Consider the following 115,343-nt stretch of genomic DNA (forward strand, 5'->3'; position numbering starts at 1 on the left):
TAGGGTACAAAAAAAGCCATGCATTGTCTGCATGGCTTTTTACATCGTACTAATAGCTTTCAACTATGAGTGATAGCTCACTTAGTCTTTTTTATCGTTGTACCAAATGCCTTCTTCAAGCTGAGATTTCAGCTCTGGGAAATCATTCGCATCAAATGTTGGCACTTTGCCTTCACCAAGCTGGCGGTTGTAATCTTTGGCCAGTTTAATCACGATGCCAGATAGCAAGATGATCGCCACCAAGTTGACTATCGCCATCAGACCCATAGAGACATCAGCAAGCGACCATACGACTGGTAACGAAGCTAGTGCACCAAACATCACCATACCAAGAACAATAACGCGGAAAATGCTTAAGCCCGCTTTATGATTGTGCTCTAGGAAGATTAAGTTCGTTTCAGCATACGAGTAGTTTGCAATGATTGAAGTAAACGCAAAGAAGAAGATTGCCACAGCAACAAAGATGCCGCCCCAATCGCCAACTTGTGAGCTCAATGCACGCTGAGTTAGCTCGATACCCGTCACTTCTGTTGCTTGACCGACATACTCACCAGACATCAGGATGATAGCCACTGTTGCAGAACAGATAACGATCGTATCCATGAACACGCCTAGCATCTGTACGTAACCTTGAGACGCTGGGTGTGGTGGGTAAGGTGTTGCTGAAGCTGCCGCGTTAGGTGCAGAACCCATACCTGCTTCATTCGAGAATAGACCGCGCTTGATACCGTTAATCATTGCCTGTGCAATTGCGTAGCCAAGACCACCTGCTGCTGCTTCTTGCAGACCAAATGCACTCTTAAAGATAAGCATCAATACATCAGGTAATTTCTCTAGGTTAGAGAACATGATGAACAGCGCTAGGGCTAGATAAAGTAGTGCCATGATCGGAACGATCATCTCAGCAACTCTTGCGATACGCTTGATGCCACCGAAAATAACAATTGCAGACAGTAAAACAACGGCAATACCGACATACAGGTTATTCCAACCAAATGCGTTGCTCATTGCATTGGCAATTGAGTTAGCTTGTACGGCGTTGAATACCAAACCAAAAGCGATGATTAGGAAAACTGAGAACAACACGCCCATCCAACGCATGCCCAGGCCTTTTTCCATGTAGTAGGCAGGGCCACCACGGTAGTTGCCATCATCATCTTTGGTTTTGTATAACTGCGCCAGTGTGCTCTCAGCAAACGATGTTGCCATACCAAGCATTGCAATCAGCCACATCCAGAAGATCGCACCAGGACCACCCGCAGTCAATGCAACTGCAACGCCCGCCATGTTACCTGTACCAACACGTGCAGCAAGACTAGTACAAAGCGCTTGGAAAGAGGAAATACCAGCTTTGTCTGCTTTACGGCTGTTCTTAAGAACAGAGAACATGTGGCCGAAATGGCGGAACTGAATGAACCCTAATCGAACGGTGAAGTAAATACCAACACCAACAAGAAGATAAACCAGAATCGAGCCCCAGAGGAGATCGTTCATCAAATTGATTAAGTCTGTCATGTGTACCTCAAAGTGAGTTGCGCCAGTCTATGCGTCCTAGCCATCCACCAAATTGCCTGCTAAGTGTCAAAGTGTGCTTAGCTTTTTAAGTAATGTTTATGGGCAATCTAGAATCGTAAACGTCGCTTCATGCATCCATTTTACGTACCAGCGTATTTTTTGACGGGCGGATAATGCAACCTAGGAGCGCAAAAATCAATATGCAACAACAAGAATAACATTGTTATTTTTCACTATAAAGTCACCAAAAAATAACATAAATAGAAGACTTAACACTCAAACTGCGCAACATTTCAATTACCAAACACCAACATAAATAATTATTCTTCATTAAATGGAATGGTAAACCGTATAAACAAGAACAAGCTAGTATTCACAAGGTGTTACATAAATTTACGCTAGTGACTTACCATCTAATTGAACACTATTTCATCAAACTGATTTTATGCAACTTTAACCTTTGCGCAGTGCACCCATTCATCAAATCGAATTAACATAGAAAATCTCTCTATTTAATCGTTTTCTTGAGATCGTTTGTGCATTTTTTATCCACATCGTTGCAATAAAAAGTGTGATTTTGAGAATATTTTTGCACGAAAATGTCATGCTACCGACACAAATGCGAAATATATCATGGTTATTCTCACGGCTATTGTGGTACTAAAAAAAACTCCACAAGGACTGGTTACAACAGTTTAGCTTAAGAAAGGTAAAGGTGGCTTATGGAAGGCTTTCAACTAGATGACATTTTTAATCTGGATACTACCTCAACAACCAAATCTCGTGCCAAACCAGTAAAGCGAAAGTGGCGTGAAATAGAAGAGATGAACGACAGACGCAATTTGCTTAAAGAGCTGCGCGAACTTGATGTCTGTACCGATTATAACTTGGAAGACATTAAACTCTAATTCAAACAAAAGGCACCTTACAGGTGCCTTTTGTTTTTTGTTTACAGTGACCGTAAACACCGTGAGTTTATGTACCAAGGTTTAAGTATGAATACCATTATTACTCAATGAGAATCTTCCGTACTTTTTGCCGAGAAATATGTACACTAAATTTTCGGTTGATTCCCAATAAATAAGAAATGTATCTCACAAACCCGAGAGACGGCTTTCGCTCGCTCAGGTTTCATCATTCAGTCTTAAACATATTCAGTATCACTTTGACGAACACGTTCGGCCAACTGCTTATAACGATCAGCAATCGTGTCACCAAACACAGGATCATCCTCACTGACGCTCCATAAGCTCTCGACATGCTGCCAATCTTCTGTGGTAAATAACTCTTCAATGAGAGGCAAAATTTTTCGCTCTTCTAGCTCCAAGTGGTGCCTTTGCGATTCTATGAAATCTTCTAGGTGAGCGACAAACATGTCTTGTGGCACAACAGCATCCTGAAGGATCATCTCTATCACGGATGAAAACTCTCTGGTTTTACTCGCTAACTCTAGATGTTCTTTCTCTAAATTTTCCATGGTTTGTTGCTTACCATAGTGTTCAAGAAAGTGGTGATAGAGGATATCTTCTTTCGGGTGGTGTACTTTCTCCGAATGATTAGAGAGGTAATCAACAATCTCGCTTACTAACGCATAGTTGATTACACGTTCTTTTTTTATCTCATTAAGCTTATGGCGCAGTATCGCCAACAGACGAACCATATAACCATGTTCGCGTCGAATTCTTTCGATCATCATAGCGTCTCTCCTTAACACCTACTTTTAGTAAGTGTACATGAGAAATTTACTATCAGCCTCGAGCGTGCTCAAAAAAACAGCGATCATACCATCCATGATCGCTGTCTCTTCATTTATACCGTTAATGGCAAATGCCAGTTAATTGGTGCTTTTTCTTGTGATGTAAGCAACTGGTTTGCTTGAGAGAAATGCTTACAACCGAAAAAGCCTCGATGTGCAGAAAGTGGCGATGGGTGTGGGGCAGCTAACACATGGTGCTTATTGCGATCGATAAAACGACCTTTCTTCTGCGCGTGTGACCCCCACAGCAAGAACACTACACCTTCTTGATGCTGATTAATGGCTTCAATCACTCGATCAGTAAACGTTTCCCAACCTGTCTTTGAATGTGAATGCGCTTTACCTTGCTCCACCGTTAATACCGTATTGAGTAACAATACGCCTTGTTCAGCCCAGCTTTGCAAAAAACCATGCTGAGGGATTTGGAAACCTTCAATATCTTGCGCCAGCTCTTTATACATATTAACCAGTGACGGTGGCGTTTTAATGCCAGGAAATACAGAGAAACACAGGCCATGCGCCTGATTTGGGCCGTGGTATGGGTCTTGTCCTAGAATCACGACCTTAACGTCTTTGAACTCGGTAAAACGAAACGCGTTAAAGACATCTTTTGCGGGAGGAAAAATAGCTTTGCCTGCGGCGCGTTCGGCTTCAACAAAATTCAAGGTGTCTACAAAGTAGCTCTGCTTTTTCTCTTCGCCGATCACATCGTGCCAAGTGGGTGACTGATTCATGGAAAGTTCCTGTCCTAAATTTTGCTTCTATTCTAACGAGCGAAACTCAAACAAACAAAAACTTACCACGAACTTGAGACAAGTAATAAAAGACTAATGCTTCTGTGGCGTTCGAAAATGCCCCTGTCCGGTAATGTGACGATTAGGCATCGGTAAGCGAAGCACGCGACGAGTGAAAGCATAAGGAGTAAAAGAGAGTGGTCGAGACATGTTGGCATCCTTCTTTGCTAATTCAGAGATTGATGTTCAATGACTAAGAAAGAAAGGTGCCAACTTTGTGGTTACGCCATTAACTGGCAATGGCCGCTAAATGGAATTGACGCAACGTGTTGATCTCTTGCTGCCAAATATCTGGATCAATTGTTTCCAAAATCAGAGGGATACCATCAAAACGAGGGTCTTTCGCGATGTACTCAAAGCAATCCCACCCGATCTCTCCTTTACCTAGCGAATGGTGGCGATCTACTTTGCTGGCAAACTCTACTTTTGAATCATTTAGATGCATTGCTCTTAAATAGTGCATACCTACGATACGGTCGAACTCTGCAAAGGTGCGCTCGCAATCTTCTTTTGTACGTAAGTCATAACCAGCCGTAAAGGTATGGCAGGTATCAATACAAACGCCGACACGATCTTTATCTTCCACTTGCTCGATGATTTCAGCAAGGTGCTCAAACTTCCAGCCTAAGTTAGTGCCTTGACCTGCCGTATTCTCGATAACAGCGATCACATTCGGCACCGCTTTATGCGCAAGATTGATCGACTCGGCGATCGTCGCGAGGCACTCCTGTTCAGAGACTTTCTTTAGGTGACTACCCGGATGGAAGTTAAGCAAAGTCAGCCCCAACTGATTACAACGCTCCATTTCATCAATAAATGCCGCGCGGGATTTATTCAGCTTTTCTTCTTCCGGCGCACCCAAGTTAATCAGATAAGAATCATGGGGAAGAATATGTTCTGCTCCGAAACCCAGCATTTTACAGTTCGCTTTAAACGCACTGATGGTTTTTGCTTCTAAAGGCTTCGCCACCCACTGGCGTTGGTTTTTTGTAAATAGTGCGAATGCATTCGCGCCAATTTCACGAGCTCTCAACGGAGCTTGATCGACCCCACCAGCAGCAGAGACATGTGCACCAATGAGTTTATTCCCAAGCTTGTTTTTCATGTTTGTCATTTAATCACTTTAGACTTTCAGTATTGCTACCTAAATACAGATAGTTGCGTTAACCAGTTTAAATTTTAATCTCAATTTGGAGTAAATTTACAACAAAACAAGTTATTAAATATTTTTTATATTATCAAATAAATTGTAATTAGTTTGTTTTCAAAGGTTTTATTGATTTAACTCAATAAAATCACCTTAATAAAAATAATGTTTTTGGTTGTTTCTTGACTTAAATCAATATTAAAATAGTGGATATTAGCTATATAATACTCAGCTCAACGAAAATTCGAAAATTAACACCAATAATCACCACGTAAGTGGTCTAGGAGATAGTGATGATCCAAGGTATCCAAATTACAAAAGCGGCAAACGACGACCTACTAAACTCTATCTGGCTATTAGATAGCGAAAAAAATGAAGCTCGTTGTGTTGCTGCAACTGCTGGCTACGAAGCAGACCAAGTTATCGCAATCAGCGACCTAGGTGAATACGAAAGCCGTGAAGTTGCAATCGAAACTGCTCCTCGTATCGAAGGCGGCCAACACCTAAACGTGAACGTGCTTAAACGCGAAACACTAGAAGATGCAGTTGCACACCCAGAGAAATACCCACAACTAACTATTCGTGTTTCTGGTTACGCAGTACGTTTTAACTCGCTAACTCCAGAGCAACAACGTGATGTAATCGCTCGTACTTTTACTGAGACTCTATAATCTCTCAGTAAACTAGCTCGCTAGAATTTAAAAAGCTTGGTCAGCAATGACCAAGCTTTTTTGTTTCAGAATCCTTCTAACCCCTTTCTATAATGGAAAGCAACTCGCCTCTAAGGTGCATTTCTTTGCGAAGGATCTTTCTGAAACGCTTGCGCTACAGAGGTTGGATCAAGCCTATCTCTTTGCAGTGACGCCCCTTCTGCCCACCAAATCAATTGATGCATAGTGCGATTCATATAGTTGTCCCACTGCGTCTGCTCCGACTCATCCGCAGCAACGCCCTGTTCATCAAAGACTTCTTGCGCTTTCGGAATGTGGATCATCGCAGAGACAGGTAGACATCCAAGTTCAGATAAGAAGGTACGCATCGACACTGCAGCACGAGCGCCACCCCATTGCCCTGCAGAGTAGGTCACGATAGCACTCGGCTTGTAAGAAAACAGCGAACTGCCGAAATGGTTAAGCATGTTCGCCAAGGCAGGACTCATCGAATGGTTATATTCCGGGCTAACCATCACATACCCATCCGCATGTTTGATTTTGTCTGCTAGCTCACTTAGGTGCTGCGGAACTTTAGAGCGGTGATAAGCAAACTCGGGCTTAAACACATCACCAAAGTCGTAATTCAAAGGGTCGATGATTTCGACCGTATGTTGCGAATGTTGACTCGCGATGAGTTTTTCACACGCTTTACTGACTCGCATTCCTAAACGGGCTGGTCGTGGTGGCGTGCTGTCTCTCACTGAGCCAAGAAAAATCAAAAAATGCATGCTTCTCTTTCCATCTCATTTAGTTAAGTTCGTTTCTCAATCATAAAGAGAGTCAAAACTTACCAACAATAAAAAAGGTGAATGATTACTCATTCACCTCTCGTTATTTCTGTTTTTGATACTTACTATACTTTGAAGCTTACTGCACGCGGCGCAGTACTTGTTTCAATGCGTCAAAGTCTGCGTCGAGCTCTTCCGATAGCAGCTCCATCGCAGCGTGCTTCGCTAGTGGCGCAGGAAGCTCGATATCGGATTCTAGAATATCATCCACGACTTCTTTGAACTTCGCAGGGTGAGCAGTACATAGGAACAGACCGGTTTCACCGTCTTGCAATTGTTCTTCAAGCACTCGGTAAGCAATCGCACCATGCGGTTCGCATAGGTAGCCTAGAGCATGTAAATCTTTCACTGACTGTGCGCTTTGCTCATCAGATACTGCGCCTTTACCTAACGTCTCCAAGCCCCACTCTTTCACGCGGCACAGCTCTTCAATACGAGGCCAGTTGTTTGGTTGGCTCACGTCCATCGCGTTCGATGTTGTTGCGACTGTTGGTTTTGGCTCCCACTTACCTGTTTCTAGGTAGCGAGGAACAGTGTCATTGGCATTAGTTGCCGCGATAAAGCGTTTGATAGGCAAGCCCAGCGCTTTTGCCAGTAGACCAGCAGTTAGGTTACCAAAGTTACCACTTGGTACTGATACCACTAGGTTTTCACGCTCTTGCTTGCTCATTTGCGCAGCTGCTTCAAAGTAGTAACAGATTTGCGCCATCAAACGGCTGATGTTGATTGAGTTTGCAGAGTTCAGACCGATCTCTTCACGCAGTGCAGAATCATCAAAAGCTTGCTTAACCAGTGCCTGACACGCATCGAAGTCTCCATCGATCGCGACAGTATGGATGTTCTTACCAAGCGTACAGAATAGCTTCTCTTGCAGTGGGCTGATCTTACCTTTCGGGTAAAGAATCACAACGTTGATGTCTTCCATACCGTAGAAAGCATGCGCAACGGCTGCGCCAGTATCGCCGGAAGTTGCAGTCAGAATAGTGATCTTGCCGCCGTCCGAAACCGCAGCAAGAGATTGCGCCATAAAGCGACCACCAAAGTCTTTAAATGCAAGCGTTGGACCATGGAACAGTTCCAGAGCGTAAACACCGTCTTTGACCTGATTAATTGGCGCAGGGAATTGGAATGCAGCATCAACAAGAGCATTCACTTGCTCCTCTGTAAGTTCATCTCCAATTAACGCCGATAGAATCTTAGTGCTACGAGAGACAAAGTCTTCTGCAAGCAGCGCATCGATATCTTCAAATTTTGGTAATTCCGATGGGAAAAATAGGCCTTGATTGCGACCTAACCCTTGGCGAACGGCTTGGCCAAAGGAAACTTGTTCATCATTTTCTTTTATATTGTAAAGCTTCATAGCTCACTTCCTGTTACTTTCGAACCCTGCTTATCTAGACGACAAACGTGGACGAATCCTTCTTCGTTTTGTACGTAGTTTTGTTCTAACCAGCGAGCAACTCGCTCAGCGACATCTTTCTCTTTGCAAATACTGAACAGTGTCGGACCACTGCCAGAAATACCGGTTGCCAATGCACCCGCAGACGCTGCGTATTGACGTGCATTCGCAAAACCTGGAAGCAGTTTCTCACGATACGGTTCTGCGATCACGTCTTTGATCATTTTTGCAGCAAGTTCTGGCTGACCAGAATGACACGCATGAATAAAGCCCGCAAGGTGGCGACCATGAGCGATGATATCTTGTCGGCGGTATTGAGATGGTAGGATCTCACGCGCTTCCGCCGTTGATACCTTGATACCCGGATACGCCATCACCCAGTACCAATCATCAAAGCAAGGCACTTCTTGACTGATGATACCCAACTCTTCAAGCATCAGTTGCACACCACCAAGGTAACATGGCGCAACGTTGTCGTAGTGAATACCACCAGAGATCTTGCCTTCCATCTCTCCCATCAGCGCTAGTAATTCTGTCTCGTTAAGTGGCTGTCCATGGAATCGGTTCAATGCATCTAATGCAGCAACGATAGAACATGCACTTGAGCCTAAACCAGAGCCAATTGGCATGTTCTTTTCTAGCGTCATCTCAAGTGGTTTTAGCTCAACGCCTTTTTTGTCTAACTCACGAGCAAACACAAGCCAACAGTCGTAAACGATGTTCTCTTTTGGTTCAGTTGGCAATTTCTCAACAAAATCACCCGCCGTTTTAAGGCTGAACGGATCAGCCCCAGATTTCACCAATACACGGTCACCCAATAGTGTACCATCCACTGGAGACACGGCAGCCCCCAGCACATCAAAGCCAACGCTTACATTACCAATTGATGCTGGGGCATAAACCACTACATCCATATCACTTGAACTCATTATTGTTATACCCCTAGTTTCCAACCTAAAGTACGCATCACGTCAGAAAATACACCCGCAGCCGTTACTTCGGTGCCTGCACCATAGCCACGTAACACTAGTGGGATTGGCTGATAGTAACGGCTGTAAAATGCCAGTGCGTTTTCACCGTCCTTGATTTTATACATTGGATCGTTTTCATCCACCGCTGCGATGCTTACTGTGCACTTGCCCTCATTAATCTCACCAACGTAGCGCAGTACTTTGCCTTCTTCTGCTGCCTTTGCAGATAATTCTTTAAAGTAAGCGTCTGCTTCAGGTAAACGCGCCATAAATTCATCAACGCTACCAGAATCATCAAAACCTGGTGGCAGTGCTTGATCAACCACAACGTCTTCTAGTTCTAGAGACATGCCTGCTTCACGAGCCAGGATCAGAAGCTTACGCGCAACATCCATACCAGAAAGGTCATCACGAGGATCCGGTTCAGTAAAACCATTTTCTTTTGCGATATTAGTTGCTTCACTTAGGCTCATACCTTCATCTAACTTACCGAAGATGTATGACAGAGAGCCAGAAAGAATACCGCTGAAGCGCTCTAGCTCATCACCCGCTGAGATTAGGTTTTGCAGGTTTTCGATTACCGGTAGACCCGCCCCCACAGTTGTTTCGTACATCAGCTTGCGACGAGAGCTGCGCGCAACATCGCGAAGCTGATGGTAGTAAGCCATGCTTGCTGTATTTGCTTTTTTATTTGGTGTAACGACATGGAAACCAGCAGCTAGGAAATCAGCGTATTGATTCGCAATATCTTCACTTGATGTACAGTCAACCAATACTGGGTTGATGATGTGGTTACGTTGAACCAAAGAAATCAAACGCGCTAGGCTGAACTCTTCTGTCGCTGCCGACATACGATCACGCCAATGATCGAGTGGCAGACCTTCACTATCAAGCAGAAGACCTTTGCTGTTTGCCAAGCCACACACGCGAATAACGATGCCTTTTTCCGCAAGCTTCGCCTGTTGACGCTCGATCTGATCCACCAGCTCACCACCAACGCCACCAATACCAACCACGAATACGTCTAAGAAGTGCTTAGAGTTGAATAGGTTTTCGTGACACGCTTTGATCGCTTCAGAGATTTTATCTTCAGGAATCACGGCTGAGATAGCACGCTCAGATGAGCCCTGTGCGATGGCTACAATGTTTACGTTCACTTCAGCAAGAGATGAGAAGAAGCGAGATGCAACACCGCGCGATGTACGCATGCCGTCACCAACCAACGTTATGATTGAAACATTATCAATAAACTCGACCGGCTCTAATAAGCTATCTTTCAGTTCCAACTCAAACGCATCGGCCAGTACTTGTTGCGCTTTTGCTTTATCTTCTGCCTCAATACAGAAGCTAATGCTGTACTCAGAAGAAGACTGAGTAATAAGAACAATAGACACACCAGCGGAAGACATTGCGCCAAATACGCGGCTTGCCATGCCAACCATACCCTTCATACCTGGGCCGGAGACGTTAACCATAGTTAGGTCGTTTAGCGTCGTGATACCTTTGATCGCCAGATTGTCTTCACCAGTGTCTTGCCCAATCAAAGTTCCTGCACCTTGTGGGTTAAAGCTGTTTTTGATCAGACATGGGATGTGGAACTGTGCGATTGGGGCGATGGTTTTCGGGTGCAGAACGGAAGCACCGAAGTAAGAAAGCTCCATCGCTTCTTGATAGCTAAGAGATTTAAGTAGGCGAGCATCTTCGACTAAGCGAGGGTCACAGTTGTACACACCATCTACGTCTGTCCAGATCTCACAGCAATCTGCGCGCAGACACGCCGCAAGAACCGCCGCCGAATAATCAGAGCCATTGCGACCAAGTGTTACCAATTCACCTTTCTCGTTACCTGCGGTAAAGCCAGGCATGATATTCACATGGCCCAGAGGAAGAGGGTTTTGGCGGAAGTTTTGCGTTGAAACATCTACATCGACCATGGCTTCAAGGTGATCACCTTTTGCGTATAGGTATTCAACTGGGTCGATAAGATGTGCAGGCTGGCCTTTGGCTTCTAACACCGCTTTCATCAATTGAATCGAAACGCGTTCGCCTTTGCTAATAATACGTGCATTAACATTGTTTGGGCACATGCCAAGAAGATTGATGCCATGAACGAATTGGCGTAATTGAGAGAGAGAAGTTTTCACTTGGTTATCGAAAGCTGAACCATCGATATTGGGTAGTACTGCTTGGACTTGAGTGAAGAGCGTTTTAAACGACTCCTCCAACTCTTTGATTTGTAGTTCTGCTTCACCATTGCGCAATGCGCCTTCAATGACCGCAACCAATTTGTTTGTTGTTTTACCAGGAGCGGAAAGAACAACCGCCACTTCTTCTTGTTGAGCGTTATTGGCAATAATGTCTGCCGCTCTCAAAAAGCGATCTGCATCAGCTAGTGATGATCCGCCAAACTTCAATACTCGCATCCCTTCCTCCGGTATATCTTCTTAAATTTGTCTAAATTCTGGATAAAAAAGCATAAAAAAAGGCCTGTATCTTGTTGGATACAGGCCTTTTTTGTGAATTTCTTTCGCTCAGCAGCCTGCCCCAACATGTGTCGTGTCGGTAATAATAATGGTCGTGGTCATTACTACTAGGCTGTTAGATGGCATAAATAAATATTCAACGTTAATTGTGTTTGCTTAACTCTACGTTTACCGAGTTTCTGATACATAGTCAACAAAAAATTGTTTGTTTTTCCATCTTTCAGAGAATTCTGCTAAGCAATGTCATTGATATTTATAGTTAATTACACATTATTGATCATTTAAAAATCTACAGTTAGTTTTTGTAAAGGACTTAACCATCATCACCAGTTCGGTTTTTTATCTAATAACTAGTCTGATCTTTGCCATAAAACGTACGATCAAATAATTCGAGAGGGTTGTGACACATAACAACAACTTAACTGTGACTTATGTTCATAGGATCGAATTATTTAGAAAATAGGTGAGCTAGCTTTCATATTCTATGCTTTAATAGTGAGAAGCTTTGGGCGCATACTAATAAAAAAGTTGACACAAGGAGTGGTGAACATGAAAAGAGGGCTTTTTCTGTTGCTGTTTTTTGTGCCTGGTGTTTGTCTAGCAAACGAGCTTCCGCCGCTTCCAGGTAAAACATCCCCTTCTCCTCATAAACTATTCATTTCCAGCGACAGTTATCAGTCTGACAGTTTTGATGTTTGGAATATCGATACGGGTTACGCTTACGAACTTTTTGATTCGGTAGACGTTTATGTCGGTGCGCGAGTCAATAACTCTCCTACCAAAAATCAAAGTGGTTTTTTGAGTGGGATCAGCTATCACTTTAATGATCGTGTCACGCTGAAAAGTACAGTTCGCTCTTACAAGAACGAAACAGCGGAAGGTATTCGCCAAGACGACAGTAGCCTCGCGGCTGAAGTATCAAGTCGCGTAAAAATTACCGATAAACTGGATCTTCACGCGACTCTTGATTACCAAGATTGGCAACAAGGCTTTGAGGTTGGTTTAGGCTTTCGTTTTTAGAAGTCCAGCTTTTGCTTAGAAATCAACACACCGTTCCAGTCCGCGTAAACGTAGTGCTTAGGTTGAACGATTTGGTTTTGCATCGTTAAGGTTACGTTTACCTCTCCTATCCCGCGTTTCTCTGTTTTAAACGGGTTAGTTCCAAGAGCTTGAACGCCAATGTCCATTTGAGATATTTGTGCTACGTCGCGTATTGCACCATAGACAATGATACCTTCCCACCCATTTTCTATTCCGAGTATCGCTAATTGATCGCCGAGTAATGCTCTCTGACACGATCCATGTCCGTCAACAATCAATACTTTACCCGTTCCATCTTCGCCCAGTACTTCACGCACTTTCGAGTTATCGTGATAGCAGCGCACCGTAACGATTTCACCGTAAAAAGCGCTACGTTGACCAAAGTTCTGCAATGGTAAAGTAAGCAAGCTCACTTGGTCTTCAAATTGGTCACAAATATCGGGTGTAATGTCTCTCATATTTCCTCCGTGAATTTTCTCACCCAAGCGGTGCTTCAGTGAGCAGTATCCTTTTCTATACCTTCTATACGAGCCGAGGTTTAATGGAGCCTAACGTATGAAAAACTTTCGGCTGCGAGCACGCAATAAGATAAAGTTGGTCATTAATGACGTAATAAATCGCGTTTTGTTGAAAGTCACTCGCCAATTCAACGGCTACCTCTGGCGACAACTCGACGGCAAAGCTTTCCTCATACCATGTAAAAGCGCTATCACCTACCGTGACAGGCGCGTAATTAACGTGCTGTAGCTGTTTTTCTAACGCGTGATTGTTTATGCTGTTCTCTTCTTTGGACCTCAAGTTACTGTATGGGTTCCAAGCGGTTATCACAGCATAGTTTGAAACACGCCACTCGGCTTCGAATCTGAAAAAAGATTCTGAATAAGCATTCCATAACGATGCGTCTATGTTCTTATTACTTTTTTCTATCATAAGTCTTAAACGATTAATAACAGTTACATTTCATCAATTGATATAAATCAACAAACTGAATGGAATTAACATTTGAGCATTGTTAGCATGCTGTTAACAATATAAAATCCGCTCAATATCTTAGGGTGTTTACGTTTCAGGCCCCACTGAAAGCAGGAAATGAAAGGTAAACAAGCCCTTTAGAATAAACGTCGCCATTGGATACTGGTGAGTTGGCAAAATTCCATGGAGGGCGGATAACTGAAAGAAGTGTTTTTTTGATCAACTTGATTTATTATCAAAATCACATTACCTGTATGTTATATTTTTGCCTAGAATTTATTCTATTAGCACAATTTTGTCACAAATTTAGGTACCGCCAATGCAAACCCCGCAGATTCTTATCGTTGAAGATGAGCAAGTAACTCGTAACACTCTTAAGAGTATTTTTGAAGCAGAGGGATACGCTGTTTTTGAAGCCAGTGACGGTGAAGAGATGCACCAAGTGTTGTCTGATAACTCAGTCAACTTGGTTATTATGGACATTAATCTTCCAGGCAAGAATGGCCTTCTACTAGCGCGTGAATTACGCGAGCAAGCGAACATTGCTTTAATGTTCCTGACAGGCCGTGACAATGAAGTAGACAAGATCCTAGGTCTTGAGATTGGTGCAGATGACTACATCACTAAACCATTCAACCCACGTGAACTAACTATTCGTGCACGTAACCTACTTAGTCGCTCAATGAGCTCTAACGCGGTGCAAGAAGAGAAGCGCTCGGTAGAAAAGTATGAATTCAACGGTTGGGTACTAGACATCAACAGCCGCTCTCTAGTAAGCCCTGCTGGTGATAGCTACAAGCTACCTCGCTCTGAGTTCCGCGCATTACTGCACTTCTGTGAGAACCCGGGTAAGATTCAAACTCGTGCAGATCTTCTTAAGAAGATGACTGGTCGTGAACTTAAGCCACACGACCGTACTGTAGACGTAACGATTCGTCGTATCCGTAAGCACTTTGAGTCTGTTTCAGGTACGCCAGAAATCATCGCCACTATCCACGGCGAAGGTTACCGCTTCTGTGGCGATCTAGAAGACTAGATTTAACCGCTAATATGCAAAGGGCTTGCTCATTGAGCAAGCCCTTTTTGTTTTAGGTCTAACGACTAATGCAACATCATTGCGGTTAATAAACCTTGTTAATCTTCACGTACTTTTCGACTAACCAACGCTGTTTACCCGCATCGTCTAGAAGCACTGCGATATCAACCGATTTTTCTGTGTTCACATCAATGTGAGACGAGAACGCCACCTCCCATCGGCTTTCACTGTGCGTTCGAGTATCTAAAGACGCACTGTCCACCAACCACTCTTTTTGCCCCTGTTTAATAATAAGAGCTTCTGCCGTTAGATTTGCAGGAAGTAACTGATCTCCTTCGAGGTAAAGTGCACCTTGAATACTTTGCTCTTCCACGTCCCCAATATTCGGCATGAGGTTCACCCATAAATTACTTTTGAGCTCAACATTAACCTCATTAATCGTAATCTGACTGTTTTGTTGCCAATTCACATTTGGAACGGAACTACAGCCTGCCATCAATGCCATGGCTAATGCCAATGGTGCGATTCTTTTCATGTTATTTCCTTTGTTCCAACCAACTTTTGAGGACTTGAATATCGTTTTGGTATTCATTTTTGATCTCTTCAACCCAGTCTGAAATGTTTTCCCACCATGCTGGCATATCGGGCGATTGCGCTTTTTGCGCCACACTTTGGATACGTTTCAGGCCAATTGAACCTGCAGCACCTTTGATTTTATGCGCTTCAGAAACAATCCCATCTTGATCTTTCGCTGTCATGTTCGAATCTAAGACATCGATATAGTCTGGCATCATATCTTCAAACATTTTTATGCTGTCGTAGACAGGTTTTGCACCAACAATGTCGACGTAAGACTCTAACATATCCATATCGAGCAAATGTGTCTCAATCACAGGAGAAGGCACTGGCTCTTCCACTGTTTCGGGACCGCTCACCACTTCCTTAGGTTGTTCTAACTGGTGAGCGAAGAATTTATCAATCACTGACTGAATAGCATTCACTGCCAGCGGCTTACTGATCGCATCATCCATGCCGTTATCTAAGTATTCACGACGATCTTTCATTACATTAGCAGTTAAGGCGACCAATGGAGGAAGATTGTTATAATGCTTGCGGTAATAATTGGCGACATCAAAGCCCGTCATATCAGGCAGTTGGATATCCAACAACGCTAAGTCGTATTTTTCTGGCACAAAGTTCACTAACGCTTCTTGGCCCGTCATTGCCACGGTGACAGAGTGCCCTAGGCTCTCTAGTAACGATTTAGCCACAGTTACGTTAAGCTCGATGTCTTCGACCATAAATATGTTGAGGCGCACATTGTCGCGTTTCGCATCAATGACTGGCTCAGCTAGTTCAACAATCGGAACGTGGATCGATACAGTAAAAGTGCTACCAAAGCCTTCCTCACTGGTAACCGTAATGTCACCATCCATCATATTGATCAGTTGCTTAGATACCGCCAAACCAATACCTGTACCGACCGCATGCAGGTTGTCCTTGCCTGATTTCACTTGGTAGTACATCGCAAAGATCTTATCTAGCTCTTCGTCTGGAATACCAATACCTGTGTCTTCCACTTCCATAATAATGGTCGCAAAATCGTCTTCGACATCCGCGCTCACTGTCATCACAACGCCACCTTCTTTGGTGAACTTCATTGCGTTGCTGACCAAGTTCCAAATCACCTGACGTAGACGGGTTGCATCCACTTCAATTGCTTTTGGCAAGTCGCTTAAACGTTCTAAGTCAAAGCGTAACCCTTTTTGTTCCGCCATCAGAGCAGAGATACTCTCAATCTCTGCGACGAAGTCTTCGAAGTTAAGTGGCGCAGGTAATAGTTCTAACTTACGGCGATCAAATTTATCCATATCGATAATATCGTTGAAGATGTTACCTAGCGTAATCGCACTCACATTGATGGTCTGCATGTGTTTACGCTGCTCTTCTGTCAACGGACTATCTAGAAGCATACGACTTAAGCCTACAATGCCATTCAGCGGCGTTCGCAGCTCATGACTGATGGTTGAGATAAAGGTAGTTTTGTCGCGGCTTGCTTTCTCTAACGACTCTTCATGGCGCTTACGTTCAGTGATATCACGACCGAACCCAACGAGACCAAGGTGGCGGCCATCTTTGCTGTAAAATGGCACTTTACGAAGCTCAAAGTAATGCTTGCGACCATCTGGGTATTCGAGCCATTGCTCGTAAGTAATCGCTTGATTATCGGCAAAAACCTTTTGGTCAGTATCAACGATATGCTCGGCGATTTCTTTGCTATACACATCCCAAGGGCTTAATCCGACTAACTGGTGCTCTTTCTTGCCCGTTAGCTCTTCCATCGCGCGGTTACAGCCAGAGAAAACACCATCCGCATTGCGGTAGTAAATTAAGTCTGGTGAGGCATCAATAAATGAACGCAGTAATGCGGTACGTTCTGCCAACTCTAATTGAGTACGTTCGCGTTGGAACACCTCATTTTCGAGGTCTTGCATCGCCTCTTCACGTGCTTCTTCCGCTTTAATACGCTCTTCAATTTCTTGGTTAAGCTTTTCAATGTTTTGTTGAAGTTGGTAATTCAGCTCTTGATCTCGCGAACGCATGTCCTTCAGTTTGGACACCAGCTTAGTTAAACGCTGGCGAGACTCTTCTAGTTGATCGACAACCACAGAGAGGAAGTAAACCGCCCAAGGGGTGATCAATAGACCAAAAAACACCGAACGGACAATGTCGATATCATCTACTCGCCCTTTAAGAGCTAAAGTAATCCCTACCTGCACCACAACAGCTAATGCCACCAGCGCAAGGGCTAGCAAAATAGAGAAGCGAACAATCCCCAGTTTGACTAGCAAGTCGACATAATACTGGGCGAGATTTTTCATGGGTTTCATTAACTACTCCATGGTGGTGGCTAGATAGCGCCATTCGATGATGAAAAACAGGTAAATGCACTCGACCTAACGCAATTTAGGTCTGTTTGATTAGTGAAAAACACACGGTGCGATCTGCGCTTGTGACACGAGATAGAAAGATAAACCAACGAGCACACAGGCTTCTGTAATTTTAACGTGTTTAATACGGTGATTTAAACAATCAGCTATCAACTTAGAGCAAGCGGTCACAAAGCGTTAGCAAGAACTGGGGTGAATACAGGTGCGATTACGTCCATCAGCTTTAGCTTGATATAACGCACTGTCAGCCATAGCGATGCCCATTTCGGGTTCATCACCATGCTGAGGAATGTAAGAGACCAGACCGATACTGACGGTAAGGCGTTCAGATGCTTCTGAACTGTCGTGTTCCATATCAAGCTGTAGAATTTTCTCATGAATACGCTGTGCTACGTTGCGCGCACCTTCCGTGGTGGTATTCGGCAAGATAAAACCAAACTCCTCGCCACCATAACGCGCAACACAATCCGAAGAACGATTGATGACTTGTGTAAACACGGTAGCAACACTGACTAACGCTTCATCACCTTGTTGGTGACCGTAACAGTCGTTGTAATCTTTGAAAAAGTCGATGTCACATAACATGATGGTGAGCGGCAGCTTTTCTCTAGCATGGTGGTACCACAATACCTGCAGTTGTTCATCGAAACGGCGTCGGTTCGATACTTGAGTTAAGCTATCCATAAAGCTCAATTTTTCTAACTCTAGGTTGGCTTTTTCCAACTTTTGTTCTGCAAGATAACGCTCAGAAATATCACGCGCCATGATCAGCACACCATTCGTTCCTGATGCTTTATCTTTAAAAGGCGATTTCACCACATCAAACCACGTACTTTTACCATCACTACTCACGACTTTATCTATGTATCGAACTGGCTCTAACTGGCGTAATGCTTCTAAGTCACTGTCTGCTAAGCGCGCGTACATCTCTTTAGGAATCACGTCTTGGAGGCGCTTACCTATCAAATCAGAAATTTTTGAAATTCCTAACGCCTTAACAAAAGGCTGATTACACGCTTGATAGACCATGTTCTCATTGAAAATACCAATAGAGTCCGGACTGGCATCCAGAATCGTTTGTAAGATAGTATCTCTTTGCGCTAGCGCCACCTCTGTATCTTTGCGACGCTCCATTTCATCTCGCAGATTCTGTTGCATCTTGTGCCATTCAGTCACGTCATGACTAATAGACAGCGTACCGATAAGCTCACCACTCGGCGAAACAAGAGAGTTTTGATTGACTTCCAGTAAGCAACTTCGACCTTGTGGATCCGTTGTCCATTTACGTTCGCTTTTTCTGGTCATCTCACCCAAGGTCTTGGATGCGCAAGCTTCTTCCCTTCGCCCTTGCCAGAATTGATCAAATGCTCGATTGGTCGTTAACAGATTGCCTTGGCGGTCTTGGGTACAAATCAGCTCTGAAAGTGAGTCTAATGCCGAACGTGCGATGATTAATTGTGCAAGTTCTTGTTGCTGCTCTTGGTGAGTGGCTTGATATGGCTGAGCATAAAGAATCCAAACTCGATGATTGCGCAATAAACTCTTTCTGCCTGACAGCTCCACTTTAATAGATTCACTATCAGATAGTCGCCAGTCAAAAGCCTGCTGACGAAAATGACGACTAGAGAAGCGATCGAGAAACTGCTCAAGCTCATGAATATCGAATAAAGCAGGATACAAATACCCCGTTCCCAAAGAGCGAATGCCTAATAACTGCATCGCAGCCTGGTTAGATAGCAAGAGCTGAGCATGGCTAGTGTCCACCACTATGACTGGATAGGGAGAATCCGTTACTAGTTGCTTAAGTGACGTCTGAAAGTGCAAATAGATCAGTGCTAACGCGCACACGCCTGCGATTAACAACAAGACGACATAGCCATAACCGCCTTGACCACCCCAAAGCCAATTGAGTAACTGATCCATCGTTTAAACCTTCAAAGAACACTGGTTAAAATATATCAGTTATTTATTGAGCGATCTGCTATTAATTCCGGTTTAGTATAGATAAAGGTATTCCCCGTAAGACTCCCTTGAGCACCATGAGCACTGAGATCTCGACCAATTTCCGTCATCGCTAGCCAACGGTTTTCACACCACAGAGGCGATAATAACGTGGGCCTCCTGGCTGCTGATGAAACGCGATGATAAATCACATCTGGTGGTGTCATACGAATCATTTCACTGGCGATCGCAACATATTCTTCTAATTCAGGGGCTTCTAGCTTTCCAGCACGCCAAGCTTTCGCCATGGTGCTACCTTCGACAATATGCAAGCCATGTAACTTGATGCCATCCGTTCCCACGGCCAACACTTTTTGCAGCGTTTCAATATTTTCGGCGCGGGTTTCTTTGGGTAAACCCACAATTAAGTGAGTACAAACCTTGATTCCGAGTGTTCGAGCACGCTTAGTGATTTCGGCATAACACTCAAAGTCATGACCACGATTGATACGTTTGAGGGTGTCGTTGTTGGCGGTTTGAAGACCTAGTTCTAGCCAAATTTCATAACCTTGCTGTACATAGCCCGACAGTAAATCCAATACCGCATCAGGGACGCAATCAGGACGCGTCCCCACACAAAGACCAACCATGTCTGCAGCCTTTAGTGCTTCCTCATACATGTTTTTGAGAACTTGTACTTCTGCATAGGTACTGGTGTAGGCCTGAAAATAAGCGAGATACTTCTTCGCTCTGTGAATTTCACCTGCGCGATCTTTTAACTGTTCGTGAATGCTTTTTATCTGGACTTCTTCATCTGCAAACGAAGCCACATTGCAAAATGTACATCCTCCCCGCCCAATCGTGCCATCGCGGTTAGGGCAACTAAATCCACCGTGCAATGTTAACTTATGAACCTTTTCACCGTATCGACGCTGAAGATCTTGGCCGATTGTATTGACCAACTCATGTAACTGCATAAATTCTCACCAACAATAAATCGTAATCAATCTCACTACGATCTGTGTAAATAAATTACATCCCTGCAAGAAAAAACACACAATATTAATCAATTCAAACACCCATCATGCAGGTCAAAATCAATAAACTTGCATAATTAAAGACAAAAATCGTTCATGTTGCGTAAATGTTAAACTAAAAATGCATAATTAAACGAAAAAATTGGGTCACAACGCCGACTTTTTCATTGCATTCTGAAGTGACAAAATTGTAGGATACTTACACAACCCCGTTATTTTTGTGACTTTTATTACAAAGCACACTGCGGGATTTGTCGGTGTTATCCCACTCCTACCTATATAAATCACTAGATAGTGATAATAAATAAAGGGATACCACCAAGGATTGTTTTTCTCGCAAAACTTTTCCTGCGAGATACGGAAAGGAATCAAGACCGGTCAACCTAGATCGGTGGCGATAATAAATATAAAGGACAAGACGTATTCAATAGTCTAGGTAGTATTTGCTGCCCGGTACTTTTGCGTCGACATTGAACTGGAAGGATGTATCTATGGTAGATAGAGAGCAAAATCCACAGGGTCTGTACACTCCGGAACTGGAGCATGACGCTTGTGGTATCGGTTTTGTTGCTCACCTTAAAAACCGTAAATCTCATGAAGTAGTGACTCAAGCATTGGATATGCTGGCTCGCATGGAACACCGTGGTGGTCAAGGTTGTGACCCATGCAGCGGTGACGGTGCGGGTATCTTGTTACAAAAACCTCATGAATTCCTATTAGAAGAAGCCGTTAAGCTAGGCATTAAACTGCCTTCGTTTGAAAAGTATGGTGTTGGTGTCGTTCTTTTCCCGAAAGACGAATACAAACGCGAACAATGCCGTGACATTCTAGAACGCAACGCACAGCGTCTAGACCTTGAAGTTATCGGCTACCGCGTATTACCAACCGACAACTCCATGATTGGTGCCGACCCTCTAAGCACAGAGCCTCAATTTGAGCATGTGTTTATCTCCGGCGGCCCTGGCATCACGCCTGAAGAGCTAGAACGCAAACTGTACGTACTTCGTAATTACACCGTACGCGTTTGCCTAGAAAGCGTTTCGAACATTGGTGACGACTTCTACATTAACTCCATGTCTTACAAGACATTAGTGTACAAAGGTCAGTTAACGACTGAGCAAGTACCTCAGTACTTCCTCGATCTGCAAAACCCGACCATGGTGACTGCACTGGCACTGGTACACTCTCGTTTCTCTACCAACACCTTCCCGAAATGGCGTCTTGCACAGCCTTTCCGTTACATTGCCCACAACGGCGAAATCAATACAGTTCGCGGTAACTTGAACTGGATGAAAGCCCGTGAAGCAATCCTAGAATCAGACCTGTTCACTCAGGCTGAAATCGACATGCTTCTTCCAATCTGTCAGGAAGGCAGCTCGGATTCATCTAACTTCGATATGGCACTTGAGCTCCTAGTTCTTTCTGGTCGCAGCCTGCCACACGCATTGATGATGATGATCCCGGAAGCATGGCAAGAAAACAAAAACATGGATCCTAAACGTCGCGCGTTCTATCAGTACCACGCGAACATCATGGAACCATGGGATGGTCCTGCTTCAGTATGTTTTACTGATGGTGTTCAAGTTGGTGCGACACTAGACCGTAACGGTTTGCGCCCTTCTCGCTACACAGTGACCAAAGATAACTTCCTAGTGATGGCATCTGAATCTGGTGTTGTGGATATTGAACCAGAGAACGTAGAGTTCCGTGGTCGTCTACAACCGGGTCGTATCTTCGTTGCAGACCTAGAGCAAGGTCGCATCATCTCCGATGAAGAAGTGAAAGACACCATCGCAACGGCACAGCCTTACGAGAAATGGGTAGAAGAAAACCTACTGAGCTTGAAGAAGCTGCCAGATGCGAGCAACCAGTTCAGCCAACCTAAGCCAGAACACCTTCTACACCGCCAACAAGCGTTTGGCGTAAGCACTGAAGAAGTGAACGAAATCATCGTTCCAATGGCGAATGACGCGAAAGAGCCATTATCAGCAATGGGTGCCGACTGGCCTCTTGCGGTTCTATCTCATCAGTCTCAACATCTTTCTAACTACTTCAAGCAGCTGTTCGCACAGGTAACCAACCCACCGATCGACCCGATCCGTGAGCGTATGGTTATGTCGCTGAACACTTACTTGGGTAAAGACCAAAACCTTCTGACTGAAACACCACTTCACTGTCAGAAAGTCGAATTAGAATCGCCGGTTCTGGCGAACTCAGAGCTTGAAAAACTGCGTGCGATCGATAACGAGCACCTACAAGCGAAAACGTTGGATATCGTATTCCAAGCTAGTGAAGATCAAGGCAAACTTGAGCGTGCATTAAAACGTATCTGCCAATACGCAGAAGACGCGGTTATCGATGGTTACTCAATCATCCTACTCACTGACCGCGCAGTGAATTCAAACCACGCGGCGATCCCAGCAATGCTGGCAGTTGGCGCAGTGCACCACCACTTGATCCGTAAAGGTCTACGTGCGAAGTGTGACATCGTGGTTGAAACTGGTGACGCGCGTGAAACGCACCACTTTGCAACGCTACTTGGTTACGGTGCGAATGCGGTTAACCCTTACCTAGTGATTGAAACCATCATTGAACTTCAACGTACGAAGAAGTTGGATCCAGAAGCGAACCCTCGTGATCTGTTCAACAACTACCGTAAAGCGATCAATGGCGGTCTTCTGAAGATCTTCTCGAAGATGGGTATCTCAACGCTACAGTCGTACCATGGTGCGCAAATCTTCGAAGCCTTGGGCATCCATAAATCCGTGGTAGACAAATACTTCACAGGTACAGTTTCTCGTATCCAAGGTCTAACCCTTGATGATATCGCCAAAGAAGTGCTGATCCGTCACCGCATCGGTTACCCACAACGCGAAATCCCAATTCAAATGCTGGATGTTGGTGGTGTTTACCAATGGAAACAGCGTGGTGAGAAGCACCTATTCAACCCAGAAACCATTTCTCTACTGCAAGAGTCTACGCGCAACAAGAACTACGATCAGTTCAAGCAGTACGCGACAGCCGTAGATAAACAAGGTGACAACGCAGTAACTCTGCGTAGCCAGCTAGAATTCATTAAGAACCCAGCAGGTTCTATCTCTATCGACGAAGTCGAACCAATTGAAAGCATCGTGAAACGCTTCGCGACGGGCGCTATGTCATTCGGTTCTATTTCTTACGAAGCACACTCCACACTGGCAGTTGCGATGAACCGTCTTGGCGCGAAATCGAACTCTGGTGAAGGTGGTGAAGACCCAATGCGTTTCGAGCGCAAAGAGAACGGCGATTGGGAACGCTCTGCAATCAAGCAGGTGGCTTCAGGTCGTTTCGGCGTAACCTCTTACTACCTAACTAACGCTGAAGAGCTGCAAATCAAAATGGCTCAAGGTGCGAAGCCAGGTGAAGGTGGTCAGCTACCAGGCGATAAAGTAGATGACTGGATCGGTGCAACGCGTCACTCGACTCCGGGCGTTGGCCTTATCTCTCCACCACCACACCACGATATCTACTCAATCGAAGATTTGGCTCAGCTTATCTACGACTTGAAGAACGCGAACCGCGCAGGCCGTGTAAACGTGAAGCTGGTATCAGAAGCAGGCGTAGGTACGATCGCTTCTGGTGTAGCGAAAGCGAAAGCGGACGTTGTACTAATAGCAGGTTTCGACGGTGGCACTGGTGCATCCCCAATGTCTTCAATCCGTCATACCGGTCTTCCTTGGGAACTTGGTTTGGCAGAAACGCACCAAACGCTACTGAAGAACGGTCTACGTAACCGTATCGTGGTTCAAGCGGATGGTCAGATGAAGACACCTCGCGACCTAGCAGTGGCAACACTACTTGGTGCAGAAGAATGGGGCGTGGCAACCGCAGCCTTGGTGGTTGAAGGTTGTATCATGATGCGTAAGTGTCATAAGAACACCTGTCCTGTTGGTATCGCGACTCAAAACAAGACGCTTCGTGAGCGCTTTGATGGTCGCGTAGAAGACGTCGTAACCTTCTTCCAATACATGGCACAAGGTCTGCGTGAAATCATGGCCGAACTTGGCTTCCGCACTATCGATGAGATGGTCGGTCAAGGTCAGAAACTGAAGATTCGCCAAGACGTTTCTCACTGGAAATACAAGAACCTAGATCTGTCTCCTGTTCTCCACGTTGAGCAACCACGTGAAGCTGATGGTGTATTCAACCAAGCTCAGCAGAACCACAACCTAGAAGAAGTGCTAGACCGTAAGCTGATTCAAGCAGCGATTCCTGCACTCGAGAAAGGCGAAGCGGTGAATGCCGAGTTCCCTATCGTCAACACGGACCGCTCTGCAGGTACCATGTTGTCGAACGAAATCTCGAAAGTGTACAAAGATGCCGGTCTACCTCAGCCAATGAACGTGAAGTTCAAAGGCTCTGCGGGTCAGTCATTCGGTGCATTCCTAGCTAAGGGCGTGAAGTTCGAAGTGGAAGGTGATGCGAACGACTACTGGGGTAAAGGCTTATCTGGCGGTACGTTAGTACTTTACCCAGATGCGAAATCAAGCATTGTCGCGGAAGACAACATCGTGGTGGGTAACGTATGTTTCTACGGTGCAACTTCGGGTGAGTCTTTCATTCGCGGTATGGCTGGTGAACGTTTCTGTGTTCGTAACTCAGGCGCGAAAGTAGTAGTAGAAGGCGTCGGTGACCACGGTTGTGAATACATGACTGGCGGTGCAGCAATTATCCTTGGTTCAACAGGTCGTAACTTTGCCGCAGGTATGAGTGGCGGCGTGGCATACGTATGGGATAAATCAGGTGACTTTGAGTCGAAACTGAACCCAGAGCTAGTAGACCTAGATCCAATCGAGCAAGAAGACAGAGATCTATTACTCGACATGCTAACTAAGCATGTTCAATTCACAGGAAGTGAAGTCGCTCAGTCTTTCCTAAACAATTTTGAAGCTAGCCTAGCCTCTATGGCTAAGGTAATGCCGCGTGACTACAAAGCAGTTCTTCAAAAACGCAAAGCTGAAGCACTGTCTCAAGGAAACGAAACTCAAGTGGAGGCCGTATAATGGGTAAGCCTACTGGATTTTTAGAGCATGGTCGCGAACTACCACAGAAGATTGACCCAGCTGAACGCATCAAGAACAACAAAGAGTTCGTTCTGAACGAGGAGTTTGGTGACAAGATCAATACTCAAGCTTCTCGTTGTATGGATTGTGGCGTGCCGTTTTGTCATAACGGCTGCCCTATCGGTAACATCATCCCAGAATTTAACGATGCGGTTTATCGTGATAGCTGGGAAGAAGCTTGGAACATCCTAAGCTCGACGAACAACTTCCCAGAGTTTACTGGTCGTGTTTGCCCTGCTCCATGTGAAAGTGCTTGTGTTCTTGGTATCAACCAAGACCCAATCACTATCTGTAATATCGAAAAAACTATCGTAGAAACGGCGTATCGTGAAGGGTACGCCAAACCAAAAACGCCACGTTCTCGCACTGGTAAAACGGTGGCGATCATTGGCTCTGGACCTGCTGGTCTTGCGGCTGCTGAGCAGCTAAACAGCGCAGGCCATACCGTGACAGTATTCGAGCGAGACGAGAAAGTGGGCGGTCTGCTACGTTTTGGTATCCCAGACTTTAAACTGAGCATGGAAGTCATTGATCGCAAGATCAATCTAATGGCAGAAGCTGGCATTGAGTTTAAAGTAAACCAACACGTCGGTGTTGATGTAAATGCTCAACAATTGCGTCAAGAGTTCGATGTGGTTCTACTAACCGGTGGCTCAACGGTTCCACGTGATTTGCCCGTTCCGGGTCGTGAACTAAAAGGCGTTCACTTCGCGATGGAATTCCTAGGTCAAAACAACCGTCGCGCCAATAACATGGACCTGAAAACGGAAGAAATTCACGCTGCGGGTAAACATGTTGTGGTTATCGGTGGTGGTGATACGGGTTCAGACTGTGTGGGAACATCAAACCGTCACGGCGCAGCAAGTGTAACTCAAGTGGAAATCATGCCGATTCCACCAGAAAAGCGTCCTGCCAATATGCCTTGGCCTCAATATCCAATGATCCTACGTACTTCGACATCTCATGAAGAAGGCGTTGATCGCCACTGGAACATCCTAACTAAAGAGTTCATCGGTAACGACAAAGGTGAAGTTACCGGTCTTCGTTTGGCTGATATCGTTTGGGAAGAGGCGAAACCTGGCGAGCGTCCAGGCTTTAAAGAAGTTGAAGGCAGCGAGCGAGTGATTCCGTGTGATATGGCATTTCTAGCGATGGGCTTCCTACACCCAGAACCAACAGGTGTACTTGCTCAACTGGATATCGCGCTAGATGATCGCGGTAACGTAGCAACTCAAGATTTTGCTACTAACCAAGAAGGCGTATTTGCTGCTGGTGATATGCGAACAGGCCAATCTCTGGTTGTTCGTTGTATCAACGAAGGCCGTGAATGTGCCCGTGCTATCGATGATTACCTAATGGGTGGAACAAACCTAGAAGCAAAAGCAGATTCACTGATGCTTTCTGCTTAACGAAGCAGTCATGCTTCGCTCTTTCAATTGCCTAATAGCCATCAGCAATATCGATGGCTATCGGTGAAGAAAGAAAACAATTCCTTCCAATCTTTCTATTTTGACCAGCATTTTATGCTGGTCTTTTTTATCTCCCACAGAATCAAATGTTACTTTTTTGTAACAATCAATTTTCTATCTATTTGAAATTATTAAACTATTTTAGCTTATTAAATGGTAAATCGTATATTCACGTGATGATCCACTAATAACTTGACCTTTTTTACAATAAGCTATAGCTTGTGAAGTTGATGAAAATAAAACACTCAAAAAATGTTAAATATTTCACAACTTTTACTGAATAATTATACATAAAGCTATAAAGATGACGCATAGTTAGTCATCGATATCAACGTAAGCAGTGTTGATATATCTGTCGGGATGACGGATAAGCAAAGGGAGAATTGCAATGGCTCTTTATGATCCAAGTCTTGAGAAAGACAACTGTGGATTTGGCTTGATCGCGCATATGGAAGGCGAACAAAGCCACAAGCTGGTACGTACAGCAATTTCTGCACTTGACCGCATGACTCACCGTGGTGGTATCGCCGCCGATGGTAAAACTGGTGATGGTTGTGGTCTTCTATTACAAAAGCCCGATTCCTATTTACGTCTTATTGCCGAAGAAAATGGTTTCAACCTTGGCAAGCAATACGCCGTAGGGATGATTTTCTTCAACCAAGATCCAGTCAAAGCTCAACTCGCTAAAGACATCGTCAACAAAGAACTGGCGCAAGAGACGCTAACTGTGGCTGGTTGGCGTGAAGTACCAACTAATTCAGAAGTACTCGGTCCAATTGCGGCCAACTCGCTTCCAAATATTCAGCAAGTCTTTATCTCTGCACCGGCAGGTTGGCGCGAGCGTGACATTGAACGTCGTCTCTACATCGCACGCCGTCGCATCGAGAAACAAATCACCGAAGATCCGGATTTCTACATCTGTAGCTTGTCGACTCAAGTTTTGGTGTACAAAGGCCTATGCATGCCTGCGGACTTACCGCGCTTTTATCTTGATCTTGCCGATCTACGTATGGAATCTGCTATCTGTCTGTTCCACCAGCGTTTTTCTACCAACACTCAACCGCGTTGGCCATTAGCTCAACCGTTCCGCTACCTTGCTCATAATGGTGAGATCAATACCATTGAAGGTAACCGACAATGGGCACGCGCTCGTGCTTATAAGTTCTCGTCACCACTGCTGCCTGACCTACAAACTGCAGCACCGTTTGTGAACGAGACAGGCTCAGACTCGTCTAGCTTAGATAATATGCTAGATCTCTTCTTAGCTGGCGGCATGGATATCTTCCGTGCCATGCGTATGCTCGTACCGCCAGCATGGCAAAACCACCCGGATATGGATCCGGATTTGCGTGCGTTTTACGATTTCAACTCCAAACACATGGAACCATGGGATGGCCCAGCAGGTATCGTACTGTCCGATGGTCGTTATGCTGCTTGTAACCTAGACCGAAACGGTCTACGTCCTGCGCGTTATGTAATTACCAAAGACAAGCTGATCACTCTGGCATCTGAGGTAGGGATTTGGAATTACGCCCCAGATGAAGTTGCCAAAAAAGGTCGTGTAGGTCCGGGGGAATTGCTCGTCATCGACACTCGTAAAGGTAAGCTTTGGCAATCTAGCGAGATCGATAATGATCTGAAATCTCGTCACCCTTATCGCGAATGGATGGAGAACAACGTTCGCAAACTAACGCCGTTCTCTCAGCTGCCTGAAGATCAAGTAGGTGAGCGTAGCTTTGATGAAGACTTGCTTAAGACTTATCAAAAGCAGTTTGCCATGAGCAATGAAGAAGTCGATCAAGTATTGCGTGTCCTAGGTGATATGGGGCAAGAAGCCGTCGGTTCGATGGGTGATGACACCCCGATGGCGGTTCTTTCTTCGAAAGAGCGCTTGGTGACTGATTACTTCCGTCAGAAGTTCGCGCAGGTCACCAACCCACCAATCGATCCACTGCGTGAGAAACACGTCATGTCGCTGGCGACCAGCATCGGTCAGGAAATGAATGTCTTCTGTGAAACCGATGGCCACGCGCATCGTGTAACCTTTGATTCTCCAGTACTGCTCTATTCAGACATGCAGCAACTACTAGAGCTGAGTGACGATCACTACCGTAATACCATTCTCGATATCAATTACGACCCACAACAAAAAGATCTTAAACAAGCCATTAATGATCTGTGTGAGCAAGCAGAGCAAGTCGTTCGTGAAGGCACGGTTTTAGTGGTGCTTTCGGACAGAGCCTTGGTCAAAGGTAAGTTGCCAATTCCGGCAGCAATGGCAGTCGGCGCCGTTCAAACTCGTCTGATTGACGCGAACTTGCGTTGCGATGCCAACATTGTTGTCGAAACCGCAACAGCCCGTGATCCACACCAATTTGCCGTCTTGCTTGGTTTTGGTGCCACTGCGGTTTACCCATACCTTGCTTATGAAGCGTTAGGTAAACTGATTGATGATAAAGCGCTAGAGAAAGACTACCGCGATGTGATGCAAAACTACCAATACGGCATCAACAAAGGCCTGTACAAGATCATGTCGAAAATGGGGATCTCAACCATCGCCTCTTACCGCTGCTCACAACTATTTGAAGCAGTTGGCTTGAGCCAAGATGTGGTCGATCTGTGTTTTAAAGGCGTCACAACTCGAATTGAAGGCGCGAATTTTGACGACTTCCAGCAAGATCTTACAAACTTATCTCGTAAAGCATGGGCGAAACGCAAATCGATTGATCATGGCGGCTTGTTAAAGTACGTCCATGGAGGTGAGTATCATGCTTACAACCCGGATGTTGTCGGCACGCTGCAACAGGCCGTTAAATCTGGCGAAAGTAACGACTATCAGAGCTTTGCTAAGCAGGTAAACCAACGCCCTGTTGCCATGCTGCGTGACTTAATGTCGCTGAAAAAATCAGACTCACCGCTGCCACTTGAGCAAATAGAACCACGCACTGAACTGTTCAAACGCTTTGACTCAGCGGCAATGTCCATTGGCGCACTTAGCCCAGAAGCGCATGAAGCACTTGCAACGGCGATGAACCGTCTTGGTGGTTACTCTAACTCGGGTGAAGGCGGTGAAGATCCTCGCCGTTTCGGTACTGAGCGTAACTCACGTATCAAACAGATTGCTTCTGGCCGATTTGGTGTAACGCCGCATTACCTGACTAATGCGGATGTACTGCAAATCAAGGTGGCACAAGGTGCGAAACCGGGTGAAGGTGGACAGCTACCAGGACACAAAGTCACCGCAGAAATCGCAAAACTGCGTTATTCGGTACAAGGCGTGACTCTGATCTCCCCTCCTCCGCATCACGATATCTATTCGATTGAAGATTTGGCCCAGCTGATCTTCGACCTTAAACAAGTCAACCCGAATGCGCTGGTTTCGGTAAAACTCGTCTCCGAGCCAGGTGTCGGCACCATCGCAACGGGTGTAGCCAAGGCTTACGCTGATCTTATTACCATTTCGGGTTACGACGGTGGTACCGCAGCAAGCCCATTAACTTCGGTAAAATACGCTGGTAGCCCTTGGGAGTTGGGGTTGGCAGAGACACAACAAGCTCTGGTTGCTAATGGTCTGCGTCATAAGATCCGCCTACAGGTAGACGGTGGTCTAAAGACTGGTTTAGACGTAGTTAAAGCCGCAATTTTAGGTGCAGAAAGCTTCGGTTTTGGTACTGCGCCAATGGTCGCTATGGGTTGTAAGTTCCTACGAATTTGTCACCTCAACAACTGTGCAACTGGGGTTGCGACTCAAGACGAGACACTGCGTAAAGAATACTTCAAAGGTCTACCAGAAATGGTGATGAATTACTTCATCGGCCTGGCAGACGAAGTGCGCGGATTACTCGCCGAACTTGGCGTTGAAAAGCTGACGGACTTGATTGGTCGTACCGATTTACTTGAGGCAGTAGAGGGATTTACAGCGAAACAGACCAAGCTGGATCTATCCAATATTCTAGAAGCTCCAGTATCACCTGAGGGCCATCCGCTATTTTGGACAGAGCCAAACAAACCGTTTGATAAAGCTGAGCTCAACCAAAAGATCGTTGATGATGCCATGCATGCGGTCGAAAACAGTCAATCGGCAAGTTTCTTCTACAATGTCATCAACACTGATCGTTCTGTTGGTGCACGCTTATCTGGCGAAATAGCAAAACGCTATGGCAACCAAGGGTTGGCGGCTTCCCCTATCAAAATCTATCTTGACGGCACCGCAGGCCAGTCCTTTGGTGTTTGGAACGCAGGTGGTGTAGAGCTTTACCTCACGGGCGATGCGAACGACTACGTGGGCAAAGGCATGGCGGGTGGTAAAGTGGTTATCAAACCTCACCTTGGCACTGCATTTAAGTGTAATGAAGCAACCATCATTGGTAACACCTGTCTGTACGGCGCGACCGGCGGTAAACTATTTGCAGCCGGTAAAGCAGGTGAGCGTTTCGGCGTACGAAACTCAGGTACGATAGCCGTCATTGAAGGTGCTGGCGATAACGCTTGTGAGTACATGACTGGCGGTATTGTTGCCATTCTTGGTGCGACAGGTGTGAACTTTGGCGCGGGTATGACTGGAGGCTTTGCCTATGTTCTGGATGAGAACCAAAGCTTTGAAGGTCGAGTTAATACTGAGTCTGTCGAAGCCATCTCATTGTCCGATCTTTACATCCACCAAGAACATTTGCGTGGCCTAATTGCGGAACACCTTGAAGAAACAGGGTCGAGTCATGCTGAAAATATTTTGGCGAACTTTGATGAATGGATTCCAAAGTTCTATTTGGTGAAACCACAAGCGGCAGATCTTCGCACGCTACTTGGTCACCAGAGCCGCAGTGCCGCAGAGCTGCGTGTTCAAGCACAGTAATCATGGAGGATGTTTGAATCATGAGCCAGAACGTTTATCAATTTATCGATGTGCAGCGTGTAGATCCTGCGAAAAAGCCTATCAAAGTTCGTAAGATCGAGTTCGTTGAAATCTATGAACCGTTCACTAAACAACAGGCGACTGCACAAGCGGATCGCTGCTTAGATTGTGGCAACCCATATTGTGAATGGAAATGCCCAGTCCACAACTACATCCCTCAATGGTTAAAACTTGCCAATGAAGGTCGTATTCTTGAAGCGGTTGAACTATCGCATCAAACCAACAGCCTACCGGAAGTATGTGGGCGCGTTTGTCCTCAAGACCGCCTATGTGAAGGTTCATGCACGCTTAATGATGACTTTGGTGCCGTCACCATCGGTAACATAGAAAAGTACATTACCGACAAAGCGTTTGAAATGGGCTGGAAGCCAGATATGTCCAATGTGGAGTGGACCGATAAAAAGGTCGCAATCATTGGAGCAGGCCCAGCTGGCTTGGCTGCCGCGGATATCCTAGTGCGCAATGGCGTTAAGCCAGTCGTGTTTGACCGCTACCCTGAAATTGGAGGCCTTCTGACCTTCGGTATTCCTTCCTTCAAGCTTGAAAAAGGCGTGATGGAAAACCGCCGCCGTGTGTTCACTGAAATGGGCGTCGAGTTCCGCATGAACATGGAAGTAGGCAAAGATGTCCAAATGCAAGAGCTACTTGATGAATACGATGCTGTTTTCTTGGGCGTTGGCACCTATAAATACATGCGTGCAGGTCTAGATAATGAAGATGCGCCGGGTGTGTATGACGCGCTGCCATTTTTAGTTTCGAACACCTACAAAGTCATGGGTCTTGAGAGTAACCAACCCTTTATCGATATGGCAGGAAAGAAAGTCGTCGTACTGGGTGGTGGTGATACCGCAATGGACTGCGTTCGTACCTCAATTCGCCAAGGTGCCTCCAACGTAGTTTGTGCTTATCGTCGTGATGAGGCCAACATGCCAGGCTCTCGTCGCGAGGTAAAAAACGCAAAGGAAGAAGGCGTGAAGTTCATGTTCAACCTTCAGCCTTTGGGAGTTGAAGTGGATGCGTCAGGCAAAGTCTCGGGGGTCAAAGTGGTGAAAACCGCACTTGGTGAACCTGATGAAGCGGGTCGCCGACGTCCAGAGCCCGTTGAAGGCAGCGAGCACGTTCTACCAGCAGACGTTGTTATCATGGCGTTTGGTTTCCAGCCGCACAAAATGGACTGGTTAGCACCGTTTGATGTCGATTTGGATCAATGGGGTCGTATCAAAGCCCCAGCGAAGCAAGAGTTCCAGTTCCAGACCAGCAACGAAAAGATCTTCGCGGGTGGCGATGCGGTACGAGGTTCTGATCTTGTCGTAACCGCAATTGATGAAGGACGAAAAGCGGCAGAAGGCATTCTCGATTACCTCGAAGTTTAATCACTGTTAACGTCTCAAAAAGGATCCTACTATTGGATCCTTTTTTCTTTTATTACATATAATTAAATTCCTATGATAAGGGATAAAACCAATGAAAAAAGCCGCTCTCCTTTCCATTACTTTGCTCGGCTTAACCGCTTGTAGCCAAGGAGTCAAAACCATGACGGATCGTTCTCAATCACCTTGTGGTGACAAACCAAACTGCGTCTCCACCCAAGACACGCGAGAAAAATACAACCTAACGCCATTCATCTTAGTGGATTCAGCGAACATCGACGCTATTGAGCAAGTTGCGCTTGAACTGCCAGGCGCGAAAACCGCGGTGAAAGAAAGCAACTACCTTCGTATCGAGTGCACATCTAAAATCATGCGCTTCGTGGATGACCTCGAACTAAAAATAGCAGGAGACCAACTGATTGTGCGCTCGGAATCTCGTGTGGGCTACTCTGACTTTGGCGTAAACAGAAAGCGCGCCGATCAATTACGACAAAAGCTCACTCAAGCTAAGCTCATCAAATAGAAAACTGCCAACGGGGAGTGCTATACTCTCGGCCAACTAAAATATTTACCTAAAGAGAGTGTTATGAAAGTTGGTATCATCGGTGCGATGGAACAAGAAGTGACCATCCTGAAGCAAGCAATTACAAACTGCAAAACTGTAAATAAAGCAGGTTGTACGTTTTTCTCTGGTCAAATTAACGATGTCGAAGTCGTCGTACTACAATCGGGCATCGGTAAAGTTGCAGCGGCAGTGGGCACGACAATCCTTCTTGATGAATACCAACCAGACGTTGTGATTAACACAGGCTCTGCTGGCGGTTTCGATTCAAGCTTAAACCTTGGCGATGTAGTTATCTCTACAGAAGTTCGTCATCACGATGCAGACGTAACCGCTTTTGGTTATGAAATTGGCCAAATGGCCGGTCAACCAGCTGCATTCAAAGCGGATGACAAGCTAATGGACTTAGCCGAAAAAGCCCTAGCACAAATGGAAAACACTCATGCGGTTCGCGGCCTAATTTGTACTGGCGATGCGTTTGTTTGTACTGCTGAGCGTCAAGAGTTTATTCGTAAACACTTCCCGTCAGTTATCGCTGTAGAAATGGAAGCATCTGCTATCGCTCAAACTTGTCATCAATTCAACACTCCGTTTGTTGTTGTGCGTGCAATCTCTGATGTCGCTGATAAAGAATCACCAATGAGCTTTGATGAGTTCCTACCTCTAGCAGCAAAAAGCTCTTCCGAAATGGTATTCAAAATGCTGGAACTCATTAAGTAAACGACTCATTCATGGAAGAAGTTTTTCAGTCATTTTATGCCAACGGTGCGCTCCTTATAATGTGGGGCGCACTGATCTTGCACCTTCTAGTGCCAATCCCCCATTCAGCGCACCCCATCACTTTATGGCGAAAGCTAGCAGAACAGCTAGCCAACAAAGTGAACAATAATCACAATTACTCACAGAGTGTAATCTCAGGCAGTCTTGCATTAGGCTTGATGCTGTTTCCTTGCTTGATATTACTGATTGCAGTAAAGCCATTTGTTTGGCAAATCCCTTTATATGAACTGGTTCTATTGATCATTGCGCTAGACTGGCGCAACAGCGAAACGTTAACGAAACAGCTCGTCACAAGTATCTCTTCGGAAGACAAAGCCCAATGTCGAGCATTACTGCAACCATATCTTAATCGCGACACTGGTAGCCTCTCGATCGTTGGCATAGGTAAAGCTGGCTCAGAAACCCTGATTATGGGATACAGCCGCAACGTGATCGGCGTGCTATTTTGGTACGCACTAACAGGTGGTATTGGTGCGTTAATGTATCGACTCACAACAGAATTAGCGCGAGTGTGGTCCCCTAGCCGACGCCAATATTTGCCCTTTGGTAAACCTGTGATTCAACTGGTTGCTACTCTGGATATTATTCCACTTCGTCTCTTTGCCATACTTTTAGCTGCCGGAAAGAATACAAGTAATGTGCTCTCTGGAATACAACAGCAAGCGAAGTCTTGGCCCTTACCAGGACCTAGCTGGGTGTTATGTACTATCGGACACAAACTACAACTGTCTTTATGCGGCCCTGCTATCTATCAAGGTGTGCGTGCAGAGCGCGCAAAAATCGGTGGGCGCATTGCGCCATCGGCTATTCACCTTTCACAAATACATACGCTGCTCGTTTGGCGCGTCCTGGCTTGGATCGCAATCCAAAGTTTGCTTTTAGGAATAATTTATCAAGGATTATGATGAATAAATTATGCTTCGCATTAACGCTGTTTGTTTCGACAGCGACCTTCGCTCAACCCGCTCAACGCATTATAAGTTTAGCTCCACATGCCACCGAAATTGCCTTTGCAGCAGGGCTAGGAGAGCAGCTTGTTGCTGTCAGCGAAATGAGCGATTATCCAGAACAGGCAAAGCAGCTAGAAAGAGTCTCAAATTATCAAGGAATTAAATTAGAGCGCATTATTGCTCTTCAGCCGGACTTAGTGATTGCTTGGCCAGCCGGAAACCCCGCTAAAGAGTTGGAGAAAATTAAACAGTTCGGTATTCCTATCTATTACTCCACTACAGGTTCATTAGAAGATATCGCCAATAATATTGAGCAACTCAGCCAATACAGCGAAACTCCACAAGTAGGAAAAAAGGCCGCTGAAGATTTTAGAACGCAGCTGAGTACACTAAAAGAACAGTACAACACGAACGAGAAAGTTAGTTACTTTTATCAGTTGAGTGAAAAGCCTATCATCACTGTCGCTGGAAAGAACTGGCCAAGTGAAGTCTTTACTTTTTGCGGTGGTGAGAACATTTTCGCCGCATCCAGCGCGCCTTATCCTCAAGTTAGCATCGAGCAAGTCATTACTCGCCAGCCAGAGGTTATTTTTACTTCTCGTCACGCAATGAGTAACGATGGTATGTGGGCTGAGTGGAGTAATGAGCTTCTTGCTCTTAAAAACAAACACATCTGGTCCCTAAACTCTGATTGGATTAACCGTCCGACACCACGCACATTGAACGCGATCAAGGAAGTGTGTGAGCACTTTAAAAGCGTTCGTCAAAAACGCTAACGATTTCGTGGCAAATACCGTACAATTTCCGCCCATTTTTTCTCACACTATTTAAAGGTACTAAGTAACATGGACTCCATGCTGCTTTATATGATCGATTTGTTCGGTACCGCTGTTTTCGCTATCTCTGGCGTATTACTGGCGGGCCGTTTAAAAATGGATCCATTCGGCGTTATCGTGCTCGGCAGTGTGACTGCTATAGGTGGCGGAACAATCCGAGACATGGCGCTTGGTGCCACTCCCGTATTTTGGATAACAGATACGACTTACTTATGGGTGATATTTGTTACGTGTCTACTAACCATGCTTGTTATTCGAAGACCCAAGCGACTCTCATGGTGGGTATTACCCGTTTGTGATGCCATCGGTCTCGCTGTATTTGTGGGAATAGGAGTAGAAAAGGCACTCGCCTACAATGCATCTGGGATGGTCGCGGTGATAATGGGGGTTATTACTGGCTGTGGCGGTGGCATTATACGAGACGTGCTGGCTCGCGAAGTTCCTATGGTATTAAGAAGTGAAGTCTATGCTACGGCATGTATTATTGGCGGCATCTTCCATACGATGGCGGTAAACATGGGTTATGACCACTCAACGGCTTTACTCGCTGGTGTAATCTCAACGCTCATTATACGTCTCGGTGCGATTCGTTGGCATCTATCCCTGCCAACTTTCGCCATTAACCGTTAAACACCAACAACATCACTCATTATGGAGTCGACCAAGTGTCGGCTCCTCTCATTTATGCTCATTTGATTCGCCAATTCTTGGGCAATTCGCTAAATTATCTCAACCATTCCTAACTTTCATTAATCATTATGTTGCTTGAAGGTATTGAAACGTTACTTGTCCTCAGTAAAGAAAAAACCATGAGCCGCACAGGCAGTCAACTCTATATTAGTCAATCTGCCGTGAGTAAACGTATTTCAAATCTAGAGAAGAAGTTAGGAAAAAAATTGATAGAGCCAAATGGTCGGCACATAAAGCTGACCTCCGATGGCCTTGCCCTCATAAACACAATAGAACCCACGTTCAATGAGTTAAGAGGAAAAATCCACGATCAACAACAAATAGAAGATACTTCTTTAATCAAAATGGACTGCTCTGAAACCTTAGTGGCGGGATACCTCAGCATGATCATGGCAGAACACTTTGCCCATGATCAGTACATACGAATATCGACCAATCATACGCCACGCATTATTGAGAATGTGAAATCAGGCAAAGCAACATTGGGATTTTGCGCTGGCTATCTACCACCTCATCATGGATTAATGAGCCTTCACCTCGCCGACGAACCTTTCTCAATTGTCAGTCGACATTCACTTTCACAACTACCTAAAGCTATTTTGACCAATGACCTAACTAACCCTGCCAACACATATCAACAAGCTATTTTATCCAAACACGGAATCGAACCTTTGATGGAAATGGATTCGTATACTGCGGCAGCACAACTGGCTTTGGGAGGTATGGCTCCCGCTTTAATCCCTAAATCTATCCTAACGACACTTAATATCACATCTAAGTTCTGCTATGACTTTGAAGAGCTAGATCAGTTAGTTCGACCAATACATATCTGCTTACGTCACAGCACATATCGTAGCGAACGAGTTAAAGCACTGACAGAATCCATTGCTGATGTTGTTGCCAAAGAAGTTTCGTTGCCATAAGCATCGACATCACTATAACTAGAGGACGAATCCATTTTTGTCCTTTACTTACCACGACCTTCGCTCCTAACTGAGCACCAAGAAAACCGCCAACAGCCATGGTTAAGCCAAGCTTCCACACGGGCAACCCAGCGAAGATAAAAAAGAGTAGTGCCGCAATGTTTGACGTGAAATTGAGAATTTTGGTTCTAGCAGTGGCTTCGACCAAAGAAAAGTGACCTAGTGCAACAAAACAAACAGTAAAAATAGATCCAGTCCCAGGGCCAAAAAAGCCATCATAGAAACCGATCCCGCCACCAATGCATAGCGCAAACATCGCTTCAGATAACTTTGGTTCTCCATCGATTTTTCGCGTACTTGGCGCGAGTAAAAAATAGAGGGAAATGGCTATCAAAAGAACAGGGATCAAACTGGTGAGTATGCTAGCATCAATAAACTGAACAGCCTCGGCACCGATCGCTGCACCAATAAAAGTACAGAGTATCGCGAAACGCATTTCCTTTAGGCTGACAATACCGTTACGCACGAAATACCAGCTAGCAGAGAAACTGCCAAACGAACTTTGTAACTTATTGGTTGCTAGAGCTTGAGTCGGACTTAACCCCGCAGCCAAAAGCGCAGGGAGTGTAATGAGCCCTCCCCCACCAGCCATCGCATCAATAAAGCCTGCGGCAGTCGCAACCAAAAATAAGGCCAACAAAATCTCAACCGTGATTTCCACTACACTTCCTTTTTGAAGAGGTATCAAAGAGGAAGAAACGGTAGCACTTATTCACAAAACTACCAATGGAAAGTCAAGACACCAATCTATTCCTAATTTTCATCAGTTAATAAATCTAGAGAATGATACATTAAAAATATCAATTACATCCAAATATAGAGCCTCACCTCAAGAGCCTCTTAATATTTTGATAGAAAAAGAAAATGCTGTCTTAATAGGAAATATTTAATCTGATAAAAAACGAAAATAATGGAAGCCTTACTGACTCGGCCATCAATAAAAGAACAGCAATTACGCTTAAAAATCGAACAGATAGTGAATATTAATCAGCTATTCAGCGTTATTGACGCTAAACCAGAGACTAGCGGTGCGGGTGTAATTTATATTGATAACAAATTCACCGTTGTACGCTTAAGAGACTTTAAATCCACATGCCATATCAATCCTACCTTTATCATTCTACGAGAACCGATAAAATTACAATCATCTCAAGAATTTGCAAAAAAAATAAAACAGGAAGAGTCAAAATCAAGATTCAATCAAGAGCTTCTATCAGCGAGCATTAGCTGTATTGGTGCAGCGATTGGCTGGATTGGGGTAGTTGGTTCGGGGCTAACAATACCAGTAAGTGGTCCTGTGGGCGTAACTATGTCCTATATCTCACACGCCGCTACTGTTGCTGCCACAGCTCAATGTGCTATTGGAGTAGCAAGAACCCGTATGGTATCTAAATCACCAGACAAATTATCGGATATAGACAGTAATGAGTGGTATCAAAATACAACTAAAGCTTTAGATTACATCTCCTTAGCTGGAGCGGGCGCTAGTGGATATCAAACGATAAAAATGGTTCAATCTCTTAAGCAAACCACTAAGAAAGGCGTTCCCGAGATTCTAAAAGGCTTAAACAGACAAGAAAGAACAAGATTAACTAAAGAAATCATCCGTAAAAACCTTCCGAGCATTTCGAATAAAGCTCGTAAACAGCTAATGTTGTCAGGAGAAATTCCTAAGAGGTATTCACAAGCAACAATATCCGCATCCATTTCTCATCAGCTTCTAGATGCAATTGGAGGCTCAATTAGCATAGTAGGAAGCGGTTATTCGGGAGAGTTAAGAAATCTTGCTATTGGAATCTATGAGGAATTGAAAGTTGAATACTAAATCAATTAGCATAGCAAACATCTCACTAAGTATATGTTTATACTTGGCATTGACTATTGGTCTGGCTATTAGCTTAAGCATTTGGAATGACTGGTTTTCTTTCACTCAACACATTGCTCTAGATACTTACCTCCTTACATTGGGAGCTATTACGGTTGTTGTTGTATGCATTCCAAACATTCTGACAATAAGCAAAGGATTAAGTGTTGCTGCAAAAATAAACTTACTTACTATCTCTTTTATCATTCTCACTTGCAGCATTAATTTTGTTGTAGCAAATGGTAGTACTATTTCTTCATCTTTGGGTACATTGCTTGCCATCATTAGCTTAATGATCTTCAAAAGCGAAGCATACCAATCGTTCCTAGCACACTTTAATGCTCTTCATTTTAGAAAAACCTCGATATAAAAAAGCCCGCTCAAATGAGCGGGCAATGAGGTTGTCATGTAAGCCCTGATTAATGAGCTTACTGATTTTTATCTGTTACGCGTCTAGACTCGCTTTCACTTTAGCGTGTAACTCTTGAACCGAAGTTACTGACGCTTTTGCGTCTGCAGTATGAGACATACATGTAGCGAACGCTGCATTCAGTGTCGTTGTGTAGTTCACTTTTTCTGCCAGTGCACCACGGCGTAGAACTTTCGAATCTTCAATCGCTTGACGACCAGCAGCCGTGTTTACGATGTAGGTGTATTCGTTGTTCTTGATGCGGTCAAGAATGTGTGGACGACCTTCGTGTACTTTGTTTACCAAACGTGGGTTAATACCCGCTTCGCCCAGAATTACAGCTGTACCGTGTGTCGCATCCAACTGGTAACCCAGTTTCACTAACTTAGAAGCTAGGTCAACAACACGCTCTTTATCACCTTCACGTACAGACAGTAGCGCACGACCACCTTCAGGATAAACCGCACCACAACCTAGCTCTGCTTTCGCGTAAGCTTCTGCGAACGTTGCACCCACACCCATTACTTCACCTGTTGAGCGCATTTCAGGGCCCAATAGAGGGTCAACACCAGGGAATTTGTTGAACGGCAGAACCACTTCTTTCACTGAGTAGTAAGGAGGGATAATCTCTTTAGTAAAGCCTTGTGACTCTAGAGATTGACCCGCCATTACACGTGCAGCGATTTTCGCTAGAGGAGCGCCTGTCGCTTTCGATACGAATGGTACCGTACGAGCAGCACGAGGGTTCACTTCAATTAGATAAACGTCGTTATCTTTCACAGCAAACTGCGTGTTCATCAAACCGCGCACACCGAGTTCGAATGCTAACTTCTCAACTTGCTCACGCATCTTGTCTTGAATTTCCTGACTTAGCGTGTATGCAGGCAGTGAACATGCAGAGTCACCAGAGTGAACACCCGCTTGTTCGATGTGCTCCATGATACCGCCGATAACGACGCGTTCACCGTCACAGATAGCATCAATATCAACTTCGGTTGCATCATCCAAGAAACGGTCTAGCAGAACTGGAGACTCGTTCGATACGCTTACTGCTTCGTTGAAGTAGCGACGCAGGTCTTGCTCGTCGTACACGATTTCCATCGCACGACCACCGAGTACATAAGATGGACGAACAACTAATGGGAAGCCAATTTCTTTCGATTTCTCAACCGCTTGCTCCATCGTTGTTACTGTCGCGTTTTCTGGCTGAAGTAGACCTAAACGGTCAACAGCGGCTTGGAAGCGTTCACGGTCTTCCGCACGGTCGATAGCATCTGGGCTAGTACCAATGATTGGCACACCAGCCGCTTCTAGAGCACGAGCCAGTTTAAGTGGCGTTTGACCACCGTACTGAACAATCACACCTTTTGGTTTTTCAACGCGAGCGATAGACAGTACATCTTCCAGAGTTACTGGCTCGAAGTACAGACGATCAGACGTATCGTAGTCAGTAGATACCGTTTCTGGGTTACAGTTAACCATAATGGTTTCGTAACCGTCTTCACGCAGCGCAAGTGATGCATGAACACAACAGTAATCGAATTCGATACCTTGGCCGATACGGTTTGGACCGCCACCAAGAACCATGATCTTATCTTTGTCTGTTGGGTTTGCTTCACATTCTTCATCGTAAGATGAGTACATGTAAGCCGTGTCAGAAGAAAACTCTGCTGCACATGTATCCACACGTTTGTAAACCGGATGAATATCAAACTGCTCACGAGCACGGCGAATTTCACTTTCAGCGACACCAAGCAATTTAGACAAGCGCGCATCAGAGAAGCCTTTGCGTTTCATCTTACGAAGCACTTCTTTGGTCAAACCTGCGTAGCCGCCAGCCTTGACTTGCTCTTCGAGTTTTACAATTTCTTCGATTTGAACCAGAAACCAGCGGTCGATTTGAGTCAAGTTGAACACACCGTCGACTGACATACCCGCTCGGAATGCATCGGCGATGTACCAGATACGCTCTGCACCTGCTTCTTTAAGTTCGTGACGAATCTTAGTCAGTGCATCTGGTGCTTCAAGATCGACCATCTCATCAAAACCAGTTGCGCCAACTTCTAGGCCACGCAGTGCTTTGTGAAGAGATTCTTGTTGGTTACGACCAATCGCCATTACCTCACCAACCGATTTCATCTGAGTTGTCAGACGGTCGTTTGCACCAGCAAATTTCTCGAAGTTAAAGCGAGGAATTTTAGTTACGACGTAGTCGATAGTTGGTTCGAATGATGCTGGTGTTGCACCACCTGTGATGTCGTTTTGTAGTTCGTCTAGCGTAAAGCCAACAGCCAGTTTCGCGGCAATTTTCGCGATTGGGAAGCCTGTTGCTTTTGATGCTAGCGCAGAAGAGCGAGATACACGCGGGTTCATCTCGATGATGACCATACGACCATCTTTCGGGTTGATACCAAACTGTACGTTTGAACCACCTGTTTCAACACCAATCTCACGTAGAACGGCTAGCGATGCATTACGCATAAGCTGGTATTCTTTGTCAGTCAGTGTTTGTGCTGGAGCCACCGTGATTGAGTCACCCGTATGGATGCCCATTGGGTCAAAGTTCTCGATTGAACATACGATGATACAGTTGTCCGCTTTGTCACGAACGACTTCCATTTCGTACTCTTTCCAACCGATTAGTGACTCATCGATAAGAAGTTCGTTGGTCGGAGATAAGTCCAGACCGCGACGACAGATTTCTTCAAACTCTTCTTTGTTGTACGCGATACCACCACCAGTGCCACCCATGGTGAACGATGGACGAATGATACAAGGGAAGCCAACCATATCTAAAACTTTGTAAGCTTCTTCCATGCTCTTCGCTGTATCTGCGCGAGGACACTCAAGGCCGATAGACTTCATCGCTTTATCAAAACGAGAACGGTCTTCCGCTTTGTCGATTGCATCAGCCGTTGCACCAATCATCTCTACGCCAAACTCTGCGAGAACGCCGTGCTTCTCTAAATCTAACGCACAGTTAAGTGCTGTCTGACCACCCATAGTTGGCAGAACTGCATCAGGACGTTCTTTCTCGATGATCTTGCGTACAACTTCCCACTGAATCGGCTCGATGTAAGTCGCATCTGCCATCTCTGGGTCAGTCATAATCGTTGCTGGATTAGAGTTAACTAGGATAACTCGGTAGCCTTCTTCGCGAAGAGCTTTACACGCTTGTGCGCCAGAGTAGTCAAACTCACATGCCTGACCGATAACAATCGGACCAGCACCAAGAATTAGAATACTTTGAATGTCAGTACGTTTTGGCATTATCTACTACTCCGAATTAAGCGCTGTGTTTTTTGATTAGTTCGATAAAGTGGTCAAATAGCGGTGCCGCGTCATGTGGACCAGGGCTCGCTTCTGGGTGACCTTGGAAGCTAAATGCTGGCTTGTCTGTGCGGTGGATACCTTGCAAAGAGCCATCAAATAGCGATACGTGAGTAGCACGTAAGTTTTCCGGTAATGTTGCTTCATCTGCCGCAAAGCCGTGGTTTTGCGAGGTAATCATCACAACGTTACGCTCTAAATCTTTTACTGGGTGGTTTGCACCGTGGTGACCAAACTTCATTTTCACCGTTTGCGCACCTGATGCTAGCGCCAGAATTTGGTGACCTAGACAAATACCAAAAATTGGTAGGCCTTTTTCTAGGAACACTTTGGTTGCTTCAATCGCGTAAGTACATGGTTCTGGGTCACCAGGGCCGTTCGATAAGAATACGCCATCTGGATTTAGTGCCAGAACTTCTTCCGCTGACGTTTCTGCAGGTACAACCGTTAAGCGGCAGCCGCGGTCAACCAACATTCGTAAGATGTTGCGTTTTGCGCCGAAGTCGTAAGCGACAACGTGGTATGGCAGCTCGCTGTCATCTTTCGCCTCTGGAAGTCCACCTTCAAGCGTCCACGAACCTTGCTTCCATTGATACGCTTCTTTTGTTGTAACTTCTTTCGCAAGGTCCATTCCTTTTAAGCCTGGGAATTCTTTTGCTTTCGCTAGTGCCAAAGCTTCGTCTAGGTTGTTGCCCGCAACAATACAGCCGTTTTGAGCACCTTTTTCACGCAGGATACGAGTGAGCTTACGAGTATCGATATCAGCGATGCCAACGATATTTTGAGACTTAAGATAATCAGAGAGGGATTGTTCGTTACGGAAGTTAGAAGCGATTAGAGGAAGATCGCGAATCACAAGGCCTTGTGCATGAATGGAAGAGGATTCTTCATCTTCGGAAGTGGTTCCGGTATTGCCAATATGAGGATAAGTGAGAGTGACGATTTGCTGAGAATAGGAAGGATCAGTGAGGATTTCTTGATACCCCGTCATCGAGGTATTAAAAACGACTTCACCAACGGAAAGACCATCTGCCCCTATGGACACTCCGCGGAACACTGTCCCATCTTCTAGGACCAACAGTGCTAATTTACCCAAGACAACCTCCAGAATAAAAATGCAAAAAAAATAAATCAAACTGCAAACATGCCTTCCTTTACCTATAAAATCTACATAAATAGGTATTTCAGACAAATTGGCGGTATTCTAAAGTTGGACTCGAAACCTGTCAACCTACAATCAAAAATAAATGATTAATTTCTAGCGAGTAAGGTCATTTTGAATCAGTAAGGCCCAAAAAGATAACTTTTACATGCTATTACATAGAGAGGCATAGAGGTTTAATGAATTTTACAAATTTAAACTTTTTAGAGATCACAAAAAAGTATGAGTTTTTCACGCAAACGTTCACCCAACAAAAAAGACATTAGTTTTTAGACATCAAAACCCAAAACACCCACAAAACAACCAAAACAACAACAAAAGTAAGCGCCAAAATACTTTCTGTTAGAATCATTTCATTTACAACTAATTCTATAGATATAAAAAAGCCGGCTACCGCCGGCGAATAATTATGTATTTAGAGTTCATTCAATCCCAAAACATCTGTCATGGTATAAAAGCCCGCTGGTTTGGCACTCAACCAAACAGCGGCCTTGACGGCGCCATTAGCAAACGTCATACGATCGGTCGCTTTGTGCGTTATCTCCACTCGTTCCCCGATATCAGCAAACATGGCTGTGTGCTCACCGACAATATCGCCAGCGCGAATTGTAGCAAAGCCGATCTCATCTTTAGTACGTTCACCTGTGATACCTTCTCGCGCATAGACAGCTACATCATTCAGCTTGTTGCCCATCGCACCAGCAATGGCTTCGCCCATCCCGATAGCGGTACCAGAAGGAGCATCAACTTTATGACGATGATGTGCTTCGACAATCTCAACATCACAGTAGTCGCCCATCACTTTGGCTGCTTTCTCAAGAAGCTTAAATACTAGGTTCACACCAACAGAGTAGTTAGGAGCCATGACAACAGGCACTTGCTTAGCGGCTTCGTCAATCAGTTCACGCTCTGCATCACTGAAACCAGTCGTCCCAATCACAATACTCTTTCCATGCTTCTTACACAGTTCAAGATTCGCCAACGTACTTACTGGGGCAGTAAAATCGATGATTACATCAAAATTATCGACGTCTTTAGCAAGATCATCCGTTAAGAACACATCGAATTTGCCTTCACCACAAAGTTCACCGATATCGACACCGACAAGTGAGGACTCAGGTCGTTCTGATCCCGCGCTCACTGTCGCCTCTGGGTTAAGGTGTGAAGCTTTAACCAAATTACGGCCCATTCGGCCTGCTGCTCCTGCGATTGCAATACGAACCATTGCGCTTTCTCTCCTTCTCTGGATAACGAGGTTTGCTCTCGTTCTCTCGTTTCGCTTAATCTGTTTAAACTAACAACATACCGTGGTTACCACAAGCAAGTTCATCAGGCTTAAGCGAACTCTTTTACGACACGCTCCAAGATAGGCACGTTCGCTTCAGGAAAGGCATAGTTACCCAATTCTCTTATCTCAACCCAGCGACCTTCTTGACCTTCTCGGCCGTAAGGCTCATTACTGAACTTAGATACCGTAATAAAATCAAACTTAAGTGATTTGTCTGGATAGTCATATTCCAAATGCTCGAAAAGGGCTTGCTCAGTAACTTCAATTCCTACCTCTTCTTCAAGTTCTCTTGCTAGAGCATGTTCAATACTTTCTCCTGACTCGACTTTCCCGCCGGGAAACTCCCAAAACCCGCCTTTATGCTTGTCGTCTGGACGCTTTGTAATAAAAATTTTTGATTTGTCTTGGTTAAAAATAATAGCCGCGACTATGTGAATTCTTTTCATAGGGGTTCCTAACTCTCAAGCCGTTACACTTCAACGGTCTTTGCATCTCTAAAACTATCCGATGCTATCAAAACTTATGAAATTCGACAGCCACAGAATTTGCTTAAAAAAAGAGCCGCCTAGGCGACTCTTTAAAAAATTATCTGACTAATACGTTAGTCGATTTTGCCGTGGCACTGTTTATACTTCTTACCACTACCACAAGGGCAAGGCTCATTGCGACCTACTTTACGTTCATCACGTACCATTGGCTGACTTGAACCTTCTTCAGATTCTTCACCTTCAGAAAGAGGGTTTTGTGCTGCTGCGTGTTGCGCTTGAGCACGACGAGCGGCCTCTTCAGCTTGCGCACGACGTTGCTCTTCCATACGTTCAACTTCTTCTTGTTGCTGAACTCGAACGCGAGATAGAACAGTAATCACATCAGTTTTCAGCGCTTCTAGTAGACCTTCAAACAGTTCAAACGATTCACGCTTGTATTCCTGTTTCGGGTTCTTCTGCGCATAGCCGCGTAAGTGAATACCCTGACGCAAGTGATCCATTGCTGCCAAGTGCTCTTTCCAAAGCGTATCCAGAGTTTGAAGCATAACCGATTTCTCGAAGTTACGAAGCACTTGCGCACCCACCACTTCCTCTTTCTCTTTGTACACTTCAACGGCTAGATTGATGATCTTCTCGCGTAGCGCCTCTTCGTAAAGCTTATCGTCTTCTTCAAGCCATTGCTTCACTGGCGCATCAAGATCGAAGTCTGCTTTCAAGCGCTCTTGCAGACCTTCAACGTCCCACATATCTTCTAGTGATTGTGGTGGGATGTACTCATCAATAACCGCCGTTAGCACATCTTCACGGTTTTGCTCGATCATACCGCTGATGTCTTCAACGTTCATCAATTCGTCGCGCAGCTCGTAGACAACCTTACGCTGATCGTTCGCCACATCATCGTATTCTAGTAGCTGCTTACGGATATCAAAGTTACGACCTTCCACTTTGCGCTGTGCTTTTTCAATTGAGCGAGAAAGCATTTTCGATTCAATTGCTTCACCTTCTTCCATACCACTTTGGATAAGGCTCGCCATACGATCAGAAGTGAAAATACGTAACAAAGAGTCTTCCATAGATAGGTAGAAGCGAGATGAACCTGCATCTCCTTGACGACCAGAACGACCACGTAGCTGGTTATCAATACGGCGAGATTCGTGGCGCTCAGTACCAATGATGTGTAGACCACCAGCATCTAGTACTTGTTCATGTACCACTTTCCACTCTGCTTTAATCGCATCGATTTGTTCTTGAGTTGGGTTCTCCAAAGCTTCCACTTTTGATTGCCAACTACCGCCAAGCACAATGTCCGTACCACGACCGGCCATGTTGGTCGCGATAGTTACCGCACCAGGCATACCCGCTTCAGCGACAATTTCCGCTTCCTTCTCATGGAATTTTGCATTCAATACGTTGTGTTTGATCTTAGCCTTCTTCAATGCGTTAGAAAGAAGTTCTGATTTTTCAATCGATACGGTACCAACCAATGTTGGCTGACCTTTCGCAACGCGCTCTTTGATATCTTCAATGATTGCAGCAAACTTCTCAGCTTCGGTACGGTACACTACATCCGGCATATCGTTACGAATCATTGGTTTGTTGGTTGGGATAACCACCGTTTCCAAGCCATAAATAGATTGGAACTCAAACGCTTCAGTATCCGCAGTACCTGTCATACCAGACAGTTTTTCGTATAAGCGGAAATAGTTCTGGAAGGTAATCGAAGCCAAAGTTTGGTTTTCGTTTTGAATCTTAACGCCTTCTTTCGCTTCTACTGCTTGGTGAAGACCTTCAGACCAACGACGACCTGGCATTGTACGACCAGTATGTTCATCAACAATTACTACTTCACCTTCGTCAGTAACGATGTAATCAACGTTGCGCTCAAACAACACATGAGCACGCAAAGCGGCATTCACGTGATGTAACATGCTGATGTTAGTCGGAGAGTAAAGTGTGTCACCCTCTTCCATAAGACCATTTTTCACCAACAGTTCTTCAACGTACTCTTGGCCCGTTTCTGTGAGGTATACTTGCTTTGATTTCTCATCAACAGTGTAGTGACCATCACCACGATATTCTTCAGAGTCTTCTTTGTCTTGCTTTTTAAGATGCGGGATCAAAAGGTTGATTCGGGTGTATAGCTCAGAGCTATCTTCAGCAGGACCAGAAATGATTAAAGGGGTACGAGCTTCATCAATTAGGATTGAGTCCACCTCATCGACAACTGCAAAGAAGCGTTCACGTTGTACGCGATCTTCGCTACGGAAAGCCATATTGTCACGAAGGTAGTCAAAACCAAATTCATTGTTCGTTCCGTACAAGATGTCAGCTTGGTACGCTTCTTTTTTCTCTTGAGGAGGCATGTTTGGCACGTTTACGCCAACAGTCATACCTAAAAATTCAAACAGAGGGCGGTTTGTCTCTGCATCACGTTTAGCTAGATAATCGTTCACTGTTACAATATGAACGCCTTTACCAGCTAGGGCATTTAGGTAAGCAGGGAGCGTTGCCGTCAGCGTTTTACCTTCACCCGTACGCATTTCAGCGATTTGACCCGCATTTAGAACCATACCACCGATAAGCTGGACGTCGAAGTGGCGCATACCGTAGACACGCTTAGATGCTTCACGAACCGTAGCAAAAGCTTCTGGAAGTAGTTTATCAAGAGTTTCACCCTTCTCTAGGCGCTCACGGAACTCAACCGTCTTTGCTTTTAACTCTTCGTCACTTAGAGCTTCGAATGTTGGCTCAAAGTTATTAATTTCTTTTACAATTTTTCTAAGGCGGCGCAGTGTTCGGTCGTTGCGACTGCCAATCACTTTTGTCAGTAGCTTAGTTATCATTTTTCGTGAATCTCTCTTTATTCAGACCGTTCCCGATCTACTCATAATGCCTTCAGTCTCTGCCAGTTTGGAACTAAGAATACTGAGATAAATCATTTATCAAAGATATTGAGTTCAAACATCCATATTTCAAGGCTAAGTTTTGAAACAATGTGGCTTAGTGTAAGGATTTTTAATCGATACAACCATAAATAGACGTATTTGTTTGAAGCACTCTGAAGTTTTTACTTAAAGTGGTGACTGATTAGCCGATATTGCATACCGCAATATGTGTAATCCATCCAGAGCAAACTTTGCTTTTTACCTTGCTACATTGTAAAACTGAAGCTAAAGACGTTAATGTAAACTATACCTTGATAGAAAGCTGCTCTAGAATAGCTATATCTCAACAAAATTAGATTTTACCTATGCGTGATCACCGTCCAACCTCGACTGAAGATGTTATTGCTGAGTCACAGTTCAAGCAGATTCAAGAACATGCTGGAGAAATCTTACAGCTTAACCAAGCTTTGCAAGAGGTCTTACCCACGGGGACGGCCGATCATTGCCGAGTAGCGAATGTTCGTAACGGCCATCTATTGATCGATGTCTCTAGTGCCGCGATCAAAATGAAGATCGATTACGATCGCCTCATGATCCTAAATAAACTTCGTACTCAAGGCTTTGCCAAGCTGATGAGCGTTGAAGTGAGGATCAATCCTTCACTATATCGAAACCGCTTTCAACAAGACGACAGACCTAAGCGTCCACCACTAACCGCATCTGCAGCAAAGTCATTAATGACGATTGCCGACATGGCGCCACCGAAAATTCAAGAGCGTTTAAAACGATTAGCCGATATAGCAGAAAAGGAAGATCGTAAGTGAACGTTATTTCAATATGCTGAAAACTTGAATGTTATTGATAAATCCAGGATTAAAGCCAAATAGCAAAAAACCAGGCATAAGCCTGGTTTTTTATTAATTCTAATGCCAAGTATTTACGCAAGCACCATATTTGGTTCTGCGAATGCTACTGGTGAGCCGACTTCTTCTTCGAATGTAGTCCACTCCCACGCTTCCTGATCTGCAAGAACAGCACGTAACAGTTGGTTATTTAAACCGTGGCCAGATTTAAAGGCACGGAATTCACCAATGATTGGGTGGCCACACATGTAAAGGTCACCAATCGCATCCAACACTTTGTGAGTCACAAACTCATTTTCAAAGCGTAGACCTTCTTCATTAAGAATACGGTAATCATCCAAAACGATAGCATTGTCAAAACTACCACCCAAAACTAGGTTTTGAGATTGTAGATATTCGATATCACGCATAAAGCCAAACGTACGTGCTCGAGAAATCTCACGAACAAAGCCTTTTGACGAGAAATCAAACAGCAAACGTTGCTCGTCTGATTCAATCGCTGGGTGATTAAACTCAATTTCGAAGTCCATACGGAAGCCGTTAAATGGTACAAATTCTGCCCATTTATCACCATCTTCAAAACGAACTGGCTTTTTGATGCGGATGAAGCGTTTTGGCGCATTTTGCGTTTCGATACCTGCTTGTTGTAGCAAGTATACAAATGGGCTTGCACTACCATCCATGATCGGAATTTCAGGTGCGTCTACTTCGACAACAATGTTATCGATGCCCATACCAGCAAGTGCCGCATTCAAGTGCTCAACAGTTGAAATACGCACACCTTCATCGTTTACCAATGCAGTACAAAGCATGGTGTCACGAACCGAAGCTGGATCAGCTGGAAAATCTACAGGTGGATTTACATCTGTACGACGGTAAATGATACCTGTATTTGCAGCAGCCGGGCGCAGAGTAAGTGTGACTTTACGACCAGAGTGGAGACCCACACCAGTTGTTTTCACTATTTCTTTCAGAGTACGTTGTCTGATCATCTGCTTGCCTCTCAAAAATTTGCTACAAAACACGGCCGTCTGTAACGTCGACCGTGAATGCTACCATAATTTTGAGCCATGTCAAATTTATGGGTTAAAGATTAATCAGCCTGACGACGCAAAAATGCCGGTATATCTAAATAACCACTTTCCTTTTCTTGCTTTGGAGCCGCAGAACTTTGGCTCGACGAAGCTGGAGAAGAAGGAGCAGTGTTTGTCGGCTGAGGAGTTACCTGTGGCTTCTCTTGCACTTGATTATTTTGCAAGGTCTGTGCCGGTTTTTCTTCAGCTTGCGTTGCCGCTGCTTGTTGCTGTGGTTGAGCTTGCGGCGTCGGTGCCACTTTAGCTTTACCACCCGCAACTAGCGTGATATCTGGCTTTTTCTCATTACCAATACCTGTCGCTACAACTGTTACGCGGATTTCGTCAGTCATATCAGGGTCTAGAGAAGTACCGATAACAACAGTCGCATTGTCAGAAGCGAATGCCTTCACTGTATTACCAACCGTCTCAAACTCGTCAAGACGCATATCCAGACCAGCAGTAATATTGACAAGAACACCACGAGCGCCCGCTAGATCGATGTCTTCCAGAAGTGGGCTAGAAATTGCCATTTCAGCCGCTTCTTCAGCACGGTCTTCACCTTTGGCGATGCCGCTACCCATCATTGCGTGACCCATTTCAGACATTACAGTTCTTACGTCCGCAAAGTCGACGTTGATCATGCCAGGGCGAGTAATTAGCTCAGCAATACCTTGAACGGCATTCTTAAGAACATCGTTAGCGCTTGCAAAAGCTTCTAGTAGTGTTACACCACGACCAAGTACTTTAAGTAGCTTTTCGTTTGGAATCGTGATCAAAGAGTCAACATGCTTAGACAGCTCATCGATACCTTGCTCAGCAAATGCCAAACGCTTTTTACCTTCAAAACTAAACGGTTTAGTTACTACCGCTACTGTTAGAATGCCAAGCTCTTTAGCCACTTCAGCAATAACAGGCGCTGCACCAGTACCGGTACCGCCACCCATACCAGCTGCGATAAACACCATATCGGCGCCAGTCAGGGAATCTTTAATTCGATCTCTGTCTTCGAGAGCTGCGTCACGGCCAACCTGTGGATTAGCACCTGCACCCAGACCTTTAGTGATATCACCACCGATCTGAATAACATTGCCAACGCTTGTCTTACGAAGTGCTTGCGCATCAGTGTTGACGCTGATGAATTCCACACCTTCGATGGATTCACGCACCATGTGTTCAACGGCGTTACCACCGCCGCCACCAACCCCAACGACCTTGATTACTGCATCGTCAGACATTTCCATCATCGGTTCAAACATGTGTTGTCTCCGTTTATCCTGCAACTCAGGTTAAAACTCTTTTTGTATCCAGTTACGCAATTTATCGAAAAAGCCAGTTACAGATGAGCGTTTAGGTTCATTATAATCGCTATCGTCGCTAGACTGCATGTCTCTTGCGTAATGAAGTAATCCAACTGCCGTAGAATGGTACGGCTCTTTTACATAGTCAGTTAATCCGCTGACTTCGAGCGGTTTGCCGACCCTTACTTGATTGCGGAATACGCGTTCCGCACATTCTACCACTCCGTCCATTTGCGCAGCACCGCCGGTGAGTACAACTCCCGCAGCCAGATGGTGCTTGATACCCTCTTCGCGCAATTTTGCTTGTACAGAGTCGATAGTTTGGTTAACCAGTCCCATAAGCTCAGAGTAGCGTGGCTCAATCACTTCTGACAACGTTTGACGTTGCAGGCTACGTGATGGTCGTCCACCTACGCTTGGTACATTAACCGTGTCATCCTTACTGACCAGTTCACTCAAAGCACAGCCATATTTGACTTTTATTTCTTCAGCATCGCTCACTGGCGTGCCAAAAGCAAAAGCAATATCACTGGTTACAGCATTTCCTGCGTACGAAAATACTTCTGTGTGACGTAACGCACCGCCAGTCCAGATGGCCACATCCATCGTGCCGGCGCCAATATCAACCACACAAACTCCAAGCTCTCTTTCATCCTCGGTGATTACTGCATTACTAGCAGCAAGCCCAGAAAATACGAGTTGTTCTACTTTAAGGCCGCAGCGTTCTACCGCCTTAATAATGTTGCGTGCCATGTCATTATGGCATGAGATAAGGTGGACACTCACTTCCATTCTTACCCCAGATAAACCAAGCGGATTTTTGATTCCTTCTTGGTAATCAATGGTGAACTCTTGCGGGATCACATGAAGAATTCGCTGTTCATCACCGATTTTAATCGATTTTGCGGTATGGATAGCGCGATCCATGTCTTCTTGAGACACCTCTTCATCAGAAATCGTGCCCATACCTTTTTCAATTCGGCTTGCGATATGCTTACCAGACAACGAAATGAAGACTCGGCTGATCTGGCACTCTGCCATTAATTCAGCTTGATCAATTGCACGTTGTACTGATTTTACAACCGACTCCAAATCATTCACGCCACCTTTATCCATGCCGCGTGAGGGGCTACTACCTGCGCCAATAATATTAATTTGACCGTCTGGTAAAACCTCACCCACTAGAGCCGATACGGTTGCAGTGCCTATATCAAGACCAACAATAATGTTGTCATCAGCGGCCTTAGTCATCTGTACTCTCTTCTAACTCTTGTTCAGGAAACCAACCAACTGCGGCTCCTGTATCGTACCTAAGATCGATATAACTGATTCTTTGCGTGTCACTGCCAAGCTTGTTATAGAGCTTAAAAAAGCGCTCTATACGCTCAAGAAGAGACTCTTTACCGAGCTCTAATCGAATACCGTTATCAAGGATGATTTGCCAAGCTCGTCGCTCGTTTAATACCAGAGACGATATCGCTAAACCCAATTGCTGAAACTTAGGACTCAAATCACGGTAAGTCTGTAAGACTTCCGGTCCGCTATCTTTGGGTCCGTACAGCTTCACTTTTTCTTCTTGCAACAGAGCAACATCTCCATCAAAAACGAACCCGTTTTTATCTAACAGTTCGTTGCCATTCCAAATGGCTTCTGGTTGATGCTCCGTCAAAAAAACTTTTACTGTATCCGGCCACTGCTTTCGGATTGCGGCATGCGCTACCCATGGCAGAGCTTCGACACTTTGCTGTAATACATCAATATCCTGAGACATAAATGTACCGATGTGATCAATTCGACTAAATGCAGCCTGCACATCGTCAGCTTGGACATACTCCAGTTTCCCCTGAAGTACTATTTTGGAGAGAGGTAACCTTTGGTCATCCCACATCCAACTGATCGCCGCGTACAAAACAGAACTAATTAAAGTCACAACCACAACGAAAAATAACGCACCCAAGATTTTTTCTTGGCGACCACGGTTGTTACCCGTGTTTGGTCGCTCGTCATTCAGTGCAATATTCAACAACGTCTTCGTTTCCTGACTTTTGTCGTGTACTTTTTACCCATATAATTACGCAGAGGTAAAAGTCTTGACTTTAACCTTGGGATTATACTGAGCTCTTGTAAACTATCAAACACTGATAGCAATAAATCACAATGATATTGACGCAAAATCGAGATCTGAGTCTTTATCTGTCCTTCGCGTCAACAATATGTGTCAGCCAAGCATCTTGTTTATATTCAATTTAAGACCTGCCAGCTGTTTCGCCACTTTACCAATATCACCCGCACCTTGCGTTAAGATTAGGTCGCCGTCTTGTATAACGTTAGCTAAAACTGAAGGTAATTGCTCGATTTCTGGAACAAAAATCGGATCTACCTTGCCTCGGCTGCGAATTGTGCGACATAAAGCGCGCCCATCAGCCCCTGCAATCGGCTTTTCACCCGCTGCGTAAACATCCAGCATGATCAATACATCTACCTGTTCAAGCACATTCGCGAAATCATCGTATAAATCACGAGTACGGCTATAACGGTGCGGTTGGAAAATCATCACCAAACGCTTGTCTTGCCAACCACTGCGTGCTGCATTAATGGTTACATCCACTTCTGTGGGATGATGGCCGTAATCATCAACAAGCATTGCATGGCCGTTGCCAGTATCAAACTCGCCAAGGTGATCAAAACGTCTTCCCGTACCTTGCGTACCAGCCATTGCCTTTAGGATCGCATCGTCTTCAATGTCATCTTCAGTAGCAACCGCAATCGCAGCAGACGCATTCAATGCATTGTGACGACCTGGAATATTCAGCGTGATATCTAAGTTAGCTCGCCCTTTACGTACTACCGTAAATTTGCCTTGCTGCCCCTCTTGACGATAATCTTCAATACGTACGTCGGCATCTTCAGAAAAACCGTAAGTTATCACTTGACGACTAATACGTGGGATTAACTCTCGAACCACAGGATCATCAATGCAAACAATTGCTTGGCCGTAAAACGGTAGATTATGAAGGAAATCGATGAAGGTTTGCTTTAAGGTTTCAAAGTCACCACCATAGGTATCCATATGATCGGCTTCGATATTGGTAACAATGCTCACCATTGGTTGCAAGTGCAGGAATGACGCGTCACTTTCATCTGCCTCTGCAATTAGAATACGACTCGAGCCTAGACGCGCATTTGTACCTGCGCTTTTCACCAAACCGCCATTCACAAACGTTGGATCAAGACCGGCTTCAGAATAGATTTGAGTAACAAGAGCGGTCGTCGTGGTTTTACCGTGTGTACCCGCAACGGCAATACCGTGACGGAATCGCATCAATTCAGCCAACATCTCTGCGCGGCGTACAATAGGGATGCGTAATTCACGTGCCGCCATCACTTCTGGGTTTTCTTCGTTGATCGCCGTTGACACAACAACCACACTGGCTTTTTCTACATTACTGGCTTGATGACCAATAAATACCGTCGCACCTTTTGATACCAAACGCTCTGTCACAGCGTTCTCTGATAGATCAGAACCTGTGATTTGGTAGCCTTCGTTCAACAGCACTTCTGCAATGCCGCTCATGCCCGCACCACCAATACCGATGAAGTGGATGGATTTCACGCGGCGCATCTCTGGCACCATTGCGCGAATCTGAGCTAAGTCTTGTGTATGTTGGATTGTCATCAATTCTATTCTCAATAATTCGGTTAACGCTTTTCGGTCAAAGCGACAATGGCTTGTGCGACAACTCGGTCAGCATTCAATTTTGCAGCGCCACGCGCTTGCTCAGCCATTGTAAGTAAAGCTTGGCGATCCAATTGTTGGATCTGCTGAGTCAGAGACTCAACGGTTAAATCTGGTTGTTCAATCATTTTCGCCGCGCCGCAATCCACCAAGTGGTCTGCATTAAGTGCTTGCTGGCGGTCTTTGTGCATGAATGGAACAAAAATAGCGCCTACACCTGCCGCCGAGACTTCAGAAACGGTTAACGCTCCAGAGCGACAAACTAAAAGGTCAGCCCATGCGTAAGCTTCTGCAACGTCATCAATGAATTCCATTACTTCTGCATTTACCACACCATTAGCTTGGTATGCTGCATTCACTTCTTCGGCGGCACCTTTGCCCGCTTGATGACGAATACAGTAATCTTCGCCCAATTTCGACATCACGTCTGGCAGAGTTTGGTTAAGAATACGTGCGCCTTGGCTGCCACCCATAACCAAAATGCGAATTGGACCTTGGCGCTCTTGCATGCGCTCAATTGGCGCTGCTAATTGAGTCACGTCTTCACGAACTGGGTTCCCAACCACTTCGGCATTTGGAAAAGCGCCTGGGAAAGCCTGAAAAACCTTCTTAGCGATTTTCGATAACCATTGGTTCGTTAAACCTGCTACTGCATTTTGTTCATGCAGAACAACAGGAATGCCACTCATCCAAGCGGCAATACCGCCCGGGCCGCTAACATAACCGCCCATACCAAGCACTGCGTCTGGCTGCCAGCGTTTCATGTGAGCACGAGCCTGCATAATGGCATTGATAATTTGAAATGGTGCTGCAAGAAGACGTTTAACGCCTTGACCTCGTAACCCTTTCACTTTGATAAAGTCGATTTCAATGCCATGTTTTGGCACCAAATCCGCTTCCATTCGATCCGCCGTACCTAACCAACGGATCTCCCAACCTTGCTCTTGAAGCTGTTTTGCTACCGCCAAACCTGGGAATACGTGACCGCCAGTACCACCAGCCATCACCATCAAACGTTTATTTTGTTTCATTAGTTTGTTGTTCTGATTGTTCTTGCTCGCGTTTCAAGCGGCATTCGTAATCGATACGCAGCAATATGGACACTGCGACGGACATAATAATCAGACTGGAACCACCATAACTGATTAGCGGAAGTGTTAAACCTTTGGTTGGTACGATACCAGCTGCAGCACCAACGTTCACCAAGGTCTGGAACGCAAACCAAATACCTATACCGAAAGCCAGATAACCGCCGAACATTTCGCCTTCTTCAAACGCACGCTTGCCTATGTAAACCGCTTTTAGCACTAAGCTAAAAATCAACATTAAGACCAACACAACGCCCACGAAACCAAGCTCTTCAGCAAGTACCGCAAACACAAAGTCGGTATGCGCTTCTGGTAGATATTCCAGTTTTTGAATTGAGTTACCGAGACCTTGACCGAACCATTCACCACGACCAAACGCCATCAAAGACTGAGTCAACTGATAGCCACTGCCAAATGGGTCTTCCCACGGGTCAAGGAAGGAGGTTACTCGTCGCATACGGTATGGCTCGACGAGAATCAAACCTACCACAGCGCCGATACCTGCCACCATCAAGGCGAGAAACTGGGTTAGTTTTGCACCTGCGATAAAAAGCATGCCAAACAGCGTGACCAGCATCACGACGACCGTCCCCAAGTCTGGCTGACCAAGTAGTAATACTGCAAAGAAGGCAAACACCATGATTGGCTTCATAAAGCCACCAAAGAACGTTTGTCGTACTTCGTCTTGCTTTCGAACTAAGTAACCAGACATGAAGATAAACAGCGATAGCTTCGCGACCTCCGCTGGCTGAAGGTTAAACAGCCCGAGGGGAATCCAACGAGACGCACCATTAACCGACTTACCCGCCAAGAGCACGATGATCAACAGTGCGAAAGAAGCCCAAAGTAAGTAATGGCTCTTCTTAAACCACTCTTGCAAAGGCACTTGCAAAATAACAGCGGAGGTCCCTAACGCCAGCACGAGAAACGTCGCATGACGAAACATAAAGTGGAACGGCTGTTCCGTTAATCGAGAGCTGATTGGAAATGATGCAGAGGTTACCATGACCAAACCAGTCAACATCAAACCCAGTGCAATCCACACTAACTGACGATCAAACATCGCCTCTGGGGCTGGATGCTTGAGCCAATTGCCAATACTGCGTTTAACGTTACCTAAACCCACGAAGTGTGTAACCTTTAATTATGCATATTTCTGAGCAAGAGCAGCGAAAGCATCACCTCTTGCCATAAAGTTGTCGAATTGATCAAAGCTAGCACATGCAGGAGACAGCATCACCATATCACCTGGTTTTAACTGCGAAGATACTTGTTGAATCACATCTTCCATAGTGTCGAAACGTATTGCAGATTCATGCAGTGGCATAAATTCATCGCCATCAGCGCCAAAGCAACACAGTTGCAAGTTAAGCGTCGAGAAGATCGGTTTTAATGGCGAGAAGTCAGCACCTTTGCCAACACCACCAACGAGTAAGTAGAGCTTGCCTGTCGATTCCAAACCAGATAGCGCAGCCATAGTGCTGGCAATATTAGTTGCTTTAGAGTCATTCACCCATTTGACGCCTTGATTATCCGCAACCACCTGGCATCGGTGTGTCAGTCCCGTGTAATTTTTAAGTGCATTCAATGCTTTGTGATAGTTTACGTCCGCAGCTTTTAATAGCGCTAAAGCAACCAGAGCGTTAGATAAGTTGTGCTTACCAACCAACTTAAGCTCATCACTTGCGACAACTCGTTGACCGTGATCGAGCAGCCAAGTACGGTTGCCATCCACCTCGAGACCAAAGTCCTGATTGTCGCTGCCAAATGTCACCAATGGCATCTCTGCGTCTGGGAAGGTTTCTTGATCATCACGGTTCACGACTGCAAGAGCAGCATGGTTAAAAATACGCAACTTAGCTTGTCGATAGTCAGACATGCCTTGATAACGATCCATATGATCTTCAGAAAGATTCAGAAACGCAGCGGCTTTGAGCTTTAAGCTTGACGTCGTTTCTAACTGGAAGCTCGAGAGTTCGAGTACATATAGGTCTGCGTCTTGTTCTAACAAATCCAGAGCAGGCACACCGATGTTACCACCAACGCCAACATCCAAACCTGCAGCGTTAGCCATCACACCTGTGAGGTCGGTTACTGTGCTCTTACCGTTTGAGCCCGTAATCGCAATCACCGGTTTCTGCACCGCCCAAGCGAATAACTCGATATCACCTACTACTGCCGTACCTTTTGCTAATACGGCTTGGATCTCTGGTGTCGCTAGCGCAATACCAGGGTTGGTCACGATAAGATCCGCGTCAGAAAGCCAGTCTGTATTCCAACCACCACTATGCAGTTGAACATCTTCCGGCAAGCGCTCTGCACCCGGAGGGTTTACGCGAGTATCAATGACTTTGACCACAAGCTGTGGCTGATTTTTTCTTAGGTGTTTAACGACAGAGAGCCCGGTAATACCGAGCCCTACGACGACAACACTATGTATGTTTTGCCAACGTTCCATATTTGATCACACTGTAAATCTTGTTCTTGGAAAGTGCGATTAACGCACTTTCAATGTCGCAAGACCAATCAGAACAAGAACCATAGAAATAATCCAGAAACGCACGATTACGCGAGGTTCTGGCCAACCTTTCAATTCGTAGTGGTGGTGAATCGGTGCCATACGAAAAATGCGCTGACCACGCAGTTTGTATGAACCCACCTGTAGAATTACCGACAGCGTTTCCATCACAAACACACCGCCCATGATCACCAACACCAACTCTTGACGAACGAGAACAGCAATAGTGCCTAACGCGCCGCCAAGCGCTAGTGAGCCGACATCACCCATGAACACTTGTGCTGGATACGTGTTAAACCACAAGAAACCAAGGCCTGCACCGACGATTGCTGTACATACGACAACCAACTCAGAAGCATGTGGTAAGTATGGAATATGAAGGTATTCAGAGAAGTTAACGTTACCGGTCGCCCATGCAATAACCGCGAAGCCTGCTGCAACAAGAACCGTTGGCATGATTGCCAAACCGTCTAGACCATCAGTCAGGTTAACCGCGTTACTTGTACCTACAATGACAAAGTAAGTCAGAATGATATACATCAAACCAAGCTGCGGCATGATGTCTTTAAAGAATGGCACCACTAGCTGAGTTGCTGCTGTGTCTTTACCGTAAGCATACAATGCGAAAGCGACGACAAACGCGATCAACGACTGCCAGAAGTACTTCCAACGCGCGATCAAGCCATCGGTATTTTTGCGTACCACTTTACGATAATCATCAACAAATCCGACCGCACCGTAGCCAAGTAAGACTGTCAGTACCGCCCATACGTAAGGGTTGGATAAGTCTGTCCATAGCAAAATCGTGATTGAGATGGCCGCTAAGATCATGATACCGCCCATTGTTGGGGTACCACGCTTACTAAAGTGAGATTCAGGACCTTCGTTACGCACTACCTGACCAATTTGCAGCATTTGCAAACGCTTGATCATGATTGGTCCCATCCATAATGACAGACCTAGAGCGGTTAATACGCTTAGGATTGCTCGAAAAGACAAGTATTCAAACAATCGGAAAAAAGACAGGTATGGCTGTAGCAGCTCGGCAAGCCAAATAATCATTAATAATACTCCTTCAAAGCAGCAGCGACTTCAAACATACGTGCACCGTTCGCTCCTTTCACCAATATCGTATGGTTTTCAGGAACGGCTTGGTCTAGATGCTGCTTGATGTATTCAATCATCTCTTGGTGCGTCTCAAAATGAATGCCTTGGCAAAGATCACTGATCACCTTGGCGTCTGCACCATATGTGAGAACATGTTCAAATTTTTGTGGGGCAGCATGTTCCCCGACTTGACGATGAAGTGCAAGACTTTCCTCGCCCAATTCCGCCATATTACCTAAAATCAGCCAGCGTTGACCTGGGAAAGCGGCCAATAAATCAACTGCCGCTTTCATGGCTGGCACGCTCGCGTTGTAGCTGTCGTCAATCAATTTTATCTTTTCGCTCAGCGCTTCAACCTCGACGCGACCTTTCACTTTGTTCAAATGTTTAAGGCCAGCACGAACCTCTTCTAATGTGGCTCCCATTTGTAACGCAATAATAGAAGCAGCGATCGCATTCGCAACGTTGTGTTGACCTATAATACCCAGAGACAGTTCAATTTCTTGTGAGCTTGCTGCGATATGTAAGTCAAAGCTTGCTTCACCTGCGGCGTTCAATACGATGTTAGAAGCGAAGAAGTCTGCATCAGTATTACTTTGTGAAAAAGTAATGACTTTCTTATCTGCTAACACTTCATCCCACTTGGCTTCACCATTGCTGTCTAGGTTAACAATCGCAATACCACCAGCTGAAAGGCCTTGGTAGATTTCACCTTTGGCTTGTTTCACGCCATCGATAGAACCAAAGCCTTCAAGGTGAGCGGCGGCTACATTGTTCACTAACGCGATATCTGGTTTTACTAACTGAGTCGTGTAAGCAATTTCACCTATATGATTAGCACCAAGCTCAATCACGGCATAATCATCATCCTGCTGTGAGCGCAATAATGTCAACGGAACACCAATATCATTATTGAAGTTACCCGCCGTGAATAACACTTTGCCTTTCAATTGCAGGATACTCGCAACCATTTCTTTTACGGTCGTTTTACCGCAACTTCCGGTGATGGCAACGGTAGGTGTTTTGCATGCTTGATGCACCCAAGAAGCAAACTCACCCAATGCAAGTTTGGTATCCGACACCACAATTTGCGGCACATTCACATCTAAGCGTTTTTCTACGAGTAAAGCACCGGCACCTGCATCTACCGCTTGTTGGCAAAAGTTGTGCGCATCAAAGCGCTCCCCAACTAACGCGACGAATAAAGCCCCACGCTCAATCGTTCGTGTATCAGTAGAAACCGCGTCGATAAGTAGCTCGTCGCCGAATCGCTCACCACGAGTGATGTCTGCAATTTGAGATAACGTTACTTTGATCATGAGGTCAATCCTAAAAGTTGCATTGCGGACTCGCGGTCGGAGTAATGAATCGTTTCGCCATTACGAATCTGATAATCTTCATGACCCTTCCCAGCTAACAAGATAATGTCGTTTGGCGAAGCATTTTCAATGGCATAAGACAGTGCTTTGAAGCGGTCATGCTGAACAATCGCTTCAGCAGGTTTTGACAGCCCAGCTAACATGTCTTTCACAATCTGAACCGGGTCTTCGCTGCGTGGGTTATCGTCAGTCAACACCACTCTGTCGCCTAGACGCTCTGCAATTTCCGCCATCATTGGGCGCTTACCTGCATCGCGATCGCCACCGCAGCCAAAAATAGCCCACAGCTGGCCTTCACAATGAACTCGTAAAGCTTGCAGCGCTTTTTCTAAAGCATCAGGAGTATGGGCATAATCAACCACGACTTTGGCACGATCCTCAGTTTGGAATAACTCCATTCGGCCGAGTACAGGTTGCAGTTGACCTGCAGTTTCGAGTAACGCTTGTTTCTCTTTACCTAAGCTTAATAAGGTCGCAAAAGCGAGCATTAAGTTGGTTGCATTAAACTCACCAATCAAAGGCGCGTGCAATTCACCTGAGCCAAATTTACCATCGAACTTAATAGTAATCCCTGACTCTGCGTAACTGACTTCCGTCGCCCAAATTGCGCTTTCAAATTCAGTGTTCGGCTTGAGCGAGACAGCGATCGCATTACTTAACTGCGACGCCCATTGATGACCTACTTCATCATCAACATTGATAATGGCACGTTCACATTGGTGTTGCGTGAACAACCCAAGCTTTGCATTGGCATACGCTTCCATCGTGCCATGATAATCTAAGTGGTCACGACTTAAGTTAGTAAACACGCCCGCCGCAAATGATAATGCTTTGACACGACCTTGCGTCAGGCCATGAGAAGATACTTCTAGCGCGGTGTATGTGGCTTGTTGATTTGCGAGAGAGGAGAGCGTTTTCTGAATTTCAACGGCATTCCCCGTTGTATTCGCAGCTTGTTGCAAGTTATTGAGGAAGCCATTTCCTGTTGTTCCCATTACCGCCGCTTTATGGTCAAGCAGTTCTAGCCATTGCGCTATTAACTGGGTAATGGTGGTTTTGCCGTTGGTGCCGGTGACACCAATCAAATCCATATTAGGGTAAGCATAGAGCTTTCCAGCAATTGCGGATAAACGTTGGTCCAACCTATCGATGTAAATGACGGGAACATCATCAATGATTTCCACCGTACCATGTGTTTTGACATCGCAGGCTTGCGCCAGGGCTGCATTTGCACCTTGCTCAATTGCAGAGGCAATGAATTTACGCCCATCCACAACATGGCCAATCACTGCTACAAACGTGGTTCCAGGTTGAACTCTTCGGCTGTCGAGCTCCAATTCAGAAACAAGAACGGACGATAAGCTAGGGCAATCCACCCAAGGGGAAAGCAGCACGTCCATACTGATGGCTTTAGTCATATTTGTTCTCCGAGCTTTGGCTCAGGTTTTCTTAATTTTGTTTGCTCAGTAAACCACAGGGCTTACTGTTGGAATTTGTTTTCGTCAGGTGCAACATTGAGTATTTGTAGCGCGCCTTTCATGATTTCAGAGAAGACAGGAGACGCTACCGAACCACCATAGTAGTCATCACCTTGAGGCTCGTTTACGATCACCACCAAAGCAATTCGCGGATCGCTAACCGGAGCAAGCCCAGCCGTGTAGGTGATGTACTCGTCGCTGTACCCGCCAGCAGAAGCTTTACGTGATGTACCTGTTTTCGCTCCCACTCGATAACCAGGAACTGCCGCTCTGCGAGCCGAGCCCCCTTTTTGAGTTACGGTTTCCAACATGTCTAATACTTGACGCGCATACTTCGCACTCACCACTTGACGTGACATGTCATGATCATTGCTTTCAATAATATGAATAGGCTCGTATTTGCCAAGGTTTCCAAGCGTCGCATAAGCATGGGCTAGCTGGATTGGTGTAATTGATAGACCGTAACCAAACGCAATCGTGGCGCGCTCAATTGGCGACCAACGAGTTCGTGTAGGAAAAATACCCGTCACTTCCCCAACTAGGTTTAGGCCAGAAAGCTCACCAAAACCCACTGAACTGTACAGCCCAAGAAGCGCCTCTACCGGCATTTGCATTGCTAGCTTCGTCACACCGATATTACTCGACTTTTTAAGGATCGTGGTCAAGCTCGCTTTGCCTACGCGAGAGACATCTCTGACTCGACTACCACCTAAACGTAGGACACCATTACCGGTATCTACGATGGTATCTTTATCGGCTATCCCATTTTCTAAGGCGGCTAAAATAACGAAAGGCTTAATGGTCGAACCGGGCTCCATTGAGTCCGTGATCACTCGGTTACGCATTTGATAGCTTTGCCAATCGCTACGATTGTTAGGGTTGTAAGAAGGAGCATTAACCATGGCCAATACGGCGCCCGTTTTTACATCCAACATGACAACAGAACCCGAAGTAGCGCGGTGGTCGGCAACGGCTTGCTTAATCGCACGATACGCAATCGCCTGTAGGCGCTGATCGATGGTTAACTGAAGTGATTTACCTTCTTGCTTGTCTTGCCAAGCAATGTTTTCCACAACACGACCATAGCGATCTTTACGAATAGTTTTCTTACCCGCCGCGCCAGTGAGCCACTCATCGTAGCTACGCTCCACACCTTCTAGGCCATGCCCGTCAATGCCTGTTACACCGACTAAGTGAGCACTAACCTCACCTGCAGGATAATAACGACGAGATTCCGACTTAAGGCCAACACCTGGCAGCTTTAGCTCACGAATATAGTTCGCCATGGCCGGACTGACCTGGCGCTGCAAGTAGATAAAGCGACGTTTTTCATTGCGCTTAATTTTGTCTATTAACCCTTGTCGGTCAATACCAAGAACATCCGCTAATGCATGCCAACTTTTGGTCTGGCTTAACGCGTTTTCTTTAAATATAGTGGCAGGATCTGCCCAAACCGCCTCAACCGGCACACTGACAGCAAGCGGCTCACCATTTCGATCCGAAATAATACCGCGAGCAGAAGGAATGGATTTAACACGAACCGAACGTAGGTCACCTTGTTTAATCAGGTTATCTGGCTCAATGATTTGGATGTAGGCTACGCGTGCCACCAAAAGGGCAAATGCACAAAAAACAAAAAACAGTAATAGATGGAAGCGCCAACGAATCAAGAAAGATTCTTCGACCGCCACTTTCACTGCTTTGTTATCGGTTTTCTTATCCCCCGTAGCCGCTTTCTCTTTTGCTACAGGTTTACGCTTATTGGCTTGTTTCGTGTTGGATTTTTTTCTAATCATTTGAGCGTGACAACCACTTCTTTATCGCCATCAGGTCGTTTCATTTCAAGTTCTTTTTTGGCAAGGTCTTGAACACGACTGTGTTCCGCGAGGGCAGTTTCTTCCAACATCAAGTTACGCCATTCGCTATCTAACCGTTCTCGTTCAACCAACGTGTGATCTTTCTCAGTGATCGCTTGACGCGCATGGTGGGTAGCAAATACCACTCCCATTGCCGATGCCACGATCAATAGCAACAACAGTAATGGCCAGAGACCAACGGTGAGGAGATCCGTCGCAATCAACTTAGCAAGATTAGGAGTGGGTTTCGTCATAATAATTAAAGCTTTTCCGCAATTCTTAACACAGAGCTGCGCGAGCGAGGGTTCATTTCAATTTCTTGTTTGCTTGGCTTGATCGCTTTGCTCACCGCTTTCATATTCGCACTACCAAGAGCACGAATTTGCTCTTCCGTCATTGGAATACCGTGTGGCACTTCAGGCCCTTTGCTCTCTTTACGGATAAAACGTTTGACCATACGATCTTCCAGAGAGTGGAAGCTAATCACAGATAAACGGCCTTCAGGAGCCAGAATGCTCGCCGCGCCTTTAAGTGCTGTATCAATTTCTTCTAACTCACTGTTGATGTAAATACGAAAAGCCTGGAAAGCACGAGTCGCAGGGTGTTTTTTCTCTTTAAAACTTTTCGGTGCGGCATCTGAAATCAATTTTGCCAGCTGACCTGTGCGAACCATTGGCTCATTTTCTTCATCTTCACGGTAGGCAACAATCGCTTTTGCAATACGGCGCGCATGTTTATCTTCCCCAAACTCGCGAATGACCCAAGTGATATCATCGAGGTCTGCTTCCATCAACCATTGAGATACTGGAACACCTGATGTCGGGTCCATACGCATATCTAGCGGACCATCTTTCATAAAGCTAAAGCCACGCTCTGCGTCGTCTAACTGAGGAGAAGAAACGCCTAAATCCAGCAGAACACCATCCACTTTTCCAACTAGCCCATACTCTTCAGCATACTCAGCAATACCAGAAAATGGACCATGAATAATGGTGAAGCGAGGGTCATTGATTTTTCCTGCCTCAGCGATCGCTTGAGGGTCACGGTCGATACTGTACAGTCGGCCATTTTCACCGAGTTTAGATAGAATTGTCCGGCTGTGACCGCCACGGCCAAATGTTCCATCAATATAGACGCCGTCTGGTTTGATAGCTAAGCCATCAATGGATTCATTTAATAACACGGAAATATGTTGGAAGGTTTCGGTCATAGCTTTCTCGTTGAATGATCTTGAAGCGATTCTTTAGTGTACTGATTTCCTACATCATCGCCACCACAAGTCTAAAGTTAGACGTGATTTACGCCAAGTTTATTGGTAATGACATAGTTTGCGTCAATTAAATGCAAAAAACCCATCACTACTAAAAGTAATGATGGGTCTCGAATAGGTGGAGCCGACACATAAGCCGGGTTCTGTTCCGCTTGCGCGGCGGTAGCCATTCGTCTAGGCCAGCAATCACTCACTGGCTCGAGCAACCTACCCGCCTCCTTACGCGAGCAACGCAATGTGGAGGCCTATTTGGTCTTGCTTCAGGTGGAGTTTACCCTGCTACGAACTATTGCTAGTCGTCCGGTGCGCTCTTACCGCACCCTTTCACCCTTACCTGTACCCTTACGGGCCATCGGCGGTCTTCTCTCTGCTGCACTTGTCGTAGGCTTGCGCCCCCCAGGCGTTACCTGGCACCTTGCTCTATGAAGCCCGGACTTTCCTCCCCTTTGTCAGTCTCCCGAAGGACGTCAACGTCAGTCTCCCAAAGGGACTTCGACGTCAGTCTCCCGAAGGACATCAACAAAGCAGCGACTACCCAGTCAGCTCCGAGGGCGGATTGTATAGAGTTCTCACTTCAGAGTCTAGTTAGATCACAGATATGATGAAATGAATGCACTAAGTGATGACTTTTTAGTCAACGTGCCAAAAATAGATAATAAAAAGGCCGATGCCTAAACATCAGCCCTCATTGACCATTTATCTCGCTAGTGGCACTTAGTCTAAGTTTTCTAAGCCCCATTTATATAACGCATTCTTCTTCAAGTTATGTATTTCTGCCACCAAAGCAGCTGCTTTTTTCAAAGGCAGCTCTTTGGTCAAAATGCCTAACGTGCGTAAAGCATCTTCAGGTAGTGAGTCGTCTGTTGTTTCACGATGGCCATGTACCAACAATACCATTTCACCACGCTGTTGGTTATCGTCACTTTTCACCCATTCAATCAACTCACCTAACGGCATGCCTTGAATGGTTTCAAAGGTTTTTGTTAGCTCTCTTGCCAACACAACTTCTCTATCTGGGCCAAGAACGTCTAACATGTCTTGTAGAGAGTCTAAAATACGGTGCGGTGACTCGTAAAAAATACACGTACGCTCTACCGAAGCAATCTCTAGGAATTTATCCTTACGACCTTTGCTTTTCGGTGGTAAAAAACCTTCGAAGCTAAAGCGATCCGATGGCAAGCCAGAGGCACTTAACGCCGTAATGACCGCACAAGCACCTGGAAGAGGCACAACTCTAACGCCCGCTTGACGACATTTTGTCACCAAATGGTATCCTGGGTCGCTGATAAGTGGCGTACCAGCGTCAGAAACTAATGCGATAGACTGACCGGAAAGCAGCTTTTCTACCAAAACTTGTGCTTTTTGCTGCTCATTGTGGTCATGTAGAGCAAAAGTTTTGGTTTGAATATTGAAGTGAGACAGTAATTTGCCCGTATGTCGAGTATCCTCAGCGGCAATGATGTCCACAGTCGACAGAATTTCGATAGCACGTTGGGTGATATCCGCTAAATTTCCGATTGGAGTCGGTACGATATAGAGAGTTGGCCCCTCATTCGGCAACTTATTTTTATCTGTCATTTGTTTACCATCACTTCAACGATTAATATAGAGACAATTTTGTACAAAATTATAGAGAACTCACGGCAATGATTAACCATAAGAGACTCAGTGTACCACGCATACTTACTCCTGTTGCACTAGCAATTACGCTCGCCGCCTGTTCTTCAGGTCCAAGACAGCCTGATGGCGTTGATGTAACACTTGAGCCTACTCAGTCTGTTCAGAACTATATGATCCAAGCTGATAGCACGGAAGGCAGTTTACAAAATGACTGGTTGATCATGGCAACCAAAGCCGCGATTCAAGCAAACCAGTTTGATCAAGCAGAAATGTTGATCAAGCGCCTGGCTCGTCAACAGTTAACCGAAGTTCAGCAAGCAGAGTGGCAACTAGCGCGTGCGACCATACAGCAAAAACAGGGTAATTACTCTCAGTTGCTGCAATTGTTGAATTTTAAACCTTGGTGGAAGTTGCCAAATGAGCAATGGAAAGACTATTACTTGATGCGTGCCGACGCTTATCAAGGTCTTAACCAAGCGTTTGAGGCAAACCGCCAACTGGTTGCATTTGGCCAATATGCATCGTCCGCGGAGCAGAGAGAGATTTCTAGCCGTATTTGGATGAACTTTGGCAGCTACTCCGAGTACGAACTGACCTCATTAGAAACAGAGCCAAATGAAGATGTTTTGGATGGTTGGCTACAACTCGCTATTTATGCGAAAACGCTGTCGGGCAACTTATCCCAACTAAAAAATACCCTCGAACGCTGGTTAAACGAGAACCCATCGCATCCAGCCGCTATCTACACACCAGAAGAGATTCAAAACATTCTCTCTCTAGACATCGTTAAACCAAACAACACCGCTTTGTTACTGCCGCTTACTGGTAAATTCTCGCCACAAGCGCAATTAATTCGTGATGGTTTTGTGTTTGCGATGATGAATGATCGTAACCGTGATCCAAGCGCTACCCTCACGGTAATAGACACTAATGCGTATAACGCCGACCAAATTAAACAACGTTTGATCAATGAAAACATCGATTTTGTTGTTGGTCCCCTAGAAAAAGAAAACGTTGAGCTATTGCACACAACCATGGATGGCTCAGAAAATGGTCCTACGATTCCAGCCCTTGCGCTAAATATTCCCGAAGATGTGCAACCAGATAGCAATATTTGCTACTTGGCATTATCACCAGAACAAGAAGCCGCACAAGCAGCGAAACACTTGTTCAGCGAAGGCTATAACTTCCCTCTGATCCTGGCACCAAAGGGCATCTTTGGTGAGCGCGTAACTGAAGCATTCAACAAAGAATGGCGCAAGTACAGCTCTAATAAAGTCGCAGCAAGTTATTTTGGCGACAAGCGCCAACTTCAAAAAGACATCAATGAAGTATTTGGTCTGCAAGAAAGCAAACAACGTATTGCTCAGATGCAATCACTAATGCGTATCAAGCTTGAAACACAGCCACGTAGCCGTCGTGATGTCGATGCGGTTTATATTGTTGCTAGAAGCACGGAACTGACTTTGATCAAGCCATTTATTGAGGTAGCGATTAACCCAGACGCCAAAGCTCCTCAAATTTTCTCTAGCTCGCGTAGCAACAGTGGCGGCGCGACTTACGAAGATCTAACAGGCATCATCTACAGCGATATCCCATTACTGATTGACCCAGACCCTAGCGTGACCGCTGAAATGAACGAGTTGTGGTCAGAGCAATCTAACATGGAAAAACGTTTGAAAGCACTGGGTATGGATGCGTATAAATTGATTGGGGAGCTGCCACAAATGAAGGTCGTTCCGGGCTACTCAGTTGGCGGCCAAACCGGTATTTTAAGTATCGACAATAATTGTGTTGTACAGCGTGAGCTAAGCTGGGCTGAGCGTGGGGCTCTTTAGCAAGCGCCAAATCGGAAATCAATATGAAGCTCTGGCGAAGCAGTATTTACAACGCCAGGGCTTAAACTTTATTGAACAAAATTTTCTGACTAAGGTCGGTGAGATTGATTTAATCTTCCAACAAGGTGAAACTATTGTGTTTGTTGAAGTCAAATACCGTAAGAACAATCACTTTGGCTCGGCAGCAGAAATGGTGACGCACGCTAAAATGCGCAAGCTAGTCAAAACCGCACAAGTTTGGCTTAGCCAACAAAAGCGCTTAAAACACAATATCGATTATCGATTTGATGTCATCGCCATTCATGATAATGGGCGAGATATCAACTGGATAGAAAACGCAATCTCTGAAGGATAAGCGATGCTAGACAGCATTAAAGACAGCTTTACAGAAAGTATTCAAATTCAAATCGCAGCAGCAGAGGCGCTGCCTGATGCCATTACTCATGCAGCTCAAGCGATGGTGTCGAGCCTGCTTAATGGCAATAAAATTTTATGTTGTGGTAATGGCGGCAGTGCTTCAAACGCTCAACAATTTGTTTCTTGTCTTTTAAACCGTTTTGAAACTGAGCGCCCTAGCCTACCAGCAATGGCCTTAACCGCCGATAATACTACCCTAACCGCAGTGGCCAACGATTACCACTACCAGGAAATCTTCTCAAAACAGGTACGAGCGTTTGGTCAACCAGGCGACATTTTGCTTGCCATGTCGACTAGTGGTAACAGTAAAAATATTATCAAAGCGATGGAAGCAGCCGTAACTCGAGACATGACGATTATCGCGCTAACAGGAAAAGATGGCGGAGAGATGGCAGGACTGCTCGGTGAGAAAGACGTCGAAATTCGTATTCCATCACACCGCACTGCACGTATTCACGAAGTACATATGGTAACACTCCATTGTCTTTGTGATCTTATTGACCAGGTGCTTTTCCCTGCTCACGAAGAGTAACCAAGACTGAGAGTCAGAATTATGATACGTAGCCTCGTTATCTTATTAACAGCATTGAGTTTAAGTGGTTGCGCAGGTTTGTTTATCGCAGGTGCAGCAACCACAGCGAATATTGTCACGGACACACGCACGACAAAACAAATCTGGCAGGACAATAACATTGAATTCGAAGTTGCGGCGATCGGCAATAAAGTACCGTTTAAAGGTGAAGTACGTGTCGTTGCCAGTTCATATAATGGGACTGTAGTCCTTATGGGACAAGCTCCGACACAAGACCTTATCCTTGCTTTAGAGCGAAGAGCTAGAGAAGTTAGTGGTGTAAAAGTCATACACAATCAAATCAAACAAAAAGAGCCACTCACTGTTACCCAGATTAGCAATGACAGCTGGATCACAACCAAAGTAAAGTCAGCTTTGCTTACTGATTCTGAGCTTAATGGTGTTAAGGTTAAAGTGATCACCGAAGATGGCGATGTTTTTCTGTTTGGTTATGTCACACCAGAGCAAGGCGATCGAGCGACAGAAATCGCACGTAACATCTCAGGCGTAAAACAAGTCATTAAAGGGTTCCAATACGGCGAAATGGAGCCTGTTGAAGTGGACTTACCGAGTGACGGTGTACAAACAATAGAAAGTGAGGCAAGTACAGAAAGTGAAAAGAACGTCGAGGTCTTTACGATTAGTGAGTAATTTCCAAAGTCTGGCTTGAAATCATCTTCAACAAGTTAAAAAGAAAAAAGCAGCGTAACGCTGCTTTTTTATTATTTAATCACTCTTAAGCTTGGTTTGCCTTTTGGTCGAGGAGCATCGTCCTCTTCGGCATCTGAATCAGAAACTAACTCAGAAGGCTCATCGCTAACCGTTGTGAACGATGGGGATGATTCTTCCTCGGTCATCGCTTCTTCTTCGATGTGAGTGTACGCTTCTTCTGGTTCAAACATAGTACCAGCACCATTCTCACGTGCATAAATAGCTTGAACAGCATACACAGGCACGATCACTGAGTGCGGACGACCGCTAAAGCGAGCATGGAAGGTAATCGCATCATTACCTAACTCAAGATTACCCACTGCACGTGGCGCAATATTCAAAATAATTTGACCATCTTGAATAAATTCAACCGGGACACGCACCCCTGGCATTGTTGCATCCACAACCAAGTGAGGAGTCAAGTCATTGTCTACTAACCAGTCGTAAAATGCGCGAAGCATATACGGGCGGCGAGCAGTCATTTTTGCAATATCCATAACGTGTTTTAAATCGCTTAGCGAACTAGGCGCATTTCACGTTCAGCTTCAGTCAAAGAAGCAAGGAACGAATCACGTTCAAATACGCGGTTCATGTATACCTTGATTTCTTTTGAACCAGGGCCAACAAGATCGATACCAAGTTGAGGCAAACGCCACAATAGTGGAGCTAGGTAACAATCGATCAAGCTGAATTCTTCGCTCATGAAGTACTCATATTCAGCAAAAATTGGCGCTAACGTCAGAAGATCATTACGCAGCTTTGTGCGTGCTTTTTCTGATTCTTCCGCATTACCTTTCATCACTTTTTCAGCGAGTGAATACCAGTTGCGTTCGATACGGTACATCATCAAGCGGCTGTTGCCACGAGCAACAGGGTAAACCGGCATTAGAGGTGGATGAGGGAAACGCTCGTCCAAGTACTCCATGATGATTTTTGAATCGTAAAGAGCTAGCTCACGGTCAACAAGAGTTGGCACTGATTTATATGGGTTTAGCTCAACAAGCTCAGCAGGAAGGTTTGCTTCGTCAACAAGCTCAACTTCAACACTTACGCCTTTTTCAGCTAGTACAATGCGAACCTGATGGCTATACAAATCTGATGCACTTGAGAAAAGAGTCATCACAGAACGTTTATTGGCAGCTACAGCCATGGAGCCCTCCAGTACACTTACAAATAAAAACAATGGAGGCTAAGCCTCCATTGTACATCAATTAAAATTGGGAATTAGCACGGTATTTTAGCACAATTAATGCACATCGCGCCAATACTCTTTCTTGAGCATCACAACAACGATGGTTAGAAGCACTAAGAAGCCCATTACCCACCAGCCTAAAGCATGACGCTCAAGCTGCACTGGGTCACCTGAATAAACTAAGAAGTTAACGAGATCGCCAACCGCTTTGTCATATTCGCCTTCACTCAGCTCACCCGTGCCATCGGTTTCAGTACCAACAACAACTTGTACTTCTTCGCCATCTACGATTTTCGTATCGTAAATCGGCGTCGGGATGCCCTGTAGCTCTTCAAGTACATGCGGCATACCAACACTCGGGAAGACGATGTTGTTCACGCCGAATGGACGAGATGGATCAACATAGAAAGAGCGTAAGTAAGTGTATAACCAATCAGCACCACGAACTCGTGCAACCAACGTAAGATCTGGTGGTGGAGCACCAAACCAGTTTGCCGCTTGCTTCGGTGGCATAGCATTGACCATTAGATCACCGATTTTCGCTTCAGGATTGAAAATCAGGTTTTCTTTCATTAAGTCTGTTGGAATTTCCAAGTCTGTTGCTACACGCTCGTAACGCTGGTATTGCGTAGAGTGACAAGCAAAACAGTAGTTCATGAACAACTTCGCGCCGTTTTGTAGCGAAGCTTTATCCGTAAGGTCAACATTCGCTTTATCCAGCGGAACATTGGCCCCAGCTGCCATCGCTAGTGATGGCAACATAGCAAATAGAATTACAATCCACTTCTTCATTTGAATGTCACCCTCTCTGGTAATGGTTTGGTTGCTTCATTTTTGCTGTAGAAGAACAGCAACACAAAGAACATGAAGTAACACAAGCTAAAGATCTGAGATAGTAGTGTGTACGTTGGTGTCGCAGGTAACGCACCTAAAATACCCAGAGCGATAAAGGCGATAGTGAACTGTACAATATTCAATAGATGAAGTTTGCTACGGTAACGGTATGAACGAACTTTACAACGATCCAACCAAGGTAGAACAAACAGCACTGCAATTGACGCGCCCATTAGGATAACACCTAATAGTTTGTCTGGAACCGCACGTAAGATTGCGTAGAACGGCGTGAAGTACCATACCGGAGCAATATGCTCTGGTGTCTTCAGTGGGTTTGCAGCTTCAAAGTTAGGCGGCTCAAGGAAGTACCCACCCATTTCTGGGTTAAAGAACAGCACGTAACAGAAGAAGAACAAGAAACCAGCGACACCGACCAAGTCCTTAACCGTGCCGTACGGATGGAAAGGAATCGAATCAATGATGTCATATTTCTTCGTATAGTAATCGTGGAACTTGAATTGCGTTTTGTAATCGTCGCCCATTGAGCCTTTTGGCAGCTTAGTTTCGATACCATCCGGGTTGTTTGAGCCTACTTCGTGCAGCGCCAATACGTGCAGAACAACAAGAAGAAGCAAAACAATAGGCAGGGCAATAACGTGTAGTGCGAAGAAACGGTTTAGCGTTGCACCAGAGATGATGTAGTCACCACGAATCCAAAGCGTTAGGTCATCACCGATAACAGGAATAGCACCAAACAGGGAAATGATTACCTGTGCACCCCAGTATGACATCTGACCCCATGGAAGTAGGTAACCCATGAACGCTTCAGCCATGAGAACAAGAAAGATCAACATACCGAAGATCCACAATAGTTCACGAGGTTTTTGGTATGAACCGTAGATCAAACCACGGAACATGTGAAGATACACAACAACGAAAAACGCTGACGCGCCAGTGGAATGCATGTAACGCAGAAGCCAACCGTACTCTACATCACGCATAATGTATTCGATAGACGCAAATGCACCGTCACCTGAAGGAACATAGTTCATCGTTAGCCAAATACCCGTTAGGATTTGGTTAACAAGAACCAGCATCGCCAGAGAACCGAAAAGGTACCAAAAGTTGAAGTTCTTAGGCATTGGGTATTCAGACAAATGCTTTTTATAAGCATTCATTGCAGGAATACGCTTTTCAACCCAATCTAACATTGCTTGCATTATGCATCTCCCTCATCAACACCCACAATGAGCTTGGTATCGCTCAAATACATGTGCTTAGGAACGACAAGGTTCAACGGAGCAGGTACTCCTTGGAACACTCGACCAGCCATGTCGAACTTAGAACCATGACAAGGACAGAAGAAGCCAGATCTTACGCCCTGCACCTGCTCTGAGAAAGAGTCAGGTAGATAGGTTGGTGAACAACCTAAGTGGGTACAGAAACCAACTGCGACGAAAAACTCTTCCTTAATCGAACGAAACTCATTCTGAGCGTACTCAGGCTGCTGCTCCATTTCAGATTGTGGATCGCGAAGCTTATCACCGATCGATTTTAAGTTATCCAGAACGCTTTGAGTGCGGCGAACAATCCATACAGGTTTTCCCTGCCACTCAACACGAACCAGCTGACCTGGTTCAATTTTACTTATATCCACTTCCACCGGTGCGCCCGCCGCTTTGGCTTTAGCACTCGGATTCCATGATTTGATAAAAGGCACGGCGACGGCGACTGCCCCTAACCCACCAACAACTGCCGTTGTAGCGGTTAGAAAACGCCTGCGACCGTTATTTAAAGGCGCGTTGCTCATCCAAACATTCTCCCATTTGCTCCCTTTGGATCGTTATTATTCCGCTTATAAGAGCATGGCTAACAAATAATGAATTTAGTTCTATTTATTGGAGGGAAATGATAAAGAAAACCCTACTTTTTGACAAGATAAAGCTACCTTTTTGTAACATTTGTGAGGCAAATCGCTCGCGTCGTCACAAAAGCGGCAGAATTATAAAAAATTGATGTGATTTGTAACAAGAAAGCACCACATAGAAGCCCCGCTGAAAGCAGATAAAACCTTTTATCTTGGTAGTTTTCAGTTAATTACACAGAGAAATATTTCGTATTACGCGTTCAGCTTACTGTGTTTATATTTTCAATTTTGTAGCACGCAGAATGCTCAAAAAGGAGCGTAAGTCATTTTAAAACATGTTACAGGAAGAATAAGATACAAAGACATTCTTGCTGATGAATACATCTATGCTGCATCGCAAGAGAAAGCGTGGTGAGTCGCGATTAAATAAGGCACAGATATAAAACGGCACTGGCAACCTTTCGACGAAGAGGACGAATAAGAAGGCCTGCTCGGAGTGTGATGATAAGTGAAGGCTGTTCGTTGCTTTAAATACAAAAAAGCCCGGCATAGAGCCGAGCTTTTGGTACACAGTTTCCAGAGTAACTCTGAAAGCATAATTCCCGATAAGAGGAAATTAACGCTTAGAGAACTGTGGACGACGACGTGCTTTACGTAGACCAACTTTCTTACGTTCAACGCAACGAGCGTCACGAGTAACGTAGCCAGCTGCGCGTAGAGCAGGACGTAGAGACTCATCGTATTCCATAAGCGCGCGAGTGATACCGTGACGGATAGCACCAGCTTGACCAGAAATACCGCCGCCTTTAACTGTTACGTAAAGGTCTAGCTTTTCAGTTAGTTCAACTAGCTCTAGAGGTTGTTGTACAACCATACGTGCTGTTGGACGACCGAAGTATTCGTCAAGGTTACGCTTGTTTACTACAATGTTACCGCTGCCTGGTTTAATGAAAACACGTGCAGCTGAGCTTTTGCGACGGCCAGTGCCGTAGTATTGATTCTCTGCCATTTTCGAAATCCCCAATTAGATGTCTAGTACTTGTGGTTGTTGAGCAACATGGTTGTGCTCAGCGCCCGCGTAAACTTTTAGCTTACGGTACATAGCACGGCCTAGAGGACCACGTGGAAGCATGCCTTTAACTGCAAGCTCAAGAGCCATCTCAGGTTTACGATCGATCAACTTTTCAAAAGTGATAGATTTTAGACCACCTGGGAATTCAGAGTGACGGTAGTACACTTTGTTCTTAGCTTTGTTACCAGTTACAGCAACTTTCTCAGCGTTGATAACGATGATGTAATCACCAGTGTCAACGTGAGGAGTGTATTCAGCTTTATGTTTGCCACGTAGGCGAGATGCAATTTCACTTGCTAGACGGCCAAGAGTTTTACCTTCAGCGTCTACAACGTACCAGTCGCGTTTTACAGTTTCTGGTTTAGCAACGAAAGTTTTCATGCTAACAATAACCCGTTAATTAAATTTTAAACTTTAAAGGAACACCCAATAGTGCTCCCACACTGTCTAAGAGCCCAGTCATCACCCCTTCGAGTCGTTGGTACTCTCGACCTTCAATTTCGAAATAACTTCGATAATCAGGTCTGCAGTAACGGTGGGTCGCAGGATTATAGAGAAGAGCGAAGAAAAAATCACCTTTTTTTGCGCCAAATCACTAATTTTTTCTTCACTTTTTAAGAACCCATTGGATCTAGGCCAAATGTTCACGCGCGAGATACTCATGACTTTGCATCTCAGTAAGCCGAGACAAACAGCGCTTAAATTCGAACTCTAACTGCCCGTCAGTATATAAATCGGCCATTGGCACTTCAGCAGAAATAATCAACTTAACATTGCGCTCGTAAAACTCATCGACCAGCGCGATAAAGCGTCTCGCCGCATCATCTATTTTTCGGTTCATTTGTTGAACATCTGCCAGTAATACCGTGTGGTAAATACGAGACAATTCAATGTAGTCATTTTGACTGCGAGCAGTTTGACACAACTGAGCAAACGACGCATGCAGCACCCCGTCGCTTGCTTCAATCACCGCTAGTTGACGGTGGTTAACTTCGATTTGATGAGCAACAAACTGACGCTCTCCAGTCAGCTGCTGATAATATTTGTTAAGGTTTATGCTAGCCTGCTCATCAAGCGGGTAATGGTATATTTCAGCCTGTTCTAACGTTCTTAAGCGATAATCAACGCCACTATCGACATTCAACACTTCACAACGTGCCAAAATCATATCGATCGCGGGCAAAAAGCGCGCTCTTTGCAAACCGTTACGATATAAGTTCTGCGGCTCAATGTTTGAAGTCGCGACTAGGATCATCTGCCGCTTGAACATTTCTTGAAGTAGCGTTGCAAGGAGCATCGCATCAGTAATGTCGGAAACAAAAAATTCATCAAAACAAACCACATCTGCTTCTTCTTTAAATTTATCCGCCACTTTTGATAGAGGATTTTCGACATCACCTAACAGCTTCAACTCATCATGTACTCGATACATAAATCGATGGAAGTGGACGCGCATTTTTCTTTGGGTCGGTAAAGCATCAAAAAATGCGTCCATAAGGTAGGTTTTACCGCGACCTACCCCACCCCAAAAGTAAAGGCCTTTTGGTGGTTCAGGCTTGTCGATTTTTTTCCCCATTAGCTTTTGCCATTTGGAAAGCTGAGGCACAGGCGCTGACTGAAATTCAACGATAGCATGGTAAAGCTTGTCTAATGCAACGACCGCTTGATACTGAGCTTCATCACGCTGAAATCCGTGTTCTGCTATGTCTTTTTGATATTGTTGTAGTGGTGTCATCGTATTAAGTCGTATAGAGGTATAGAGAAAAGGGTTACCTCGGGGTCAACTTTGAGAATAGAGAGAAGTAGTTATCAGTCCCCGAAGACATACTGCTATTTTTCTTTATCGGCTGTTCAAGCCATAGTAACATGGACGAGCACCGCGTGTAACTAAGTAGTAAAAGACTTGTTAAAACAACTATAAGGAGCAGTTATGCCTTGGATTTATGCCATTGTGGGTTTGCTGGTCGGTACAATCGTAGGCGTAGTCATTAGTAGACTAACCACCCCTGAATACAAGAAACAAAAGTCTGTGCAGAAAGAACTTGAAGCGGCCAAGTTTGAATTAGAGCAACAACGTCAAGAGCTCGTCGATCATTTTGCACAAACCGCAGAAATGTTGGACACCCTAGGTAAAGATTACACCAAGCTATACCAACATATGGCCAAGACCTCTTCTGAGCTTTTGCCAAACTTACCAGAACAAGACAACCCGTTTGATAAGAAAACGGCAATGTCGTCTGAAACCATTGCAGAAGATCAACCAGAGTTTAACGAACAACCAAAAGACTACGCTAATGGCGCCACCGGTCTTTTGAAGGATCAAGAGAAAGAAATCATTAATGCTCCCGAAGCGGTAACCGCAAAAGCATCATAATCCTCTCTTACTTCTATCTAGGGCCGATACATTTGTATCGGCCCTTTTTTGAACTTTTTCACCTCACCTTCGCTCTAACTTGGATGTGCACTGCCTCCCCTTTTGATTGTCCGAACTAGACCCTATATTAGTTATTAACAAAGTGAACTAACCGTTCGGATATTTCTTTTTGGCAGACATGTTTCAAGAGGAGTTATTGGATGAAAAAACCACTGCTTGCGCTCACCGTTCTATCTCTGAGTTTGGGGTCGATTATTGCCCCAGTTCAAGCCACTGCCGCATTACCTTTGAATGTGGATGGCCAACAGTTACCTAGCTTGGCACCAATGCTTGAGAAGGTGACCCCAGCTGTTGTGAGTATTGCTGTAGAAGGTAAACAAGTACAAACCAGTCGCATTCCCGAGCAATTTCAATTTTTCTTTGGCCCAGACTTTCCTATGGAACAAAGGCGAGAGCGCCCGTTCAGAGGTTTAGGGTCTGGTGTCATTATTGATGCGAAGAAAGGCCATATTGTCACTAACTACCATGTGATCAAGGGGGCAGATGAGATTCGAGTTCGCCTCTTTGACGGGCGCGAGTATGACGCTACGCTCGTTGGCGGTGATGAAATGGCCGATGTTGCGTTACTTAAATTAGAGAAAGCGAAAAACTTAACGCAGATTAAAGTCGCGGATTCCGACAAACTGCGTGTCGGTGACTTTACGGTTGCGATTGGTAACCCATTTGGACTCGGTCAAACTGTGACTTCGGGTATTGTTTCAGCCCTTGGTCGTAGTGGCTTAAACGTTGAAAACTTCGAAAACTTCATCCAAACCGATGCCGCAATTAACAGCGGTAACTCTGGTGGTGCATTGGTCAACCTTAATGGTGAGCTGATCGGTATTAATACTGCGATTTTAGGCCCTAACGGCGGTAATGTGGGTATTGGCTTTGCGATTCCATCAAACATGATGAAAAACCTCACTGATCAAATTCTAGAGTTTGGTGAAGTCAAACGCGGCATGTTGGGTGTGCAAGGTGGCGAAGTAACCTCTGAGCTAGCTGATGCATTGGGTTACGAGTCGAGTAAAGGGGCCTTTATTGGTCAAGTCGTACCGGACAGCGCAGCCGATAAAGCAGGGTTAAAAGCCGGTGACGTAATTGTATCGGTGAACGGCAAAGCGATTAATACTTTCTCAGAGCTCCGCGCAAAAGTGGCAACACTGGGCGCAGGTAAAGAAATCACATTAGGTGTGGTTCGAGATGGTAAGAATAAAACCTTTGATGTAACGCTTGGCGAATCTACGAATATGAAAGCTAAAGCGGAGACATTACATGAGGGACTCAAAGGTGCGGAATTAAGCAATACAACACCAAGTGATGTAATCCAAGGTGTTAAAGTATCGAGCGTTGCAGATAACTCTCCGGCTGCTCAATATCAATTACAACAAGGTGACATTATTATCGGTGTGAACCGTCAACGAGTGAAAAACCTTGCCGAGCTTCGTACAATCGTAGAGAAACACAAAGGTGTACTGGCTCTTAATATTCAACGTGGTGAACGTACTATTTATCTTGTCATTCGTTAACCACTTTCAAAGTGATAGAAAATAAGGTTTTCGATGCATAATGCTGAGTGATAAGGCTCGATCACTTTTCCTTATCGCTCAATAACTAATGAAAAGGGCAGCGCGATGACGTGCTGCCCTTTTGTTATTTTTCAATGTAATGCTATTCTTCATCTTCGATGCCATTTTGGCGCTCACGCATGGAGAGGATATGCTCAGCTTTTTATTACGTTCTGTCTTTTTAGGCTTGGCTACTGCCGCAGTGGTATTACTGGCGGTTCCATCTTTGCGCAACAACGTAATTCCTGCCGCGCTTGATCCTCAACCTGTTAATATCGCATCAGTCGAGTTGACGTTTAATCAAGCGGTCCGAAGAGCAGCGCCTGCAGTGGTAAACATCTACAGTCGTAAGTATGTTGAGAATGATCGCAGTAAACTCTCGACTCAAGGCCTGGGGTCAGGTGTCATTGTTAGTGAGAAAGGCTACATCATTACTAACTATCATGTGGTTGCTCAAGCTGATCAAATTGTTGTGGCATTACAAGACGGCAGAGCCGCAGCGGCTCAGCTCGTAGGGACAGACAAACGTACTGATATAGCCGTGCTGCGTGTCGAAGGTTCGAATTTGCCCGTAATCCCTCTGAACTCTAATTACAAACCACAAGTGGGCGACGTAGTACTAGCCATCGGTAACCCATACAACCTTGGACAAACCACAACGTTCGGCATTATTTCTGCCACAGGTCGTTCATCTATTAGCGACGGTCGTCAAGCATTCATTCAAACCGATGCCGCCATCAATGAAGGTAACTCTGGTGGAGCCCTAGTGAACACACAAGGCGAGCTCGTCGGCATTAACACCGCCTCTTTTCAGCAAGCGACAGACTTAGAAACTTACGGTATTTCTTTTGCGATCCCTGCGCCGCTAGCGAGTAAGATCATGCAGAAAATCATCGCTGATGGCCGCGTGATTCGTGGTTATATTGGAATCGACGGCCAAGACATTAATGCGGTCACTGCTCGCCTACTTGGAAATGAACACATAGGTGGTATTGTCGTACTTGGTATTGATCCAAATGGTCCAGCCAATGCGGCAGGCTTCCAAAAGCAGGACATCATTATCAGCATTGATGGCAATAAAGTGCAAGGGCGTCAGAGCGTTATGGATATCGTCACCGATTTACGTCCTGGCACCACCGTGGACGTCGGTATCATTCGCAAAGGAAAAGAGATGACCTTGAAAGTCACCATTGCCGAAGACAAGCAAGAAGCATAAAAAATCCCAGCCATTGGCTGGGATTTTTATTTGTGCGTTACTCGCTATCGCTCGGTGTTTCCGTCGTATCGGAATCATCTAGCTCAACTTCAATGCGAGTGACTCGCTGCAAACCTCTCGGTAATAACCCACCTCGGCGACCACGTTCGCCACGGAAGTTATCAAGATCAGACGGTTTAAGACCCAACTTTCGCTTACCCGCGTACAGCGTTAACGATGCACCTTTTGGTAAAGACATTAAGTGAGATAGTACTTCTTCTCGCTCTTTTGCTTTAGCAGCAGGAATGTTGATGATCTTATTCCCTTTACCTTTCGCCAGTTGTGGCAAGTCTTTGATTGGGAACAGCAGCATGCGACCTTGGTTAGTGATTGCTAAGATTTCATCAGAGTCTAAATCTTCAATCTCTTTTGGCGTCATGATCTCAGAGTTGGCAGGTAAAGTGACGAGCGCTTTACCACTGCGGTTTTTAGACAGCAAGTCCGCACCTTTACATACAAAGCCGTAACCTGCATCTGAACCCACCAGCCACAGCTGATCTTCTTCACTCATGATGACTTGGCGAATACTGCTACCAGCCGTAATATTCAAGCGACCGGTAATCGGCTCACCTTGACTACGAGCAGAAGGCAGTGAGTGCGATTCCAGAGAGTAACTTCGACCGTCACTACCTAGGAATACCGCAGGCTGATTACTCTTACCTCGAGCATGCGCTAAATACTTATCACCCGACTTATAGTTTAAGCCTTCGGCATCCACGTCATGGCCTTTCGCGTGACGAATCCAACCTTTCTCAGAAAGCACAACCGTGATTGGCTCACTTGGTACGAGGTCACGTTCAGTCAGCGCTTTTGCTTCTGCACGCTCAACCATTGGAGAACGACGGTCATCACCGTATTTCTCTGCATCTGCTTTGATTTCTTTTTTCAGTAGTGTGTTCAGACGACGCTCAGAACCGAGTAGCTGTTCTAGCTTCTCACGCTCTTTCTCTAGCTCGTCTTGCTCACCACGGATCTTCATCTCTTCTAGTTTTGCTAGATGACGAAGTTTGGTATCTAAAATTGCATCCGCTTGGATATCGGTAATACCAAAGCGTTCCATCAGCACCGCTTTTGGATCGTCTTCAGTACGGATGATCTCAATCACTTCATCTAGGTTGAGGTAAGCAACCAACAAACCTTCCAAGATGTGTAGACGAGCCATGACTTTGTCTAGGCGGTGTTGTAAACGACGACGCACAGTCGTACGACGAAACTCGATCCACTCAGACAGAATTTGCACCAGACCTTTAACTTGAGGACGGTTATCCAAACCAATCATGTTCAAGTTAACGCGGTAACTGCGCTCAAGATCCGTTGATGCGAACAAATGGTTCATCAACAAGTCACAATCGACGCGGTTTGACTTAGGCACGACAACAATACGCGTAGGGTTCTCGTGATCCGATTCGTCACGAAGATCGTCAACCATTGGCAGCTTCTTCGCACGCATCTGGTTAGCGATTTGCTCAAGCAGTTTGGCACCCGATACTTGGTGAGGCAAAGAAGTGATAACAATATCAGAACCTTCTTTATGCCAAACCGCGCGCATTTTGATGCTGCCACGACCGTTGCGGTAAATCTTCTCGATATCCGCTTGCGGCGAGATAATTTCTGCTTCTGTTGGGTAATCTGGACCTTTGACATACTGCATCACGTCCGGCAGTTCTGCTTTCGGGTTGTCGATCAAATGAATAGTCGCATCTGCGATTTCACGAACGTTGTGCGGTGGGATGTCTGTTGCCATACCAACGGCAATGCCGGTTACACCGTTAAGCAGGATGTGAGGCAGACGTGCTGGCAACATTTGTGGCTCTTTCATTGTGCCATCAAAGTTAGGTTGCCATTCAACCGTGCCCTGGCCAAGTTCGCCAAGCAATACTTCAGCAAACTTAGACAGTTTTGCTTCGGTATAACGCATTGCCGCAAATGATTTCGGATCATCTGGCGCACCCCAGTTACCTTGACCATCCACTAATGGATAGCGGTAAGAGAATGGCTGAGCCATCAATACCATCGCTTCGTAACACGCTGAATCACCGTGCGGATGGTATTTACCTAGCACGTCACCAACGGTACGTGCAGATTTTTTGTATTTTGCTGATGCAGAGAGACCAAGCTCTGACATCGCATAAATGATGCGTCGTTGAACCGGCTTTAAGCCATCACCAATGTATGGCAAGGCGCGGTCCATGATTACGTACATCGAGTAGTTCAGATAAGCGTCTTCAGTGAACTTGCGCATTGGCAATTGTTCGACGCCATCGTAGGTAATTTCTGTAGACATCCGTTACACCTCTGCCAAGTCGCCGTTGTTTTGTAGCCAAGAACGACGGTCATCTGCACGCTTTTTACCTAGCAGCATGTCCATCATTTCCATGGTCGCCGTAGAGTCGTCAATGGTTAACTGCACTAAGCGACGCGTGTTCGGATCCATGGTGGTTTCACGCAACTGAAGTGGGTTCATCTCACCCAGACCTTTGAATCGTTGCACGTTGATTTTGGCTTTCTTCTTCGACAAGCGCTCTAAAATGCCATCTTTTTCATCGTCATCGAGGGCGTAGAACACTTCTTTCCCGCAGTCGATTCGATACAGAGGCGGCATCGCCACATAGATATGACCCGCTTCCACTAGTGCGCGGAAGTGACGAGTAAATAGAGCACAAAGCAGCGTTGCGATGTGAAGACCATCCGAGTCCGCATCGGCAAGGATACAGATCTTACCGTAACGAAGACTCTCGAGGTTGTCGCTATCTGGGTCAATACCCAAAGCAACAGAGATATCGTGTACTTCTTGAGACGCAAGAACTTGATCGGCAGAGACTTCCCACGTGTTCAAGATCTTACCACGCAGTGGCATCACAGCTTGGAATTCACGGTCACGTGCCTGTTTTGCCGAGCCACCCGCAGAGTCACCCTCCACAAAGAAGATTTCCGTGCGACTTAAGTCCTGTGCAGAACAGTCGGTCAACTTACCTGGCAGTGCCGGGCCGGACGCTACTTTCTTACGTACGACTTTTTTCGCCGCTCTCATACGACGGTGCGCGTTAGCGATACAGACTTCTGCCAATTGCTCTGCGAGCTGAGGCTTTTCGTTCAACCAAAGACTGAACGCATCTTTTACAACGCCAGAGACAAATGCCGCGGTTTGACGAGAAGAGAGACGTTCCTTGGTCTGGCCTGCAAATTGTGGATCTTGAATTTTAACCGACAGCACGTAAGAACAGCGGTCGAAAACGTCATCACCCGTTAGCTTCACACCACGAGGTAATAGATTACGGAACTCACAGAATTCGCGCATCGCTTCCAACAAGCCTTGGCGTAAACCATTAACGTGCGTACCACCTTGAGCGGTTGGGATCAGGTTAACGTAGCTTTCGGTGATCATCTCACCGCCTTCTGGCTGCCAAATTACCGCCCAGTTTGCCGCTTCAGTATCCGCCAAGAACTCACCAGTAAATGGTTCTTCAGGAATAACTGGATAGCCTTTTACACCTTCCGCAAGATAGTCTTTAAGACCGTCTTCGTAGTACCACTTATAGTCTTTGCCATTAACTTTGTCGGTTAATGTGATTTCTAAGCCCGGGCACAAAACCGCTTTTGCGCGGAGGTTGTTGACTAGGCGCGTCACAGAGAAGTTAGCCGAATCGAAGTACTTCGCATCAGGCCAGAAATGCACGCTGGTACCGCGATTGCGACGACCACATGTGCCAGTTACGGTCAGATCAGACACTTTCTCGCCGTGTTCAAATGCAATTTCATACACTTGACCATCACGACGAACTGTTACTTCAACGCGTTTTGACAACGCGTTTACTACAGATATACCTACCCCGTGCAAACCACCAGAGAATTGGTAGTTTTTGTTAGAGAACTTACCACCCGCATGTAGCTTACATAGAATTAGCTCTACGCCTGATACTTTCTCTTCTGGGTGGATATCAACAGGCATGCCTCGACCATCATCGATCACTTCGAGTGATTGGTCAGCATGTAGGATGACTTGTACTTTTGAGGCATGTCCGGCTAGCGCTTCATCGACACTGTTGTCGATAACTTCTTGGCCCAAATGGTTTGGGCGCGCTGTATCCGTATACATCCCTGGTCGGCGACGTACTGGCTCTAAGCCATTCAGTACTTCAATGGCACCAGCATTATATTGTTCAGTCATAATACGGAATTATTCTCAAAGTTTACTTGTTGCCTGAGTATCACCAATGGGCGTACCCATACTCAGGAAACGAAAAAGCCACCCTGTTCACATCACTAAGAGTTTGTAAACATGATGCATAACAAAGTAGCCAGGGTCCTCGACCCTTAAGATCTTTTGGCAAAACATAGTCGGAAAGCATACCGCCCATGTCAAGAAACGGTTGGATATATCAATAAAAACTATGAGCCTTTTCCAATCGCTTTCGAATTACAGTTCTAGAAATTCGATAATCTGTGCAGGATAACGCTCAAAGCCTACAAAACTGTGATCACCGCCTTGTTCTACTGTTTGCTTAGCGTCTGCAAACTTATCTACCGCTTGTCGATAGTCTAAAACCTCATCTTCTGTTTGTTGCAATAACCAAAAAGAATGTGGCGACGCGATGCTTTGTACATCAAGAGCTTTTAACTCGTCAATATGACAAGCTTCAAGTGTATAGGTTTCATGCGTATATGGGTTAGTTTGCTTACCCAAATAATCTACTAGCAACTCATAAGGCTTGACTGCGGGGTTGACCACTACCGCTTTAAACCCAAACTTGTCATTTAGCCACGTTGACATAAAACCGCCTAATGAGCTGCCCACTAGACCAATTTTATAGTCGTCTTTATATTGCTCGATAATATCCGACAACATTTTCGCCGCTTGCTGAGGATAACAAGGTAACTGGGGAACAATCACCTTAATATCAGGCCTATGTTGCTCGCAGTAGGCTCTCATCACATTCGCTTTCATGGAGAGTGGAGAGCTATTAAAGCCATGGATATAGAGAAGAAGTGAAGGTTTACTCATAGATATCTCGCACAAAAAAGCGAGCCCGAACAGAGAGCTCGGGCGCGTTAGTAGCCGTTAGAAGAGAAGTCTGGTTGGAACTGGCCATCAGGAAGCCGACCTACTTGGGTCGTAATATCGCCACAAGCGTGTAGTTGCAGCTCCCGCCAACCAGGCGAAGTGGTATCAAGGGCAAAATCATCCGAGTTAGGCTTAAACTGAACACAAGTTGAGGGTGTTGCCATCACTCGAATACCCTTGTGAAGCACATTCATATCTTGATGAACATGGCCACAGAGAATGCCTTTCACGTTATCAAAACGCTCGACAACCTGCCAAAACGCTTCGGCATCTTTTAAAGTATGTTGATCAAGCCACGCGCTTCCCACCAGTAACGGGTGATGATGCAACAAAACAAGTGTGTGTCTTTCTGGGTGTTCGGCTAGCTTTTCTTCGAGTAGCGTTAATTGCTGATCACTCAAGCGCCCATGAGGAACGCCAACCACTTGCGAGTCTAAAAGAATTAACTGCCAATGCTCGCCAAGCAATACATGCTCTGCGGCTTTGATTTGTGGCGAAGGCAAAACACTGCCCATATTAGGCTTGTAATCATGATTACCAGGTAGCCAAAAACAGTCTTTCTCTAGCGGTTCAATGCCGTTGGCAAAGCGCTGATAAGATTCTGCACTATGGTCTTGGGAAATATCCCCCGTCGCCAAGATGTAATCAAACGCCACGTTGCGGCGTAAAACATCAGCAACAACAGCATTGAAGCTATCGACTGTTTTTACGCTTAGCAAACTTCCCTCATCGGCAGCAAACAGATGAGTATCCGTAATTTGTAAAAGTTTGATGCTGTCACTAGATGATTGCAAAATGAAAACCTGATTCGTCCACTATATCGTTATTTGTTATTTTCCTTTAGTGACGTGACGATCAATTGAAGGCAAGTGGTGTTCTACTGATACCACTTCGTAAACAAAACGTCAGCCATTCACCGAGGAATGTGTTTAATTGATGCTTTTCATCTTTCTGCATCAGTTGGTCATTGGGATAATCATACTTAGCTTTTATGCGAGAGAACTCTCCGCTTGAGCATACTTCGGCTACTCTCGCATCATGATAAAGCCTGACAGACATCGTCGGTAAAGGAAACACTGGCGTTTCATCACTCTGACATATCTCAACAACTGTGGTGTATTTTGTGATTTCATTCACGGTCAATTGGTAAACCATGTTCGCCGCTTGGTAGCAACGTACATCCCCAACTTCAGCAGAAGCAGGCAATAAGGCATTCAATTTAGCGTAGTTGGTCTCATAGGTTCTCATAAGACCAGCTAAATCAACATGATATTGTTGTTTTTCAGCCAATTGTGCCATTACTCACTCTCCACCGTTTGGGATTGTCCCCATTCTGACTTTAACTCTTGATGGTGTAATTGCAGCCATTGCAACGCAATAATCGACGCACCATTTTCAAATTTCCCGTCCTTCACCCATTGATACGCCGTTTCACGACTCATGACATGAACTCGGATATCTTCATTCTCATAGTCTAAACCATGAATGCCGTGCGCTTTAGACGCATCCACTTCACCAACAAAGACGTCTAGCTTTTCCGAGCAACCACCAGCCGAAGGATAATAAGAAGTGACAGGTATAACGCGCCCCACCTGAATCCCCGCTTCTTCGACAGCCTCTCGACGAATTACGGCTTCAGCTGATTCATCGCGGTCAATCATACCGGCGACAATTTCTAGCTGCCAAGGGTGTTCATGTTCCAACGCGCCAATACGAATCTGTTCAATGATTACGACCTGGTCCGTCTTTGGATCATAAGGAAGCATCGCTGCTGCGTGACCACGCTCGAACATTTCTCGTTCGACAACTCCACTCCAACCACCAGCAAATAGCCTATGCTGAAAGCGGTATTTCACCATTTTGAAAAAACCTTCAAATAAGGTTTCTTTCGAGATGACTTTTACATCTCGCGAAGTAAAATCTTGTTGTTGTTTGTCACGCTGTTGCATTCAACACCTCTCTGAGTGAATCCTGTAGTTTACTCATTGTTATTCGCTTGCTCAAAGGACTTGGCTCAACTTTTTGTATAATAGTTACAAATTAATTTAAGTCTTCGCTAAAAATTTATTGCACAAGCGGATAATTACGTGTAAAAAAGTGCAAACTTTAGAGTAAATATCGTGCAAATTGAGTTAAACTACTGAGAATTAACCAATCTATGGACCGCGGGAATAGAAAATGAAAAAATTGCTTCCACTATTTATCAGTGCAGCGCTAGGTAGCATGAGTACGTCTGCGTTCGCAGACTCTTTGGCTGAAATCTACGACTTGGCAAAACAAAATGATCCACAATTGCTCAGTGTAGCAGCACAACGTGACCAAGCTTTCGAAGCAATCACCTCAAGCCGTAGTGCTCTATTACCACAGATCAACCTTACTGCGGGTTACAATTTAACTCGTGGTGATACTGAATACGATTCAAATCTAATTAGTGACGTATCAAACGATGGCAACGCGCTAACCGCTGGCGTTAGCTTTTCACAAGCACTTTACAACCGCGCATCTTGGATCTCTCTAGATACTGCTGAGAAAAGTGCTCGCCAAGCAGACGCAACTTACGCAGCGACGCAACAGGCACTGATTCTTCGCGTGTCACAAGCGTATTTTGAAGTTCTACGCGCACAAGATAATCTTGTTTTCGTACGTGCAGAAAAAGCCGCGGTTGGCCGTCAACTTGAGCAAACTAAACAGCGTTTTGAAGTAGGTTTGTCTGCAATCACTGACGTGCATGACGCACAAGCTCAGTACGACCAAGTGCTAGCGGACGAAGTGTTGGCAGAAAACGCGCTAACTAATAGCTACGAGTCACTGCGTGAAATTACAGGCCAAGAGCACAAAGATCTCAACATTTTGGACACTGGCCGCTTCACTGCTAGCCCATCGACCGTACCAGCTGAATCGCTCATTGATGAAGCAAAAACCAAAAACCTGACCTTGCTATCATCACGTATTCTTCAAGACATTGCGCGTGACAATATTTCACTAGCAAGCTCTGGCCACCTACCAACGCTCTCTCTAGACGGTGGTTACAACTACGGTGATACTTCTCATAGCTCTCGTGACAACACGACAGACAACTTCAATATTGGTGTGAACCTTGCTGTACCGCTATACACAGGTGGTAACGTAACCTCTCAAACCAAACAAGCTGAATACGCGTACGTGGCAGCAAGCGAAGATCTTGAAGCACAGTACCGTAGCGTAGTCAAAGATGTTCGCGCACAAAACAACAACATTAACGCCTCTATCGGCGCATTACGTGCGTATGAGCAAGCGGTTATTTCTGCACGCTCTGCACTAGAAGCAACAGAAGCTGGCTTTGATGTAGGTACTCGTACTATCGTTGATGTACTGGACGCGACTCGTCGTCTATACGATGCGAACAAAAACCTATCGAACGCTCGTTACGACTACATTTTAAGTGTTCTTCAGCTACGCCAAGCAGTTGGTACGCTAAGCGAACAAGACATCTTGGACGTTGATGCAGGTTTGAAAGCGGCAAAATAACCGCGAACTGAATACTTCAGGTCTTAATAAATAAAAAACGCCAGTTGAGTTATCAGCTGGCGTTTTTTATTACTTGTAGTTCAGAGCTTAAAAGTGCCTCTGAACTACAAGTATCAAAAAGGCCGCACTTAGCGACCTTTATGAGCAAATAGCATTTCAATGCTAACAAACAGCAGCCTTAGCCCTTACCGCCTTTGATTGCATTAATGATTTCACTGGTCGAGCAGCCATCTTCAAAGTTCAATACACGAACTTCACCACCCGCCGCAATGACTTCTTTACCACCAGCAATCTCTTCTGGTTTGTAGTCACCGCCTTTTACTAGCAAGCTTGGTAGAACTTCTGAGATCAAACGCTGCGGCGTATCTTCACTAAATGGTACAACCCAATCCACAGCGCCCAAACCTGCCAACACCGCCATGCGGCGATCGGTTGGGTTTACCGGACGACCAGGGCCTTTAAGGCGTTTTACTGACTCATCGGTATTTACCGCAACGATTAGGCGATCGCCCAGTTCAGCAGCATGGTTTAAGTAAGACACATGGCCAGCGTGTAGAATATCAAAGCAGCCATTTGTCATAACGACTTTCTCGCCACGAGCACGTGCTTTTTTCACAGCTTCGATCAGTGCTTTTTCTGAAATAACACCGTAATCCGTGTCTTGGCTGCCATGTACCGCTTCTGCTAATTCAATCTCAGAAAGCGTTGACGTGCCTAGTTTTCCAACCACAACACCTGCCGCTGCGTTTGCTAGTGCACACGCTTCTTCAAATGATTTGCCTGCGGCAACAGACGCTGCCAATACAGAGATAACCGTGTCGCCTGCACCTGTCACGTCGTACACTTCTTTCGCTTGAGTTGGAAGGTGGAAGGGTTCCTGGCCACGACGAATCAAGGTCATTCCATTTTCGCTGCGTGTCACTAAAAGCGCTTCAAATTCAAACTCTTCAACCAAAGCCAGTGCTTTCTCTACTAGCTCTTGGTCAGATTTCACTTTACCTACAACGTCTTCGAACTCTTTCATGTTTGGCGTAAGAAGTGTTGCGCCACGGTAGCGTTCAAAATCCGCACCTTTCGGGTCAATGAAAACCGGAATATTTGCTGCGCGCGCTTTTTGAATGTATGCCTGAACATGCTCTAACGAGCCTTTTGCATAATCAGACATAATCACGGCTTTAACGTTTGGCAGTGCGGCATCCATTCGAGATAACACTGGCGCAGAATCTGTGTTTTCAAACTTGTCTTCGAAGTCGAGACGAATAAGCTGTTGTCCACGGCTCATTACGCGAAGCTTCGTAATCGTTGGGTAATCAGGCAGTGCAACGAAATCGCACTTCACATTGAGTGAGCTCAGCGTCTCCGTCAGCACTTTTGCAGGCTCATCTTCCCCAGTTAGACCAACAATGTGAGCATGGCCACCTAGTGATGCGATGTTCATCGCAACGTTCGCAGCACCACCAGGACGCTCTTCATTGTTTTCTACTTTTACAACAGGAACCGGCGCTTCAGGAGAAATGCGCCCGGTTGGGCCATACCAGTAACGATCTAGCATGACATCACCGATGATGAGCACACCAGCGCTGTTGTAATCAGGTAGAATTGGTTTCATTGTTGGTCTCCAAAAATTAAATCGAAGTGAGTTTATCACAGCCCTTATCGAGGCTAAATATATGGTCTTAACTGAACCACTGATTCCAAGCCTGTTTTACCCACTCCCTTTCGGCAACAAACTTATCTTCCACCACATCAGCGTCTAAATTGAGTAGATTTCGGCGGTGTATTTCGTTGCGCATTGTCGTGTAAGCACGTATCAACTGCATTGCTTGGTCTTCGTCCATAACATCTTGCGCAATGAGCGTTTCAAAGATGCGCACATTATCACACCAACGCGTCAATTTCGGCTTATCGTGACTATAGTTGAGCACTAGGTACTGAGCGAGAAATTCGATATCGGTAATCCCACCGACATCTTGCTTGAGCATAAAGCGGCCTGGCTTTTTCCCCCCAAGATGACCGCGCATTTTTTCTCTCATTTCGACAACGTCTTTTTTCAGTTCAGCTTGATCGCGTGCTTTGCACAGCACATCATGCCGCGTATTGTGAAATGCGATCGCCAGTGGTTCATCACCATAAATCATGCGCGCGCGGACAAGTGCTTGATGCTCCCATGTCCACGCGTCTTGATGTTGATAGTCGTCGAACGCGTCCGTTGGGCTAACCAACAAACCCGATGCACCGGACGGACGCAATCGGGTATCGACCTCGTATAAAATACCGGAAGCGGTGCGAGTGGAGAAAATATGAATGATACGCTGTGCTAAACGAAGGTAGAACTGACGACCATCAATCTCTTTTTTGCCGTCAGTGTAGACATTGACTGGGCAGTCATGCATGAAGACAATATCCAAGTCGGAGTTATAGCCGAGCTCCCACCCTCCGACTTTACCATAACCAATTACAGCAAAGCCTTTGCCTTCACGATCTTTCACATGCGTTGGCTCGCCATACTTTTCAGATACTTGCAACCAAGCCTGACTGATCACCGCATCCACGATAGCTTCCGCTAAATAAGTTAAATGGTCACTCACTTTCATCACTGGCAATGCGCCAGCAATATCTGCCGCTGCAATACGCAAAATACAAATTTGCTTAAACTGACGCAACGCTTCCATTTGCTGTTCCATATCATCTTCAGGAATACGCGCCAAATAATCACGCAGCTCTGTACGGTAACTGTCTAATGGAATGGGATTGTATAGCTGCGCAGGGTCGATCAACTCATCAAGCAAGATAGGATAACGAGACAGCTGCTCTGAAATCATTGGGCTTGCGGTACACAAACGTACGAGCTGCACCAGAGCCGCTGGATGCTCATCCAATAATTCCAAGTAAGTTGTGCGAGTGCAGATGTTGTGTAGCAAGTGAAGTACACGAGATAGACCAAACTGTGCATCAGGATGGGCAAAGACCGCATCAAACACTTTCGGCATCAAACGGTTGAGCACTTCGCGTCCACGTGGGCCTAACGTTTTTTTGGCCAGATCGGTTTTAAAGTTGATGATGGTTTTCGCGCATGAAGCAAAGTCTTCAATCTGAATATCCTGCTGCAAGATATGCTCAAGAACGTCTTGCTTGTCGGCCATATCCCATAGCTCATGAAAATGACGAGCAACAGTAGTCCCCTCGTCTTCTTCATCATCACCAATTAGTGATTCAAAAACTTGGTGAACATTTGCCATATGCTGCTGGGTTTGCTCAATCAATTGCTCCCAACAGCTTATTTTCATCGCGGTGGCGAGCTTTAAGCGTTCGGTTTCGCAATCAGGCAGCGTCTGGGTTTGCTTATCCGCCATTGCTTGCAACAAGTTTTCTAATTGACGCAAGTACTTGTATGCGGCTTCTAGATCGCTGACTTCTTGTGGAGTAAGCAATGCCAGCTCTTCAATACCTTGTAGCGTTTCCAACAGCCCTCGATTACGCAAAGAAGGTTCTCGACCACCTCGAATCAATTGAAAAACTTGAGCGATAAATTCAATTTCTCGGATGCCACCCGCACCTAGCTTAATGTTGTTATTCAACCCTCGGCGGCGAACCTCGCTACTGATCATCGACTTCATTCGACGCAAAGATTGAATCGCACTGAAATCAATATAACGACGAAAAACAAAAGGGCGCAGCATTTGGCGTAGCTCTTGATACTGCGGGTACATCTCACATCCCATCACCCGAGCTTTGATCATCGCGTAACGTTCCCAATCTCGTCCCTGTTCTTGGTAATAATCTTCAAGTGCGGCATAGCTCATAACCAAGGGGCCACTTTCTCCAAATGGGCGAAGCCGCATGTCGACGCGGTAGCAAAAACCATCGAAGGTTTGTTGGTCGAGCGCTTTGATGATGCGTTGACCAAGACGAGTAAAGAACTGGGCATTGGCAATGCTTCGGCGTGCGCCTTGGGTTTCACCATTCTCTGGGTACGTGAAAATTAGATCAATATCGGAAGAAAAGTTTAGCTCGCCACCACCTAGTTTCCCCATGCCGATAATTAACATCGGCTGCACTTCACCGTCCTCACTTGTTGGCGTGCCCCACTCCTGACAACACACTTGATATTGCCATTGATAGGTTTCAAAAATCATCGCTTCTGCCAACTCAGATAAGTGGCTTAAAGACGTCTCTAGAGACCATGCATGCGTGAAATCCTTCCACGCAATGTACACCATTTCTCGGTTGCGAAACTGACGCAACACGCGATGACCAGACATCTCATCAGGACATTGTTCCAACAGTTCAGCAAGACGTGAGCGGTAAGACTCCTGACGACTTAGCTGCGCTAACATACTTGGCAACTCACGGCCTAGGACTTCATCGCGATGAATGGCTTCGGTTATAAATTGGCTTAAGCCCGCCACATAACGAAATTGCTGCGCAACCTCATCGGGCCAAAGGGGAAAATAACCTGCGTCTTGGGCGTTTTGTACGGCAGATTCAGCGATAGAAATCAGTGGCGAAGGCAGCTGCATTTTTCTTCCTTGTTTGAAAAGCACGGTAACTCATTCTTTATACCAGACTGAAAGCAAATAAAAACGCCCACAAAAGGTTTGTGGGCGTTTTATCAAAAGTTCGGGATCGAATATTAAACTTGGAAAGATTTGATCTTCTTGTCTAGCTCACCTGCATTATTTTGCATCATTTCAGAGGTTTCTAGCAGCTCGGTAACAACAACAACTGAGGCTTCCACCAACTCACGTACATTGGTGAGGTTTTGGCTCATCTCTTCTGCAACACTGCTTTGCTGACCAGACGCCGTCGCGATCTGGAAGTTCATGTCATTGATTTGCGTCACTTGCCCAACAATACCATCGAGCTCAGATCCAGCATTAGAAACCAGCTCGTTTCCATCTGCCGCTTCTACAACGCTTTTTTCCATGAGTTCTACCGCAGATTCAGCACTGGTTTGCAGCTGTGCGATCATCTCTTGAATTTCTACCGTCGCTTGTTGTGTGCGTTGGGCAAGGTTACGAACTTCATCTGCAACCACAGCAAAACCCCGCCCAGCCTCGCCAGCTCGCGCCGCTTCAATCGCCGCATTCAGTGCAAGCAGGTTGGTTTGTTCAGAAATGCCTTGAATCGTCCCCACAACGCTACCAATGGCTTCAACACGTTCTTCAACTTGGTTAACCGCTTGTGCCGATGAAGCGATATCCGATGAAAGTTCACTCATTTTCGCCATTGTACTTTGCAAGAACTGCTGACCAGAAATTGCTTGCGCGGAAGCTTGCTCTGTTAGAGAAGATGCCGTCTGGGCATGTTCCGCAACCGTTTGGACCGTCGACGACATTTCACTCATCGCCGTAGCAAGTTGATCAATTTCGTTAAACTCTTCTTGCGCCGATTCCTTCGTTTCCGACATGCTCAGCGTCATGACTTCGGTGAGCGTTGATAATTCATCAGACGCATTAATTTGCATTTGAATCACATCGTGCAATTGTCGACGTGTCTTTTCTAATTCACGTGCCACGTCTCCGTATTCATCTTTACAATCCATACCAAATGGAACAGAGAGATTCTTGCTCGCCATCAGTTTGATCGCGTCGCTCAGATACTGTGTTTGACGCAACATCACTCTAGCCGCCGCTAATAAGAGCACGACAAAAACCACTATCAATAAGGCGGTTTGCCAAGCAACTTGCGTTAAGTATGCTTCATAATGCTGTTGGGCAACTTGCGCGTTTTGTGTCGCCGCTAAAAGTGAGTCGTAAAAAGTGTTTGCGTCCCACAGTTGTTTTGCCACGATCAGGACAGTACTGAAGACCATCAACATGACCATTTTAGGCACCAGTCGAATGTCGGATATGACCCTTTCCCATGGCTTAAATGCCAGCTTTTCCATTGTCAGTTCTCCACCGAGTCTTATATAGTCTTTATCTATAATCTTTATATTACTTATAGTTATGTTCGCGCTTTGCGTGGTTACGCGATTTATTTTGAGCTTCGTATGAAAAACAATGATATCAAAGACAGCACACGACCGATGGGCCTGTTGTCACTAATATTGTCTTTTATGGCACTATTTGTGATCTCTGGCTTGTTGTTTTTCCCGATCGATCACGAAACCCGTCAAGTTCTTATCGGTCTGGATTTCATAATCTGTAGTATTTTTCTACTACAGCTCACCATTGATTTGATCCGGTCCACAGATCGCTGGTTATTCCTTAAACGTCATTGGATAGATTTCGTGGCGAGCATCCCATTGATAGAGCCCCTGCGCTTTGCTCGTATTTTTCATATTATGCGAGTGGTATTAGTACTGCGTTCGTCAAAGTTCATTTTGCATCAGCTCAAAGAAAACCGCCGCGAAACCACGGTCGCCTCTATACTGCTATTGATGGTTATCCTCATAACACTCGGTTCTAGTGCAATGCTGTTTATCGAAGCGAAAAACCCAGAAGCGAATATTCGTACTGGCGCCGATGCTTTGTGGTGGGTATTTGTAACAATCTCAACGGTTGGTTACGGCGATCATTATCCAGTGACCTCCATAGGAAAGTTTTTGGCTGTCATCATCATTGTTTGCGGGGTGGGTATCTTTGGTATGATCTCGGGTCTTATCACCTCTATCCTTACTGCCCCAACGAAACAACAGACGCACAGTTCAATCAATAAAGAACGTATGCTCGAGCAGCTCCTAAGCCAACAAGCGCAAATACTAGAACGACTCGATTTCATGGAAAAAGAGCTACAACAACGTAAAACAGAGACAAAAAAATAGGACCATGCGGTCCTATTTTTTTGTTCTTATCACCAGAACGATCATTCACGCCAATAAGGCTGAACTTCCACACTGATCGCTCGGGTTTGATCCATTGCATGCAAAATTGAGCGCTCTTGACGGTGTAACCAGCGTTCTAACTGCTCTTTTTCTGCGTCGTCCAGCATATCAACCAACGGGAGCAAGTGGTTCAGCATTAGCAGATCATCGATACCATGCACTAGATCCGCCCATGGTAAACGGAAGCTGTTACGCTCATCCGAGTTATACAAACTCGCGAAACCAATACCAGTATAGAGGTTACGCAATAAGCGATAACGCTGATCAACGTACTCTTGCGCCGTCAGATCGCGCTCTGCTGGGAAAGCTTCCATTAGCTCAGCCCAAGTGCGATCGAGCTGAGTAACTGAAAACGGCATGATATTACTTGCCATTTTTTCACGTGCTTTTTCATCAAGAAATGGCTGCCAACCGCGCGCTAAGATCCAGCGGCTTAGATCCAGCAGTAACCCTGTGTAACGCGCGGAATTGAGCAACCCTAGCACTTCTTCACGGCTTGGCAACTCTTGTAACTGCTGAGTCAACTCAGATACTAAGAACTTACGTGCATCCAACTTGCGCAGCACATTGCCTTTGTCATCTAAAAGCTCTTCAAGGTGTGCATGCTCATCCAACCAACTCAGTTCTTCTTCCAACCATTTAAGCTCTTGGCGCAGAATCGCGCTCGCGCGACGAGGGACAATCCCGCCAAAAATGGTCAATGTTTGACGAATGAAACGAATGGCATTACTGATTTCACGCAGTGCTTCCACGCTGTCACGCTCAGCATAAATTTGCTCGTGATAATGCCAATGAGACAAAGCGTGCTCTAAAGAGTTGATCAAGCAAAATTCAACGGTATCCGTCGGACTACTGTCCACAAGTGCCAATGATTTTACTTCATCACCCGCATAACCGCTTGCAAGTCGATAACCTTTCGCCGCTTTGCTCAAGTTACCCAAGCGCATACCACCTTGCTCGCAAAAGCTGCGTGCCAGTGTGAATAAAGCTTCGGTTTGGCCAGACTTAAGTTCCAGTTCAACTTCGCAAATTGGCTCTTGCTTCTCTTCTTCGTCTTCACCTTTGGCTACAACTAAGCCTTGGTCAAAAGCAACTTCAATCTGACTGCCATCGGGCATGCCAATCAGCCATTGTTCACGTGTGAAGTTGGTCGAGAATAATGGCATAAGCTCGGATTGCAGCGTTTCTGCATCTTTACCTGGAGGCCAAATATCTAGAGGATGAAGCGACAGATTAGGCTCGTCGCTAGTGTGCTCAGCATTGTATTCTGGTCTTTGATGTAAGCCTGCGACGACGCGTCCTGCTGTCTTTACGGTTTGGACGAATACATCATCAAAACGGCGAATTCTTAAACCAATGTCGTGCTTTCGAAGCCATTTATCGGCAGTATCAAAATAGGTGTTACCCAAGTCACGACAACTATGCTGAAGTACTTTTGTCTCAGAAATTTTTTCTTTTAAAGTTTCTGAAAATTCAGGAGAAACAAAAAACTTCAGTTCTATTTCGGTTTCCATAGCTATACCTTTCAAAGCAGATAGAAACAGGATATTGCGTAATTTCTCACACGGCAAGAGAGAAATATCGCCGGAATGATGATCTAAAACAGTTTTAATGAGCGATTTAATGCGTTACCATGCGCGCCTTTATAGCCATCGTTCAACATTTCGCCAAGCACTCAGAAATGGTGTATGTTTTTTTAAGGTTATAGTTATTAGGTTGAATGACCATGCCAGTAAATACAATTATGGGGTTATTTGCAAAGTCCCCAATTAAGCCTTTGCAACGCCACGTTGTGTGTGTCAACGAATGTTGTTCACACTTGGTGAAATTCTTTGAAGTATCTTCAAAGGGTGATTGGGAAAAAGCAGCAGAAATCCGTGCACAAATTTCTCACCTAGAGAAAGAAGCGGATGTGCTGAAACGTGAAATCCGTCTAAAACTGCCTCGCGGTTTGTTCATGCCAGTCGACCGTACTGACATGCTTGAGCTTTTGACTCAACAGGACAAACTTGCAAACCTGGCAAAAGACATTGCTGGCCGTGTATATGGTCGTCAACTTGTCATCCCTGAGGCTCTCCAACCAAACTTCCTCGCTTACGTTCAACGTTGTCTTGATGCTGCCGATCAGGCGCAAAAGGTAATCAATGAACTTGATGAATTGCTAGAAACCGGCTTCAAAGGCCGTGAAGTGACGCTCGTCGCTGAAATGATTCATCAATTAGACGTTATCGAAGATGATACCGATGCCATGCAGATTGAACTTCGCCAACAGTTGATGGTGATTGAAGCTGACATGAACCCTATCGATGTCATGTTCCTATACAAGATTCTTGAATGGGTAGGTGGTATTGCCGACCAAGCGCAGCGCGTAGGTGCTCGTTTGGAAGTCATGCTATCTCGATCTTAAAACATAAAGTTAACGACATAACGAAGAGCATAATTAACACGTGTCATAGGGACGATGACTATTTTCATCGTCTTATGGTTTGGCGCGCGTAAAATTTTGTTCCGCTTGTTATAAAACAACTAGGTATTACGATGGATATCCTTGCGAACTACGGCACTGTCCTGATTATTGTTGCAGCGATTTTTGGTTTCATGATGGCGATTGGTATTGGCGCGAACGACGTTGCTAATGCGATGGGTACATCTGTAGGTTCAAAAGCGCTAACTGTAAAACAAGCTATCATCATTGCGATGATCTTCGAATTTGCAGGTGCTTACCTTGCAGGCGGTGAAGTAACCGACACTATCCGTAAAGGTGTAATCGAAACTTCTTTATTTGCTAGTCAACCAGATGTTCTTGTCTACGGCATGATGTCTGCGCTTTTAGCAGCAGGTACATGGCTGCTTCTTGCTTCTTACATGGGCTGGCCAGTATCAACGACTCACTCAATCATCGGTGCAATCATTGGTTTTGCATGCGTATCAGTAGGTACTGAAGCGGTTGACTGGGGCAGCGTTCAAGGCATTGTTGGTAGCTGGATTATTACGCCAGTGATTTCAGGTTTCTTTGCTTACGTTATCTTTGTCAGCGCACAGCGCCTGATTTTTGATACTGAGAACCCTCTGTTTAACGCAAAACGTTTTGTACCTGTTTACATGTTCATCACAACAATGGTGATTGCACTTGTAACCATCAAAAAAGGTCTAAAACACGTTGGTCTTCACCTGACCAATGGTGAAGCCTGGATGTGGGCAGCAGCAGTTTCAGCACTTGTGATGATTGGCGGCTACGTATACATCCAGAAAAAATTCGCTAATCGCGAAGAAGACCGCAGCTTTTCTGGCGTGGAAGGTATCTTCAGCGTTCTGATGGTTATCACCGCTTGTGCGATGGCATTTGCACACGGTTCAAACGACGTTGCAAACGCCATTGGTCCACTGTCTGCTGTCGTATCGACTGTTGAACACATGGGCGAAATCAGCACGAAAAGCACCATCGCTTGGTGGATTCTACCTCTTGGTGGTATTGGTATCGTGGTCGGTCTTGCAACACTGGGTCACAAAGTAATGGCAACCGTTGGTACAGGCATCACTGAGCTAACGCCTAGCCGCGGTTTTGCAGCACAGCTAGCAACAGCATGTACGGTAGTTCTAGCGTCTGGTACAGGCCTGCCAATTTCAACCACTCAAACATTGGTTGGTGCGGTTCTCGGTGTTGGCTTTGCTCGTGGTATCGCAGCACTGAACCTAGGCGTAGTTCGTAACATCGTGGCATCATGGATCGTTACACTACCAGCGGGTGCGTTATTGGCCGTAGTATTCTTCTACGGACTTCAAGCGATGTTCGCTTAAGACACTCGTCAATAGAATGTAAGCGCTTTGTCATTATTGACTCAAACGCACAGAAAGGGAGGCTTTGCCTCCCTTCTTTGTTGCACCGAGGTTTGAAACTGCATACTATTCGTCTATTTCCGGCTCCAATCATTCGGTGCCAACGCTGTCTCCAAGAAAAATCGTTAAGGGATTTACTGTGAAAAAACTAATCATCACGGTTTTGTTTACTTTGCTAGCAGCGCCAGCGGCCCTAGCAGCAGACCGTTATATTTCTGATGACCTCTTCACTTTTATGCACTCAGGTCCAAATAACACCTACCGTATTATTGGTAGTGTTAACGCCGGTTCTAAAGTACAACTGATTAAAACCAACCGAGATACTGGCTATACGCAAGTTCGTGATGACCGTGGTCGCACTGGTTGGGTACAAAGCAAGTTTGTGACAAACCAAGAGAGCATGGCAATTCGCCTTCCTCGCATTGAGAAAGAGCTAGCCGAAGTAAAAGAGCAGCTTGCTAATGCTCGTCAAACTTCTGATGCAGAGAAAGCCGGTCTTGTTACCTCTCTCGAAACACGTAACCAACAAATTTCAGATCTAGAAAATAAATACTCTGAGATCAGCGATCAGCTTACTTCTGTTGAAACAGAAAACCGCGAGCTACGCGCAAAACTGGATACACAAAAAGATGACATGCTGCTTAAGTACTTCACTTATGGCGGCGGTGTCGCAGGTTTAGGTTTACTATTTGGTTTGATTCTTCCGCATGTCATGCCTCGTAGAAAGCGCTCTCCTGCGGGTTGGGCATAAACCTCACGCTTTTATCTTTAAAAAGAACGCAAAAGCCAGTCGATATCGACTGGCTTTTTAGTTTGCTTCGTTTGACAGAAGTGAGTATTACTCCCCCATTGAACTAGAGGCTCGACGACGATCCGTTGCGCCATAAAGCTTGCCATCTTTTAGCTCAATTGCATTCAAACCGCTTACCACTGGAATAACGTGCACTGGGTAGCCAAGCTCCATAAACTCAGGCACCAACATTTCTGCGAACGTTTTCTTTTCCACCAGCAAACCAGTCGGGTCATAAGACTTGGTGCGGTCTATCTTAGTGCCATACTGGATGTTTGGTAAGTCAATAGCCTCTTGCGCTGATAAATTCCAATCCAGCACCCCAACCACGGTTTTGAGTACATACCCCGGGATTTGTGAACTACCTGGTGACCCAACCACCAAACGCAAGTTATCATCACTGTCCATCACCATTAATGGCGTAATAGCCGAACGTGGACGCTTGCCCGCTTCAATTGAGTTTTGCGTAGGCTTGCCGTTAACCGTTGGCTGAGGTGAGAAGTTAGCCATCTGCGCGTTCAAGATAACGCCATCGACCATCACACCCGAGCCCATACCCGTTCCTACCGTGCTGGTCATAGCAATTGCATTTCCATCTCTATCGACGATAGAAATATGCCCTGTATCTTTGCTCTCGAAGCCTTTATATTGCGCATACTGAGTTTGCGTTATCTGCCCTGCTTTTGGATCCTCTTCTGAAGTGCCATTACCAGGGATTAAATCACGTCTCTGATCTAGATAGGCTTTAGACAACAACTGTTCAACTGGCGCTTCCACATAATCCGGATCTCCGGCATACGCAATACGATCGGCTTTTGCAATTCGCATCGCTTCAGTCATGAGACGCCAAGGTTCCACATCCGTTTTCGCCATATGGGCAATGTCATAGGGTGCAAGCAGTTCAAGACTCTGAGCGACCATCACACCGCCCGAAGCTGGGTAACCAAAAGAGACGATTTTATTCCCACGGTAGTCGCTCTCAATGATGTCACGCTGCTTCACTTGGTAATGCTTAAAATCTTCTAAAGACAACTTCTCGTGTTGGTCGTCAATACGACTATTAACCGTCTCTACGATGTGCTGACCAAGCTCACCACCATAAAGGTAACGATCGCCTTGTTGCGCGATCTTCCTCAGCGTCTCAGCCATCTTAGGGTTCTTCATCAAGGTTCCCGTCGGCTTAATATCGTCCCCTTGCCAATACAAGGCTTTCACTTCCGGATCTTGCTCAAGTCGGCTTTGCTCTCTTACTACGATGTCGTAGGTGTAGCTGTTCATCGCGTACCCATTGCTCGCCAATGTAATCGCCGGCTTAATCAGCTCTGCCCATGGCAACTTGCCGTATTGTTCATGAGTGGTGTAAAGCAACCGCAACGTGCCCGGAACCGCAACAGAACGAGGGCCTAATATTTCGTTGCGACTGAGTACTTCCCCATTCTCAACAAACATTTCAGGGTTCGCGCTAGAAGGCGCTTCATCTCGACCATCAAGGGCCAGAAATTTTTTCTCGTCATGTTGATAAAACAGCGCGAAAGTCCCGCCGCCAATTCCGGTCATATCTGGCTCAACGACAGACATCACCATCTGCATCGCGACCATAGCATCAACAGCGTTACCGCCTTCTTTCAATATTGAGTAACCGGTACTGCTCACGTAAGGATTCGTCGCACTGACCATGAAATCTTGCCCGCGACTATCTGGTGTAACTGGGAATGGGTCTGGCTTTGCTGCATAGCTTGTCGATGCAACAATACTTAAAGAAAAAATCAGAATACGCATGTGTCTCTGTTTAGACTCCTATTATGTGATGGGGTCTAACGTGGACCAAGTCATTACTCCGAAGTTCGTGAAGATGGTGTCTTTTTACACAACGCTGACTGGAATCGCGCTATCAATAGATGAATGATATTGGTGCTATTTAAACGACTGAGAAAAGCTATATTTTGCTTGTTTGAGTATCTAAAAATCATCACCAGAATAGATGCAAAAGATGCTCTGAAAAATAAAAAGCCAGCGATGTGATTTCGCTGGCTTGATGTGTTTCTACAAGAGTTACCCTTTCCACTCATACAACGCTGGTATACGAATTTTCTCCCCTTGGAACTCAACAATCACAGCTTGCGGTTGTATTTCTCTTAGAGTGACCTGATCATCAACGACATCCCCTTGATGATACTCAACATTGTTAATTTTCACCCAACGGCGATTTTCATCACTAGCGTACATATGGGTTTGCAAATTAAGCGCAGGTAGACGCCCTTGCCACTGGTGAGCGTTGCGCTCTAAATCGTTCACGCGTGCCGTTTGTGATGACGAATTGTCATCATCTCGGGATAAGGCATTTTCGACCTTCCTAGCTAAATCAGGAGATAATGAGGATAAATCCAGATCATCCAAAGACAACCCGAGGTCCTCTTCAGCAGCAGAAGTCGTTTGGGTTGATGCTGAGTTGCGTGTTTCATCTCTGCTTGGTGTATGGCTCGTGTATTCATCGGGGGTGGTAAATGTACCAAAATCACGCGATAGCTCTGCACTTGGCCACTCTCTTGGCAATTGGGCCAACTGGGTGTTCTCTGGATAGTCCAATACTTTGAAAGGTGATACCACTTCGACCTTTTCTATCGGGGACGTTGTATCTACTTCAACACTCGGTGCAAAGAGATCTAAGTACCAAGCGACTCCGATAGCAGAAGCAGTGATTGGCAGCAAGAACAGACCTATATGTTTCACAGCTGACATTATGCGTCCTCCTTCTCGATTCTCGCCAGTTGAGGCGCATCTGGCTGAACATTTTGCTGAAGTCGGTCTAGCGTTCGCTTACCTGCAATACCATCGACACCAATTCCTTGCCAACGTTGAAATAATTCGACTCGCTCTTTCATCGCACCATCAAAAATAGACGTTTCAAGCAGTGGCTCACTCACCGCTTCTGCTAATAATCGGTCTAATACTTCAATCGCAGGGCCTTCCATGTCTAAACGTAATGTTTCATTCAGCGGAGCATGCCACAGTTCGATAATATTGCCCTGCCACAACGGCTTTAGCCACGAAACTGGCAGACGAAGACGCTGCTTACCATTGAGCACTTCAGCTTGGTCATTACCGACGGCATATAGAATGACATACCCAACATCACCTTGATAATTCAACTCCAAGATCACAGGGCGATTTTGTTGCATCAACAGCGGCCAAGTCGCCATTTTACGCTCACAACGCATAGTCGACTGCGGTTCTGACAAACAAAGGTTATCGCGAACCGATGCTTGATACCCCCACAAACGATACAAATCATTTACAGCGAGGTTCGACTGTTTTTGTGTTAACAATAAAGCACGCTGCTCATCCGTTAACTGTTGGCTGACGACGGTTGGTGTTGGCTCTACTCTTGGCTCCGTCACTTGTGTCAACACTGACGTCGCTTGAGCTGGCATATAATTCACGACCGCCCACCCCGTACTTAATGCAGCAATAAGGCCTACCGTGACAGAGCCCCAAGCAGGCCAACGGAAAGTCCGGCGCTCTTTTTTATCTTGCTGATAAATATCTGCCTGAAACTGCATCACCTCTTCACAGGCCTGCTGAACGGTTTGCTTATCCACCACCACATTACCCTGGTGATAACTAATGTTGAGGGATTTGTCACAGATAAGGTTGATGAGCCGCGGTATACCGTGACTGTATTTGGCTATAAGTTTACAAGAAGCACGATTAAACAGTTGCTGGTCGCCACCTGCTGTATGTAGTCGAAATGCGATGTAATCTTCTGTCTCTTTTTCATCCAACGGCAACAGGTGATAACGCCCGGTAATACGCTGGGCAAGTTGGCGTAGTTGTGTTGTTTGTAATAACCGCTGCAATTCAGGCTGCCCGACCAACAACACTTTGAGCAATTTTCTGGTATCGGTTTCCAAGTTGGTCAACAAGCGCAACTGCTCTAGAACGTCGGCAGCAAGGTGTTGAGCCTCATCAATGACCAGTAATGTCTGCCAACCTGAACGATAATTACGCAGCAAATATTGATGGATAACCTGGTTTAGCTGTTTGAGGTTTGCGTCTGGCGGATAGGTGATTTTGAACTCATCACAAATGGCTTCGAGCAAGTCTCTACTCGAAAACGTGGGATTGAGGATAAGACCCGCTTTGGTGTTATCACCCAAATTCGCCAGCATCGCTTTTGCGACAGTCGTTTTGCCTGTACCTACTTCGCCAGTAAGCATAGCAAAACCACCGCCATCGCCTAGCCCGGCTTGGAGATGTGTGATTGCCTCTTTGTGACGTTGGCTTAAATACAAATAACGTGAGTTTGGAACAATCGAAAATGGTTGTTCGACAAACCCAAAAAAGTCCTTATACATTAGGCTCTCCAGCTAAAAAACCACCTGAGAATAGTCAGATATAATATAAACATAGCCGCATCTACTCTCGGGAGTAAAGAAAAGTACCATTGCTTGCTACAATGTCCAACGGCATATCCATAAATTAAGAGGTAATTCGTGCAAGTTTATTTAGTAGGTGGCGCAGTTCGAGATAAATTGCTCGGAATTGATAGTTATGACAATGATTGGGTGGTCGTAGGCGCGACGCCTGAGATGATGTTGTCCCAAGGGTACACCGCCGTTGGTAAAGACTTTCCTGTATTTCTGCATCCCAAAAGTAAAGAAGAACATGCCCTTGCACGAACAGAGAGAAAGTCAGGTTCTGGTTACACTGGTTTTGAATGTTTCTTCGATCAAAACGTCACCTTAGAAGAAGATTTGATACGTCGTGATTTAACCATTAACGCGATGGCAATGGAGAGTGATGGCACGATCCATGACCCATATGGTGGCCAGCAAGATCTCAACGATAAACTGCTACGCCATGTATCAGACGCCTTTATTGAAGACCCTCTACGCGTTTTACGTGTCGCTCGCTTCGCTGCAAAGCTGGCTGATCTAGACTTTACGGTTGCCGACGAAACTATGCGGTTAATGCGTCACATGGCAGAGTCCGGAGAGCTGAGCACACTGACTCCCGAGCGTGTTTGGCAAGAATGGCATAAATCTCTCTCTACTCCTCGCCCTGATATTTTCTTATCGGTTCTACGAGACTGTGGTGCATTAACCGTGGTGTTACCTGAAATTGATGCACTATTTGGCGTACCTCAACCTGAGAAGTGGCATCCAGAAATCGATACTGGCATCCATACTTTGATGGTGGCAGAGCAAGCCGCAAAATTGAGTAACTCACTCCCCGTCAGGTTTGCCGCCCAAGTGCATGACTTGGGTAAGGGCGTGACGCCAGAGAGCGAATGGCCAAGCCACAAAATGCATTGCCATACAGGATTAAAACTGATCAAAAAGCTGTGCGAACGTGTCCGGGTACCAAATGAGTTTCGTGATTTAGCCTTGATGGTGTGCGAACAGCACTCCAATATTCATCGCGCGGCTGAACTTAAACCACAAACCATAATTAAAATACTCAATAAGCTCGATGTGTGGCGTAAGTCCGAACGTCTGCAAGATATCTTGCTTTGCTGCCAAGCGGATCACGCTGGTCGTAAAGGACCGGAAACGCAACCATATCCACAGGCGGATATTTTTAGGCAAGCCTACCAAGCAGCAGCGGCAGTTGACGTTCAAATCATAATCAAAGAGGGCTTTAAAGGCCCTGCGATTCGTGACGAGCAAGAAAAACGACGTATTGAAGCAGTGAAAGCAGCACTTAAGAAGTAACGAACAAACAAAAACGCCCGCGGATTTCGCGGGCGTTTTTCGTTAACATCAATTATGAACTTAATAGAAAAGCGAACAAACCGATGCCCAAAATCAGACGGTAAATCACAAACGGTGTCATGCCCATGCGTGAAATCATCTTCAAGAAGAAGTGGATACAGATGTACGCACTGATAAACGATGTGATAATGCCAGTCATTAAGAAACCAACATGGACAGGTTCACCACTGGTCACTAACTTCATGCCTAAGTAGCTACCAGCTAATGTAATGATTGGGATCGACATTAAAAATGAAAAGCGCGCAGCCGCTTCTCGAGTAAAGCCAAGGTAAAGCGCTGCTGTGATGGTCGCCCCTGAACGTGAAGTTCCAGGAATCATCGCTAAGGCTTGAGCAATACCGATAAATACAGCTTTCTTCCAACCCGTTTGGTATTCATCGGCAACGAGTTTAGCGTTTTTGTCTACCCACCATAGCAACAGGCCAAATACGATCGTAGTAGTCGCGATAACGTAAGCGCTACGTAGATACACTTCAATGATGTCTTTCATCAATAAGCCGAACACACAAGCTGGAATCGTCGCAATCACGATCATCCAAGCCAATTTAGCTTCTTTACTGCGATCTCCTTTAAAGATCGAAGCAAATAACGCTTGAAACAAAGTGATTACTTCATGACGAAAATAGATCACGACAGCCATTAATGTACCGACGTGAACAGCAACATCAAAGGCTAGACCTTGGTCTTCCCACCCTAAAATAGCGGAAGGCAGGATCAAATGGGCAGAGCTTGAGATAGGCAAAAACTCTGTCAGTCCCTGAATCAGAGCCAAAATAAAGGCTTCAAAATAACTCATGTAAACAACTCAAATTAAAAATGAAAGGAAACGGGTTTGAGCGAATCGACTGGCTGCATAGCATGCCAAATGTCTGCGACTGTGCGTCCATCGCCTGGGATCACTAATTGCGGTTCGAGATCATACAGCGGCTTTGTGACAAAAGGATATTTGTAGATATCACTGCGAGGTAGCTCAGGTTTTTTCTTGGAGACGCGCTCACCGAACAACACTATATCGAGATCCAGTGTTCGATCCTGATACTTTTGCGCGTTTTCTTCGCGTCCCCACTTAAATTCAATCTCGCGTAGTTGATGGCTCAACTCTTCTAATGACAACTCGGTACGCATTGCAACGACAAAGTTGTAGAAATTCTTGCTGCTAAAACCAATAGGTTCGCATTCATATATCGGTGATACGAGGAGATTTTCTCCAAGCCGTTGCAGCTCCTGATACGCAGCAAGCACATGTTGCTCTCTTTCTACGTTCGTCCCAACACCGATATAGGTGGTGATCATGCTCGGCCTCGCTCAATCACCACACCAACAGCACGTGCTTGTGGCACGGCGCCAGGCTTCGCTAGGCGGATTTTCACCCAAGGCACAGAGAAACGCTGCATGATAAGCTCTGCTACTTCTTCAGCCACGCGCTCGACCAGTAAGAAACGACCATTTTCAATGTGGTTAAGTACCGCCTCACTCACCTGCGAATAATCCAGTGCATCTTGCACATCATCACTTTTGCCCGCAGGTTTATTATCGTGTGCCATTTCAATATCTAGAACCAACTTTTGTTTGATTTGTTGTTCCCAGTCGTACACGCCAATTGTGGTGATTACTTCTAACTGTTCAATAAAAACTTTATCCAGAGCCATCTTATGTCCTTCTATTACAGAGGTCGGATACCCGTGAGGGGTAATTTGATCGTAGTATTCTATACCTAAGTAACATTTACTTTGGTCATCACAATGTTACTTAGGTATAAACTGCGAAAGCATCTTTATATACAAGAAATCACATAATGCAAGCTCTATCACAGTGAGGATTTCTGCATTATGTAAATTCGGGGTATGATAGCAACTACGCGGGAACCGAGCATTAAATTCCAATCCATCAAGGACTTCTATGGACGCACTGGCACTGATAATGACAATGGCCGCCTATTTATTAGGTTCGGTTTCCAGTGCGGTTTTGATCTGTCGACTCTTAAAACTGCCAGACCCACGCAGTGTGGGATCTAACAATCCTGGAGCAACGAACGTATTGCGTATTGGCGGACGAGGAGCCGCTGTTTCAGTCTTGTTGTGCGATATGCTCAAAGGCACTATCCCCGTGTGGGGCGGATACTTTCTTGGTATCGACCCTATCATTCTTGGCGTCATCGCCATTGCTGCCTGTCTTGGCCACATGTACCCCATCTTTTTCCACTTTAAAGGCGGAAAAGGTGTCGCAACCGCGCTTGGCGCTATCGCTCCGATTGGTTTGGACTTAACAGGATTGGTAATGTTAACTTGGCTGTCAGTAGCCGCGCTATTCCGCTATTCATCCTTAGCGGCTCTCGTCACGGTTTTGGTCACTCCGTTTTATACTTGGATGTTTAAACCGCAATACACGTTACCTGTTGCTATGCTGTGCTGCTTAATCGTATTTAAGCATCATCAAAATATTCGTCGGCTTTTGTCTGGCGACGAGCCAAAAATCGGCGAGAAAAAACTGACACAAAAAAACTCGGCTTAATGCCGAGCTTTTCGTTTAAAGAAGGATGTATTGGTTATGCATGAACTCGATTCAGGAAGTTCAACAACATCTGGTTGACGAACTCAGGTTGCTCTAAACAACTGATGTGTCCAGCTTGGGGAATCTCCACCAACTCACTGCCTGTGATACAGTCTTTCATTAAATAAGATTCAAAAACTGGACGTGGTTTATCTTCACAGCCCACTGCAATTAACGTCGGCAGAGCAAATTTTTCCGAATCCTCAATCACATCACGGCGACCAAACACCATGCGCCCTATGCGAGCGACTTCCACCGCACGCTCACCATTCAGGTCTTCTAAACTGCGTTTGAATGAAGCGACAAGTTTAGGATTATCCTGATTGACGTTGTTGGCAAAGAACAGCGGCACAACGGCTTCAATAATTGGCGCAGGCACTGCTTGGACTTGGCTGATGGTATCAAGCATTGCAAAATACTTCTTATACGTAACTTCTGGCTCCCAGCCAATGAAGGTATCCATCAATACCAGTGACTTAACACGTTGCGGCGCTTGAGCCGTTAGCTCTGCTCCCCACATGCCGCCAACAGATAAGCCCACTATCGAGAACTCTTCGATATCTAAATGATCCATCAATGCCAACATATGTTGTGCATAGTCGGCCAATGACTGTGTCGATGCAGGTGCAGCGTCCGATTCACCATGTGCCCAAAGATCTGGCACAATACAACGGAATGACTGGCTTAAAACCTCAACTTGTGGCGCCCACATTTGGCTATCCCAAAGGTAACTATGACCAAATAGAAGCACAGGGCCCTCACCTTTATCTAGATAAGCAAGTTGCTGACCTTCAATTTCAAACTTATTCATTGTTATATCCATTTCTTATTCTTCCACGTCATCCTAGCACTGAAACAATAGCGAACTGCTCGCATCAGTCAGAATGTAAAACGAGGCGGTTCATTGAATAATTAAAAATAAAGGCCTCTGAGGAGCAGAGACCTTTATTACACAGAACCGGTTTCAAACCTACCGCATAAATTTGACTAAGCGACAGGTGTTAGTTGATCAATTGGCCAACGTGGACGAGCCTCTACTGACATGTCAGCCACTTCGCCATTCTTCAAGCGCTGCATGCCTGCGTAAGCGATCATCGCACCGTTATCTGTACAGAACTCAGTACGTGGGTAGTAAACTTCGCCGCCAACTTTCTTCGCTAACTTCTCTAACTCAGCTCGCAAACGACGGTTAGCACTCACACCACCAGCAATAACAATGCGTTTCATGCCTGTTTGCTCAAGCGCGCGCTTACATTTAATAGCCAACGTAGCACACACAGCCTCTTCAAATGCCAATGCGATGTCCGCGCGGGTTTGCTCGTCATCACCGTTTGCAGCAATCGTGTTAGCCGTAAAGGTTTTTAGACCAGAGAAACTCATGTCCAAACCTGGCACATTCGTCATTGGGCGTGGGAACTTAAAGCGGCCCGGTGTACCTTTTTCCGCCAGTTTAGATAATAGTGGACCTCCTGGGTAATCCAAACCCATTAGCTTCGCTGTTTTATCAAACGCTTCGCCCGCCGCATCATCAATCGACTCACCTAGAATTTTGTACTCACCGATGCCTCTCACTTCCACCATCATAGAGTGGCCACCCGATACTAATACCGCCACAAACGGGAACGGTGGAGGGTTATCTTCCAACATTGGGGCCAATAGGTGACCTTCCATATGATGAACAGGTACCGCTGGCACTCCCCAAGCATAAGCAATACTGCGACCGATAGTCGCACCCACTAATAGCGCCCCAACAAGACCAGGCCCCGCGGTATAAGCGACACCATCGATGTCTTTTGAAGTTAAGTTCGCTTCTTTTAGTGCCTCTTTAATAAGAGGAATGGTTTTCTTTACGTGGTCACGTGAAGCCAACTCAGGCACCACACCGCCGTAATCTGCGTGCAGTTTTACTTGGCTGTATAGCTTGTGTGACAAGAGACCGTTTTCATCGTCATAAATTGCGATGCCAGTCTCGTCACAAGAGGTTTCAATACCAATAATGCGCATGGTTTTCTCAGTATGCTTTCTGTATAGAGGAAATTTGGGCGTCATATTACCTCGCCTTGGTGCTGCAAACAAATTTTGTACAGACAATAATCGACAAAAGGCTTTACAAAGTAGTTGTGATCGGATTAAAATTCCGCACCATTTTTGATCAAGCTGGTAAGAGACCTAACAATTGTGATTTGGTCTGTTGAATACCAGCGTTAACGAATAACCCCTGAGGTGAAAGGCATATGCCAGTAGTTAAAGTACGTGAAAACGAACCGTTCGACGTTGCTCTACGTCGTTTTAAGCGCTCTTGCGAAAAAGCAGGTATCCTTTCTGAAGTGCGTCGTCGTGAGCACTACGAAAAACCAACTACAGTTCGCAAACGCGCTAAAGCAGCAGCTCAAAAGCGTCACGCTAAGAAGCTAGCTCGCGAAAACGCTCGTCGCGTTCGCCTGTACTAATAACTGAGCTCCAAAAGGAATTTAGTTATGGCTCTGATTGATCAACTCAAAGAAGAGCAAAAATTAGCGATGAAAGCCAAGGACAAATTGCGCCTTGGTACTATTCGTTTAGCCCTATCAGCAATCAAGCAACGTGAAGTTGACGAACAGATTACTCTGAACGATGACGACATTCTTGCAGTATTGACCAAGATGGTTAAACAACGTCGCGACTCTGTAGCGCAGTTTGAAGCAGCGGGTCGTCAAGATCTTGCTGATGCGGAACAAGCAGAAATTACCGTTCTTGAGGACTTTATGCCTCAACCACTGACAGACGAAGAAGTAGCGGCTCTCATCGAGAACGCGATTGCTGAATCTGGCGCAGCTGGCATGCAAGACATGGGCAAAGTAATGGGCGTTCTGAAACCGCAAATTCAAGGGCGTGCAGATATGGGTAAAGTAAGCGGTTTAGTTCGCGCTAAATTGGCTTAAGGTACCCCACCCAATTGCAGCAAGCCGTGCTATCCTTTGGAGCGCACGGCTTGTTTGTATCTGGATGGATGGAATGAAATCAATGGGCAATACGCTCATTCTTTTAAGGCATTCGCTCCACTCATCATCTTCTTTTTTTGTTAGGTTTTATGGCTGGACACATCCCTCGCAGTTTTATCGATGACCTTCTAGCTCGACTTGATATTGTCGATATCATCGACGCACGTGTGAAACTTAAGAAAAAAGGCAAAAACTACGGCGCATGCTGCCCGTTCCACAACGAAAAGACACCCTCATTCAGTGTCAGTCAAGAAAAGCAGTTCTACCATTGTTTTGGTTGTGGCGCGCATGGAAATGCCATCGATTTTTTGATGGAATTCGACCGACTAGAATTCGTCGAAGCCATTGAAGAACTCGCTTCATACTTGGGTTTAGATGTTCCTCGTGAACAACGTAGCGGCGGTAATGGTTCGTTTCAATCAGGCCCACAAGCAAGCAGCAGTGAAAAACGTAACCTATACGACTTAATGGGCAGCATTGCTCAATTTTATCGTAACCAACTCAAACAGCCAGCAAGTAAGGTGGCGATTGAGTATCTAAAAGATCGCGGCCTGTCTGGTGAAATCGTCCAGAAGTTTGGCATCGGCTATGTGGCTGATGAATGGGATTTAGTTCGTAAGAACTTTGGCCAGAATAAAGAAAACCAAGACATGCTCGTCACTGGCGGCATGTTGATTGAAAACGATAAAGGCAACCGCTACGACCGATTCCGTGGTCGAGTGATGTTTCCTATTCGAGACAGACGCGGCCGAGTAATAGGCTTTGGTGGTCGAGTATTAGGTGATGGGACACCAAAATATCTCAACTCACCCGAAACCCCGATATTTCATAAAGGTAAAGAGTTGTATGGCCTTTATGAAGTACTACAAGCGTATCGTGAGCCACCACAAATTTTAGTGGTTGAAGGCTATATGGATGTTGTCGCGCTTGCTCAATATGGCGTAGATTATTCCGTTGCCTCATTGGGAACCTCGACAACGGGCGATCACTTGCAAGTGTTATTCAGGCAAACAAGCACCGTCGTGTGTTGTTATGACGGTGACCGCGCAGGCCGTGAAGCCGCGTGGCGTGCCATGGAAAATGCATTGCCTTACCTAACTGATGGTCGCCAGTTAAAATTCATGTTTTTGCCGGATGGAGAAGATCCCGACTCTTATATCCGACAAAACGGAAAACAAGCATTTGAGCAGCAAGTGTCTAATGCGATGCCCTTGTCTGAATTCATGTTCAGCTCATTGACTCAGCAGGTCGATATGAGCACGAAAGAAGGCATGGCAAAACTGAGTACTCTTGCGGTTCCTCTCATTGATAAAGTCCCTGGCGGCACTTTAAGACTATACTTGAGAGAATTGCTTGGCCGCC

The 115,343-nt window shown here is 45.5% G+C and carries 96 protein-coding genes, 1 other RNA gene and 1 other annotated feature (1 of these 98 only partly in view); of the genes, 34 read left to right on the forward strand and 63 right to left on the reverse strand.

Annotated features, from left to right (window positions below; all coding sequences use genetic code 11):
* Positions 1 to 81 precede the first annotated feature (81 nt).
* Positions 82 to 1,515 (reverse strand): alanine/glycine:cation symporter family protein, encoded by a 1,434-nt coding sequence (locus R8N46_RS13405; RefSeq protein ID WP_005381800.1) that lies wholly within the window; start codon positions 1,513 to 1,515, stop codon positions 82 to 84.
* Positions 1,516 to 2,237: 722 nt separating this feature from the next.
* Between R8N46_RS13405 and R8N46_RS13410 the strand changes: the two genes are divergently transcribed.
* Entirely contained in the window at positions 2,238 to 2,423 is a 186-nt protein-coding gene (locus tag R8N46_RS13410) for a DUF3545 family protein (protein WP_005381805.1), read from the forward strand.
* Positions 2,424 to 2,659: 236 nt separating this feature from the next.
* Here R8N46_RS13410 and R8N46_RS13415 read toward each other — a convergent pair whose 3' ends face one another.
* The 3 genes from R8N46_RS13415 to nfo all read right to left on the reverse strand — a co-directional run bounded on the left by R8N46_RS13415 (position 2,660) and on the right by nfo (position 5,179).
* Entirely contained in the window at positions 2,660 to 3,211 is a 552-nt protein-coding gene (locus R8N46_RS13415) for a hemerythrin domain-containing protein (RefSeq protein WP_005381807.1), read from the reverse strand.
* Positions 3,212 to 3,324: 113 nt separating this feature from the next.
* Complete coding sequence (gene ung, locus R8N46_RS13420; protein ID WP_213972407.1) at positions 3,325 to 4,005, reverse strand: uracil-DNA glycosylase; 681 nt, start codon at positions 4,003 to 4,005, stop codon at positions 3,325 to 3,327.
* A 289-nt stretch (positions 4,006 to 4,294) separates the two neighbouring features.
* Positions 4,295 to 5,179 (reverse strand): deoxyribonuclease IV, encoded by an 885-nt coding sequence (gene nfo / locus R8N46_RS13425; RefSeq protein ID WP_005382844.1) that lies wholly within the window; start codon positions 5,177 to 5,179, stop codon positions 4,295 to 4,297.
* 326 nt (positions 5,180 to 5,505) lie between these two features.
* Here nfo and grcA point away from each other — a divergent pair, with 326 nt between their 5' ends.
* The gene (grcA, locus tag R8N46_RS13430) at positions 5,506 to 5,883 is read left to right on the forward strand and encodes an autonomous glycyl radical cofactor GrcA (RefSeq protein WP_005381814.1); all 378 of its coding nucleotides are present in this window, start codon (positions 5,506 to 5,508) and stop codon (positions 5,881 to 5,883) included.
* Positions 5,884 to 5,993: 110 nt separating this feature from the next.
* On the opposite strand, the gene R8N46_RS13435 is transcribed toward grcA, so the two are convergent.
* The 5 genes from R8N46_RS13435 to thrL all read right to left on the reverse strand — a co-directional run bounded on the left by R8N46_RS13435 (position 5,994) and on the right by thrL (position 11,692).
* The gene (locus tag R8N46_RS13435; RefSeq protein ID WP_005382842.1) at positions 5,994 to 6,653 is read right to left on the reverse strand and encodes an NADPH-dependent FMN reductase; all 660 of its coding nucleotides are present in this window, start codon (positions 6,651 to 6,653) and stop codon (positions 5,994 to 5,996) included.
* A 139-nt stretch (positions 6,654 to 6,792) separates the two neighbouring features.
* Positions 6,793 to 8,073 (reverse strand): threonine synthase, encoded by a 1,281-nt coding sequence (thrC, locus tag R8N46_RS13440; protein WP_005381818.1) that lies wholly within the window; start codon positions 8,071 to 8,073, stop codon positions 6,793 to 6,795.
* Complete coding sequence (gene thrB / locus R8N46_RS13445) at positions 8,070 to 9,026, reverse strand: homoserine kinase (RefSeq protein ID WP_017635074.1); 957 nt, start codon at positions 9,024 to 9,026, stop codon at positions 8,070 to 8,072. The genes thrC and thrB overlap by 4 nt, the downstream gene beginning before the upstream one ends.
* A gap of 20 nt (positions 9,027 to 9,046) precedes the next feature.
* Positions 9,047 to 11,506: a bifunctional aspartate kinase/homoserine dehydrogenase I gene (gene thrA / locus R8N46_RS13450; protein WP_005381820.1), complete on the reverse strand. Its 2,460-nt coding sequence runs from the start codon at positions 11,504 to 11,506 to the stop codon at positions 9,047 to 9,049.
* 53 nt (positions 11,507 to 11,559) lie between these two features.
* Positions 11,560 to 11,679: a sequence feature (Thr leader region), on the reverse strand.
* Positions 11,615 to 11,692 carry a thr operon leader peptide gene (gene thrL, locus R8N46_RS13455; protein ID WP_074192076.1) on the reverse strand — a complete coding sequence of 26 codons (78 nt, stop codon included), beginning with the start codon at positions 11,690 to 11,692 and terminating at the stop codon, positions 11,615 to 11,617. Its footprint overlaps the feature before it by 65 nt.
* A 423-nt stretch (positions 11,693 to 12,115) precedes the next feature.
* On the opposite strand from thrL, the gene R8N46_RS13460 reads away from it, so the two are divergent.
* On the forward strand, positions 12,116 to 12,586 hold the full coding sequence (locus R8N46_RS13460; RefSeq protein ID WP_005381821.1) for a hypothetical protein: 471 nt from the start codon (positions 12,116 to 12,118) through the stop codon (positions 12,584 to 12,586).
* On the opposite strand, the gene R8N46_RS13465 is transcribed toward R8N46_RS13460, so the two are convergent.
* Together R8N46_RS13465 and R8N46_RS13470 are read right to left on the reverse strand one after the other, a co-directional pair.
* Positions 12,583 to 13,065: a putative 4-hydroxy-4-methyl-2-oxoglutarate aldolase gene (locus R8N46_RS13465; RefSeq protein WP_005381822.1), complete on the reverse strand. Its 483-nt coding sequence runs from the start codon at positions 13,063 to 13,065 to the stop codon at positions 12,583 to 12,585. The genes R8N46_RS13460 and R8N46_RS13465 overlap by 4 nt on opposite strands.
* Positions 13,066 to 13,129: 64 nt before the next feature.
* Positions 13,130 to 13,537 carry a DUF3293 domain-containing protein gene (locus R8N46_RS13470; RefSeq protein WP_005381823.1) on the reverse strand — a complete coding sequence of 136 codons (408 nt, stop codon included), beginning with the start codon at positions 13,535 to 13,537 and terminating at the stop codon, positions 13,130 to 13,132.
* A 361-nt stretch (positions 13,538 to 13,898) separates the two neighbouring features.
* On the opposite strand from R8N46_RS13470, the gene arcA reads away from it, so the two are divergent.
* Positions 13,899 to 14,615 (forward strand): two-component system response regulator ArcA, encoded by a 717-nt coding sequence (gene arcA, locus R8N46_RS13475; protein WP_005381824.1) that lies wholly within the window; start codon positions 13,899 to 13,901, stop codon positions 14,613 to 14,615.
* Between the two features lie 85 nt (positions 14,616 to 14,700).
* Here arcA and R8N46_RS13480 read toward each other — a convergent pair whose 3' ends face one another.
* From R8N46_RS13480 to R8N46_RS13495, 4 genes are all read right to left on the reverse strand, one after another.
* Positions 14,701 to 15,150 (reverse strand): hypothetical protein, encoded by a 450-nt coding sequence (locus R8N46_RS13480; RefSeq protein ID WP_005381825.1) that lies wholly within the window; start codon positions 15,148 to 15,150, stop codon positions 14,701 to 14,703.
* Between the two features lies 1 nt (position 15,151).
* Positions 15,152 to 17,506, reverse strand: coding sequence for an aerobic respiration two-component sensor histidine kinase ArcB (arcB, locus tag R8N46_RS13485; RefSeq protein WP_005381826.1), 2,355 nt, complete (start codon positions 17,504 to 17,506; stop codon positions 15,152 to 15,154).
* A 237-nt stretch (positions 17,507 to 17,743) separates the two neighbouring features.
* Entirely contained in the window at positions 17,744 to 19,489 is a 1,746-nt protein-coding gene (locus R8N46_RS13490) for a GGDEF domain-containing protein (RefSeq protein ID WP_033906101.1), read from the reverse strand.
* A gap of 35 nt (positions 19,490 to 19,524) precedes the next feature.
* Positions 19,525 to 20,484 carry a TIGR01212 family radical SAM protein gene (locus R8N46_RS13495; RefSeq protein ID WP_017633631.1) on the reverse strand — a complete coding sequence of 320 codons (960 nt, stop codon included), beginning with the start codon at positions 20,482 to 20,484 and terminating at the stop codon, positions 19,525 to 19,527.
* A 551-nt stretch (positions 20,485 to 21,035) separates the two neighbouring features.
* Here R8N46_RS13495 and gltB (R8N46_RS13500) point away from each other — a divergent pair.
* The 10 genes from gltB (R8N46_RS13500) to R8N46_RS13545 all read left to right on the forward strand — a co-directional run bounded on the left by gltB (R8N46_RS13500) (position 21,036) and on the right by R8N46_RS13545 (position 38,138).
* The gene (gene gltB / locus R8N46_RS13500; protein WP_115385733.1) at positions 21,036 to 25,586 is read left to right on the forward strand and encodes a glutamate synthase large subunit; all 4,551 of its coding nucleotides are present in this window, start codon (positions 21,036 to 21,038) and stop codon (positions 25,584 to 25,586) included.
* On the forward strand, positions 25,586 to 27,055 hold the full coding sequence (locus tag R8N46_RS13505) for a glutamate synthase subunit beta (protein ID WP_005384582.1): 1,470 nt from the start codon (positions 25,586 to 25,588) through the stop codon (positions 27,053 to 27,055). Before gltB (R8N46_RS13500) ends, R8N46_RS13505 begins: the two co-directional genes overlap by 1 nt.
* 448 nt (positions 27,056 to 27,503) lie before the next feature.
* A complete protein-coding gene (gltB, locus tag R8N46_RS13510; RefSeq protein ID WP_033906097.1) occupies positions 27,504 to 31,967 on the forward strand; it encodes a glutamate synthase large subunit in 4,464 nt (1,487 codons plus the stop codon).
* Between the two features lie 20 nt (positions 31,968 to 31,987).
* Complete coding sequence (locus tag R8N46_RS13515) at positions 31,988 to 33,400, forward strand: FAD-dependent oxidoreductase (protein ID WP_054576668.1); 1,413 nt, start codon at positions 31,988 to 31,990, stop codon at positions 33,398 to 33,400.
* Positions 33,401 to 33,491: 91 nt separating this feature from the next.
* Complete coding sequence (locus tag R8N46_RS13520) at positions 33,492 to 33,920, forward strand: DUF1499 domain-containing protein (protein WP_047102022.1); 429 nt, start codon at positions 33,492 to 33,494, stop codon at positions 33,918 to 33,920.
* A 63-nt stretch (positions 33,921 to 33,983) separates the two neighbouring features.
* Positions 33,984 to 34,679 carry a 5'-methylthioadenosine/S-adenosylhomocysteine nucleosidase gene (mtnN, locus tag R8N46_RS13525; protein WP_005381837.1) on the forward strand — a complete coding sequence of 232 codons (696 nt, stop codon included), beginning with the start codon at positions 33,984 to 33,986 and terminating at the stop codon, positions 34,677 to 34,679.
* An 11-nt stretch (positions 34,680 to 34,690) separates the two neighbouring features.
* Entirely contained in the window at positions 34,691 to 35,644 is a 954-nt protein-coding gene (locus tag R8N46_RS13530) for a cobalamin biosynthesis family protein (protein WP_054576667.1), read from the forward strand.
* Positions 35,644 to 36,465 carry a vitamin B12 ABC transporter substrate-binding protein BtuF gene (gene btuF, locus R8N46_RS13535; protein ID WP_017633625.1) on the forward strand — a complete coding sequence of 274 codons (822 nt, stop codon included), beginning with the start codon at positions 35,644 to 35,646 and terminating at the stop codon, positions 36,463 to 36,465. The genes R8N46_RS13530 and btuF overlap by 1 nt, the downstream gene beginning before the upstream one ends.
* A 69-nt stretch (positions 36,466 to 36,534) precedes the next feature.
* A complete protein-coding gene (locus tag R8N46_RS13540) occupies positions 36,535 to 37,155 on the forward strand; it encodes a TRIC cation channel family protein (protein WP_005387377.1) in 621 nt (206 codons plus the stop codon).
* A gap of 128 nt (positions 37,156 to 37,283) precedes the next feature.
* The gene (locus R8N46_RS13545; protein WP_064353625.1) at positions 37,284 to 38,138 is read left to right on the forward strand and encodes a LysR family transcriptional regulator; all 855 of its coding nucleotides are present in this window, start codon (positions 37,284 to 37,286) and stop codon (positions 38,136 to 38,138) included.
* Here the strand turns inward: R8N46_RS13545 and R8N46_RS13550 are convergent.
* On the reverse strand, positions 38,080 to 38,859 hold the full coding sequence (locus R8N46_RS13550; protein WP_318098443.1) for a TSUP family transporter: 780 nt from the start codon (positions 38,857 to 38,859) through the stop codon (positions 38,080 to 38,082). The two genes, R8N46_RS13545 and R8N46_RS13550, sit on opposite strands and share 59 nt — an antisense overlap.
* A 249-nt stretch (positions 38,860 to 39,108) precedes the next feature.
* Between R8N46_RS13550 and R8N46_RS13555 the strand changes: the two genes are divergently transcribed.
* Entirely contained in the window at positions 39,109 to 40,023 is a 915-nt protein-coding gene (locus R8N46_RS13555; protein ID WP_025768414.1) for a hypothetical protein, read from the forward strand.
* Positions 40,013 to 40,432: a hypothetical protein gene (locus tag R8N46_RS13560; RefSeq protein ID WP_155396149.1), complete on the forward strand. Its 420-nt coding sequence runs from the start codon at positions 40,013 to 40,015 to the stop codon at positions 40,430 to 40,432. Before R8N46_RS13555 ends, R8N46_RS13560 begins: the two co-directional genes overlap by 11 nt.
* 75 nt (positions 40,433 to 40,507) lie before the next feature.
* Here R8N46_RS13560 and carB read toward each other — a convergent pair whose 3' ends face one another.
* The 5 genes from carB to secA form a co-directional block, all read right to left on the reverse strand.
* Entirely contained in the window at positions 40,508 to 43,741 is a 3,234-nt protein-coding gene (gene carB, locus R8N46_RS13565; RefSeq protein ID WP_318098442.1) for a carbamoyl-phosphate synthase large subunit, read from the reverse strand.
* Positions 43,742 to 43,757: 16 nt separating this feature from the next.
* A complete protein-coding gene (gene carA, locus R8N46_RS13570; RefSeq protein ID WP_017821483.1) occupies positions 43,758 to 44,897 on the reverse strand; it encodes a glutamine-hydrolyzing carbamoyl-phosphate synthase small subunit in 1,140 nt (379 codons plus the stop codon).
* Positions 44,898 to 45,378: 481 nt separating this feature from the next.
* The gene (gene dapB / locus R8N46_RS13575) at positions 45,379 to 46,188 is read right to left on the reverse strand and encodes a 4-hydroxy-tetrahydrodipicolinate reductase (protein ID WP_005381860.1); all 810 of its coding nucleotides are present in this window, start codon (positions 46,186 to 46,188) and stop codon (positions 45,379 to 45,381) included.
* 110 nt (positions 46,189 to 46,298) lie between these two features.
* Positions 46,299 to 46,697 carry an 8-oxo-dGTP diphosphatase MutT gene (gene mutT, locus R8N46_RS13580; RefSeq protein ID WP_005387387.1) on the reverse strand — a complete coding sequence of 133 codons (399 nt, stop codon included), beginning with the start codon at positions 46,695 to 46,697 and terminating at the stop codon, positions 46,299 to 46,301.
* 155 nt (positions 46,698 to 46,852) lie between these two features.
* The gene (gene secA, locus R8N46_RS13585; protein ID WP_115385728.1) at positions 46,853 to 49,582 is read right to left on the reverse strand and encodes a preprotein translocase subunit SecA; all 2,730 of its coding nucleotides are present in this window, start codon (positions 49,580 to 49,582) and stop codon (positions 46,853 to 46,855) included.
* Positions 49,583 to 49,989: 407 nt separating this feature from the next.
* On the opposite strand from secA, the gene R8N46_RS13590 reads away from it, so the two are divergent.
* Positions 49,990 to 50,448 (forward strand): DUF721 domain-containing protein, encoded by a 459-nt coding sequence (locus R8N46_RS13590; protein ID WP_017821484.1) that lies wholly within the window; start codon positions 49,990 to 49,992, stop codon positions 50,446 to 50,448.
* 113 nt (positions 50,449 to 50,561) lie between these two features.
* Here R8N46_RS13590 and lpxC read toward each other — a convergent pair whose 3' ends face one another.
* From lpxC to rsmI, 16 genes are all read right to left on the reverse strand, one after another.
* Positions 50,562 to 51,479 (reverse strand): UDP-3-O-acyl-N-acetylglucosamine deacetylase, encoded by a 918-nt coding sequence (gene lpxC / locus R8N46_RS13595; RefSeq protein ID WP_005381871.1) that lies wholly within the window; start codon positions 51,477 to 51,479, stop codon positions 50,562 to 50,564.
* Between the two features lie 101 nt (positions 51,480 to 51,580).
* Positions 51,581 to 52,819, reverse strand: a complete 1,239-nt coding sequence (gene ftsZ, locus R8N46_RS13600) for a cell division protein FtsZ (protein ID WP_017633617.1) — start codon at positions 52,817 to 52,819, stop codon at positions 51,581 to 51,583.
* Positions 52,820 to 52,849: 30 nt separating this feature from the next.
* A complete protein-coding gene (gene ftsA / locus R8N46_RS13605; protein WP_005372946.1) occupies positions 52,850 to 54,112 on the reverse strand; it encodes a cell division protein FtsA in 1,263 nt (420 codons plus the stop codon).
* Positions 54,105 to 54,887 (reverse strand): cell division protein FtsQ/DivIB, encoded by a 783-nt coding sequence (locus tag R8N46_RS13610; RefSeq protein WP_005387393.1) that lies wholly within the window; start codon positions 54,885 to 54,887, stop codon positions 54,105 to 54,107. Before R8N46_RS13610 ends, ftsA begins: the two co-directional genes overlap by 8 nt.
* Positions 54,888 to 55,079: 192 nt before the next feature.
* Positions 55,080 to 56,537, reverse strand: coding sequence for a UDP-N-acetylmuramate--L-alanine ligase (gene murC, locus R8N46_RS13615; protein ID WP_005387395.1), 1,458 nt, complete (start codon positions 56,535 to 56,537; stop codon positions 55,080 to 55,082).
* A 23-nt stretch (positions 56,538 to 56,560) separates the two neighbouring features.
* A complete protein-coding gene (murG, locus tag R8N46_RS13620) occupies positions 56,561 to 57,628 on the reverse strand; it encodes an undecaprenyldiphospho-muramoylpentapeptide beta-N-acetylglucosaminyltransferase (RefSeq protein ID WP_025768408.1) in 1,068 nt (355 codons plus the stop codon).
* Positions 57,615 to 58,811, reverse strand: a complete 1,197-nt coding sequence (gene ftsW, locus R8N46_RS13625; protein WP_025768407.1) for a cell division protein FtsW — start codon at positions 58,809 to 58,811, stop codon at positions 57,615 to 57,617. The genes murG and ftsW overlap by 14 nt, the downstream gene beginning before the upstream one ends.
* A gap of 18 nt (positions 58,812 to 58,829) precedes the next feature.
* Positions 58,830 to 60,143: a UDP-N-acetylmuramoyl-L-alanine--D-glutamate ligase gene (gene murD / locus R8N46_RS13630; protein WP_213972405.1), complete on the reverse strand. Its 1,314-nt coding sequence runs from the start codon at positions 60,141 to 60,143 to the stop codon at positions 58,830 to 58,832.
* A 39-nt stretch (positions 60,144 to 60,182) separates the two neighbouring features.
* On the reverse strand, positions 60,183 to 61,265 hold the full coding sequence (gene mraY, locus R8N46_RS13635; RefSeq protein WP_005372931.1) for a phospho-N-acetylmuramoyl-pentapeptide-transferase: 1,083 nt from the start codon (positions 61,263 to 61,265) through the stop codon (positions 60,183 to 60,185).
* Positions 61,265 to 62,629, reverse strand: coding sequence for a UDP-N-acetylmuramoyl-tripeptide--D-alanyl-D-alanine ligase (locus R8N46_RS13640; RefSeq protein WP_005372928.1), 1,365 nt, complete (start codon positions 62,627 to 62,629; stop codon positions 61,265 to 61,267). The genes mraY and R8N46_RS13640 overlap by 1 nt, the downstream gene beginning before the upstream one ends.
* Entirely contained in the window at positions 62,626 to 64,107 is a 1,482-nt protein-coding gene (gene murE, locus R8N46_RS13645; protein ID WP_115385726.1) for a UDP-N-acetylmuramoyl-L-alanyl-D-glutamate--2,6-diaminopimelate ligase, read from the reverse strand. The genes R8N46_RS13640 and murE overlap by 4 nt, the downstream gene beginning before the upstream one ends.
* Before the next feature lie 62 nt (positions 64,108 to 64,169).
* A complete protein-coding gene (locus R8N46_RS13650; RefSeq protein ID WP_086046525.1) occupies positions 64,170 to 65,963 on the reverse strand; it encodes a penicillin-binding transpeptidase domain-containing protein in 1,794 nt (597 codons plus the stop codon).
* Positions 65,960 to 66,277, reverse strand: a complete 318-nt coding sequence (gene ftsL / locus R8N46_RS13655; RefSeq protein WP_115385725.1) for a cell division protein FtsL — start codon at positions 66,275 to 66,277, stop codon at positions 65,960 to 65,962. The genes R8N46_RS13650 and ftsL overlap by 4 nt, the downstream gene beginning before the upstream one ends.
* A 5-nt stretch (positions 66,278 to 66,282) precedes the next feature.
* Positions 66,283 to 67,233: a 16S rRNA (cytosine(1402)-N(4))-methyltransferase RsmH gene (gene rsmH, locus R8N46_RS13660; RefSeq protein WP_005372918.1), complete on the reverse strand. Its 951-nt coding sequence runs from the start codon at positions 67,231 to 67,233 to the stop codon at positions 66,283 to 66,285.
* Positions 67,234 to 67,409: 176 nt separating this feature from the next.
* Positions 67,410 to 67,840, reverse strand: an RNA gene (gene rnpB, locus R8N46_RS13665) — RNase P RNA component class A.
* Between the two features lie 167 nt (positions 67,841 to 68,007).
* Positions 68,008 to 68,871 (reverse strand): 16S rRNA (cytidine(1402)-2'-O)-methyltransferase, encoded by an 864-nt coding sequence (rsmI, locus tag R8N46_RS13670; RefSeq protein WP_005372907.1) that lies wholly within the window; start codon positions 68,869 to 68,871, stop codon positions 68,008 to 68,010.
* Positions 68,872 to 68,939: 68 nt separating this feature from the next.
* On the opposite strand from rsmI, the gene R8N46_RS13675 reads away from it, so the two are divergent.
* Genes R8N46_RS13675 through R8N46_RS13690 form a run of 4 tightly spaced genes read left to right on the forward strand, consistent with a single transcriptional unit; the run spans position 68,940 to position 72,390 of the window.
* Positions 68,940 to 70,751: a penicillin-binding protein activator gene (locus tag R8N46_RS13675; RefSeq protein ID WP_104978788.1), complete on the forward strand. Its 1,812-nt coding sequence runs from the start codon at positions 68,940 to 68,942 to the stop codon at positions 70,749 to 70,751.
* A complete protein-coding gene (locus tag R8N46_RS13680; RefSeq protein WP_005372903.1) occupies positions 70,738 to 71,106 on the forward strand; it encodes a YraN family protein in 369 nt (122 codons plus the stop codon). Before R8N46_RS13675 ends, R8N46_RS13680 begins: the two co-directional genes overlap by 14 nt.
* 3 nt (positions 71,107 to 71,109) lie before the next feature.
* Complete coding sequence (locus R8N46_RS13685; protein ID WP_115385723.1) at positions 71,110 to 71,700, forward strand: phosphoheptose isomerase; 591 nt, start codon at positions 71,110 to 71,112, stop codon at positions 71,698 to 71,700.
* A gap of 21 nt (positions 71,701 to 71,721) precedes the next feature.
* Positions 71,722 to 72,390 (forward strand): BON domain-containing protein, encoded by a 669-nt coding sequence (locus tag R8N46_RS13690; protein ID WP_104978786.1) that lies wholly within the window; start codon positions 71,722 to 71,724, stop codon positions 72,388 to 72,390.
* Between the two features lie 71 nt (positions 72,391 to 72,461).
* Here the strand turns inward: R8N46_RS13690 and sspB are convergent, their stop codons facing one another.
* From sspB to zapE, 8 genes are all read right to left on the reverse strand, one after another.
* On the reverse strand, positions 72,462 to 72,947 hold the full coding sequence (gene sspB / locus R8N46_RS13695) for a ClpXP protease specificity-enhancing factor (RefSeq protein ID WP_005387408.1): 486 nt from the start codon (positions 72,945 to 72,947) through the stop codon (positions 72,462 to 72,464).
* Positions 72,948 to 72,964: 17 nt separating this feature from the next.
* The gene (sspA, locus tag R8N46_RS13700; RefSeq protein WP_005372897.1) at positions 72,965 to 73,600 is read right to left on the reverse strand and encodes a stringent starvation protein SspA; all 636 of its coding nucleotides are present in this window, start codon (positions 73,598 to 73,600) and stop codon (positions 72,965 to 72,967) included.
* 96 nt (positions 73,601 to 73,696) lie between these two features.
* Positions 73,697 to 74,434: a cytochrome c1 gene (locus R8N46_RS13705; protein WP_005372881.1), complete on the reverse strand. Its 738-nt coding sequence runs from the start codon at positions 74,432 to 74,434 to the stop codon at positions 73,697 to 73,699.
* The gene (locus tag R8N46_RS13710) at positions 74,431 to 75,696 is read right to left on the reverse strand and encodes a cytochrome b (protein WP_005372880.1); all 1,266 of its coding nucleotides are present in this window, start codon (positions 75,694 to 75,696) and stop codon (positions 74,431 to 74,433) included. Before R8N46_RS13710 ends, R8N46_RS13705 begins: the two co-directional genes overlap by 4 nt.
* Positions 75,696 to 76,286, reverse strand: a complete 591-nt coding sequence (gene petA, locus R8N46_RS13715; protein WP_005372877.1) for a ubiquinol-cytochrome c reductase iron-sulfur subunit — start codon at positions 76,284 to 76,286, stop codon at positions 75,696 to 75,698. The genes R8N46_RS13710 and petA overlap by 1 nt, the downstream gene beginning before the upstream one ends.
* A 673-nt stretch (positions 76,287 to 76,959) precedes the next feature.
* Entirely contained in the window at positions 76,960 to 77,352 is a 393-nt protein-coding gene (gene rpsI, locus R8N46_RS13720) for a 30S ribosomal protein S9 (RefSeq protein ID WP_005372876.1), read from the reverse strand.
* Between the two features lie 15 nt (positions 77,353 to 77,367).
* On the reverse strand, positions 77,368 to 77,796 hold the full coding sequence (rplM, locus tag R8N46_RS13725; RefSeq protein WP_005372872.1) for a 50S ribosomal protein L13: 429 nt from the start codon (positions 77,794 to 77,796) through the stop codon (positions 77,368 to 77,370).
* 250 nt (positions 77,797 to 78,046) lie between these two features.
* Positions 78,047 to 79,150, reverse strand: a complete 1,104-nt coding sequence (zapE, locus tag R8N46_RS13730; protein WP_104975847.1) for a cell division protein ZapE — start codon at positions 79,148 to 79,150, stop codon at positions 78,047 to 78,049.
* A gap of 195 nt (positions 79,151 to 79,345) precedes the next feature.
* Between zapE and zapG the strand changes: the two genes are divergently transcribed.
* The 3 genes from zapG (at position 79,346) to degS (ending at position 82,612) form a co-directional block, all read left to right on the forward strand.
* On the forward strand, positions 79,346 to 79,789 hold the full coding sequence (zapG, locus tag R8N46_RS13735) for a Z-ring associated protein ZapG (protein ID WP_005379861.1): 444 nt from the start codon (positions 79,346 to 79,348) through the stop codon (positions 79,787 to 79,789).
* 200 nt (positions 79,790 to 79,989) lie between these two features.
* Positions 79,990 to 81,357 (forward strand): Do family serine endopeptidase, encoded by a 1,368-nt coding sequence (locus tag R8N46_RS13740; protein ID WP_025768400.1) that lies wholly within the window; start codon positions 79,990 to 79,992, stop codon positions 81,355 to 81,357.
* Positions 81,358 to 81,547: 190 nt separating this feature from the next.
* Positions 81,548 to 82,612: an outer membrane-stress sensor serine endopeptidase DegS gene (gene degS, locus R8N46_RS13745; RefSeq protein WP_017633606.1), complete on the forward strand. Its 1,065-nt coding sequence runs from the start codon at positions 81,548 to 81,550 to the stop codon at positions 82,610 to 82,612.
* Positions 82,613 to 82,649: 37 nt separating this feature from the next.
* Here degS and parC read toward each other — a convergent pair whose 3' ends face one another.
* From parC to nudF, 6 genes are all read right to left on the reverse strand, one after another.
* Positions 82,650 to 84,935 (reverse strand): DNA topoisomerase IV subunit A, encoded by a 2,286-nt coding sequence (gene parC, locus R8N46_RS13750; protein WP_017633605.1) that lies wholly within the window; start codon positions 84,933 to 84,935, stop codon positions 82,650 to 82,652.
* A gap of 3 nt (positions 84,936 to 84,938) precedes the next feature.
* Positions 84,939 to 86,819, reverse strand: coding sequence for a DNA topoisomerase IV subunit B (parE, locus tag R8N46_RS13755; protein WP_005387417.1), 1,881 nt, complete (start codon positions 86,817 to 86,819; stop codon positions 84,939 to 84,941).
* A 249-nt stretch (positions 86,820 to 87,068) separates the two neighbouring features.
* Positions 87,069 to 87,653: an esterase YqiA gene (gene yqiA, locus R8N46_RS13760; protein WP_104975846.1), complete on the reverse strand. Its 585-nt coding sequence runs from the start codon at positions 87,651 to 87,653 to the stop codon at positions 87,069 to 87,071.
* 47 nt (positions 87,654 to 87,700) lie between these two features.
* Entirely contained in the window at positions 87,701 to 88,507 is an 807-nt protein-coding gene (cpdA, locus tag R8N46_RS13765; RefSeq protein ID WP_005387419.1) for a 3',5'-cyclic-AMP phosphodiesterase, read from the reverse strand.
* A 61-nt stretch (positions 88,508 to 88,568) separates the two neighbouring features.
* Positions 88,569 to 89,012 carry a DUF1249 family protein gene (locus R8N46_RS13770; RefSeq protein WP_017633603.1) on the reverse strand — a complete coding sequence of 148 codons (444 nt, stop codon included), beginning with the start codon at positions 89,010 to 89,012 and terminating at the stop codon, positions 88,569 to 88,571.
* Positions 89,012 to 89,662: an ADP-ribose diphosphatase gene (nudF, locus tag R8N46_RS13775; RefSeq protein WP_025768397.1), complete on the reverse strand. Its 651-nt coding sequence runs from the start codon at positions 89,660 to 89,662 to the stop codon at positions 89,012 to 89,014. The genes R8N46_RS13770 and nudF overlap by 1 nt, the downstream gene beginning before the upstream one ends.
* Before the next feature lie 229 nt (positions 89,663 to 89,891).
* On the opposite strand from nudF, the gene tolC reads away from it, so the two are divergent.
* Complete coding sequence (tolC, locus tag R8N46_RS13780; RefSeq protein ID WP_005379884.1) at positions 89,892 to 91,220, forward strand: outer membrane channel protein TolC; 1,329 nt, start codon at positions 89,892 to 89,894, stop codon at positions 91,218 to 91,220.
* A 178-nt stretch (positions 91,221 to 91,398) separates the two neighbouring features.
* On the opposite strand, the gene hldE is transcribed toward tolC, so the two are convergent.
* From hldE to R8N46_RS13795, 3 genes are all read right to left on the reverse strand, one after another.
* Positions 91,399 to 92,829 (reverse strand): bifunctional D-glycero-beta-D-manno-heptose-7-phosphate kinase/D-glycero-beta-D-manno-heptose 1-phosphate adenylyltransferase HldE, encoded by a 1,431-nt coding sequence (gene hldE / locus R8N46_RS13785; RefSeq protein ID WP_017633601.1) that lies wholly within the window; start codon positions 92,827 to 92,829, stop codon positions 91,399 to 91,401.
* 67 nt (positions 92,830 to 92,896) lie between these two features.
* On the reverse strand, positions 92,897 to 95,740 hold the full coding sequence (gene glnE, locus R8N46_RS13790) for a bifunctional [glutamate--ammonia ligase]-adenylyl-L-tyrosine phosphorylase/[glutamate--ammonia-ligase] adenylyltransferase (protein ID WP_213972404.1): 2,844 nt from the start codon (positions 95,738 to 95,740) through the stop codon (positions 92,897 to 92,899).
* A gap of 113 nt (positions 95,741 to 95,853) precedes the next feature.
* Positions 95,854 to 97,110: a methyl-accepting chemotaxis protein gene (locus tag R8N46_RS13795; protein WP_005379890.1), complete on the reverse strand. Its 1,257-nt coding sequence runs from the start codon at positions 97,108 to 97,110 to the stop codon at positions 95,854 to 95,856.
* Positions 97,111 to 97,215: 105 nt separating this feature from the next.
* Here R8N46_RS13795 and R8N46_RS13800 point away from each other — a divergent pair, with 105 nt between their 5' ends.
* Positions 97,216 to 97,989 (forward strand): potassium channel family protein, encoded by a 774-nt coding sequence (locus R8N46_RS13800; protein ID WP_005387432.1) that lies wholly within the window; start codon positions 97,216 to 97,218, stop codon positions 97,987 to 97,989.
* A 41-nt stretch (positions 97,990 to 98,030) separates the two neighbouring features.
* Here the strand turns inward: R8N46_RS13800 and R8N46_RS13805 are convergent, their stop codons facing one another.
* Positions 98,031 to 99,563 carry an inorganic triphosphatase gene (locus tag R8N46_RS13805; protein WP_213972403.1) on the reverse strand — a complete coding sequence of 511 codons (1,533 nt, stop codon included), beginning with the start codon at positions 99,561 to 99,563 and terminating at the stop codon, positions 98,031 to 98,033.
* Positions 99,564 to 99,775: 212 nt separating this feature from the next.
* On the opposite strand from R8N46_RS13805, the gene R8N46_RS13810 reads away from it, so the two are divergent.
* The 3 genes from R8N46_RS13810 (at position 99,776) to R8N46_RS13820 (ending at position 102,637) form a co-directional block, all read left to right on the forward strand.
* On the forward strand, positions 99,776 to 100,456 hold the full coding sequence (locus R8N46_RS13810; RefSeq protein ID WP_005379896.1) for a TIGR00153 family protein: 681 nt from the start codon (positions 99,776 to 99,778) through the stop codon (positions 100,454 to 100,456).
* Positions 100,457 to 100,587: 131 nt separating this feature from the next.
* On the forward strand, positions 100,588 to 101,847 hold the full coding sequence (locus R8N46_RS13815; protein WP_005379898.1) for an inorganic phosphate transporter: 1,260 nt from the start codon (positions 100,588 to 100,590) through the stop codon (positions 101,845 to 101,847).
* A 178-nt stretch (positions 101,848 to 102,025) separates the two neighbouring features.
* Complete coding sequence (locus tag R8N46_RS13820; protein WP_005379900.1) at positions 102,026 to 102,637, forward strand: TIGR04211 family SH3 domain-containing protein; 612 nt, start codon at positions 102,026 to 102,028, stop codon at positions 102,635 to 102,637.
* Between the two features lie 87 nt (positions 102,638 to 102,724).
* Here R8N46_RS13820 and ggt read toward each other — a convergent pair whose 3' ends face one another.
* The 3 genes from ggt to R8N46_RS13835 all read right to left on the reverse strand — a co-directional run bounded on the left by ggt (position 102,725) and on the right by R8N46_RS13835 (position 107,031).
* Positions 102,725 to 104,455: a gamma-glutamyltransferase gene (gene ggt, locus R8N46_RS13825; protein ID WP_169644221.1), complete on the reverse strand. Its 1,731-nt coding sequence runs from the start codon at positions 104,453 to 104,455 to the stop codon at positions 102,725 to 102,727.
* 273 nt (positions 104,456 to 104,728) lie between these two features.
* The gene (locus R8N46_RS13830) at positions 104,729 to 105,415 is read right to left on the reverse strand and encodes a general secretion pathway protein GspB (protein WP_104975841.1); all 687 of its coding nucleotides are present in this window, start codon (positions 105,413 to 105,415) and stop codon (positions 104,729 to 104,731) included.
* Positions 105,415 to 107,031 (reverse strand): ExeA family protein, encoded by a 1,617-nt coding sequence (locus R8N46_RS13835; protein WP_104975840.1) that lies wholly within the window; start codon positions 107,029 to 107,031, stop codon positions 105,415 to 105,417. Before R8N46_RS13835 ends, R8N46_RS13830 begins: the two co-directional genes overlap by 1 nt.
* Positions 107,032 to 107,169: 138 nt before the next feature.
* Here R8N46_RS13835 and R8N46_RS13840 point away from each other — a divergent pair, with 138 nt between their 5' ends.
* On the forward strand, positions 107,170 to 108,390 hold the full coding sequence (locus tag R8N46_RS13840) for a multifunctional CCA addition/repair protein (RefSeq protein WP_213972402.1): 1,221 nt from the start codon (positions 107,170 to 107,172) through the stop codon (positions 108,388 to 108,390).
* Between the two features lie 52 nt (positions 108,391 to 108,442).
* Here R8N46_RS13840 and R8N46_RS13845 read toward each other — a convergent pair whose 3' ends face one another.
* Genes R8N46_RS13845 through folB form a run of 3 tightly spaced genes read right to left on the reverse strand, consistent with a single transcriptional unit; the run spans position 108,443 to position 110,099 of the window.
* Positions 108,443 to 109,246, reverse strand: coding sequence for an undecaprenyl-diphosphate phosphatase (locus R8N46_RS13845; RefSeq protein WP_033906080.1), 804 nt, complete (start codon positions 109,244 to 109,246; stop codon positions 108,443 to 108,445).
* A gap of 14 nt (positions 109,247 to 109,260) precedes the next feature.
* The gene (gene folK, locus R8N46_RS13850) at positions 109,261 to 109,743 is read right to left on the reverse strand and encodes a 2-amino-4-hydroxy-6-hydroxymethyldihydropteridine diphosphokinase (RefSeq protein WP_005387457.1); all 483 of its coding nucleotides are present in this window, start codon (positions 109,741 to 109,743) and stop codon (positions 109,261 to 109,263) included.
* Entirely contained in the window at positions 109,740 to 110,099 is a 360-nt protein-coding gene (gene folB, locus R8N46_RS13855; protein WP_005387458.1) for a bifunctional dihydroneopterin aldolase/7,8-dihydroneopterin epimerase, read from the reverse strand. Before folB ends, folK begins: the two co-directional genes overlap by 4 nt.
* A 250-nt stretch (positions 110,100 to 110,349) precedes the next feature.
* Between folB and plsY the strand changes: the two genes are divergently transcribed.
* Positions 110,350 to 110,961, forward strand: coding sequence for a glycerol-3-phosphate 1-O-acyltransferase PlsY (gene plsY / locus R8N46_RS13860; RefSeq protein WP_005379857.1), 612 nt, complete (start codon positions 110,350 to 110,352; stop codon positions 110,959 to 110,961).
* A gap of 34 nt (positions 110,962 to 110,995) precedes the next feature.
* Here the strand turns inward: plsY and R8N46_RS13865 are convergent, their stop codons facing one another.
* Both R8N46_RS13865 and tsaD read right to left on the reverse strand, forming a co-directional pair.
* Positions 110,996 to 111,811 (reverse strand): alpha/beta fold hydrolase, encoded by an 816-nt coding sequence (locus R8N46_RS13865; RefSeq protein ID WP_065274166.1) that lies wholly within the window; start codon positions 111,809 to 111,811, stop codon positions 110,996 to 110,998.
* A 176-nt stretch (positions 111,812 to 111,987) separates the two neighbouring features.
* Positions 111,988 to 113,004, reverse strand: coding sequence for a tRNA (adenosine(37)-N6)-threonylcarbamoyltransferase complex transferase subunit TsaD (gene tsaD, locus R8N46_RS13870; RefSeq protein WP_005379854.1), 1,017 nt, complete (start codon positions 113,002 to 113,004; stop codon positions 111,988 to 111,990).
* Positions 113,005 to 113,234: 230 nt separating this feature from the next.
* Here tsaD and rpsU point away from each other — a divergent pair, with 230 nt between their 5' ends.
* The 3 genes from rpsU to dnaG all read left to right on the forward strand — a co-directional run.
* A complete protein-coding gene (rpsU, locus tag R8N46_RS13875) occupies positions 113,235 to 113,450 on the forward strand; it encodes a 30S ribosomal protein S21 (protein WP_001145625.1) in 216 nt (71 codons plus the stop codon).
* Positions 113,451 to 113,477: 27 nt separating this feature from the next.
* Complete coding sequence (locus R8N46_RS13880; RefSeq protein ID WP_005379720.1) at positions 113,478 to 113,921, forward strand: GatB/YqeY domain-containing protein; 444 nt, start codon at positions 113,478 to 113,480, stop codon at positions 113,919 to 113,921.
* Positions 113,922 to 114,070: 149 nt separating this feature from the next.
* On the forward strand, positions 114,071 to 115,343 hold the 5' portion of the coding sequence (gene dnaG / locus R8N46_RS13885) for a DNA primase (RefSeq protein ID WP_005379719.1). 494 nt of this gene lie beyond the right edge of the window; 1,273 of the gene's 1,767 nt are visible here — the first part of the coding sequence; the start codon lies at positions 114,071 to 114,073; its stop codon lies beyond the right edge, outside the window.

The sequence above is a fragment of the Vibrio sp. 1874 genome, from assembly GCF_033344395.1.
GTDB classification, from domain to species: domain Bacteria; phylum Pseudomonadota; class Gammaproteobacteria; order Enterobacterales; family Vibrionaceae; genus Vibrio; species Vibrio alginolyticus.

Bases quoted from the DNA above. Each gene is read 5' to 3' on its own strand.
- R8N46_RS13405 (WP_005381800.1), bottom strand. From the start codon at position 1,515: ATGACAGACTTAATCAATTTGATGAACGATCTCCTCTGGGGCTCGATT.
- R8N46_RS13410 (WP_005381805.1), top strand. From the start codon at position 2,238: ATGGAAGGCTTTCAACTAGATGACATTTTTAATCTGGATACTACCTCA.
- R8N46_RS13415 (WP_005381807.1), bottom strand. From the start codon at position 3,211: ATGATGATCGAAAGAATTCGACGCGAACATGGTTATATGGTTCGTCTG.
- ung (WP_213972407.1), bottom strand. From the start codon at position 4,005: ATGAATCAGTCACCCACTTGGCACGATGTGATCGGCGAAGAGAAAAAG.
- nfo (WP_005382844.1), bottom strand. From the start codon at position 5,179: ATGACAAACATGAAAAACAAGCTTGGGAATAAACTCATTGGTGCACAT.
- grcA (WP_005381814.1), top strand. From the start codon at position 5,506: ATGATCCAAGGTATCCAAATTACAAAAGCGGCAAACGACGACCTACTA.
- R8N46_RS13435 (WP_005382842.1), bottom strand. From the start codon at position 6,653: ATGCATTTTTTGATTTTTCTTGGCTCAGTGAGAGACAGCACGCCACCA.
- thrC (WP_005381818.1), bottom strand. From the start codon at position 8,073: ATGAAGCTTTACAATATAAAAGAAAATGATGAACAAGTTTCCTTTGGC.
- thrB (WP_017635074.1), bottom strand. From the start codon at position 9,026: ATGGATGTAGTGGTTTATGCCCCAGCATCAATTGGTAATGTAAGCGTT.
- thrA (WP_005381820.1), bottom strand. From the start codon at position 11,506: ATGCGAGTATTGAAGTTTGGCGGATCATCACTAGCTGATGCAGATCGC.
- thrL (WP_074192076.1), bottom strand. From the start codon at position 11,692: ATGCCATCTAACAGCCTAGTAGTAATGACCACGACCATTATTATTACC.
- R8N46_RS13460 (WP_005381821.1), top strand. From the start codon at position 12,116: ATGAAAAGAGGGCTTTTTCTGTTGCTGTTTTTTGTGCCTGGTGTTTGT.
- R8N46_RS13465 (WP_005381822.1), bottom strand. From the start codon at position 13,065: ATGAGAGACATTACACCCGATATTTGTGACCAATTTGAAGACCAAGTG.
- R8N46_RS13470 (WP_005381823.1), bottom strand. From the start codon at position 13,537: ATGATAGAAAAAAGTAATAAGAACATAGACGCATCGTTATGGAATGCT.
- arcA (WP_005381824.1), top strand. From the start codon at position 13,899: ATGCAAACCCCGCAGATTCTTATCGTTGAAGATGAGCAAGTAACTCGT.
- R8N46_RS13480 (WP_005381825.1), bottom strand. From the start codon at position 15,150: ATGAAAAGAATCGCACCATTGGCATTAGCCATGGCATTGATGGCAGGC.
- arcB (WP_005381826.1), bottom strand. From the start codon at position 17,506: ATGAAACCCATGAAAAATCTCGCCCAGTATTATGTCGACTTGCTAGTC.
- R8N46_RS13490 (WP_033906101.1), bottom strand. From the start codon at position 19,489: ATGGATCAGTTACTCAATTGGCTTTGGGGTGGTCAAGGCGGTTATGGC.
- R8N46_RS13495 (WP_017633631.1), bottom strand. From the start codon at position 20,484: ATGCAGTTACATGAGTTGGTCAATACAATCGGCCAAGATCTTCAGCGT.
- gltB (WP_115385733.1), top strand. From the start codon at position 21,036: ATGGTAGATAGAGAGCAAAATCCACAGGGTCTGTACACTCCGGAACTG.
- R8N46_RS13505 (WP_005384582.1), top strand. From the start codon at position 25,586: ATGGGTAAGCCTACTGGATTTTTAGAGCATGGTCGCGAACTACCACAG.
- gltB (WP_033906097.1), top strand. From the start codon at position 27,504: ATGGCTCTTTATGATCCAAGTCTTGAGAAAGACAACTGTGGATTTGGC.
- R8N46_RS13515 (WP_054576668.1), top strand. From the start codon at position 31,988: ATGAGCCAGAACGTTTATCAATTTATCGATGTGCAGCGTGTAGATCCT.
- R8N46_RS13520 (WP_047102022.1), top strand. From the start codon at position 33,492: ATGAAAAAAGCCGCTCTCCTTTCCATTACTTTGCTCGGCTTAACCGCT.
- mtnN (WP_005381837.1), top strand. From the start codon at position 33,984: ATGAAAGTTGGTATCATCGGTGCGATGGAACAAGAAGTGACCATCCTG.
- R8N46_RS13530 (WP_054576667.1), top strand. From the start codon at position 34,691: ATGGAAGAAGTTTTTCAGTCATTTTATGCCAACGGTGCGCTCCTTATA.
- btuF (WP_017633625.1), top strand. From the start codon at position 35,644: ATGAATAAATTATGCTTCGCATTAACGCTGTTTGTTTCGACAGCGACC.
- R8N46_RS13540 (WP_005387377.1), top strand. From the start codon at position 36,535: ATGGACTCCATGCTGCTTTATATGATCGATTTGTTCGGTACCGCTGTT.
- R8N46_RS13545 (WP_064353625.1), top strand. From the start codon at position 37,284: ATGTTGCTTGAAGGTATTGAAACGTTACTTGTCCTCAGTAAAGAAAAA.
- R8N46_RS13555 (WP_025768414.1), top strand. From the start codon at position 39,109: ATGGAAGCCTTACTGACTCGGCCATCAATAAAAGAACAGCAATTACGC.
- carB (WP_318098442.1), bottom strand. From the start codon at position 43,741: ATGCCAAAACGTACTGACATTCAAAGTATTCTAATTCTTGGTGCTGGT.
- dapB (WP_005381860.1), bottom strand. From the start codon at position 46,188: ATGGTTCGTATTGCAATCGCAGGAGCAGCAGGCCGAATGGGCCGTAAT.
- mutT (WP_005387387.1), bottom strand. From the start codon at position 46,697: ATGAAAAGAATTCACATAGTCGCGGCTATTATTTTTAACCAAGACAAA.
- secA (WP_115385728.1), bottom strand. From the start codon at position 49,582: ATGATAACTAAGCTACTGACAAAAGTGATTGGCAGTCGCAACGACCGA.
- R8N46_RS13590 (WP_017821484.1), top strand. From the start codon at position 49,990: ATGCGTGATCACCGTCCAACCTCGACTGAAGATGTTATTGCTGAGTCA.
- lpxC (WP_005381871.1), bottom strand. From the start codon at position 51,479: ATGATCAGACAACGTACTCTGAAAGAAATAGTGAAAACAACTGGTGTG.
- ftsZ (WP_017633617.1), bottom strand. From the start codon at position 52,819: ATGTTTGAACCGATGATGGAAATGTCTGACGATGCAGTAATCAAGGTC.
- ftsA (WP_005372946.1), bottom strand. From the start codon at position 54,112: ATGACTAAGGCCGCTGATGACAACATTATTGTTGGTCTTGATATAGGC.
- murC (WP_005387395.1), bottom strand. From the start codon at position 56,537: ATGACAATCCAACATACACAAGACTTAGCTCAGATTCGCGCAATGGTG.
- murG (WP_025768408.1), bottom strand. From the start codon at position 57,628: ATGAAACAAAATAAACGTTTGATGGTGATGGCTGGTGGTACTGGCGGT.
- murD (WP_213972405.1), bottom strand. From the start codon at position 60,143: ATGGAACGTTGGCAAAACATACATAGTGTTGTCGTCGTAGGGCTCGGT.
- mraY (WP_005372931.1), bottom strand. From the start codon at position 61,265: ATGATTATTTGGCTTGCCGAGCTGCTACAGCCATACCTGTCTTTTTTC.
- R8N46_RS13640 (WP_005372928.1), bottom strand. From the start codon at position 62,629: ATGATCAAAGTAACGTTATCTCAAATTGCAGACATCACTCGTGGTGAG.
- murE (WP_115385726.1), bottom strand. From the start codon at position 64,107: ATGACTAAAGCCATCAGTATGGACGTGCTGCTTTCCCCTTGGGTGGAT.
- R8N46_RS13650 (WP_086046525.1), bottom strand. From the start codon at position 65,963: ATGATTAGAAAAAAATCCAACACGAAACAAGCCAATAAGCGTAAACCT.
- ftsL (WP_115385725.1), bottom strand. From the start codon at position 66,277: ATGACGAAACCCACTCCTAATCTTGCTAAGTTGATTGCGACGGATCTC.
- rsmH (WP_005372918.1), bottom strand. From the start codon at position 67,233: ATGACCGAAACCTTCCAACATATTTCCGTGTTATTAAATGAATCCATT.
- rsmI (WP_005372907.1), bottom strand. From the start codon at position 68,871: ATGACAGATAAAAATAAGTTGCCGAATGAGGGGCCAACTCTCTATATC.
- R8N46_RS13675 (WP_104978788.1), top strand. From the start codon at position 68,940: ATGATTAACCATAAGAGACTCAGTGTACCACGCATACTTACTCCTGTT.
- R8N46_RS13685 (WP_115385723.1), top strand. From the start codon at position 71,110: ATGCTAGACAGCATTAAAGACAGCTTTACAGAAAGTATTCAAATTCAA.
- R8N46_RS13690 (WP_104978786.1), top strand. From the start codon at position 71,722: ATGATACGTAGCCTCGTTATCTTATTAACAGCATTGAGTTTAAGTGGT.
- sspB (WP_005387408.1), bottom strand. From the start codon at position 72,947: ATGGATATTGCAAAAATGACTGCTCGCCGCCCGTATATGCTTCGCGCA.
- sspA (WP_005372897.1), bottom strand. From the start codon at position 73,600: ATGGCTGTAGCTGCCAATAAACGTTCTGTGATGACTCTTTTCTCAAGT.
- R8N46_RS13705 (WP_005372881.1), bottom strand. From the start codon at position 74,434: ATGAAGAAGTGGATTGTAATTCTATTTGCTATGTTGCCATCACTAGCG.
- R8N46_RS13710 (WP_005372880.1), bottom strand. From the start codon at position 75,696: ATGCAAGCAATGTTAGATTGGGTTGAAAAGCGTATTCCTGCAATGAAT.
- petA (WP_005372877.1), bottom strand. From the start codon at position 76,286: ATGAGCAACGCGCCTTTAAATAACGGTCGCAGGCGTTTTCTAACCGCT.
- rpsI (WP_005372876.1), bottom strand. From the start codon at position 77,352: ATGGCAGAGAATCAATACTACGGCACTGGCCGTCGCAAAAGCTCAGCT.
- rplM (WP_005372872.1), bottom strand. From the start codon at position 77,796: ATGAAAACTTTCGTTGCTAAACCAGAAACTGTAAAACGCGACTGGTAC.
- zapE (WP_104975847.1), bottom strand. From the start codon at position 79,150: ATGACACCACTACAACAATATCAAAAAGACATAGCAGAACACGGATTT.
- zapG (WP_005379861.1), top strand. From the start codon at position 79,346: ATGCCTTGGATTTATGCCATTGTGGGTTTGCTGGTCGGTACAATCGTA.
- R8N46_RS13740 (WP_025768400.1), top strand. From the start codon at position 79,990: ATGAAAAAACCACTGCTTGCGCTCACCGTTCTATCTCTGAGTTTGGGG.
- degS (WP_017633606.1), top strand. From the start codon at position 81,548: ATGCTCAGCTTTTTATTACGTTCTGTCTTTTTAGGCTTGGCTACTGCC.
- parC (WP_017633605.1), bottom strand. From the start codon at position 84,935: ATGTCTACAGAAATTACCTACGATGGCGTCGAACAATTGCCAATGCGC.
- parE (WP_005387417.1), bottom strand. From the start codon at position 86,819: ATGACTGAACAATATAATGCTGGTGCCATTGAAGTACTGAATGGCTTA.
- yqiA (WP_104975846.1), bottom strand. From the start codon at position 87,653: ATGAGTAAACCTTCACTTCTTCTCTATATCCATGGCTTTAATAGCTCT.
- R8N46_RS13770 (WP_017633603.1), bottom strand. From the start codon at position 89,012: ATGGCACAATTGGCTGAAAAACAACAATATCATGTTGATTTAGCTGGT.
- nudF (WP_025768397.1), bottom strand. From the start codon at position 89,662: ATGCAACAGCGTGACAAACAACAACAAGATTTTACTTCGCGAGATGTA.
- tolC (WP_005379884.1), top strand. From the start codon at position 89,892: ATGAAAAAATTGCTTCCACTATTTATCAGTGCAGCGCTAGGTAGCATG.
- hldE (WP_017633601.1), bottom strand. From the start codon at position 92,829: ATGAAACCAATTCTACCTGATTACAACAGCGCTGGTGTGCTCATCATC.
- glnE (WP_213972404.1), bottom strand. From the start codon at position 95,740: ATGCAGCTGCCTTCGCCACTGATTTCTATCGCTGAATCTGCCGTACAA.
- R8N46_RS13795 (WP_005379890.1), bottom strand. From the start codon at position 97,110: ATGGAAAAGCTGGCATTTAAGCCATGGGAAAGGGTCATATCCGACATT.
- R8N46_RS13800 (WP_005387432.1), top strand. From the start codon at position 97,216: ATGAAAAACAATGATATCAAAGACAGCACACGACCGATGGGCCTGTTG.
- R8N46_RS13805 (WP_213972403.1), bottom strand. From the start codon at position 99,563: ATGGAAACCGAAATAGAACTGAAGTTTTTTGTTTCTCCTGAATTTTCA.
- R8N46_RS13810 (WP_005379896.1), top strand. From the start codon at position 99,776: ATGCCAGTAAATACAATTATGGGGTTATTTGCAAAGTCCCCAATTAAG.
- R8N46_RS13815 (WP_005379898.1), top strand. From the start codon at position 100,588: ATGGATATCCTTGCGAACTACGGCACTGTCCTGATTATTGTTGCAGCG.
- ggt (WP_169644221.1), bottom strand. From the start codon at position 104,455: ATGCGTATTCTGATTTTTTCTTTAAGTATTGTTGCATCGACAAGCTAT.
- R8N46_RS13830 (WP_104975841.1), bottom strand. From the start codon at position 105,415: ATGTCAGCTGTGAAACATATAGGTCTGTTCTTGCTGCCAATCACTGCT.
- R8N46_RS13835 (WP_104975840.1), bottom strand. From the start codon at position 107,031: ATGTATAAGGACTTTTTTGGGTTTGTCGAACAACCATTTTCGATTGTT.
- R8N46_RS13845 (WP_033906080.1), bottom strand. From the start codon at position 109,246: ATGAGTTATTTTGAAGCCTTTATTTTGGCTCTGATTCAGGGACTGACA.
- folK (WP_005387457.1), bottom strand. From the start codon at position 109,743: ATGATCACCACCTATATCGGTGTTGGGACGAACGTAGAAAGAGAGCAA.
- folB (WP_005387458.1), bottom strand. From the start codon at position 110,099: ATGGCTCTGGATAAAGTTTTTATTGAACAGTTAGAAGTAATCACCACA.
- plsY (WP_005379857.1), top strand. From the start codon at position 110,350: ATGGACGCACTGGCACTGATAATGACAATGGCCGCCTATTTATTAGGT.
- R8N46_RS13865 (WP_065274166.1), bottom strand. From the start codon at position 111,811: ATGAATAAGTTTGAAATTGAAGGTCAGCAACTTGCTTATCTAGATAAA.
- tsaD (WP_005379854.1), bottom strand. From the start codon at position 113,004: ATGCGCATTATTGGTATTGAAACCTCTTGTGACGAGACTGGCATCGCA.
- rpsU (WP_001145625.1), top strand. From the start codon at position 113,235: ATGCCAGTAGTTAAAGTACGTGAAAACGAACCGTTCGACGTTGCTCTA.
- R8N46_RS13880 (WP_005379720.1), top strand. From the start codon at position 113,478: ATGGCTCTGATTGATCAACTCAAAGAAGAGCAAAAATTAGCGATGAAA.